The organism is Methanolobus psychrotolerans (assembly GCF_002243045.1).
GTDB classification, from domain to species: Archaea; Halobacteriota; Methanosarcinia; order Methanosarcinales; family Methanosarcinaceae; genus Methanolobus; species Methanolobus psychrotolerans.
On record NZ_MBKP01000003.1, the window covers coordinates 1 to 107,907 of the forward strand.

At 40.8% G+C, this 107,907-nt stretch carries 118 protein-coding genes, 2 tRNA genes and 2 pseudogenes; 49 read left to right on the plus strand and 73 right to left on the minus strand.

All coding sequences use genetic code 11. The features are described 5' to 3' along the window. Window positions 1-57 precede the first annotated feature (57 nt). The 5 genes from BB781_RS00420 (at window position 58) to BB781_RS00445 (ending at window position 3,790) form a co-directional block, all read left to right on the plus strand. Complete coding sequence (locus BB781_RS00420) at window positions 58-228, plus strand: hypothetical protein (RefSeq protein ID WP_207205222.1); 171 nt, start codon at window positions 58-60, stop codon at window positions 226-228. Then, window positions 225-503, plus strand: a complete 279-nt coding sequence (locus BB781_RS00425; protein WP_242492483.1) for a DUF2798 domain-containing protein — start codon at window positions 225-227, stop codon at window positions 501-503. Before BB781_RS00420 ends, BB781_RS00425 begins: the two co-directional genes overlap by 4 nt. 398 nt (window positions 504-901) lie before the next feature. Next, window positions 902-1,447, plus strand: coding sequence for a F(420)H(2) dehydrogenase subunit B (gene fpoB, locus BB781_RS00430; protein ID WP_094226530.1), 546 nt, complete (start codon window positions 902-904; stop codon window positions 1,445-1,447). A gap of 150 nt (window positions 1,448-1,597) precedes the next feature. Continuing rightward, window positions 1,598-2,101, plus strand: coding sequence for a MarR family winged helix-turn-helix transcriptional regulator (locus BB781_RS00435; RefSeq protein ID WP_094226531.1), 504 nt, complete (start codon window positions 1,598-1,600; stop codon window positions 2,099-2,101). A 384-nt stretch (window positions 2,102-2,485) separates the two neighbouring features. After that, the gene (locus BB781_RS00445; RefSeq protein ID WP_094226634.1) at window positions 2,486-3,790 is read left to right on the plus strand and encodes a M18 family aminopeptidase; all 1,305 of its coding nucleotides are present in this window, start codon (window positions 2,486-2,488) and stop codon (window positions 3,788-3,790) included. Between the two features lie 235 nt (window positions 3,791-4,025). Here the strand turns inward: BB781_RS00445 and BB781_RS00450 are convergent, their stop codons facing one another. The 3 genes and pseudogenes from BB781_RS00450 to BB781_RS00455 all read right to left on the minus strand — a co-directional run bounded on the left by BB781_RS00450 (window position 4,026) and on the right by BB781_RS00455 (window position 4,460). Then, window positions 4,026-4,253: a thioredoxin family protein gene (locus BB781_RS00450; RefSeq protein WP_394335320.1), complete on the minus strand. Its 228-nt coding sequence runs from the start codon at window positions 4,251-4,253 to the stop codon at window positions 4,026-4,028. After that, window positions 4,231-4,287, minus strand: a pseudogene (locus BB781_RS16425) (hypothetical protein); the annotation flags it as partial. The pseudogene BB781_RS16425 and the gene BB781_RS00450, both read right to left, overlap by 23 nt. Beyond that, on the minus strand, window positions 4,278-4,460 hold the full coding sequence (locus BB781_RS00455; protein WP_094226533.1) for a 4Fe-4S binding protein: 183 nt from the start codon (window positions 4,458-4,460) through the stop codon (window positions 4,278-4,280). The gene BB781_RS00455 and the pseudogene BB781_RS16425, both read right to left, overlap by 10 nt. Window positions 4,461-4,638: 178 nt before the next feature. Between BB781_RS00455 and BB781_RS00460 the strand changes: the two genes are divergently transcribed. The 4 genes from BB781_RS00460 (at window position 4,639) to BB781_RS00470 (ending at window position 8,011) form a co-directional block, all read left to right on the plus strand. Then, on the plus strand, window positions 4,639-5,502 hold the full coding sequence (locus BB781_RS00460; protein ID WP_094226534.1) for a class I SAM-dependent methyltransferase: 864 nt from the start codon (window positions 4,639-4,641) through the stop codon (window positions 5,500-5,502). Window positions 5,503-5,785: 283 nt separating this feature from the next. Further along, window positions 5,786-5,905: a symporter small accessory protein gene (locus tag BB781_RS16395; RefSeq protein WP_340637500.1), complete on the plus strand. Its 120-nt coding sequence runs from the start codon at window positions 5,786-5,788 to the stop codon at window positions 5,903-5,905. After that, the gene (locus BB781_RS00465; RefSeq protein WP_094226535.1) at window positions 5,905-7,494 is read left to right on the plus strand and encodes a sodium:solute symporter family protein; all 1,590 of its coding nucleotides are present in this window, start codon (window positions 5,905-5,907) and stop codon (window positions 7,492-7,494) included. Before BB781_RS16395 ends, BB781_RS00465 begins: the two co-directional genes overlap by 1 nt. A 322-nt stretch (window positions 7,495-7,816) precedes the next feature. After that, window positions 7,817-8,011 (plus strand): hypothetical protein, encoded by a 195-nt coding sequence (locus BB781_RS00470; RefSeq protein ID WP_129582590.1) that lies wholly within the window; start codon window positions 7,817-7,819, stop codon window positions 8,009-8,011. A gap of 79 nt (window positions 8,012-8,090) precedes the next feature. Here the strand turns inward: BB781_RS00470 and BB781_RS00475 are convergent, their stop codons facing one another. Continuing rightward, window positions 8,091-8,351 (minus strand): hypothetical protein, encoded by a 261-nt coding sequence (locus BB781_RS00475; RefSeq protein ID WP_094226537.1) that lies wholly within the window; start codon window positions 8,349-8,351, stop codon window positions 8,091-8,093. Between the two features lie 414 nt (window positions 8,352-8,765). Here BB781_RS00475 and BB781_RS16280 point away from each other — a divergent pair, with 414 nt between their 5' ends. After that, window positions 8,766-8,891: a symporter small accessory protein gene (locus BB781_RS16280; protein ID WP_277985470.1), complete on the plus strand. Its 126-nt coding sequence runs from the start codon at window positions 8,766-8,768 to the stop codon at window positions 8,889-8,891. Next, entirely contained in the window at window positions 8,891-10,477 is a 1,587-nt protein-coding gene (locus BB781_RS00480; protein ID WP_094226538.1) for a sodium:solute symporter family protein, read from the plus strand. The genes BB781_RS16280 and BB781_RS00480 overlap by 1 nt, the downstream gene beginning before the upstream one ends. Window positions 10,478-10,912: 435 nt before the next feature. Here the strand turns inward: BB781_RS00480 and BB781_RS00485 are convergent, their stop codons facing one another. After that, entirely contained in the window at window positions 10,913-11,608 is a 696-nt protein-coding gene (locus tag BB781_RS00485; RefSeq protein ID WP_094226539.1) for a metal-dependent hydrolase, read from the minus strand. 78 nt (window positions 11,609-11,686) lie between these two features. On the opposite strand from BB781_RS00485, the gene BB781_RS00490 reads away from it, so the two are divergent. Both BB781_RS00490 and BB781_RS00495 read left to right on the plus strand, forming a co-directional pair. Then, window positions 11,687-12,841 carry a DUF2117 family protein gene (locus BB781_RS00490; protein WP_094226540.1) on the plus strand — a complete coding sequence of 385 codons (1,155 nt, stop codon included), beginning with the start codon at window positions 11,687-11,689 and terminating at the stop codon, window positions 12,839-12,841. Between the two features lie 104 nt (window positions 12,842-12,945). After that, a complete protein-coding gene (locus tag BB781_RS00495; RefSeq protein WP_094226541.1) occupies window positions 12,946-13,326 on the plus strand; it encodes a transcriptional regulator protein in 381 nt (126 codons plus the stop codon). A gap of 26 nt (window positions 13,327-13,352) precedes the next feature. Here the strand turns inward: BB781_RS00495 and BB781_RS00500 are convergent, their stop codons facing one another. After that, window positions 13,353-13,565: a hypothetical protein gene (locus BB781_RS00500; protein ID WP_094226542.1), complete on the minus strand. Its 213-nt coding sequence runs from the start codon at window positions 13,563-13,565 to the stop codon at window positions 13,353-13,355. Then, a complete protein-coding gene (locus BB781_RS16285; RefSeq protein ID WP_277985471.1) occupies window positions 13,562-13,687 on the minus strand; it encodes a hypothetical protein in 126 nt (41 codons plus the stop codon). The genes BB781_RS00500 and BB781_RS16285 overlap by 4 nt, the downstream gene beginning before the upstream one ends. A 202-nt stretch (window positions 13,688-13,889) precedes the next feature. On the opposite strand from BB781_RS16285, the gene BB781_RS00505 reads away from it, so the two are divergent. Continuing rightward, window positions 13,890-14,567, plus strand: a complete 678-nt coding sequence (locus BB781_RS00505) for a hypothetical protein (protein WP_129582591.1) — start codon at window positions 13,890-13,892, stop codon at window positions 14,565-14,567. A gap of 15 nt (window positions 14,568-14,582) precedes the next feature. Here the strand turns inward: BB781_RS00505 and BB781_RS00510 are convergent, their stop codons facing one another. Together BB781_RS00510 and BB781_RS00515 are read right to left on the minus strand one after the other, a co-directional pair. After that, window positions 14,583-15,308, minus strand: coding sequence for a MinD/ParA family ATP-binding protein (locus BB781_RS00510; RefSeq protein WP_094226544.1), 726 nt, complete (start codon window positions 15,306-15,308; stop codon window positions 14,583-14,585). Between the two features lie 5 nt (window positions 15,309-15,313). Then, window positions 15,314-15,730 (minus strand): helix-turn-helix domain-containing protein, encoded by a 417-nt coding sequence (locus BB781_RS00515; RefSeq protein ID WP_164997735.1) that lies wholly within the window; start codon window positions 15,728-15,730, stop codon window positions 15,314-15,316. 161 nt (window positions 15,731-15,891) lie between these two features. Here BB781_RS00515 and BB781_RS00520 point away from each other — a divergent pair, with 161 nt between their 5' ends. Continuing rightward, on the plus strand, window positions 15,892-16,602 hold the full coding sequence (locus tag BB781_RS00520; protein ID WP_094226546.1) for an RAD55 family ATPase: 711 nt from the start codon (window positions 15,892-15,894) through the stop codon (window positions 16,600-16,602). A 10-nt stretch (window positions 16,603-16,612) separates the two neighbouring features. Here the strand turns inward: BB781_RS00520 and BB781_RS00525 are convergent, their stop codons facing one another. The 15 genes from BB781_RS00525 to BB781_RS00595 form a co-directional block, all read right to left on the minus strand. After that, the gene (locus BB781_RS00525; RefSeq protein ID WP_094226547.1) at window positions 16,613-17,194 is read right to left on the minus strand and encodes a hypothetical protein; all 582 of its coding nucleotides are present in this window, start codon (window positions 17,192-17,194) and stop codon (window positions 16,613-16,615) included. A gap of 28 nt (window positions 17,195-17,222) precedes the next feature. Next, window positions 17,223-17,984, minus strand: a complete 762-nt coding sequence (locus tag BB781_RS00530) for a GNAT family N-acetyltransferase (RefSeq protein ID WP_094226548.1) — start codon at window positions 17,982-17,984, stop codon at window positions 17,223-17,225. 18 nt (window positions 17,985-18,002) lie between these two features. Next, a complete protein-coding gene (locus BB781_RS00535; protein WP_094226549.1) occupies window positions 18,003-19,625 on the minus strand; it encodes a hypothetical protein in 1,623 nt (540 codons plus the stop codon). 14 nt (window positions 19,626-19,639) lie between these two features. Beyond that, a complete protein-coding gene (locus BB781_RS00540; protein ID WP_094226635.1) occupies window positions 19,640-20,410 on the minus strand; it encodes a hypothetical protein in 771 nt (256 codons plus the stop codon). A 19-nt stretch (window positions 20,411-20,429) separates the two neighbouring features. Next, window positions 20,430-21,500 carry an RAD55 family ATPase gene (locus tag BB781_RS00545; protein WP_094226550.1) on the minus strand — a complete coding sequence of 357 codons (1,071 nt, stop codon included), beginning with the start codon at window positions 21,498-21,500 and terminating at the stop codon, window positions 20,430-20,432. Then, window positions 21,497-21,844 (minus strand): hypothetical protein, encoded by a 348-nt coding sequence (locus BB781_RS00550; RefSeq protein WP_207205223.1) that lies wholly within the window; start codon window positions 21,842-21,844, stop codon window positions 21,497-21,499. Before BB781_RS00550 ends, BB781_RS00545 begins: the two co-directional genes overlap by 4 nt. 7 nt (window positions 21,845-21,851) lie before the next feature. Continuing rightward, window positions 21,852-22,766 carry a hypothetical protein gene (locus BB781_RS00555; RefSeq protein ID WP_094226551.1) on the minus strand — a complete coding sequence of 305 codons (915 nt, stop codon included), beginning with the start codon at window positions 22,764-22,766 and terminating at the stop codon, window positions 21,852-21,854. Between the two features lie 34 nt (window positions 22,767-22,800). After that, complete coding sequence (locus BB781_RS00560; RefSeq protein WP_094226552.1) at window positions 22,801-23,388, minus strand: hypothetical protein; 588 nt, start codon at window positions 23,386-23,388, stop codon at window positions 22,801-22,803. Window positions 23,389-23,617: 229 nt separating this feature from the next. Next, a complete protein-coding gene (locus BB781_RS00565; RefSeq protein WP_094226553.1) occupies window positions 23,618-24,496 on the minus strand; it encodes a hypothetical protein in 879 nt (292 codons plus the stop codon). A 15-nt stretch (window positions 24,497-24,511) separates the two neighbouring features. Continuing rightward, the gene (locus BB781_RS00570) at window positions 24,512-25,588 is read right to left on the minus strand and encodes a histone deacetylase family protein (protein ID WP_094226554.1); all 1,077 of its coding nucleotides are present in this window, start codon (window positions 25,586-25,588) and stop codon (window positions 24,512-24,514) included. Beyond that, window positions 25,588-27,543: a histone deacetylase family protein gene (locus tag BB781_RS00575; protein WP_094226555.1), complete on the minus strand. Its 1,956-nt coding sequence runs from the start codon at window positions 27,541-27,543 to the stop codon at window positions 25,588-25,590. Before BB781_RS00575 ends, BB781_RS00570 begins: the two co-directional genes overlap by 1 nt. Window positions 27,544-27,561: 18 nt before the next feature. Further along, a complete protein-coding gene (locus BB781_RS00580) occupies window positions 27,562-28,512 on the minus strand; it encodes a hypothetical protein (RefSeq protein ID WP_094226556.1) in 951 nt (316 codons plus the stop codon). Between the two features lie 38 nt (window positions 28,513-28,550). After that, a complete protein-coding gene (locus tag BB781_RS00585; protein WP_129582592.1) occupies window positions 28,551-29,291 on the minus strand; it encodes a hypothetical protein in 741 nt (246 codons plus the stop codon). A 33-nt stretch (window positions 29,292-29,324) separates the two neighbouring features. After that, window positions 29,325-30,113: an archaellin/type IV pilin N-terminal domain-containing protein gene (locus tag BB781_RS00590; protein ID WP_094226558.1), complete on the minus strand. Its 789-nt coding sequence runs from the start codon at window positions 30,111-30,113 to the stop codon at window positions 29,325-29,327. Window positions 30,114-30,171: 58 nt separating this feature from the next. Then, window positions 30,172-30,930, minus strand: a complete 759-nt coding sequence (locus tag BB781_RS00595) for an archaellin/type IV pilin N-terminal domain-containing protein (RefSeq protein WP_094226559.1) — start codon at window positions 30,928-30,930, stop codon at window positions 30,172-30,174. A 163-nt stretch (window positions 30,931-31,093) separates the two neighbouring features. Between BB781_RS00595 and BB781_RS00600 the strand changes: the two genes are divergently transcribed. Together BB781_RS00600 and BB781_RS00605 are read left to right on the plus strand one after the other, a co-directional pair. Further along, window positions 31,094-31,900 (plus strand): hypothetical protein, encoded by an 807-nt coding sequence (locus tag BB781_RS00600; protein ID WP_094226560.1) that lies wholly within the window; start codon window positions 31,094-31,096, stop codon window positions 31,898-31,900. Beyond that, window positions 31,893-32,255 carry a hypothetical protein gene (locus tag BB781_RS00605; RefSeq protein ID WP_094226561.1) on the plus strand — a complete coding sequence of 121 codons (363 nt, stop codon included), beginning with the start codon at window positions 31,893-31,895 and terminating at the stop codon, window positions 32,253-32,255. Before BB781_RS00600 ends, BB781_RS00605 begins: the two co-directional genes overlap by 8 nt. Window positions 32,256-32,707: 452 nt before the next feature. Here BB781_RS00605 and BB781_RS00610 read toward each other — a convergent pair whose 3' ends face one another. Together BB781_RS00610 and BB781_RS00615 are read right to left on the minus strand one after the other, a co-directional pair. Next, on the minus strand, window positions 32,708-33,490 hold the full coding sequence (locus BB781_RS00610) for an archaellin/type IV pilin N-terminal domain-containing protein (protein ID WP_094226562.1): 783 nt from the start codon (window positions 33,488-33,490) through the stop codon (window positions 32,708-32,710). Window positions 33,491-33,540: 50 nt separating this feature from the next. Beyond that, a complete protein-coding gene (locus tag BB781_RS00615) occupies window positions 33,541-34,311 on the minus strand; it encodes an archaellin/type IV pilin N-terminal domain-containing protein (protein ID WP_094226563.1) in 771 nt (256 codons plus the stop codon). A 162-nt stretch (window positions 34,312-34,473) separates the two neighbouring features. Between BB781_RS00615 and BB781_RS00620 the strand changes: the two genes are divergently transcribed. The 4 genes from BB781_RS00620 to trpA all read left to right on the plus strand — a co-directional run bounded on the left by BB781_RS00620 (window position 34,474) and on the right by trpA (window position 38,220). Beyond that, complete coding sequence (locus BB781_RS00620) at window positions 34,474-35,280, plus strand: hypothetical protein (protein WP_094226564.1); 807 nt, start codon at window positions 34,474-34,476, stop codon at window positions 35,278-35,280. A gap of 122 nt (window positions 35,281-35,402) precedes the next feature. Beyond that, window positions 35,403-36,203 (plus strand): indole-3-glycerol-phosphate synthase, encoded by an 801-nt coding sequence (locus tag BB781_RS00625; RefSeq protein WP_094226565.1) that lies wholly within the window; start codon window positions 35,403-35,405, stop codon window positions 36,201-36,203. A gap of 20 nt (window positions 36,204-36,223) precedes the next feature. Beyond that, complete coding sequence (trpB, locus tag BB781_RS00630) at window positions 36,224-37,447, plus strand: tryptophan synthase subunit beta (RefSeq protein ID WP_094226566.1); 1,224 nt, start codon at window positions 36,224-36,226, stop codon at window positions 37,445-37,447. Then, window positions 37,444-38,220, plus strand: coding sequence for a tryptophan synthase subunit alpha (gene trpA, locus BB781_RS00635; RefSeq protein WP_094226567.1), 777 nt, complete (start codon window positions 37,444-37,446; stop codon window positions 38,218-38,220). The genes trpB and trpA overlap by 4 nt, the downstream gene beginning before the upstream one ends. Before the next feature lie 42 nt (window positions 38,221-38,262). On the opposite strand, the gene ftsY is transcribed toward trpA, so the two are convergent. The 15 genes from ftsY to BB781_RS00710 form a co-directional block, all read right to left on the minus strand. After that, entirely contained in the window at window positions 38,263-39,375 is a 1,113-nt protein-coding gene (ftsY, locus tag BB781_RS00640; RefSeq protein WP_094226568.1) for a signal recognition particle-docking protein FtsY, read from the minus strand. 40 nt (window positions 39,376-39,415) lie between these two features. Next, the gene (gene pfdA / locus BB781_RS00645) at window positions 39,416-39,853 is read right to left on the minus strand and encodes a prefoldin subunit alpha (protein ID WP_094226569.1); all 438 of its coding nucleotides are present in this window, start codon (window positions 39,851-39,853) and stop codon (window positions 39,416-39,418) included. A gap of 3 nt (window positions 39,854-39,856) precedes the next feature. Then, window positions 39,857-40,033, minus strand: coding sequence for a 50S ribosomal protein L18Ae (gene rpl18a, locus BB781_RS00650; RefSeq protein WP_094226570.1), 177 nt, complete (start codon window positions 40,031-40,033; stop codon window positions 39,857-39,859). Between the two features lie 18 nt (window positions 40,034-40,051). After that, window positions 40,052-40,705, minus strand: a complete 654-nt coding sequence (locus BB781_RS00655; RefSeq protein WP_094226571.1) for a translation initiation factor IF-6 — start codon at window positions 40,703-40,705, stop codon at window positions 40,052-40,054. 39 nt (window positions 40,706-40,744) lie between these two features. Further along, window positions 40,745-41,011 (minus strand): 50S ribosomal protein L31e, encoded by a 267-nt coding sequence (locus tag BB781_RS00660; protein WP_094226572.1) that lies wholly within the window; start codon window positions 41,009-41,011, stop codon window positions 40,745-40,747. 13 nt (window positions 41,012-41,024) lie between these two features. Next, window positions 41,025-41,180: a 50S ribosomal protein L39e gene (locus BB781_RS00665; protein WP_094226573.1), complete on the minus strand. Its 156-nt coding sequence runs from the start codon at window positions 41,178-41,180 to the stop codon at window positions 41,025-41,027. Window positions 41,181-41,266: 86 nt separating this feature from the next. Continuing rightward, window positions 41,267-41,884 (minus strand): DUF7411 family protein, encoded by a 618-nt coding sequence (locus BB781_RS00670; protein ID WP_094226574.1) that lies wholly within the window; start codon window positions 41,882-41,884, stop codon window positions 41,267-41,269. A gap of 9 nt (window positions 41,885-41,893) precedes the next feature. After that, complete coding sequence (locus BB781_RS00675; protein ID WP_094226575.1) at window positions 41,894-42,250, minus strand: DNA-binding protein; 357 nt, start codon at window positions 42,248-42,250, stop codon at window positions 41,894-41,896. A gap of 71 nt (window positions 42,251-42,321) precedes the next feature. After that, entirely contained in the window at window positions 42,322-42,771 is a 450-nt protein-coding gene (locus tag BB781_RS00680; protein WP_094226576.1) for a 30S ribosomal protein S19e, read from the minus strand. A 143-nt stretch (window positions 42,772-42,914) separates the two neighbouring features. After that, the gene (locus BB781_RS00685; protein WP_094226577.1) at window positions 42,915-44,186 is read right to left on the minus strand and encodes an adenylosuccinate synthase; all 1,272 of its coding nucleotides are present in this window, start codon (window positions 44,184-44,186) and stop codon (window positions 42,915-42,917) included. A gap of 45 nt (window positions 44,187-44,231) precedes the next feature. Next, window positions 44,232-44,591 carry a hypothetical protein gene (locus BB781_RS00690; protein ID WP_094226578.1) on the minus strand — a complete coding sequence of 120 codons (360 nt, stop codon included), beginning with the start codon at window positions 44,589-44,591 and terminating at the stop codon, window positions 44,232-44,234. A gap of 112 nt (window positions 44,592-44,703) precedes the next feature. Then, complete coding sequence (locus BB781_RS16400) at window positions 44,704-44,982, minus strand: hypothetical protein (protein WP_164997737.1); 279 nt, start codon at window positions 44,980-44,982, stop codon at window positions 44,704-44,706. 164 nt (window positions 44,983-45,146) lie between these two features. Next, window positions 45,147-46,094 carry a hypothetical protein gene (locus BB781_RS00700; protein WP_129582593.1) on the minus strand — a complete coding sequence of 316 codons (948 nt, stop codon included), beginning with the start codon at window positions 46,092-46,094 and terminating at the stop codon, window positions 45,147-45,149. Between the two features lie 165 nt (window positions 46,095-46,259). Next, window positions 46,260-47,081, minus strand: coding sequence for a CPBP family intramembrane glutamic endopeptidase (locus BB781_RS00705; protein ID WP_094226581.1), 822 nt, complete (start codon window positions 47,079-47,081; stop codon window positions 46,260-46,262). A gap of 2 nt (window positions 47,082-47,083) precedes the next feature. After that, the gene (locus BB781_RS00710; RefSeq protein ID WP_094226582.1) at window positions 47,084-47,965 is read right to left on the minus strand and encodes a DUF1616 domain-containing protein; all 882 of its coding nucleotides are present in this window, start codon (window positions 47,963-47,965) and stop codon (window positions 47,084-47,086) included. Window positions 47,966-48,163: 198 nt separating this feature from the next. On the opposite strand from BB781_RS00710, the gene BB781_RS00715 reads away from it, so the two are divergent. Beyond that, complete coding sequence (locus tag BB781_RS00715; RefSeq protein WP_094226583.1) at window positions 48,164-48,340, plus strand: ATP-binding protein; 177 nt, start codon at window positions 48,164-48,166, stop codon at window positions 48,338-48,340. 291 nt (window positions 48,341-48,631) lie between these two features. On the opposite strand, the gene BB781_RS00720 is transcribed toward BB781_RS00715, so the two are convergent. Both BB781_RS00720 and BB781_RS00725 read right to left on the minus strand, forming a co-directional pair. After that, window positions 48,632-49,717 carry a YkgJ family cysteine cluster protein gene (locus BB781_RS00720; RefSeq protein WP_094226584.1) on the minus strand — a complete coding sequence of 362 codons (1,086 nt, stop codon included), beginning with the start codon at window positions 49,715-49,717 and terminating at the stop codon, window positions 48,632-48,634. A 301-nt stretch (window positions 49,718-50,018) separates the two neighbouring features. Continuing rightward, window positions 50,019-52,298 (minus strand): hypothetical protein, encoded by a 2,280-nt coding sequence (locus BB781_RS00725; RefSeq protein ID WP_094226585.1) that lies wholly within the window; start codon window positions 52,296-52,298, stop codon window positions 50,019-50,021. Window positions 52,299-52,631: 333 nt separating this feature from the next. On the opposite strand from BB781_RS00725, the gene BB781_RS00730 reads away from it, so the two are divergent. The 8 genes and pseudogenes from BB781_RS00730 (at window position 52,632) to BB781_RS00760 (ending at window position 59,736) form a co-directional block, all read left to right on the plus strand. Further along, complete coding sequence (locus tag BB781_RS00730) at window positions 52,632-53,216, plus strand: diacylglycerol/polyprenol kinase family protein (RefSeq protein ID WP_242492484.1); 585 nt, start codon at window positions 52,632-52,634, stop codon at window positions 53,214-53,216. A 139-nt stretch (window positions 53,217-53,355) separates the two neighbouring features. Beyond that, complete coding sequence (locus tag BB781_RS00735; protein ID WP_094226587.1) at window positions 53,356-53,622, plus strand: hypothetical protein; 267 nt, start codon at window positions 53,356-53,358, stop codon at window positions 53,620-53,622. A 245-nt stretch (window positions 53,623-53,867) separates the two neighbouring features. After that, window positions 53,868-54,047 carry a hypothetical protein gene (locus BB781_RS00740; RefSeq protein ID WP_094226588.1) on the plus strand — a complete coding sequence of 60 codons (180 nt, stop codon included), beginning with the start codon at window positions 53,868-53,870 and terminating at the stop codon, window positions 54,045-54,047. Window positions 54,048-54,261: 214 nt separating this feature from the next. Next, window positions 54,262-54,380 (plus strand): annotated as a pseudogene (locus BB781_RS15235) (IS1/IS1595 family N-terminal zinc-binding domain-containing protein); the annotation flags it as partial. Window positions 54,381-54,545: 165 nt separating this feature from the next. After that, on the plus strand, window positions 54,546-54,968 hold the full coding sequence (locus BB781_RS00745; protein WP_094226589.1) for a hypothetical protein: 423 nt from the start codon (window positions 54,546-54,548) through the stop codon (window positions 54,966-54,968). Between the two features lie 67 nt (window positions 54,969-55,035). Beyond that, window positions 55,036-55,353 (plus strand): cobalamin B12-binding domain-containing protein, encoded by a 318-nt coding sequence (locus BB781_RS00750; RefSeq protein WP_094226590.1) that lies wholly within the window; start codon window positions 55,036-55,038, stop codon window positions 55,351-55,353. A 337-nt stretch (window positions 55,354-55,690) separates the two neighbouring features. Next, window positions 55,691-58,471 (plus strand): aconitate hydratase AcnA, encoded by a 2,781-nt coding sequence (gene acnA, locus BB781_RS00755; protein ID WP_094226591.1) that lies wholly within the window; start codon window positions 55,691-55,693, stop codon window positions 58,469-58,471. Between the two features lie 167 nt (window positions 58,472-58,638). After that, on the plus strand, window positions 58,639-59,736 hold the full coding sequence (locus tag BB781_RS00760; protein ID WP_094226592.1) for a citrate/2-methylcitrate synthase: 1,098 nt from the start codon (window positions 58,639-58,641) through the stop codon (window positions 59,734-59,736). Here BB781_RS00760 and BB781_RS00765 read toward each other — a convergent pair. Beyond that, window positions 59,711-60,181 carry an SRPBCC domain-containing protein gene (locus tag BB781_RS00765; RefSeq protein ID WP_094226593.1) on the minus strand — a complete coding sequence of 157 codons (471 nt, stop codon included), beginning with the start codon at window positions 60,179-60,181 and terminating at the stop codon, window positions 59,711-59,713. The genes BB781_RS00760 and BB781_RS00765 overlap by 26 nt on opposite strands. A gap of 364 nt (window positions 60,182-60,545) precedes the next feature. Between BB781_RS00765 and BB781_RS00770 the strand changes: the two genes are divergently transcribed. Further along, complete coding sequence (locus BB781_RS00770) at window positions 60,546-60,752, plus strand: hypothetical protein (RefSeq protein ID WP_094226594.1); 207 nt, start codon at window positions 60,546-60,548, stop codon at window positions 60,750-60,752. A 154-nt stretch (window positions 60,753-60,906) separates the two neighbouring features. Here the strand turns inward: BB781_RS00770 and BB781_RS00775 are convergent, their stop codons facing one another. Further along, the gene (locus tag BB781_RS00775) at window positions 60,907-65,808 is read right to left on the minus strand and encodes a PAS domain S-box protein (RefSeq protein ID WP_164997738.1); all 4,902 of its coding nucleotides are present in this window, start codon (window positions 65,806-65,808) and stop codon (window positions 60,907-60,909) included. Between the two features lie 338 nt (window positions 65,809-66,146). Between BB781_RS00775 and BB781_RS00780 the strand changes: the two genes are divergently transcribed. Continuing rightward, window positions 66,147-66,731, plus strand: coding sequence for a metal-dependent hydrolase (locus BB781_RS00780; protein WP_094226596.1), 585 nt, complete (start codon window positions 66,147-66,149; stop codon window positions 66,729-66,731). Window positions 66,732-66,835: 104 nt separating this feature from the next. On the opposite strand, the gene BB781_RS16430 is transcribed toward BB781_RS00780, so the two are convergent. Further along, on the minus strand, window positions 66,836-67,078 hold the full coding sequence (locus BB781_RS16430; protein WP_164997739.1) for an ArsR/SmtB family transcription factor: 243 nt from the start codon (window positions 67,076-67,078) through the stop codon (window positions 66,836-66,838). Between the two features lie 140 nt (window positions 67,079-67,218). Beyond that, the gene (locus BB781_RS00790) at window positions 67,219-67,533 is read right to left on the minus strand and encodes a DUF6951 family protein (RefSeq protein ID WP_094226598.1); all 315 of its coding nucleotides are present in this window, start codon (window positions 67,531-67,533) and stop codon (window positions 67,219-67,221) included. Window positions 67,534-67,658: 125 nt separating this feature from the next. Between BB781_RS00790 and BB781_RS00795 the strand changes: the two genes are divergently transcribed. Genes BB781_RS00795 through BB781_RS00815 form a run of 5 tightly spaced genes read left to right on the plus strand, consistent with a single transcriptional unit; the run spans window position 67,659 to window position 70,342 of the window. Beyond that, window positions 67,659-68,699, plus strand: a complete 1,041-nt coding sequence (locus tag BB781_RS00795) for a permease (protein WP_094226599.1) — start codon at window positions 67,659-67,661, stop codon at window positions 68,697-68,699. Between the two features lie 19 nt (window positions 68,700-68,718). After that, window positions 68,719-69,408, plus strand: coding sequence for a metallophosphoesterase family protein (locus tag BB781_RS00800; RefSeq protein ID WP_094226600.1), 690 nt, complete (start codon window positions 68,719-68,721; stop codon window positions 69,406-69,408). A gap of 50 nt (window positions 69,409-69,458) precedes the next feature. Further along, entirely contained in the window at window positions 69,459-69,689 is a 231-nt protein-coding gene (locus BB781_RS00805; RefSeq protein WP_094226601.1) for a thioredoxin family protein, read from the plus strand. 23 nt (window positions 69,690-69,712) lie between these two features. Next, complete coding sequence (locus BB781_RS00810) at window positions 69,713-70,111, plus strand: putative zinc-binding protein (RefSeq protein ID WP_242492485.1); 399 nt, start codon at window positions 69,713-69,715, stop codon at window positions 70,109-70,111. Window positions 70,112-70,153: 42 nt separating this feature from the next. Beyond that, window positions 70,154-70,342 carry a hypothetical protein gene (locus BB781_RS00815; protein WP_094226602.1) on the plus strand — a complete coding sequence of 63 codons (189 nt, stop codon included), beginning with the start codon at window positions 70,154-70,156 and terminating at the stop codon, window positions 70,340-70,342. 154 nt (window positions 70,343-70,496) lie between these two features. Here the strand turns inward: BB781_RS00815 and BB781_RS00820 are convergent, their stop codons facing one another. Beyond that, entirely contained in the window at window positions 70,497-70,829 is a 333-nt protein-coding gene (locus BB781_RS00820) for an ArsR/SmtB family transcription factor (protein WP_094226603.1), read from the minus strand. 147 nt (window positions 70,830-70,976) lie between these two features. On the opposite strand from BB781_RS00820, the gene BB781_RS00825 reads away from it, so the two are divergent. Continuing rightward, the gene (locus BB781_RS00825) at window positions 70,977-71,831 is read left to right on the plus strand and encodes a universal stress protein (RefSeq protein WP_094226604.1); all 855 of its coding nucleotides are present in this window, start codon (window positions 70,977-70,979) and stop codon (window positions 71,829-71,831) included. A 19-nt stretch (window positions 71,832-71,850) separates the two neighbouring features. Then, window positions 71,851-72,927 (plus strand): ACR3 family arsenite efflux transporter, encoded by a 1,077-nt coding sequence (arsB, locus tag BB781_RS00830; RefSeq protein WP_094226605.1) that lies wholly within the window; start codon window positions 71,851-71,853, stop codon window positions 72,925-72,927. A 206-nt stretch (window positions 72,928-73,133) separates the two neighbouring features. Here the strand turns inward: arsB and BB781_RS00835 are convergent. The 11 genes from BB781_RS00835 to dph5 all read right to left on the minus strand — a co-directional run bounded on the left by BB781_RS00835 (window position 73,134) and on the right by dph5 (window position 83,606). After that, window positions 73,134-73,208, minus strand: a tRNA-Ile gene (locus tag BB781_RS00835). Window positions 73,209-73,228: 20 nt separating this feature from the next. Continuing rightward, a tRNA-Asn gene (locus tag BB781_RS00840) sits at window positions 73,229-73,301 on the minus strand. A 268-nt stretch (window positions 73,302-73,569) separates the two neighbouring features. Then, window positions 73,570-74,583, minus strand: a complete 1,014-nt coding sequence (amrS, locus tag BB781_RS00845) for an AmmeMemoRadiSam system radical SAM enzyme (RefSeq protein WP_094226606.1) — start codon at window positions 74,581-74,583, stop codon at window positions 73,570-73,572. Window positions 74,584-74,672: 89 nt separating this feature from the next. After that, a complete protein-coding gene (locus BB781_RS00850; protein WP_094226607.1) occupies window positions 74,673-75,590 on the minus strand; it encodes a DUF7289 family protein in 918 nt (305 codons plus the stop codon). A 7-nt stretch (window positions 75,591-75,597) separates the two neighbouring features. Then, on the minus strand, window positions 75,598-77,547 hold the full coding sequence (locus BB781_RS00855) for a type II secretion system F family protein (RefSeq protein WP_094226608.1): 1,950 nt from the start codon (window positions 77,545-77,547) through the stop codon (window positions 75,598-75,600). Between the two features lie 9 nt (window positions 77,548-77,556). Further along, on the minus strand, window positions 77,557-79,248 hold the full coding sequence (locus BB781_RS00860) for a type II/IV secretion system ATPase subunit (RefSeq protein ID WP_094226609.1): 1,692 nt from the start codon (window positions 79,246-79,248) through the stop codon (window positions 77,557-77,559). Window positions 79,249-79,365: 117 nt separating this feature from the next. Next, a complete protein-coding gene (locus BB781_RS00865; RefSeq protein WP_094226610.1) occupies window positions 79,366-80,265 on the minus strand; it encodes a carbohydrate kinase family protein in 900 nt (299 codons plus the stop codon). Between the two features lie 14 nt (window positions 80,266-80,279). Continuing rightward, window positions 80,280-80,621, minus strand: coding sequence for a DUF555 domain-containing protein (locus BB781_RS00870; protein WP_094226611.1), 342 nt, complete (start codon window positions 80,619-80,621; stop codon window positions 80,280-80,282). Window positions 80,622-80,676: 55 nt separating this feature from the next. Next, on the minus strand, window positions 80,677-80,958 hold the full coding sequence (locus BB781_RS00875; protein WP_094226637.1) for a DUF357 domain-containing protein: 282 nt from the start codon (window positions 80,956-80,958) through the stop codon (window positions 80,677-80,679). A 27-nt stretch (window positions 80,959-80,985) separates the two neighbouring features. After that, a complete protein-coding gene (locus BB781_RS00880) occupies window positions 80,986-82,740 on the minus strand; it encodes an ATP-binding protein (protein ID WP_094226612.1) in 1,755 nt (584 codons plus the stop codon). 62 nt (window positions 82,741-82,802) lie between these two features. Continuing rightward, window positions 82,803-83,606, minus strand: coding sequence for a diphthine synthase (gene dph5, locus BB781_RS00885; RefSeq protein ID WP_094226613.1), 804 nt, complete (start codon window positions 83,604-83,606; stop codon window positions 82,803-82,805). A gap of 171 nt (window positions 83,607-83,777) precedes the next feature. Here dph5 and thsA point away from each other — a divergent pair, with 171 nt between their 5' ends. Further along, window positions 83,778-85,397: a thermosome subunit alpha gene (gene thsA / locus BB781_RS00890; RefSeq protein WP_094226614.1), complete on the plus strand. Its 1,620-nt coding sequence runs from the start codon at window positions 83,778-83,780 to the stop codon at window positions 85,395-85,397. Between the two features lie 443 nt (window positions 85,398-85,840). Here thsA and BB781_RS00895 read toward each other — a convergent pair whose 3' ends face one another. Together BB781_RS00895 and BB781_RS00900 are read right to left on the minus strand one after the other, a co-directional pair. Further along, a complete protein-coding gene (locus BB781_RS00895) occupies window positions 85,841-86,446 on the minus strand; it encodes a DUF2119 domain-containing protein (RefSeq protein ID WP_094226638.1) in 606 nt (201 codons plus the stop codon). A gap of 17 nt (window positions 86,447-86,463) precedes the next feature. After that, on the minus strand, window positions 86,464-87,147 hold the full coding sequence (locus BB781_RS00900) for an SAM-dependent methyltransferase (protein ID WP_094226615.1): 684 nt from the start codon (window positions 87,145-87,147) through the stop codon (window positions 86,464-86,466). Between the two features lie 118 nt (window positions 87,148-87,265). Between BB781_RS00900 and BB781_RS00905 the strand changes: the two genes are divergently transcribed. Further along, on the plus strand, window positions 87,266-88,165 hold the full coding sequence (locus BB781_RS00905; RefSeq protein ID WP_094226616.1) for a bile acid:sodium symporter family protein: 900 nt from the start codon (window positions 87,266-87,268) through the stop codon (window positions 88,163-88,165). A gap of 50 nt (window positions 88,166-88,215) precedes the next feature. Here BB781_RS00905 and BB781_RS00910 read toward each other — a convergent pair whose 3' ends face one another. Further along, window positions 88,216-92,106: an S-layer protein domain-containing protein gene (locus tag BB781_RS00910; protein WP_164997740.1), complete on the minus strand. Its 3,891-nt coding sequence runs from the start codon at window positions 92,104-92,106 to the stop codon at window positions 88,216-88,218. A gap of 193 nt (window positions 92,107-92,299) precedes the next feature. On the opposite strand from BB781_RS00910, the gene BB781_RS00915 reads away from it, so the two are divergent. Beyond that, entirely contained in the window at window positions 92,300-92,971 is a 672-nt protein-coding gene (locus tag BB781_RS00915; protein WP_094226618.1) for an HAD family hydrolase, read from the plus strand. On the opposite strand, the gene BB781_RS00920 is transcribed toward BB781_RS00915, so the two are convergent. Next, on the minus strand, window positions 92,944-94,044 hold the full coding sequence (locus BB781_RS00920; protein ID WP_094226619.1) for an NADH:flavin oxidoreductase: 1,101 nt from the start codon (window positions 94,042-94,044) through the stop codon (window positions 92,944-92,946). The genes BB781_RS00915 and BB781_RS00920 overlap by 28 nt on opposite strands. Before the next feature lie 164 nt (window positions 94,045-94,208). Between BB781_RS00920 and BB781_RS00925 the strand changes: the two genes are divergently transcribed. Further along, on the plus strand, window positions 94,209-94,613 hold the full coding sequence (locus BB781_RS00925) for a hypothetical protein (protein WP_094226620.1): 405 nt from the start codon (window positions 94,209-94,211) through the stop codon (window positions 94,611-94,613). Between the two features lie 395 nt (window positions 94,614-95,008). Here the strand turns inward: BB781_RS00925 and BB781_RS00930 are convergent, their stop codons facing one another. Both BB781_RS00930 and BB781_RS00935 read right to left on the minus strand, forming a co-directional pair. Then, complete coding sequence (locus BB781_RS00930; RefSeq protein WP_094226621.1) at window positions 95,009-95,719, minus strand: cytochrome c biogenesis protein; 711 nt, start codon at window positions 95,717-95,719, stop codon at window positions 95,009-95,011. Window positions 95,720-95,896: 177 nt separating this feature from the next. After that, window positions 95,897-96,085, minus strand: coding sequence for a hypothetical protein (locus tag BB781_RS00935; protein WP_094226622.1), 189 nt, complete (start codon window positions 96,083-96,085; stop codon window positions 95,897-95,899). A 330-nt stretch (window positions 96,086-96,415) separates the two neighbouring features. Here BB781_RS00935 and BB781_RS00940 point away from each other — a divergent pair, with 330 nt between their 5' ends. The 5 genes from BB781_RS00940 to BB781_RS00960 all read left to right on the plus strand — a co-directional run bounded on the left by BB781_RS00940 (window position 96,416) and on the right by BB781_RS00960 (window position 101,632). Continuing rightward, a complete protein-coding gene (locus tag BB781_RS00940) occupies window positions 96,416-98,035 on the plus strand; it encodes an ABC transporter substrate-binding protein (RefSeq protein ID WP_094226623.1) in 1,620 nt (539 codons plus the stop codon). A gap of 123 nt (window positions 98,036-98,158) precedes the next feature. Continuing rightward, complete coding sequence (locus tag BB781_RS00945) at window positions 98,159-99,148, plus strand: ABC transporter permease (protein WP_242492486.1); 990 nt, start codon at window positions 98,159-98,161, stop codon at window positions 99,146-99,148. Beyond that, the gene (locus BB781_RS00950; RefSeq protein ID WP_094226624.1) at window positions 99,145-100,002 is read left to right on the plus strand and encodes an ABC transporter permease; all 858 of its coding nucleotides are present in this window, start codon (window positions 99,145-99,147) and stop codon (window positions 100,000-100,002) included. The genes BB781_RS00945 and BB781_RS00950 overlap by 4 nt, the downstream gene beginning before the upstream one ends. A 51-nt stretch (window positions 100,003-100,053) precedes the next feature. Beyond that, window positions 100,054-101,031, plus strand: coding sequence for an oligopeptide/dipeptide ABC transporter ATP-binding protein (locus BB781_RS00955; RefSeq protein WP_094226625.1), 978 nt, complete (start codon window positions 100,054-100,056; stop codon window positions 101,029-101,031). Beyond that, entirely contained in the window at window positions 101,021-101,632 is a 612-nt protein-coding gene (locus BB781_RS00960) for an ABC transporter ATP-binding protein (protein ID WP_094226626.1), read from the plus strand. The genes BB781_RS00955 and BB781_RS00960 overlap by 11 nt, the downstream gene beginning before the upstream one ends. Window positions 101,633-101,977: 345 nt before the next feature. Here BB781_RS00960 and BB781_RS00965 read toward each other — a convergent pair whose 3' ends face one another. From BB781_RS00965 to BB781_RS00995, 7 genes are all read right to left on the minus strand, one after another. Next, complete coding sequence (locus BB781_RS00965; RefSeq protein ID WP_094226627.1) at window positions 101,978-102,652, minus strand: heme exporter protein CcmB; 675 nt, start codon at window positions 102,650-102,652, stop codon at window positions 101,978-101,980. Window positions 102,653-102,667: 15 nt separating this feature from the next. Then, the gene (locus BB781_RS00970; RefSeq protein ID WP_094226628.1) at window positions 102,668-103,414 is read right to left on the minus strand and encodes an ABC transporter ATP-binding protein; all 747 of its coding nucleotides are present in this window, start codon (window positions 103,412-103,414) and stop codon (window positions 102,668-102,670) included. 88 nt (window positions 103,415-103,502) lie between these two features. Beyond that, window positions 103,503-104,186 carry a molybdopterin-dependent oxidoreductase gene (locus BB781_RS00975; protein ID WP_094226629.1) on the minus strand — a complete coding sequence of 228 codons (684 nt, stop codon included), beginning with the start codon at window positions 104,184-104,186 and terminating at the stop codon, window positions 103,503-103,505. Between the two features lie 17 nt (window positions 104,187-104,203). Further along, window positions 104,204-104,500, minus strand: coding sequence for a hypothetical protein (locus tag BB781_RS00980; protein ID WP_094226630.1), 297 nt, complete (start codon window positions 104,498-104,500; stop codon window positions 104,204-104,206). A gap of 267 nt (window positions 104,501-104,767) precedes the next feature. Next, window positions 104,768-105,106 carry a hypothetical protein gene (locus BB781_RS00985; RefSeq protein WP_094226631.1) on the minus strand — a complete coding sequence of 113 codons (339 nt, stop codon included), beginning with the start codon at window positions 105,104-105,106 and terminating at the stop codon, window positions 104,768-104,770. A gap of 136 nt (window positions 105,107-105,242) precedes the next feature. After that, entirely contained in the window at window positions 105,243-106,289 is a 1,047-nt protein-coding gene (locus tag BB781_RS00990) for a metal-dependent hydrolase (RefSeq protein ID WP_094226632.1), read from the minus strand. A 101-nt stretch (window positions 106,290-106,390) separates the two neighbouring features. After that, the gene (locus tag BB781_RS00995; protein WP_094226633.1) at window positions 106,391-106,819 is read right to left on the minus strand and encodes a hypothetical protein; all 429 of its coding nucleotides are present in this window, start codon (window positions 106,817-106,819) and stop codon (window positions 106,391-106,393) included. Between the two features lie 420 nt (window positions 106,820-107,239). On the opposite strand from BB781_RS00995, the gene BB781_RS01000 reads away from it, so the two are divergent. Then, the gene (locus BB781_RS01000; protein WP_277985472.1) at window positions 107,240-107,620 is read left to right on the plus strand and encodes a class I SAM-dependent methyltransferase; all 381 of its coding nucleotides are present in this window, start codon (window positions 107,240-107,242) and stop codon (window positions 107,618-107,620) included. A gap of 38 nt (window positions 107,621-107,658) precedes the next feature. Here BB781_RS01000 and BB781_RS01005 read toward each other — a convergent pair. Then, on the minus strand, window positions 107,659-107,907 hold a 249-nt coding region (locus BB781_RS01005; RefSeq protein WP_129582594.1), incomplete at its 5' end, for a zinc ribbon domain-containing protein.

Below are 107,907 nucleotides of genomic sequence, written 5' to 3' on the forward strand. Positions count from 1 at the left end.
TAAATTTGTCAAGCACAGGTTGTAGCATTGATATACCGGTCCTATATCAAAAAACAGATGCAAATGAAAGGTCTTCTCAAGGATTACACGTTGCCGGGTCTATTGGATAAACTGGATGTCATTGAATGTTTTGAACAGCCAGGCAAATCGCTTCGGGTAGGGGAGATGCTGGAGAAACAAAAAGAGCTGTATTATGACATGGGAGTGAACCCGCCAGGCTCGTTATGAATGAGCGGGAATATAGGAAACACCATCATACCTCTTTTCAGAAAAGAGCTATAACTGCATTAGTTTTCGTTGGTGGAATGGCAACTTTAATGTCATTGTTTTTTTCGATTTTAACAGTTGGTTTTTCAAAAGATCTACTTTTAACTTGGGTTTATAATCTTGTTATCAGTGCTATATTTGCATATCCTTTAGTAGTGTTTGTTGCGGGCCCACTTGTTGGTTTTGTATTTAGGATAATATTCCCAGAAGGTTCTATTGTTGATATGGCGAAATGATTTTCGTAATTAAAACCCCTCTTTTTTGTTTTTCCCACGTTCTTAAGTGTTCCCTTGCGTAGACATTAAGCGTAAAGAACTTATCTGCCTTTGCATTTTTTCATAGAACGAAATGTACCTTTAAAGTATCCTACCTTTTTTCATCTACAATACAAGATAGTTTAGTATTTTGCGTTATATCGTCAAAATCCTGCCTTGCAATCCTATGAGCATGCTTGCAAAAATTAAGAGTCTTCTTTGATTTGAAAATATTTCAAGATTCAAGATTCCTTGTTCTAAATTTAAGCAATATCCTTAAATATTAGATTACATGAAAATACTTGTCGTAACAACTATTGTCATGACAACTGTTGTCATAACAAGCATATAGCATCTTAATCAAAAAAGGAGATTCTTAAATGGACGATTTAGAGCAAAATAATATGGAGCTGGTGACATATAATGACGTTCCTGGTATAGCACTCACTGAATCAAACAGTATCGCTAATTTTATAAAAAAGACAAAGGTTCAGGGCGTTATCAACTGGGGACGTAAAAATTCATTGTGGTTTGCAGTAAATGCAATGGGTTGTTGTGGCGTTGAGTTGATTGCTGTAGGTATGGCTCACTTCGACACGGATCGTTTTGGTATTCTTCCACGTAATTCCCCAAGACACGCAGATGTACTTCTCATCAGTGGGTATGTGACAAAGAAGTATCTTCCTGCTTTGAGAAGGATATGGGACCAGATGCCTGCACCAAAATGGGTGATAGCTATTGGAGACTGTGCTATAAGTGGTGGCCCTTTTTATGAATCCTACAGTACTCATCAGAATATGGATGAAATATTTCCAGTTGATGTTTATGTTCCTGGATGTCCGCCAAGACCTGAAGCCATTATCCAGGGTTTTGTTGAACTACAGAAAAAGATAGAATCAAAGAAGGATAAAGCTATTGATTATTGATGAATCAACAGAAGTTAATTATAGAAAAGTGTAAACGATCTATGAGATTGCAAGCAAAGTAAACATGCGAGTATGTAAACGGGAAACATGAACAATATCATTAAATAGTCACTTCAATATTATTATTGTTACAACAGCAAGGAGTAATAAATGGATACTGTACCCGTCGGAGCCTTCATTACAATAGCCTATCGTAGTAGTTTTGTGAGATTGAACCATAAAATGAAAGAACTTGGTCTTTCTGCAGGCCAATTCTTCGTACTCCTGATGCTTTCTCATGAGCAGGGACTAACACATGACACACTTGCCAGACATCTTGTTATAGACCAGGCAAGTATTACCCGGGCAGTCAATATCCTTGAAAATAAAGACTTTGTCAAACGTGTCACTGATGAAAATGATCGGCGAGCTGTGCGCATTTATTTCACGGAAAAGGGTGAGGAACTCATTCCAAAAATATCCATAATTGATAGTGAGCTGGAAGAAGCTTCAATGACAGGATTCACAGAGGAAGAGAAAAAACAAGCAAGAGATCTACTCAGGAGGATATCACAAAATATCTACGAAGTTGCATACGAAAAAGATGACAAGAAGCGGAAGGCTTTCCCCCTGAAGGATCATTGGCAGATTCAAGACAAAAGTATGAAACCTTAAATATATTACAGTATTTCTAACCAAATTCAAAATCAATATCCATTGCACATCTCCAACCTTTCTCTTACATGAGCATTAAGAATAAATGGTCTATTAGCTTCGCCATTCTTCTTCATATAATGCAAAGTACCCTCAGAGAATCCCATTTTATTCCATTCAGAATAAGGTATGCATGTCGATGGAGCCTAGTTCCATCTTTTTCTTGTCAGCATAAGTTACAGTATTAAGTATCCTGAGAAGCTATTATACTATGGTGCTAAAACAAAATAAAAAAGATTTTGTCATTATGTGATCCCTCACACAGTGAGACGCTATGGAAAGAAACTAATTCAAAGCCCATTACAAAGCTGAATGCATATGAGCAACATGAAAAAGGTGGAAAATATGGATCGTATCAGGAATTATACCAGGGATTTTTTTGGATTTACGAAAAAAGCGACAACATCCGTTCAGACAGTGGATGCCATAAGAGAACGTCTGGACGCTGAAGGTTTTAGGGAATTGGAAATAAATGAGATATGGACATTGAATGCATCGGGAAAATACTATCTTACCCCTTATCCTTCCATGTTGGTGGGCTTTACTATCGGAAGCGGTCAATTTCCGTCAAAATGGGTGAAGATGATCGCTGCACATACGGATAATCCCGGGTTTCGGATAAAACCCAATCCGGAGGTGAACAGTGAAGGAATGTTGACACTAAATGTGGAACGTTACGGCGGACCTATTCTTAATACATGGTTCGATCGTCCTTTATCCATTGCCGGAAGAATAGCGGTGAAGTCCGATGAGGTTCTGAAGCCAAAAGTGATCCATCTGGATTTTCAAAGACCTATACTTATCATCCCGAATCTGGCCATCCATATGAACCGCGAGGTCAATAAAGGTGTGGAGATCAAGGTTCAAAAAGAAATGCAACCTCTCTTGACCCAGTTGATCGAAGATGAGATCAAGGATAATTATCTGCTGGATCTGGTTGCAGAGGAAGCAGGAGTTAATCCTGAAGATATTCTGGACATGGACTTGAACGTCTATTGTAGTGAAGAAGGTATGTTGGTGGGCTCAAAAGAGGAATTCATCTCCTGTCCGAGAATCGACGATCTGTCCATGATATATGCTGCTATGGAAGCTCTTGTAGAATCAAATCATCAGAACGGGATCAACATGGTGGCATTTATGGACAATGAAGAGATCGGTTCTGCGACCCGGCAAGGTGCTGACTCCGTGATGCTGAGCAATATACTGGCAAGGATCCGTATGGGAACAACGGGAACGGAACAACAATCCATCCATCAGGAGATGAACTTGTTTGTGATCTCGGCAGACGGTGCTCATGGCTTTCATCCCAATTACAGTGAAAAGAGCGATATCACCAACAAGCCTGTGATGAACAAAGGAATTGCTATTAAGATCAGTTGTAATCGTTCCTATGCATCGGAAGTGGAGACTATTGCAGCTTTTCAGCAGCTGTGTGACAAAGCCCATGTGAAATACCAAAAATTCGTGAACCATTCAGACCAACCCGGAGGAACGACCCTGGGCCCTTTACTTAGCAAATATGTGCCTGTTCATGTGGTGGATGCAGGAGTGCCGATGCTGGCAATGCATTCAGCCAGGGAACTGATGGGTAAACAGGACTTCCTGGATTCCATCAAGATATTCAGTACATTTTTTCAATTGGAGGAGTGATATATATATTTAATAACTTATAAATTCAATGGCTCTGTAATTTTATCTTTTTTTGTTCTTGTCACCATCACTCTACCTCAAACCTCAAGACCCTGGACACCTTTATTGACCGTTCTTTGAAACTAAAACAAAAAGTAAATTTCGTTCAGGTTTTCATTATAACCGGGATCTTCTCAAAGCTTAGGTTGTATTTTTTATACAGATCCCATAATGTATCTTTGGAACTCCTAATGATTTATCTTGTGATCCATTCTATTACTTCATCGACCTTTGGAACCCTGCCAACTATCTTCACTTCTCCATCGACAACAACAGCGGGAGTTATCAGCACCCCATATGCGAGTATGCCATTCATGTCCTCGACCTTCACAATCTCAGCGTCGACACCTGCCTGAGCAACTGCCTCTTCTACGAACTTCTTTGTTTTGTTGCATTTGGGACAACCGGTACCTAATATCTCTATTTTCATATTGTTCATCTCTTTGGTTTAAACAAATACTTTTATGGCATCATACTCACAGGATGCAACGCAATCCATACAGTACTTGCATGAACTCATTCCTGCAGGGAAACATAACCCATCCTTGAGTTCAAGTATATCATTCTGACAAGCATCTACACATGAACCGCAGCCTGTACATTTATTATCATAAACTGCAACTAGGACCATTTTTGTAAACACTTCCTTTTTGATAGGAGAATGTCAGTACCTTCTATTTAATATAACTGTCAGTTCAACGGAACCTAAGATTTTTTTCTCAAATTTGCTTGTTTAAAGCTGTTGTAAATATAAAATAGAATCTTCAGCAAACCATCAAGAGTATATCTGAAAAATACAATTGGAACATATGCCATTCAAACCCATAGGAAAAGTGTCAAATTTCGCAGATGAAGAAACAATGCAGCTCCTTGCTCTCTGGAAGGAAAGCGTAAGTATAATTGAACTGGAAGAAAAAGATCCAAACGGACTTCTCTTTGAAGACTATTCACATTACATTGTAATCCATGATCCTCTGAAAATGGAGTTCCCTGAAAAAAGAAAAGAGTGGAACAGGAGATTCTGCAGGAACGCAGGAGTTTCAGTTGTTGAGCTTATAAAAAAGGATGGAAATAAGATATACTTCAAAGGTCTTTTTGCAGCAAACATGTCTTCTGTTTATGGTATCGTTCCTTACACTGCCTTTGATAATCAGGAAGCAGACTTCCCTGCGGCAGAGATGGAAATACTCAAAAGACAGACAATGGAGGCAGCACTCCCGGAGGCAAACAGCAAGGCAATACTTGATGTGGGATGTGGAGTCGGAAGTATAACTCTGAAAATGGCAAGGATGAATCCCGGATCAAAAATAACTGGGATCGACCTTCTGGAAGATACCATGAAACAGTGTCGTTTGAATGCTGTTGCCTATGATATTAAAAATGTGTCTTTTACAGCGGCCAGTGTTTATGAACTTCCTTTTGATGACGGGAAATTTGAAACTATAACATGCTTCTTCATGCTCCATCATCTTGATGACATACCGAAGGCTCTTTCAGAAATAAGAAGAGTCCTTAACAAAGGAGGAAAAATACTAGCTGTAGAGCCTCTTGACCATCATCATGGAACAGAAAGAGGTATACAGGACTGGGTAAACCATTTTGAAAATGCCGGTTTTTCCGCAGAGACAGAACAGATTAGCAGGGCCGTTTTCGTGCGTGCAAAGTTGAAGTAAAGCAAAACGTAGGAGGAGCGGGTGTATCGCACCCGCGGTAAAAACAGATGTGCAATATCCGAACCCTTCGGGAGGTAAACCACCTGGAAACATTTTTACTTGATTGCACATAAGTGTTACAAACTATTTTATTTTTAACACTAAATCCACTATGAATTGTTAATATTTATAACTTATGCCCGCTGGAAAAGGCATCTAATTCCTGCATAATATCGAAAAGTTAAAGTACGTATCATGTTAACAGATAGCATTATTAATAATGTTATTTGTTGGTGATGCAAAAATGCTAGGAATAAACGATCCGCAAATCTGGATAGCATATTTATTATGTTTTATCAGTGCCATAGGATGCATAATTTATGGACTGATACATTGGAATGATAATGAAGAGGATGATAACTGATGGCTGTCAGTTCACCCATTCTTGGAATAGCAGTTGCTGCCTACATGATAGTGGTTTTCTATCTTGGCTGGCTTGGTTACAAACAGACAAAAAATACTGATGATTATATGCTGGCTGGAAGAAAGGTCAATCCTTTCGTACTTGCATTCTCCTATGGAGCCGCATTTATCAGCACATCCGCGATCATTGGATTCGGAGGATATGCCGGTGCATTTGGTATGGGCATCCTGTGGCTGGTCGTCATGAACATTTTTGTTGGCATCTTTATCGCCTTTGTTGTATTCGGCTCCAGAACCAGGCGTATTGGTGTCAATCTGAAAGCTGTTACATTCCCTGAACTAATTGGAAGAAGGTTCCAGTCCAGATTCATTCAGGGATTCTCAGGTGCACTAATCACCATTTTTATGCCGCTTTATGCAGGCAGTGTCCTGATAGGAGGAGCACGTTTTATGGAAACTGCCCTTGATATTAACTATAACGTTGCTGTTCTTATACTTGCCATAATCGTTGCAGCCTATGTCATAACAGGCGGACTTATTGCTGTTATGTATACTGATGCCTTGCAGGGAGTATTGATGTTCATTGGAATGGGCATCCTGCTTGTATTAACATATTCAAAGCTTGGCGGTGTTATTGAAGCACATCAGGCACTCACGAACATGGCATACCTGGTTCCCGATAATTTGGCCGCCGTCGGACATAACGGATGGACATCAATGCCAGCTTTAGGCTCACCCACATGGTGGACACTTGTATCTACCATAATACTTGGAGTAGGCATCGGAGTGCTTGCGCAGCCACAGCTGGCTGTACGTTTTATGACAGTGAAGAACACCCGTTCACTGAAAAGAGCGGTCCTTTCAGGTGGGCCTTTTATCTTTATGATGGCAGGTGTTGCCTACATTGTCGGTGCACTATCAAATGTATATTTCTTTGACACAAAAGGAATGCTGTCAATTGATGTTGCAGGAGGGAACATCGACAAAATAATGCCTGAATACATCAACAGTGCAATGCCTGATTATTTCGTTGTGTTCTTCCTGCTTACCCTGCTTGCAGCAGCCATGTCAACGCTAAGTTCCCAGTTCCATGCTATGGGTACAGCATTTGGACATGACTTTTACCGTGAGTTTGTGATGAAGGGGAAGATCGGAAAGACTATCACCCTCACAAGAGTTGGTATTGCAACGACAATCATGGCCAGTGTAGTACTCGCATACATTCTCCCGCCAGGAATTATAGCAAGGGCAACAGCGATCTTCTTTGGACTCTGTGCAGCAGCTTTCCTTCCAATGTACTCAGGAGCCATCTTCTGGAAACGCATGACAAAAGAAGGAGCAATTGCAAGTCTTCTTGTCGGAACGTTCAGTAGCCTTTTCTGGCTCACATTCGTTCACGTAAAAGAAGCAAGCGCACTGGGTATTAGCCAGGCACTGTTTGGTAAAGTTACATTGCTTACAGGTACATGGACCGTTATAGACCCGATACTTGTGGCCACACCACTATCTATCATAGTTGCCATAGTAGTGAGCCTTATGACAAAACCTGCATCAAAAGAGCATATTGACCTGTGCTTTAAGAGAGAATAATACTTTCCTTTTTTTTGAGAAGCAGTCAATAAAATGGATTTTGTTTTATTGACACGCTTTTCTTATTTTTGCATTGGAAAATTGGATGCTGGCATTTTGAGGTAGTACAAAAGTTTCCGATTATGCAAACTAATTGGAGAATTTCTTCCTTCGGCTTTGTAGTAAAACCGAGATTGTATGTAAATCAAAATGTGCTTTTTTGGATGCTGTTGGAAAACTTTCCTTTACTTAGCAATTTAGATTACAGTCCGATGATACTATGACATCACCATAACCCCTAATTTGATGCGAAGATTTTTTTATAGGGCAAGAACAAGGGGGAATGAGCAACATGAAAAAAAAGTCATACTCAATTGTAGCTGTTTTATGGTATGTGGGAGCAATATGCTTTTTTATCGCTGCAGGAATCGGCAAAAACAGCGCATATATGGCATTAGGGGCACTTTATCTATGTATTGGTTCATTCTATTTGGCATTGTATAAGAAACATAAAAATAATGATGAAAAAAGAGAATAGTCATTTTTTGCACTTTCCTTTATTATGGAAAAATGGATACGTTTTTTGAATATCTGCTAGCCTTATAACCTCATTTTGATTATTTTGAACCTGACGATTTTAGGGTAACCCGGAAATCCCAATTCAATTTATTTTTATTTACAGGTACGAACTCACACCTGACCATCGCTTCTTTAAACTGCTTATTTGTTATAAAGAAACCATCTGGCGATTGTTCAAACAGAAGTTTAAGCGCATAACTAGGGTGAGTTTTACTTGGTGTTTTTTGTGGGAGTATATTTTGCATTATCCAATTATCCAGGGCTTTTTTTTGACTGTCGGGTAATTCATATTCACTCATTTTCCACACTCCAATATTTCATCATTTATCAATAAAGTATCAAGCGTCTCGTTTACACAAGGCTTGTAAATGTATATCCTAAAAACATGCCTTGGACTATAAGATGAAATACCATACATTTATTTCTATCCTCCACTGAAAACTATCCAGAATAATGTATTCAAATTACTTGTATGTTACAAGGTAATAAGGTAATCTGGTTATCTTTTTAATTTGGATTAAAATTAGATGACATTAGCACAACTTTCCTTTATTACGTGAATTGGGAACATAAAGAAATCTCTTTTATTCTGTCATTTAATCAGCCGCAGGCATGCAATATCTTTTCCTAAACTTTAAATAGAGTGTCATGCTAACATATGACATATTAGCAACTGTCATGATCGACTATAAGAAATATAAGAAGGATTAAAAATGCTTGGAATAGATGACCCACAAATATGGCTTGCATATATACTTTGTTTTGTAAGCGCTATAGGCTGCATAATCTATGGAGCCCTCAAATGGAACGATGATTCAGATGATGGAGAGGTGGCATAGTGGCATTGAGCACACCTGTACTTGGAATTATCATACTGATTTATCTGATGGTGATCTTTTACCTCGGATGGCTTGGATACAAGAAAACAAAAGAAACCGAAGATTACATGGTGGCAGGAAGGAAGATACATCCATATATACTTGCACTGTCCTATGGTGCCACCTTTATCAGCACATCCGCAATTGTAGGGTTTGGAGGAGCTGCCGGTGCCCTTGGTATGGGACTTCTCTGGCTTGCCTTCATGAATATTTTTGTAGGAATATTCATAGCATTTGTTATATTCGGTTCAAAAACACGTCGTATGGGCCTGAATCTTAAAGCTGTTACATTCCCGGAACTCCTTGGAAGACGTTTTCAGTCCAGATTCATCCAGGGATTTTCAGGAGCACTTATAGGCATATTCATGCCACTGTACGCAGGTATTGTACTTATCGGAGGAGCAAGGTTCCTTGAAACCACCCTCAGCATAAACTATGATGTTGCTGTGCTTATTCTCACGGTCATCGTTGCTGCATATGTAATCACAGGAGGACTTATTGCTGTTATGTATACTGATGCCCTGCAGGGTACCCTCATGTTCATTGGAATGGTATTCCTGCTGGCTTTTACTTACATCAAACTTGGAGGAATTACTGCCGCCCATTCTGCACTTACAGCTATGAATAACCTTGTGCCTGAAAGCCTTGCTGCAGGGGGACACTTGGGATGGACCTCAATGCCGGCTTTCGGGTCACCCATCTGGTGGTCGCTTGTGTCAACACTTGTACTTGGTGTGGGAATAGGAGTAATTGCACAACCACAACTTGCAGTCCGGTTCATGACTGTAAAGGATGACAAAGCACTCAACCGGGCTGTACTTGTTGGCGGACCATTCATTCTCATGATGACAGGAGTTGCCTTTACAGTTGGTGCATTATCAAATGTATATTTCTTCAACACAAAGGGAATGATATCTCTTGCCGTTGCCGGAGGAAACACTGATCTTATAATACCAGAATTTATCAACAGTGCCATGCCTTCGACTTTTGTTGTTCTTTTCATGCTGACCCTTCTTGCAGCGGCCATGTCTACCCTGAGTTCCCAGTTCCATACAATGGGAACGTCCATTGGTCATGATTTTTACCGTGAGTACCTCAAAAAGGGAGAACTTGGTCATACAATTAACATTACTAAAGCATCAATTGCATTTACAATCCTTGCAAGTGTTGTTCTGGCCTACATACTTCCAATAAGTATCATTGCAAAGGCAACGGCAATTTTCTTCGGACTTTGTGCAGCAGCGTTCCTGCCAATGTACGCTGGTGCCCTTTTCTGGAAACGCATGACAAAAGAAGGAGCCATAGCAAGTTTGCTGGTAGGAACATTTTCAAGCCTTTTCTGGCTTGCATTTGTGCATAAATCAGAAGCTGTACCACTTGGGATCAGCAAGGCCATCTTTGGTGTTGACACTATCCTGACAGGCACATGGACAATTGTAGATCCCATACTTGTAGCTACACCACTTGCCATTATTGCTGCAATTGTTGTAAGCCTTGTAACAAAACCAACCCCACAGAAACATCTTGAAGCATGCTTTAAAAAATAGGAACTTCTTATCCGGGCATTAAATGCCCGACCTTCTTTTTTAGATCAATCATCGTTTTTTAATGGTAACTATTCAGCCTACTACAATCTGCTTATTGATACTGATTTCATCGAAACGGAGATGTTTGCTCACTAACAACCTAATAATCAAAAAAGCAATCAATAGCAACAATCAAAATAAATGATTCTAATGAAATTTAGGTCTCAACTTTTTGTCAAGATTGCTATTGATAGTGTTATTATCAGGCTGAATAGTTACCAATAATTATTACAAAGAAGATGAACTGGCAGGCAAAAGCCGTATGACGAGAACCAGAGGGGATATGTATTTTATAATAAATATAACTCGACTTTTGCCTAATCTAAGTTCGACATAATCAAATATAAACCTATCCGTAGCATATAAAAATCAAGTGCATCATTTATAAGCGTTTCATTATAAAATTATGGAGCTGCCAATTTCCATAATTACAACTTCTGTTCCAGATACTGTTTTTACATGCTCACAAAAAACATTTGGATCCTGAGAAATAACGTCGAATGTATTATAATGCATCGGAATTGCAATTCCAGGACGCAACATCCCAACTGCAAGTGCGGCATCTCGGGCATCCATAGTATACCTTCCCCCTATTGGAAGAATGGCAACATCAGGATGGTAAAGTCTTGATATCAGCTCCATGTCCCCGAAAATACCTGTATCCCCTGCATGGTAGATTGAGACAATCCCTGCCCTGATAACAAAACCTGCTGCCCGCCCACCATCAAAGCTCCAGCTGGATTCATCAATAGATGAAGAATGCCTTGCATCCGTCATTGTGAAAAGAATACCGTCTAGCTCAATAGTTCCCCCAATATTCATTCCTGCTGTCTTAATTCCTTTTGATCCCAGATACCGGGACATCTCATGGATACACACAACCGTGCAACCGGTTCTCTTTGCTATACTGACAGTATCACCAAGATGATCATCATGACCGTGTGTGACTGCAATGATATCAGGATTTAGTTCTTCAGCCCTAACAATGGCTTTTGGATTATCCGTTATGAACGGATCAATGAGTACAGTAATCCCTGCAGCATCTATCTGAAAGCAAGAATGACCAAGCCATGTCAATCGAATGTTGTTCATACAGTGCAAAATGAGCTTATCAAAATAATAGTTTGTCGGCAGAAAGTATAATTGTAAAAGATCACTAAAAAAGGTTGTATGGAAATAGGCGTAATTATCCACGGACCTGATGTTGTCGATTCCGGCATGGCAAAGGCAGTTCTCGATAAACTTAAGGAATATGGAAATACTTCTGCCATAATGGCAGGAACTATTGGTAAAACAGCAGTTCTCGATGCTCATCTTGAAGAGATCATTGACATCACAGAAAACCTAAAACCAAGCCGTTGCATAGAAGAATGCTTCACTACAAAAGACGTTGTTTTTCTGCTGAATCATGGAAAAACAACACAAAATGGCATTCTATTTGCAAATATAGTGATTTCAAGGCTTAAAGATCGCAATATAAAACCTCTTATTCACATTGAAAGACCAGGAATGCCTGATGGAAAGATAGTACCATGGAATGCGGATTCCCTTGAATTTGCAATAAAAATGGCAAAGGTTCTTGGTCTGGAAATATCAGATGTTCCTGAGCAGATTATCCCTATAAGTGTGGAAGATCACGGACGTCGCATCATAAGAAATGTTTACGGTGTACTCCCCGGAGAAAAAATAATGATCAACGGAATAATCGTGGGATTTGCACAATCAGAAAACATACAGATAATAAGCGAAGATGGCTTCATTAAAGAGATCAGTGGGGCAAGGATCAAAGAACACGGACTTGAAAAAATCCATGGATATAATAAGAGAATACCTATTGACCTTAAAAGCTCCTGGGTAAAAAGCGGACCGCTTAGAAGTAATAACTTTTCTGTCCGTAAAAAAGGAAAAATGTTCAAATTTGCATCAGAAAATGAAGCAGATTCCACTGATCGGGGAGAAAAAATAAAAGCAGTCATCATTGACCATGAAGCTGAGAGAACGTTTGAGCTGATAGGAGATGCTAATGTTGCAGTAACAATAGGTGACGATACAACAGATATTGCCGCAGACATACTTTTCAGGTTGAGAATACCCATAATAGGAATAACAGATGGAGATATTGATGGATTCTCACACATGAAACACATATACCCAGGTTCAACTGTGCTTAGATTACAGCCAGGCAGTGATGATATTATTGGAAAAGAAATACGAAAGCAAATATTTAATGGAAGAAATTCCTGTATTTTTGATTCGCTTAACTCGCTCAGGAATAATATATTCTCATTATCGAAAAAGTATTTCATTTTTAGCACAGATTATTAATTATTAAGTGTTTTAATTTTGCGCATATATAACTTTAAATATAATAATGACATACTATGGAATAGAGCTCATTAGAGCACAACTTAAATAAGGGGTTATTATTTATGAAAGACTTTGAAGTAAAGATACTGGATGACACAGACTATAAGTTCATAGAAGCACTGAAAAGCCTGGGAATGTCAAGGAACGTTGCAACCACTCTCACATACCTTTCAAATGTGCAGGAAGCATCATCTCAGGAAATAGAAATGAGCACTGGCCTTAGACAGCCAGAAGTAAGCGTTGCCATGAGGCATATGCGCGAAAGAAGCTGGATCGATATCCACAACAAGAAAGCAATTGGGAAAGGCAGACCTACAAAGATCTACAAACTCTCTGCACCTGTTGAAGATATCATCAAACACTATGAACAGAAGATAATCGAAGACACAAAAACAACGATGGATGCCATCACTAAACTTAAAGACATTACAAAGAGAATGTGAATTTATTGATAGTGTCCGGTCAATATTTATCCCTGTGATGCAATACACATAATGGTCAAATTGCCGGACACCGCTATTCCATCAACGGGGACAACCTGTTTTTCTTTTAAAATAAGGACAGTTTCCTGGTTTATACCAAGAATGTCCAGTACGTTTTCATAAGTAGTTCCATTCGGAACAATCAATTGTTTACTTGAAAGGTCCGAATTGATCAATTCAATATTGATACTTAAGGTCAATCTGCGATCTCACCATCCGGGGACTTTAGGTCATTGAGGTTTTCCTGTAATAGTTTTGCATCCAGTTCTTCGTTTTTCTTATCACCTTTACGTTCATAGTCTCTTTTATGGAACTTTGACATACGAAACACCTCGAATTAAATCTGCTGCAATAGGTATTAACCTTTTCGGGAAACAAAAACCATATCATATAATCCAAACGATAATATAGCAAGAATAAATAAAATGTTTAAAGTATAGCAGATTATTTAGAAAATTATAAATCCTACCCTTTACAGTAATATTATACATTGAAACCAATAAAATGGTAGTGACAAAAATAGAATGAGCATTAGTAAACAAAACCAAACACTGATGGTACTCCTTGAAGTACTTAAAGAGAAAAGCTCAGTTTTTTGCTATAACAAAGATTCCGGATCTGCAGAAATTATAAGATTACTCACATGCGAGATGGAAAAACAGGAATTTCTGCCAGTGATCTGGATATACTGGAACGAAAACGGACAAATGTGCAGTTTGGATGTAGAAAGAGTAACTTCATTCCATGTGTTCAGGAATTTTACCAGCACATTAATCAAAATCGATAAAATGCTTTCCAAAAGCAAACATCTCATACTACTTGCAGACCTGACTACCTTCAAACCGGAACAAAACAGCCAGCCATATATTCATTTTATTTCAGTCCTGCTTCGCAAGAATGAAGAGTATAACAGTACACTTGTAACAATGGTCAATGAAGAAGAAATGAACCCCCTTATCAGAACCGAGCTTATTCCATATTTCAAAAATGAATTTGTACTAAAAAACAAAAGAATGAAAAAAACAAATGATGAACTTATAGATATCAAATATGATACAAGCAGAAACATTTTACATCTTGAGCCTTACCTGCAAAATGATTTAAATAAAATTAGAGAAATCTTCAGCCTGACCCCGGAAGAGAAAAAAGAACTTGACAGGATAGTAGGTCAGAGCATTGAAGAATACAGGACATCAATGTAACTATCACAGAATATCCTATTTCATCAACTTTTCTGCTATTGTTTTTAACTGAGCACAATAATTGCAGTCAGGATCGTCCTTCATAGGGATTTTCCTGGACCATGCCTTTGCTACTGACTCGTCGTAAGATATAAGTCCAAGTAGCTCTGTTCCAAGCCTGTTACTGAAATCAGAAACTATCTCACTTATCTCATCTTTCTTTTCCAGAGGTATTCTGTTAAAGAGCAGAGTTGCCCGGGTTCCCAGCTTACCGGACATACTTGATAACAGATAGGTACCCCTTATATCCTGAAGGTCAATAGTTGACACAATTGTTGCCTTGTCCACTACATTCATGGTCAGAAGACTTGATTTATTTATTCCCGGACTGCAGTCGAACAGGAAATGATCAATACCATACTTATCCCTTATTTTCCTTACAAGTTCCAGCAGTTTCTCCCTTGCCTCACCCGGAGTATTGAACATGGCAGAGATATCTTCCTCACAGGCTTTAGAAGGAACAATGAAAACATTTGTATCTTCATACCTGTAAACGACCTCATCAGCACGGCAAACACCTTGAAGGAAATCTATCAGCGTCATTTCATACCTGATGTCAAACAACGAATGTATACCAGGACCGTTCACATCCGTATCTATTAGACACACTTTTTTACCCTGCTGCGCAAGCATGACCCCGAGATTTCCTACAAATGTAGTCTTTCCAGTGCCGCCCTTATAAGAATGAAAACTTAACAGCATCAACCTCACCCAAGTAACTTACTAAGTTTGTTTTCAACTTCTTCCACCGCAGACCAGTAATCATTATTCTTACTGTCTATTTTCTTGCTTAAAGAATAATATATCTTTTTACCTTTCCTGTCCCTTTCAATCCATCCAGCCCTATAAAGCTCGTTAAGGTATTTGTTTTCAATAGAGCGATGCCTTCCTGTAATCTCACTTACCTCATCTGCGGTACAGGAGTTCAGTTTAGAAACCGCAAACAAAGATTTGCGGATAGAATCAGGAACTGTGAGAAAAACAGCCATTTTATCATTGACGTGAGGAGAATTACGGGATTCAAGATCAGCCAGACGTAACTCCAGTGATGTCAAACGCTCGTTTATATCACTCAGATATGTTAAAATTCTATTGTTATTATGCAGGTCAGACATGATTATCAACGTCGAGAAAAGTGATTTGGATGTTATATCCAATTTAATAGGTCTGATAATATATAAAGTTGCTCAAATACGTTTGAAAAGATATTAATAATGATTTTTGATCTGTTTAGATTTACGACAAACTTATAAAATATCCCAACATATGAGAAGTAGTGGACCGCATGAGAAAACCATTCTATGTCACAAAAATGGATATTCTTCTCCATGGGGGACTTATAAAACCATCATCTGTTCTTATCGCAGGCTCATGTGGAACAGGTAAGACGACCCTATGCTTGCAGTCATTGTTCAATGCCGCAAAACTTGGAGAAAAATGCGTATATGTTTCAATGCTTTCCGAATCAAGGGACAAGATAATCCGGGATTTGTCTTCCTTCTCATTCTATAATGAAAAACTGATAGACGAAAAAATAAAGATAGTTTCCATCAATTCAGACGTCGTGGCAAAAGGAGATTTTGCCATATTCGAATATATGAATGAGAATGTACTTAAAGACAAACCATCCCGGGTTGTTATTGATACCATTAATATCTTTGAGGACATTGAAAGTACATTTGATGAAAGACCATTCCATAAGTTCGAATTAAGATATTTTATCCAGAATCTGTTCCAGGAATTTGATGAGAATGACATACTACTCATGGCAACCGGAGAAATACCTGCTTCAAATATACAATCCAGTATATGGTCATATATCTTCGATACAGTAATTGTACTTGGCACCGATATTGAAGAACAAATACCCCATAGGTATCTTGAGATAATCAAAGAACGAGGGAGTGATTTTACAATGGGGAAACACAAATTCACTATCACAGATGATGGATTCGTTTTTTTAAACTGCCAGAGGAACCCGGTACCTCCAGGATAACGTATTCAGATCAAAGATGAAGATCCAGAGCTTTGAGTTCACGCTGGCTGTGATTTTTAATTATATTATTAAGTCTCATACGCACATTCTTTATTCCATCTTCACTCGTAAAATGAGAAAGGACATCAGTGAGCTGGTCTATCATGAACTGATAATCACGCTCTGTCCCCGAATCCCTCAGTTTTTGCATTGCACCTTCAGCTATTTGTGAAGTCCACTCGTCATTTTTATAGTAGATCTTATCATCAACTTCAAGCTTCTTTCTTGCAACATCGTTATTGACCCTGGTAAAAATAAGTTCCACAGTATGCGGATCGCCCACGAATTCATTCATGAATTGCATAATATCCATTACAACTTCAAAATAAGGAATTTCAGGGTTCTCACAATCCTTGAACATCTGCATTAATTCAAGTCGTATATTCCTTTCTGCAGGCTTGAGGAGATAACTTGTAATATCATCTATTACAGCAGCACAACTCTCAACACCCATATTAGCCGACAGTTCATAAGTATTGCCTGACAATGCATTGTATCTACCATAATATTTCAATAAATTCTTACGCAATCGCTGCATATCTAAATTTGCCAAGACATCACCTGAATCTTTTTATCATTTATTAAATTTCAAATCCCTTAAGAAATGAATCCATTTCGTCCATGAGTTTATTATCCAGAAGCTCCCTTGAATTTTCAAAAAGCTGCTGGAAATCTCTGAGCTCTTCCTTTGATATGGACTTACCCATATTGTATTTAAACTTCAGTGCCTCATATCTTCCTATAAGCTCAGGCATGACCATTCGCGGATAACTGCCAGCCATGACTTTTAATGTATCCTTAGCCCGAGGATATGGAAGTATCAGGTAATCCTTGTATCTGGGAGAAAGGCCATTGTTATTTGGATTTAACCGTTTGAATTTCAGCTTATCTTTAAAGAACCTGGCTGCTCCCGGGTTGTCAGGCAACGTAATAACATTAGTTTCTAAATTTTTGACAGCAATCGCAAATAACAAACGTCCAATGCCTACATGACGGTGTGCCGGATGGATCTCTATGCTCCTGAGAAGATGAACAGAATAGTTCACAATATTCGTTTTGCCCCTGTAGGTCTTCTCTGTTTCATCGGATATTTTTTCAAATCGTGCAAAACCCAAAAGGTGCTCAGAACCCTGGATAGCAACAAAAAGTGAATGTCCCGAGCTTATTGAACTTTTCAGCAGGAAGTCATATGGCATACCAAACTTATTATGGAAATAATTGAAACCCACGTTATTGGCGTGTCCAATATCTATATTGAGCTGATCCACCGATGAGCCTGTTTCCAATAAACCATAGCTGACATGTCCAGCCATATGTAATATGCTCAAACCTTCAATCGACATTCTAGATCATCTAATATTTCAAACATTAACTGGATCTGCAACAGAGTAGAAAGTATATCTTCCTTTTTTAGTTGAACTAACGAGTTGTTCCTGTTCCAGATATGACATTACAAGGGAAAGTTTTTCAAAATCAATTGAAACTCCATTTTCATTGATCTGTTTCTCAAGCTGTTTAAGGGTCGCAGAACCAAGAATCAAGAGCTGCCCGGTAATGACATCTTCTATCGGGATATCTGAAAATCGCCTGGGTTTTTGCTCTTCTGTAACATTTAGATGATATGGTTCTTCCTGCACTACTGAAAGATCATAACCCGTTTCCATTATATCCCGAGAGTTGAACACATTCTCCTGAAGCTGCTGCTGTTGAGAGGTGAGTATATTTTCCTGAACTTGTTGCTGTATGGAAGCAAGCATATTTTCCACACTGGCTTTGAAAGATTCCATCTCACCGGATATAGCTATTATATCCTCTCTGCTGGCTTTTGAACCAACCATTTCTTCGATCCTTGACAGATCAGGAGCCTCAGTAAACTCAGATACATGATTTTCTGCAAGGGTAGAATTCCGGAATTCGACCAGATTTTTGTTCAGCTTATTAATCGCTCTTGTATGCAGATTAACAGCTTTTGCTATACTTTTCATCTGTTCCCTTATATCAATGAGTTCCTGTGATTTTGAAGTGGCATCCTCAAGCTGGTTGTTTTGCAGTTCAGCTATAAAACTGACATTTTCTGTAATATTGGACAATTCATTCTGGAATACACTAATATCAGCAACTATCTTATCAATGGAATGCTCATGTAACACCACTTTTTTAATAGTGTATTCCCGGCTTCCTGTTTCAACAAATGAGCGGAAATCCTGTGAATTATAATTTGGAACATGCTGGAAAAGTATTTTGAACAATTCTATATAGGTCCCATGTATCTGCTTTACAGAAACTATTTTGGAAGATATGGCATCAGAGAGACCTCTTATTATGAAAGAATCGTTCTCAAATCTGAAAAAATCGACTCCTGCACTGAACTGGCGTACACTCTCCCTGGCCTCTTCCACCATTTCAGCAGAATCTCTGTCGCCATACACACCAAGCATGGCGTTATAAATATCATTCAAAGTCTTTGCATAAGTGATCTCAAGGACATCCGGCGGAACCTTTGTAGCATCCAGAGATTCGGCATTTATTGAATCTTCTGCCTGGACAACACGTTTCAGTCTCTTGGAAAATTGAGCAAAATCCTTTTTGAGCTGTTTTAACTCGGCCTCATCCGCCCTTGTGTGAAGATTATTTTCTATAGAAGATAATAAACTTCCGTTTGAATCCAGAACTTCATTCATCTTTGTCTGAAGCTCCGTGAACCTTTCCTCAAATGCAAATAACCGGGACTGAAGTTCATCATTGAGTGCTTCAGCTTCTTTTAACCTGGACAACACATCTTCATCTGTTTCCTGGAAAACAGATTCATGGGAAATATCAGAGGAAACTCCAAAGTCATTAGTATCAACCAGTCCATCCACATCTGTGTTTAGAACGACATCATTAGGCATAATTGCATGATCGTCTGTTTTCATTGCTTCTTTGCCTCCATAGACATGGTCTCCTTGATCAGAGGGATTTAAGACACATATTTCATCATTCATAACAGATCACCACATCATACGAAAGACTCAAGTTTGTGTTTTATATCCGGTATCCATTCAGCCTCACAGATATCTGCCACATAATCACCATGCAGAGGACGTATCTGATCCCTTATGATCATTTCAACAAGCAAAGGCCACAGGTCTTCGGTCATCCATTTTGGAGATGAGGCAATCTCATTGAAAGCCATTGCAAGCACCTGTTCAACCTCTCCCCTGCCCATGACACCGGTGATCTTCTCTTTTATATCAGCAAGAAGTTCCATGTTCTTTTTGTACTCCGAAGACTGGGTGTACATTTCATTGAAAACTATTTTAGACAATATACGCAACTCATCAGCTACTTCCGGAGGATAGCTTGCTAACTGCTCTGCAGACATGGGACGCTGTTCAAAGATATGTTGTATCACATGTCTTGCAATGGTTATCTTATCCATGTTTGCTGACAGATCGACCTTTCCCGTGAAAAGGGAGATTAAAAGCGCTCCACGACCAACCGAAGAGAAAATGACAGTACCGAAGTCATATTCGATGACAGATTCTTTAAGTCCCATTGCAAGCTGCTGGCTCACATGAAGCAGGTTATGGCTGATAAGGTTTGTAAGCTCAAATATTTTAGGGCCGATACTATCCGGTATGTAGGATGCATATATCCTTCCATCTGCACCTGCAAACAAAAGCACATCCACATCACTGGATTGGTGTGTCCTTTTCAGCTGTGCGACCAGAGCAAACTTCAGAAGAGAAACATCCTCAAGGTCATCTTTTGTTTTTTTAATTGACACGTCAACCCACCTCATGCAGTCACTGGACAAATTCTTCCAGTTCACTTAAATTGTCGATCTCTATAAGGCCTTCATCATCTGAAGATGAAACATCATCCAGCTCAATATTGTCAACATTCATGGTTACACCGGAGATATCACTGACATCCAATGGAACTTCCGAAGAGAGAGTAGCTTCTTTTCGTCTTACAAGATCCTCTTTTGTCAATGCATCATTAAGACCCTGGGATTCGAAGAATATCTGGAGTGTTTCCTTCGGAGAGAATGGATATGACCAGTTCTCCTTAACGTAAACAAGGCGATCAAGCATCTTTTCGTTGGCTCCAAGATCTGCGGCCGTTCTTATAGCTTTGTCAAAGATATCATCATATTTGCGTACATCTTCAGCAGAGACCAACGGAGTGGTCCTTACAACAACGCCGACACCACGCACAAATATGTACGGATATACCTCTTCACCATGCCTTGTGGCACGCATCTTTATGATTTCAAGAGCCCTGTTAAAAGCACCTCCAATTGGCCTGTAAGTAAGGTGGACAGCACCATCTGACATGTAAATTGGAATCAGCACATCCTCACCAACAGTCTCCCCGGGTGTAGAATGTTCTTCAGTTGTAATAAGGACAGGACCAAGCTGTTTTAAAGTATAGAACAGCTTTGTGATAATCTCACGCTGTTCCTGCTTGTCCTGTACAGCCCATATAAGGGGAGTTAAAGGATCAATTATAACGCGGGTCTTTACTGCATAGTTTTTATTAGCTTCCACAAGCGCTGGGAGTTGCTCATCTACAAGCTTTACAAAATCCCTACCTTTTGAATGGAAAAAGAACAGCTCCTTGCCATAGTACTCATCAAGATTAAAACCAAGCATCTTTGCTTCACGCATGATCTGTTCCGGAGGCTCTTCCATACTTATGTAGAGTCCATTTTCACCATGCTCAAGACCATAATTCAGGTATTGCATTGCAAAAGTAGATTTTCCGGTACCACTTGAACCAACAACCAGAAGAGTCGTATTATCACGTACTCCGCCTTCAATGACCCTGTCAAGACCTGCGATCCCGGTTGGTATTCTCCTCTCACTACTCATCTCAGCACCTCCAGAAATCCGAGGTCCTTTATTTTATGATCTGAATCTGGAAGCAGGGAGCCATCCTCGATCTTAAGTATAAGAGATTCATTACTGTCAAATGGAAAACTCTTTTCTATATATACCGACTCAATAGCATGCCCTATTATCAACATACTATCGCTAACATCAACCCATCCGGTATCATTCTTTTTAACAACATTTTTCAAAAGGACATTGTTGCTCTTTTGGTCTATCCTTACACACTCGCCCCTGTAGTGTGAGTTATCCGTGATCACCCTGACAAATTCACCTATGAACTCTCCCAGGTGATTATTTAATGAAACTGATCTGTAACCTGACATCATATCCCTACTGATTTTTTTTCATTTTTGCAAGAAGTTCGGCAAAACTATCGGTCTTTTTGGCTTCTTCCTGCAGTTTTTTAGTCTCCTCGGAGACAACAGGTGCAGGAGGTACAACTCCTACGTTTTGCTCTGACTGTACTGTTTTGGCCATTGCGCCAAAAGCACCGCCAAAAGTATTGTGCGTGGCAGCAATTGAAGAAAGTTCTTCTTTAAGTTTCCACGGAGGATCGAATTTCTTTTCATCGACTTTTATTGTACTTGCAAATTGCATGTAAGCAGTGCCTATTTCTGATAAACGGCCGTTTTCCAGTAATTTGTATACGGTCAATGCCCGTACCCTGTCCTTTAATTCATTATCATCGACCGGTGGCCTGACACCTGAGAGTATCATCTTATCATACTCATCCAGCATCACCTGGTATGCGGATATAGGCTGGAGGTCCACTTTGAATTTGCACGCAGAATTGCCATTTTTGATACATTCGATCTCTTCAACTGAACACTCAAGTTCAAGATCCTCTCTAAAGAACCTGTGAAGGGCATCTGTTGTAGCTACACACACTTTCTGGTTGTTGAGTGCCGGATAGAAATTACACACAGGGTTGTTGGGAACTGCAAAAATGTAATGCATTGGAGCATATGAGATCAATTGCATGTTACCGAGACCGATTTCCCGGAACATTTCCATATGGAAACGATAAAGTGAAGTGGCTCTTATCGCCTCAATTGTACTTGCCTTGAGGAATTCCCTGGTCCCACTCCATGGAACTTTTACTTTAGGGAACCTTTCGCTGATGTTCTGCTGTAATTTGAGCAGTGCACCAAAAGCGCCCATAGACTGTGCAAAACTACCATCTGATATCGAAGGAGGACCTCCGGCAGAGGCTGTCATGAAAGGAGGAAGGCCAGGATCTGCCATTTACAATGCCTCCTTTTTGGTGATCGGATTCATCTCACATCATCTCCCTTATTTGCTTTTGACCCTGTTCTGTAAGTGTTCCTGAAGTGTCACACAAATTCTGCTCCCTCAGACTCTTAAAACTGTTAGTCAGTGTGTCGTTATCAACACCTATGAAGAAAACCAGCTTCTGTAAATCATTTACACCTGTGTAAAGCATGTAAAGAAGCTTTTTATCAACATCAGTAAGCGATTGTTTTTTCGGAGGTGTGCCACACATTGGCTGAAGATAGGTCTTTAACGTATTGATAACGGCTTCATTGCCTGCCAATAATGCAGTGGCTGAAGCTGTTGCTCCTTCTACGACAGATGATGGCTGAAGATAATCTATCATGAGTACATGTGAAGTACCGATAGTCCTCTGTGCTTTCATCCGGATAGGATCAGTGACCTCTCTGCCTACCATTGTAATGCTTTTTAGAGGTATTGTTATCCATCCTCCTCCTTCGGAGAACCACAGGTTCAAGTTGGTAAGATATAGAACACCCTTTTCCCAATTATCGGAATACAGGGAATTACCCATCATCACTGCTTTATAAATATAAGTTAAATCTACTTTTGCGATACCCTGCTCTTGAGCCATTTGGAAAGACCCCATACTAATAAATTATATATCTAGTATTATAATTATAGTTAATATTGTATTGACTATATTAATACTCTTCTGTTGAACAATAAAAATAACATAATTTTGTTTTTTAAAAATATATAAATATGGCTTTCAAATAAAAACAGTTTCTAGATCAAACTTAGAAAGTACGTATTGAAAACAATTAATTGGAATGAAGAATAAAGAAATATCCTCTGATTTCTTATGTGAATGGCTTTTTAAGGGGAAGGAAATACCGTTCAATATGGCAGTTTGCACAAATAAAAGCAGTACCTTTCTTTTTACCTATGACTTGATATTTATATACTATAGAATGTCCGCATTTGCAGGGAGACATCATTTTTTGCTCCCCGACAAACTTACCATCAAATACCACAGGACCCTTTGGGTCAGCAGCCTCTTTATTCTGAGATAGAACCGGAAAATCATTTTTATCTTCGGCAGCAACAGTAGTATCAATAACAACAGATTCAGTTAATGTTGGTGTCCTAGTACACTTATTCATAGCCTCAATACCTGATTCCTTCGGGAATATCTTCATCCTGCATGATCTGATGTTTTCTTCAAGTAAAGAAATGCCTTCAAAAGATAGCAATTCCTTCTTATTATCTTCCAATATGAGATAACCGGGATAATTACTGAGATTAACCGGAGAATTTACAGGCGGTTCTACAAAATTGAGAGATTCAAAAAACATCTTTGCAGTCTTGTTCACAGGCTTTGTTATTATGTGACCAAGAAGTATGCGGGATATAAGGAAAAACATATTTTTTCCCATACCCCTCCTTGCAAGCTGCGGAGATACCTCAATACCACGCAGCACATACACAGGTTTTCCATCAACTGAAGAACAACTCCATTTTTCATTCATGGACCATCCGACAACAGTATTACCTGATATTGCCAGCACTAATTCCACCGTAGGTCTTTTAAGCCAGCTGTTAAAATTTGAAAAATAATCTGCCATACCAAGATATTTTCTGAAATAGCTGAACTCACCTATCTTCAACTTGTCCAGCTCAAAAGCATGCTCAAGTTTACAAAAAGATATACCATCTTCAGTTCTTGCAAGTTCAAACATTTGATCAACTACCTGTTAAGTTCGGGTCCACAAGCCCCAGTATGGTTCCAGCCTCATTTTCAGAAGGGACAAACTATTGTTGAAGTCTTTTCTGGTTTTGGCATGCCTTGAAGCAAGCAGGTCTATCTGGTCTACTTCATCCTTAATGTTGCTTTCGCCTGTCAATGCACGCAGTACAACGGACGTAAGCAGACCAAGATCTTCGTGATAACCACCTTCCAGCAAAGTTACAATGTTCCATTTACTTGCAAGTTTAAATATAATTCGATAGTAACCATCGATTGTTAGGTTCAGTTTGGTCAGAGACTCCTTATAGTAAGCATCAAAACCACATTCAAGGATAACTATCTGGGGATCGAACTTTGTAAGTACTTTTTCTACCACTTCATCATAGAATATACCATATTCAGGATTACCGGATTCCGGAGGCATTTCCATATTTATACAATAGCCAAGTGCAGGCCTTGCACCAATATCCCGGATAAAACCCTTGTACGGATAAAGAGTGGACTGGTCCTGGTGGACAGATATGCAAAGGACGCTTGGATCAGTCTCAAATACAGCATATGTCCCATCAGAAGCATGAGCATCGATATTTAAGATCGCAATTCGCTCAAAGCCGTGTACTTCCTGGAGATACCTGGCAAGTATGCCAGAGTTATTGAAAAGACAAAATCCACTGGAAGCATCGGGTCCTGCATGATGCCCAGGAGGACGTATCAGGGCAAAAGAATGTTTGCACTTACCCGTGGCAACAAGAATTCCTGCGTTCAGTACACACCCCACCGCCTGCAAGAGGACTTCATAAGAAGAAGGACATACATATACATCCTTACCAGGACTTGATCGGGGGTCTTTTACACAGGACTTTATAAATTTAATATACTTAACCGTGTGAACACGCAGTATATCCCTTACAGAAGCTGGCTCTGATGCATAAATATGATAATGAATGCCAGTTACAAGATCACTGTTCGCAAGGTATTCAAGTATATTCCTTATACGGGATGGGTTTTCAGGACTTGGAAAACCATTAAGAAAAGAGTCATGCAAGTAATGATTCTCATTAAAGGTTATTCCAACAGGGATCATCAGGACACCTGCAAGGAAAGTATAGGACTATTCTTTTTGGACTCAGCTATCTTTTTCTGAGTATCAGCAAATATCTGCTTTTGCAGATTCATTTTATAACTGGAAATTCCCTGGCGGTCACTGACCGGATTGGGCTTCCCGTGAAGAGAGCTAAGCACACTATGGCATAGCTGACCATTGAAATCATGATAACCACCTTCCATCAGAAAAACCATTGGCCCATGGAATACAGAACGTATCTTTGAAGTCATCTGGTGATAACCTTCTGAATCCAGGGTCAGCCCGATATTCTTTTCCTGGTAATATGCATCAAAACCGCAGCTGAATATTATGAATTCCGGAGCAAAATGACCAACCAGTGGAACAACTACCTCGTCAAACGCCAGCATGTATTCATCATTACCTGCACCCTCTGGCATCTCAACATTCATAGTATACCCTTTGCCTGCGTTTTCCCCTATCTGTGTACTAAAGCCTTTACGGGGATAGAAACCATGCGGGTCCCTGTGGAGGGATATGAACATGACAGTCGGATCTTCATAAAATATCTCCATTGTACCATCACCAGCATGAGCATCCCAGTCAATTATCAGTACCCTTCCTACATTCCTGCGACGCTGCAGATGTCTTGCAAGAACTGCTGCATTGTTGAACAGACAAAAGCCTCCGTACTTCTGGGAACTGGCATGATGACCCGGAGGACGTGCAAGCACAAAAGCATGAGAGAATTTCTGTTCAATCAGCAGATCACCTGCTTTTATCGCAGCACCTGCAGCCATCTTTGCAATGTCATAGGAACTTGGCGTCATATAGGTACTGTCGCCTAAAAACCCTCCTCCGGCATATGCATAGGAGCGGACAAAAGAAATATATGATCCATCATGGACCCTTAAAAGATCAGCTTCATCCGCCATTCCGAAGTCATCTATCAATGTACATGTACCGTCATTGAAAACCTTACTCTTTTCCAGATACCACATAGCTTTAATAAGACGTTCCGGTTTTTCATGTGTATTAATGGACAGTGATGCAGCATCATGCTTTATATGATCCTTGCTATAAAGGAAGGCAATATTTACAGGTGAACTGGGAATGTTTTCTTTTATAAACGTTGAAACTTTCTGTTTCCCCATATCCGAAATGGCAGAAGATGATGAACTGGAGAGAGTACTCCGGACTTGCAGAGGTTTATCAATTTTTTCAGGTATTGTTTCTTTAGTAGCTCCTTTGTGAGATGACACCAGAGAGGAATGGGCTGTTTTGAATTTATCAATCCCACTAAATTGCTTCTTTGGTTCTGATTTTACTGGTTCCTGTGTTTTCATTACAGCAGTACTTGGATCAACCACAACATCATTAGATGATGTTCCTTTCAACTCCGGAAGAGTTCCCTGTTCATTTAAGATTATTTTATCCTTTGCCGGCAAAGGAAACTCATGTACATTACTATTACTTGGATCTACAGAAAAGAAATCTGAGTTTTTAGGAATCTTTTTGAGAATCGCAGATACGGCTTCTGAATAACGCATATCTGCTTTGATTTCAGCAGGGTCCCCCATATCCTCTATCTCAATTTCAACTGATTGATATGCAACATCATCAAAAACTCCGGAAAGGACATCCGGAACTATAGTAGTAACATTATTACCGCTGGGTTCATCGACATCTTCAGGACCGTCTTGTTTTTTATCTGTATGGTCAATGAAATCTTTTTTGGAAATATCGGCGATTTCCACTTCTTGATTAGTTTTTGTTTCCTGAACTTGCATACTCTGTTTTTCAATGATACCTGACTGTACCAACTCAATGAGGGAATCCTTTTCTGATAGATCATCAGTAGTGCCGGTAGATTGCTTTCCATCAAGATAAGATGAAAATGCTTCATTCAGTTTTTTCATAATATCCGGAGATATCTGCTTTGAAGTATCTCCTGCTCTGTTATTATCTGATGACATCAATACCACCCGCAAATATCATTGAACCTGCAGCCACACAGGATCAAGTACGCCTATGTATTTTGAAACACCATATTCAAATATCACAGTTGGCTCCTCTATAGACGCCCAGCCTGTCAATTTAGGTGTCAGCACCCAGGTTCTTTTTACAGTTTCACCTGGAGCAATGTTGTCAAAGAAGAGATTTATATTCTCAACTTCTAAGGAATTTGCAAATTTGGCCTTGACTGCAAAATTATTATACGGTTGCTGTGTGAAATTTTTTACCCATACATCCACACCTGTGACCTTACCGGCAGTTATCTGTTGGGCCGGGACGAACCTTATGTATTGCGCTATGGCTTCTTTTTGCAAAGGAACTGCACCTGAAACATCTATTGTCCGATTATTATTTTTTTTCTTAGCTTTGTCTTTCTTATCCAGATAAAAACCTGTACCAAGCATCACAAAAGCAAACACAGATATAATCGGTGCATTATCAACAATTACATCAATTGAAGTGCTTTCCACTTCAATGTTGACCAACTCAGCATTTTCAAATGACAACTCTGAATTGAATGAGACCCTTGTTATGATCCAGCCTAGCTCACTGTCCTGCAACCTGAAATAAATAGGTACAACAGTTGTAGCTTTTACATTTCCGGAAAGGTCAAGTGTTGCTATGGGACATTCAACATTTACTATAGCAAGATTATCGACTATCTCATGGGAAACAATATTAACTTCGGTGATACTTCCCGGCCCTATGCCTTTATTCTTAAATATCATTGTGATGCTTGCAGGCGCAAGGAAGTCCTTACCTGTATACAGAGAAAAAGCCAAACCAGGATCGTCTTCGTTGACAGCAGTCAAAAAATCCATAACCGTTGATTGGACTGATTCTTCTGGGGATTTGGCAATACAACCACTATGAAAGATAGCTGCCGCAAGGACAAGGAAACAAATGATGTAGGATGACCTGTGTTTCATATGAGCACCGTAAATCGATAAGTGATTAGAGAATATTTTTATTGAGATTTATTTATTTTATTCGTTCTAATTATATATAATGCTATTGACGCAAGTATGACCTCAATTGTAACCAGAAGGGGCAGGAAGAAGCTGCTTTTATAAATGGGCTTTTTCTGCATTGTGACATATGCGGCGTATTCAAATGCAGGCCTGTCCTCCATCATAAAGGAACGTATGCCACTTACACCCGTGATCACTACACGCCCATCCTGTACAGACTGTGAGACATCATCAAGTCCATCATATGAGACTAATTCCATGCCCGAGGGAAGAATGAACCTCATGTTGTCGATGAGCGGATGACCGAGTACCCATACATTATGCGCTCCATTGGAAATTGTTGAACTCATATCATATAGTACTATTATTGTCACATTCAACTGAGAAGTATCCACCAGACCTTCTGCACCTTCAAACTGAAGCTCAATAGAATCGATTTCCAACGGTAGTGAGTTATTATCTATTATAATATATTCTAATAACTGTGCCTTTCGGTTTAATAGATAGCTTTCCCTGAATACTTCGACCTCTGAAGTATTGACATCTCCACTATCGTCTGTATCCAGATCCCCTCTGAAATCCAGCGCATCTTCAAGGGTATATGTTTCATGTATCGTGAATGTTATAGATCTCTCATGCATTTCGATGTCATTAGTAAATGAAACATCTGCTGAAGCCTTTGCAGCAAAACAGCAGAATAATAAAATAAAAAGTATAAGAATAGTTCTTTTGCTCATATCATCCCTCATAAAATATAAAAACAGTCCCCCTCATGGATAGAGCTGGACTGCTTCTCTTGTACCATACGACGACGGAGTCAAAAATGTTGCCATTGTCATTGCACCTGATTCTGGTGTAAGTACTATTGTTACACTTGTACGTGGCCCGATGTTAAGACTAGAATCCTGCTGACCACCTGCGGTGTTTGTTTCGCCTATAGTAGCAAATGAAAGATCACTGCCCGAGACAGTGGACACATAGACGATCGCAAGGTCCCCTGTGTTCATAATAGGATTGCCCTGGGTGAATGACATGTCCTCGTCCCTGATCTTCTGTACTGTGAAGAAATACTTTGCATTGTGACCGGGTGTTGTCTGTGTGCCTTTAAGCAAAGCCTCCAGATTAGCACTTGCGGCAGTGGCATCTGAAGAGAAATTGGTCATCTTGTAATCATGGGTCCGGTCGTTGTTCGCGTAAAGCAGGTCGTTGGTGTTAGAGCCATCTGAGACGGTAACTATCAATTGGTTAAGGTCTACAGGAGAACTCCCGACATTCAAACCAACCCGTATCTTCATCAGAGAGATATTGCCTGCCATATCAGTAACATTGTTCTTTGCCCGGATACCCTCTATATTCTTGACGACCAGGTTAGATGAAACTTCCTGGGTTGCCTGTTTACCGGTTGACTGGGCTTGTTGCTGGAGAATGCCGGATGTCTGTATAAGCACAGAAGCGGCTACCGCAGCAATTAGCACCATGGCGATGAATATAATAAGAGTACCTATACCCACCTGAGCCCCAGTATCAGTGAACATTCTGATTTTTGTGTTTGTCTCCATTGAAACCATCTCCGTGTAAATAAAATGATGTGCAGTAATCTACACATCATGAATTACATCACGGATACAGCTGTACATTTTCCTTGACGCCATATGATGAGGGAGTTACAAACTCAGCAACAGTGGCTGCACCAGATTCAGGTGTCAGCACAATGTTCACCAGAGTCCTTGGAACAAGTGACAGGTTTGAGGTTTGGAGATCTCCTGATGTTGACCCAATCTCGGTGAGGGCAGCGCCTGTGGAAGATGTTGTTGAGATGTATACCACAATAAGATCACCTGTGTTCATCACGGGGTTACCCTGCGAAAAAGAAGAATCTTCATCACGGATTCTATCGACGGTATAGAATTTAGTAGGGTTGGTACTTTGAGTTAACAATGCTTCCAAATTATCTGCAGATTCATTACTACCTGAAAAACCAGTCATCGCCCCATATGATTTAGTGTTGCCTCCATAGACAAGATTATGTGCAATACTACCATCTGTTATTGATATAACTACCTGGTTCACGTCAACAGGAGAACTTCCTACGTTGAGAGCTACCTGCAGCTTGAGCAGGTCAATAGTAGATGACAGACTTGCGCCGGTTTTTGCACGTACGCCTTCTATATTCTTGATCATCAGGTTGGATGATACTTCCTGAGTTGACTGCTTACCGGTTGACTGGGCTTTCTGTTGCAGTATGCCGGATGTCTGAATGAGTACTGCTGCAGCAACTGCAGCAACGAGCACCATGGCGATGAATATGATAAGAGTACCTATACCCACCTGGGCCCTGGTATTTTTCTTTAAATTAAACGCTTTGTTTGCTTTCATGTACAATCCTCCTATTATCCAGATATTTTTGGATATGTAAATTATATATAATATAGATATATATAATATTTGGTTGGAAATGTCAAACAACAAACATTATCTTTTTGTACTATTAGATTATTAATATATAATAATAAATAAAAATACTGTATGAGGTTAAGAAATGAGCGCAGGGTTACTGTTAAATGCAACTATCTGTTTTGCAATAACCATATCTTCATTTGCTTTTGCATGGGTACTTGCCCAAAGCGATTCGCAACACAACAACAAAAGTAGACCTGCGCTCTGGTCCCTTATAGCTTTATGGTCGCTTGTTGGCCTGACATATTTGCCTACAACAGTACGGATGATTGCAGCGTACATGGACAACCAGCAACTGGACCTGATCATGTATTATATAGCTTCAGTGCCTTTCTCTTTCGTTGCCGTGCCATTGGTCTTTTTTATCCTGTATGTAATTATAGGAGACCAGAAGATCAGCAGTTATATCTCGTTACTTTTTGTCCTGTTTGGTGCGGCCTACCTGGCATTATTCTATTCCAGCGGAGTCATTGGCCCCACTATCACACCCCTTACTTCCCTTTTCACTATCAACAGCGATATCGCAATTAACATCTATCTGATAGGACTTTTTGTAATACCTACTGCAATGATAATAGGACTGCTTTTCCTTATCTTCCTCCAGCGTATGCCAAAGAGGCTGCGCTACAGGACCGCATTGCCCCTGGTAGCAATCTCATTTGTCTTTGATTTCATGCTTACAGACATGATCACACTTGATGATACTATGCAGCTTGCAGCCAGGATATTTGTTCTCATTGGCACAGTACAGGCTTTCCTTGCATACTTCCCCCCAATGACCCTGCAGGAAAAACTCGGGATTAAAAAATATGAGTACATCCTCTGCGAAAAAGAGGAAGAAGAAGACTATGACGAGGACGGTGTAGAGGGGAGTGATATCAATGTCTGAAGATATCGATGTCAAACTGGAGCAGGAAGTTGCTGAATTCTACCAATCACTTGGCATACATCAGGGACCTGGAGATATACAATACAGGCTGATACTCAAAGTCCTTGGTAAGAACGAAGGCAGGATCACAGAGTTCTCAGAGATACGTGAATATACAGATATGTTCGCAGACAAGGGGAGCATCGGAAGCAAGATGAAAACTATCTTCCAGCTTGAAGGCCTGGCCGAGAAGGTAAAAAGAGGCGGCTATATTATTACTGACAAAGGTATGACAGCATCTAATTTCCTCAAGGACACGACAACATTCTATAAGAAGAACAAGAGGATGGGCGAGATAATAGAAAGAATGCCCTAAAAATCCATCCGGAACAGCCCAATACTTTTCATTTGCATCTCTTTTGTATAACTCTATTACATTCGTTTTAGGAACTTTGAAGATCCGCATTCAAAGGAGAATTTACGGACTATTAACCCCTTATGGAAATCTGTGAAAGGACCTTAATTCATTTATCCGGCAAAAGCATTTAGTGGATGTGCTTACAGAAGATGACCATATCTTCAAATTGGATCGATATTGCATTAAGATAATAGTAGAACCCATGTTCAAAGAACACTGATATGAGGGGAAAATTATCTGACCTTCACACCAGAATAAGAATCCAAATCGTTCTAAGTTATTTTTATCTGCTTTGAAGAAGACCGTATCGGACTTTGAAACGCTAACCTACAAGAGATATAATAGTAAAATACGTTATACAGAATATCCTGTGAACTTTGCAAAAAAGAAAGAAAAAGGTGAAAATCACCTTATGGATAAAGTTGTACGTTCTCTTTGATCCCGTATGAAGATGGGGTTACGAAATCCGCGATTGTTGCAGCACCTGCTTCAGGAGTTAATACAAGGCTCACTGTAGATCTGGGTCCGACAACAAGACCACTGTCCTTTAATCCAGTAGTGGTTAGGGAACCTACATTTGCAAAGCCTGTGTCACCAGAGGCAACGGTGGATATGTAGAGCGTCACCAGGTCACCCGTATTCAGAATTGGCTTTTCCTGTGTGAAAGAACTATCTTCATCGCGTATCTTTTCCGCAGTGAAGAAGTACTTCGCATTAGCACCAGGAGTACTCTGATTAGACGTCAGCAGCTTTTCCAGATTTGTAGATGCAGTAGCTGATGTCGAGAAATCTGCCATCGCATTGGTATGAGTTTTGGCATTATTCGCGTATATCAGATTATTGGTCGTGGTACCATCGGTTATGGAAATAACAACCTGGTTCACATCGACAGGCGAACTTCCAACATTCAGGCCCACGTTGAGTTTCAGCAGAGATATATTGCCTGCTATGTCACTAGCACTGTTCTTTGCACGGACACCCTCAATGTTCTTGATCATCAGGTTGGACGATACTTCCTGAGTTGACTGCTTACCAGTAGCCTGTGCTTTCTGTTGCAGGATACCGGATGTCTGTATAAGTACAGCCGCTGCGACAGCAGCAACCAGGACCATGGCAATGAAGATGATAAGAGTACCAATACCCACCTGGGCGCGCGTATTCTTCCTGAGATACATTTTGTTGTTTGCTTTCATAATACCTTCCCCTTAAAAACATGTACAGACAGATCGTACATGCCTCAATTTTATGGATACAGTTGTACGGTCTCCTTGACACCGTATGAGGAAGGTGTTACGAATTCAGCAATGGTGGCTGCACCTGATTCAGGAGTCATTACGATGTTCACCATAGTCCTTGGAACAAGGTTCAGTTGTGAAGATACCAAGGTTGCATTTGCATCAAGGGAACCCATATAATCATAAGCAGCACTATTTGCAGCGGCGGATGTTGTTGCAAGGTACACAATAATAAGGTCACCAGTGTTCATCACAGGATTTGCCTGGGAGAATGACTGATCTTCATCACGTATCCTATCTACAGAATAATATTTTGTTGGAGCTGCAGAAGTAGTCAGTAATGCCTTCAAATTGACAGTAGCATCTGCATCATCAAAACCAGTCATCTGGCCATATGTCTTGGAGTTACCTGCATATACAAGATTATGTGCAATAGTACCATCTGTGATGGAGATAACTACCTGATTGACGTCAACAGGTGAACTTCCGACGTTAAGGCCTACCGAGAGCTTGAGCATGTCGATGGTAGCAGATGTATTAGAAGCACCGTCCGTTGAACGTACTCCTTCTATGTTCTTGATCATCAGGTTGGATGATACTTCCTGGGTTGACTGCTTACCGGTTGACTGCGCTTTTTGTTGCAGTATACCAGATGTCTGAATAAGTACTGCAGCAGCAACTGCTGCAACAAGCACCATGGCAATGAATATGATAAGAGTACCAATACCCACCTGAGCCCTGGTATTTTTCTTTAAATTAAATGATCTATTTGCTTTCATGTACGATCCTCCTCTTATATCCGTATATTTTTGGATATATTACTATTATAGTAATAAATAATATAAATACCATTTGGTTGGAAATATCAAACGGCAAACTAGTAACACTTGCACAATGAAAATATATAAATAAAATAAATCTAATACATCCCTGAGGCAGAGATGAATCCGGGACTCCTGTTAAATGGTACTATATGTTTTGCAATCACATTATCATCCCTTGCATTTGCCTGGGTGCTTTCCCGGCACAAGGAGAGATATAAAGAAAATAGCAAACCTGCACTTTTTTCACTTATAATTTTCTGGACCATTGTAGGATTGACATATCTGCCAACAGCGTTGAGGATGTTTGCTGCCTATGTAGGTAATCAGGAGATCGATGCTGTCCTTTATTTTATAACAGCAATCCCGTTTGCCTTTGTATCAGTCCCTCTGGTTTTTTTCATTATATATGTGATAACAGGCAGTATCAGGATAGGAGAGTATATAGCACTGGTATTCACCCTAATAGGAGCGGCTTATCTTGCTTTTCTGTATAATAGTGGAATAGTAGGACCAGTCGTGACAGAATGGGGCTCAATATTCATGATCAACAGTGATGCAGCCATAAACTTGTACCTTATGGGCCTTTTTGTGATACCTACCTCAATGATATTGGGGTTATTGCTACTCATACTGTTGCAGAGGATGCCAAAAAGGATACGTTACAGAACAGCGCTTCCATTAGTTGCCATATCATTTGTTTTTGATTTCATGCTCACAGACATGATAGCAATAATAGATGTTATGCAGATGTTTGCAAGGATATTTGTATTTATAGGTACAGTGCTTGCATACCTTGCGTATTTCCCACCAATTACAGTCCAGGAAAAATTAGGTATTCAGAAACAAACGAACAGCATCCAGTATAAGGATTATGCAGATCCTGACATAGAGTTCTTTTTGAAAGATAAAAGTGGAAACCCTTAATAGAACTCTGCCCATAGAAATTCCATACGGTAGTACCCAAAATAATAGCACATACCGATATTTTTAAATAGAATATTGTTCATGTACATTTTTGTACATTAAAGAACAAAAGTGGTTATTAGATGCACTCAGTCATATACAATATATTAACTTCTACTGAAAAAAGAATTCAAGAAATAGGACATAATTGCGAGCTCAAAAATAAAATAAAAAAAATAGCTGAGAAAAGAGATATTATCACCGCCATAAACGAAAAAAAATCTCAGAACAAAGTAGCTGTCATAGCAGAAATCAAACCTTCTTCACCCGGAAAGAAATTAAAAGACATACAGCCCAATGATGCTGCAATGATAGCACATGAGATGGAAAGGGCGGGTGCTGTTGCAATATCCGTACTTACCGAACCCGAGTTTTTCCACGGTTCACTCAGTAATCTGGAAGCTGTAAGAAAAACAGTTTCCCTGCCTGTATTACGCAAGGACTTTATAATTGACAAAGCCCAGTTCAATGAGATAGAAAGTGACCTTATGTTACTGATAGCAGGTATACTCGAAGATAATCTTAATGAAATGGTTGATATGGCTATATCGAACGGATTTGAACCGCTTGTTGAGATCCATAATGAGGAAGAACTTAAAGAAGCCCTCAACACAAAAGCAAGGCTTATTGGCATCAATAACCGTGACCTTATTACTCTGGATATCGACCTGAACACCACCCTCAATCTCGCCCCCGTTATAAAGGAATTTGATAAAGATAACAACTCACACCACACCATAATCAGCGAAAGTGGGATGCATAGCACAGAAGATATCAGAAAAGTGATAAAAGCAGGAGCAGACGCAGTGCTTGTAGGCACTTCTATTATCAAAAGCAGCGATGTCTACGCGAAAACAAAGGAACTTATTGATGCACTTGATTAATTAAAGAGACGGAGAAGATTATGAAAAGATCAATGTATGGCAAATATGGAGGACAGTTCGTTCCCGAGGTATTGATGCCGGCACTTGCAGAACTTGAAGAAGCTTATGAACGTTATAAGAATGATCCGGAATTCCTTGCAGAACTTGATTACTATATGAAGGAATTTGCAGGCAGGGAAACACCACTGTATTTTGCAAAGAATTTGAGTAAAAAATATGGTATAAAGATATACCTTAAGAGAGAGGATCTTGTGCATGGTGGTGCCCATAAATTGAATAATACCCTTGGACAAGCACTTCTGGCAAAGTACATGGGAAAAGAGCGCATCATTGCAGAGACAGGTGCCGGACAACATGGTACTGCAACTGCTATGGCATCTGCCAATATGGGGTTTAGGTCAGAGGTGTACATGGGTGCAAAAGATGTCATCCGCCAGCACATGAATGTCTACAGGATGGAACTTATGGGCTGTAAGGTCCATGCCGTGAAATCTGGTTCAATGACCCTTAAGGATGCAATCAATGAGGCACTAAGGGACTGGGTCACTAATGTGGAGAACACACACTACCTCATCGGTTCTGTTGTTGGTCCACATCCCTATCCTATGATCGTACGTGATTTCCAAAGTGTTATCGGAAAAGAGGTCAAAGAACAGATCATGGAGAAAGAAGGACGTTATCCTGATTCCATTGTTGCCTGCGCAGGCGGAGGGAGCAATGCAATGGGCATATTCTATCCTTTTATTGAAGATAAAGAAGTCAGACTATTCCCTGTAGAAGCAGGTGGTAAGGGACTAAAAACAACAGAGAAAGAGGCATTGCATTCTGCTTCACTCTGTGTTGGCGAGGACGGAATACTTCAGGGAGCACATACACGTATACTTCAGGACAAGTATGGACAGATCCTTGAATCAAGCTCAGTCTCTGCTGGTCTTGATTATTCCGGCGTTGGACCTGAACTTGCCCACTTTGCAGATATTGGCAGGGTAAAACCGTGCAATGTGAGCGACGATGAAGCACTTGAGGCGTTCTATGAGCTTAGCCTGCTTGAAGGTATCATCCCTGCACTGGAATCATCCCATGCAATAGCCTATGTGATGAAGATGGCAAAAACTGGGGAACTTGGAGACCTTGTGGTCATCAATCTTTCAGGAAGGGGAGACAAAGATCTTGAGGCTGTGTTCAGATTGAAGGAAGAAGGAGAAAAAAAAGAGGCAACAGAAGGAAAGGAGGCTTGCCTGTGAGAATAGCAGATAAATTCGCTGAGCTGGAGAACAAGAGGGAGAAAGCCCTTATTGCTTATGTGTGTGCAGGTGACCCTTCAATAGAAGCTACAAAAGAGATAGTTCATGCACTGGTTAAAGGTGGCGCGGATATAATCGAGCTGGGACTCCCATTTTCCGATCCTGTTGCCGATGGCCCGACAATACAGGCTGCATCCACCAGAGCACTGGCAGCGGGTATGAACCCGGACCTATATTTTGAGATGGCTGCTTCTATTAAAGAAAACGTGCCCCTTGTCTGTATGACATATTACAACCTGATATATAAGAGGGGAATCGAAAAGTATGCTAAGGATTGTGCAGAGTCGGGAATCACCGGGATTATTGTACCTGACCTTCCGGCAGAGGAATCCGATGAGCTGCATGCTGCCTGTAGGAAAAATGGTGTTGACCTTATATTCCTCATTACTCCTGTAACTACAGAATCGAGGATAAAAAATACAATTGGCAGGACATCCGGTTTTGTCTACATTGTTTCAAGACTTGGAGTCACTGGAGAAAGAGTTGATGTAGCAGATTCCACAAAGAACATACTTGAGCGTATTCACACGGACGTTCCAAAGGCAGTTGGTTTTGGGATATCAAATAAACAGCAGGCTGCTGAAGTAATTAAAGCAGGGGCTGACGCAGTCATTGTTGGCTCTGCGTTTGTGAATATCATCGCTTCTGGGAGCGATGTTAACGAGAGGATAGAAAAACTTGCATCAAAGCTCAAGGAGAGTTGCAGGGAATAGACCATACTATAAAAGAAAATGAAAAAGAAAGGAATGGGAAGATCATTCTGCAAATATCTGATCTACAAACCATTTTGGATCGAATTTGCGCAGGTCATCATACCCCTGCCCCATTCCAAGGAATAATATCGGCTTACCTGTGATGTATGCAATTGAGATGGCTGCACCACCTTTTGCATCAGCATCTGTTTTTGTGAGAATGGAACCATGTATTGGGACAGCACCATTGAACTGGGCTGCCCGTTCCACTGCATCATTGCCTGCAACTGCCTCATCAACAAAGATAAGAAGATCAGGAGGACTTACACGACATACTTTTTTCAACTGCTCCATAAGGTTAATATTCGTATGCATCCTGCCTGCAGTATCTGATAGTACCACATCGACCCTGTTAGCCTTTGCATGCTGTATTGCGTCATAGATGACGGCAGCCGGATCGCCTTGCTCCTGGTGTTTGATGATCTTTACGCCAATCTTACCGGCATGTATGGCCAACTGATCTATAGCCCCTGCCCTGAACGTATCGCCTGCTGCAACTACCACAGACAAGCCCTGATCCTTGAAACGTTTTGCCAGCTTAGCAATAGACGTTGTTTTTCCTGTACCGTTTATACCGACAAAAACAATGTGTACTGGTTTTTTGGCATTTTTAACATATTCATCAAAATCAAAGACATTGGCACTCATCACATCATAAATAGCTTTTTTGAGTGCATCTTCAACGATATTACCAGTATTACTGCCAATGCGGCGTCTTGTGCCAACAAGCTGTTTCCTGACCGAGTCAACGATAGCTTCGGATACAGTAAGAGCTATATCGCTTTCAAGAAGAGCCATTTCAAGTTCCCATAAAGGTTCTTCAAGATCATCATCATCAAGAATGAATTCCCTTTCGAAAACAAGAGCCTTTGCTTTCTGGGCAAAACCAATCTTCTTGTTATTTTGGGTTTCATTGCTGACGGGTGTCTTTTCATGGACAGACTTTTCACTTTCAACGGTTGTCTGCACAGGAGAAACTGAAACAGACGGAGTTTGTAAAAAATCCGCAACTTCAACTGGCTCTTCAACTGGCTCTATAGCAACTGCTTTCTCATCGATCCGGGTTCCGATCTTTTCCTTGAAGCCACTAAGTTTTGCCTTAAGCTTATTGAACACTTGATCCAACTCGTAATTTTTTAAAAATAGAATAAAAGGTTCACTGGGAACCTACTTTCCCCTGAGCCTGCTGCTGCCTGGAGAGGAAAGATTCAATGGTCTGCATCTGCTGACCTAATTGAAGCAGGGTATTGTTCATATTCTCAAGAGCTGCTGCAAGCCTTCCCTTACGACGCTGCAAAATATCTTTTGCATCCGCAATGGGCGTTTCAACACTTACCCCTGCCCCGATATCAACAACTACCTTATCAGTGTGACTGATATTGGCATATACAAATGAACCGGAACCAATAGGGAACATCATTTCAGAACCCATTGAAACATTGTTGAGTTCTTCAATGATATTCAGGGCTCTGCTGCAATCCTCCACTGAGAGCTGGACCATGCCCATTTGCTGTTGCATCATTTCAGCACGTCTTTGGAATTCACGGTGCTGATTTAAAAGCACTCTTGGATCCTGTCCATTCATATCGGCCATGGATTATGCCTCGTTAATACTTTCAATCTTGACAAAGTTCCTTTTTAGACCATGCTTGCTGCCAAAGAGGGAGTACACTTTATCAAGTGCATTCTTCTCATTCTGACTCTCAAGGACCTTTGTAAACCTTTCCCATGCTACTCCGGCCTTAAATGTGCCTTTGACTTGAAATGTCTTCATTTAAATCACCTGCTATTATTACAAAAAACCCAGGGCATCTTCAATTCTTCCCAGTTCATGACCTGTTGTCTGCGAACCTGCAACGTAACCTCTGGAATTAGCGATCAGCCCGGAGCCAACCATTTGCGTACCATAATTTGTAGTACCCATAGCTACCGGAAGTCCAAAGAGCTCTTCAATAAACTCCAGTTCTGAACTTGTTGCACGTGGATTTACAAGCAGCCCTTTATTGGTTGCTACCCCGGCCATTCCCACAGTTTTGATACCACCGATCGTACCGCGCCTGACATCAACCTTCAGGGCTTTTTCTATTGTTTCGATGGATCTGTCACTAAGTTCCGGATGCACCAGCGCAGCTGAGTCATTGGCCAATACAACATTTCCCAATGCATTTAGTCTGCCCGGTAATTCAAAGATAGGAGTATCAATTTGCTCCTGTCCTCTTATGTGGGCATCCCTTGGAACAAGTATTGCATTGGAATTTCCACGACAAAGTGAACCCACTATGGTGCCTCCATTTACAAGGATTTCTACTACATCTACCTGTAGCAATTGACCTAGAGTATCCCGGGTCTTTTCCAGTGTGCCTAGCGGTACCAAAGCTATGTTTTCCGTACACGTTGCAAAAGCCCCTATTACGGGGCTTTCCTGAATAGTTATAGTTCTTATCATTATATACGATCTATGAACTGAAATGATGCCCGGGGACCGTTATGCGAGTTCTGCCTGAACTTCGCCATCCTCGAACTTTGCAGCCCTTACACGAATGGACAAAGGTGGCTTCTCTGAACCACGTTCCCATACTTTCTCATTTATGGTCTTGTCTATCTTGACCATATCAGGTTCAACCTTCATGTGTTTTGTAAGGTATTCCCGGATAACGCTTAAAGCCTTCTTGGATCTCTTCCAGCGAGGAGCTTCCTTCACTTCACGAAGAGGAATTGTGTATATCTGTTCTTTTACTATGCCTTCTGCCATTATCATCACCTACTTATTTCACATCGAGATTGCTTCTTCTCCAGTGCCTTCTCTTTGGATGGCTTACAACCTTGCGGCCGGTCTTTATGATAACCCAGGTAGGAACTCTCTGGTTCTGCCTGTGTGCTTTTGCCAACCGGGTCTTCTGTCCTTTAGTATTGTGACTCACTTGTCTCACCTATGCTATGATTGATATGTATTAAGGTATTGATTGAATTTTGAACTTATAACATAGATTATCGTATAAATCTTTAATCATGTTATCTTGTTCTGTCCTGCTTTCCTGCGTTCGATAACGTGCGATTGCACATGAAGGGGGAATATCTCTTTTATCTTCCCCGGACCATGACGCTGTCTTATCAGTTCCCGAAGTTCCGTCTCGTAATCCGCTTTAAGGATTTCCTCGCTCATGCCTTCCTCAATGAACAGGTGTTCCTTCACAAGTTCATTAACCGCAGCACGCCCGAACCCTTTAAGGGGACAAATATAATGAACTCCGAACCGATCTTCAATGCTCCTGATATCAGGTTGCCCCAGCACAGGAACACGATCATCACGGCGAATACCATCTGCAATGACTTTTACATTATTATCAGCCGCAAGATACTCAATTACACTCTTATGAATGAAATTGATGGCATTCTTTGGAAAACCATCCTGCAGGATCATGTCATACGCCTTTTCAAGGATCGATGTGTCGGGTTTGATAATCCGATGTGGAAAACCAAGCTTTTTTGCAGTTTCGGCAGCCACTTCCCCTATGGGAAGTAACGAGAAACCACACGTCACAAGTTCAACCTCAAAGAAAGGCTCCAGCAGTATTGCGGAAAGTGAACTGTCCTTTCCACCACTGAATAAGACAGATATCTGCATGGAGGGCACTCACATACGCTTTATGGTCGTTTCCCTCTTCTTAGGTTGCATCTGAACCAGAAGCTGTTTGAGTTTTTCATCGTCTATAATTGTTTGAAGCCTGCCACTTTGTGCAAGCATGATCAACTGAGACTCAAGCTGCTCCACCAGTTCCTTGCGGGACATTCGCAGAGTTGTCAGCCTTTCACGTGCTTCCGGAGTCAGGATCTGACGCATCAGAGCCTGCTTCTTTGCATCCATTTCGGCCTGTGCCTGCTCCTGCTGCATAGCTGCCTGCATGTCGCCGGCACCCATTTGCTGCTGAGCTGCCTGCTGTTGCATTTGAGCAAGCCTTCTTCGTCTTATTTCATCAAGGTCATCCGTCATTAAAGTCACCTATGCTTTACAGAAATGTAAGCAATGATTCCTTATAGGGTTACCGAATAGGAAATATGCAATCAGTACTTAGCAAGACCAGGAATACTTTCCACCAAGTCCTGTTTTACCTGATATGCAACATTGTCGAGCATGGACTGTCCCTGTGGAGATACCACACGACCGCTCTTGAGGGTACGTACAAAACCTGCCTCTTCAAGCTGCTGCAAAGCTGTTCTTGCAATTGAACCGCTACCCTTTGCCTTTACGCTGGGAGCGACTCCTCTGTTCTTCTTTCCACCATATACAGATCTCAGCCTCTCAACGCCAATGGGGCCCTGAGTATATACTGTCCTGAGTACTGCGGCACATCTTGTATACCACCATTCACTGTCGGTTGGTGGAAGCTCTTTGTGCACACCGGTCTTTACGTATGCTGCCCACTCAGGGGGAGTAACCTTTTCATTTTCTTTCAACTTTTCTGCTACCTTTGTGATAAACTGGGCTGCAGGAACGTCATATACAGTTGTCATAATATTCTCCTGAATTATAATATCTGTTAAGATACTCACCATCTGCCGGACTCAATGGCATCTGGTAATTAGTTCAGCTGGATTTGTGATGTTTAAACTATTGAGTAGTATATACGCTTTTCGGCCGTTCTTGTGTTTCTGCCTTATTTTTTAAACGTTTGCTCTCGTGCAGGCCCAACTGAGATATACTCTATAGGCACTCCCATCTTATTTTCAAGGTAAAGAACATAGTCCTTTGCTGCCTGTGGAAGATCATTGAATTCCTTTACACCTGTAAGGTCACTCTGCCACCCTGCAAGGTCTTCATATACAGGTTTACACCCCGCAAGTTCTGACGTATCCTCCGGAGGATATGCAACTGTCCTGCCACCCAGTTCATATGAAACACATACACGGATAGGATCAATATCGGACAAAACATCAAGTTTAGTAAGGGCAATGGATGTGTAACCATTTAGATAAATAGCTTTTTTAAGCAATGGAAGATCGAACCAGCCGCAACGTCTTGACCTGCCGGTAGTAGTACCAAATTCCCTTCCAACCTGCTGTATCTGCTGGCCAACCTCATCAATAAGCTCAGTTGGTAGCGGCCCTTCACCCACACGAGTAATGTAAGCCTTCACTATACCCAGTACACTATCAACTCTTGTCGGACCTACACCAATATTAGCACATGCAGAACCTGCAACAGTACTGGAAGATGTCACAAATTTCTGAGTTCCGTGTATTACGTCCAGATGCGTGCCCTGTGCCCCTTCTGCAAGGACGTTCTTGCCTTCATCAAGTGCCTTATTAACTTCATATGATACATCGGTTATGTAAGGTGCAAACCGTTCACCAAGTTTTAGATACTTATCAATGAGGTTTTTATCCATTACCATAGAAGGATCGCCACCAAGTTCCTTGATCGCTACTTCCTTTTGGGGCGCAAGTTCTGCAAGCCTCTGTAGGAATTTATCCCTATCTACAATATCAGACATGCGGACCTCATCTCTGGCAACCTTATCAATATAAGCAAAACCGATGCCACGCTTTGTGGTACCGATCTTTTCGGTCCTGAGGGATTCCCGCAAGCCATCAAGCTCGATATGATATGGCATTATAATACTTGTCTTGGCATCAACACCAAGTTTTCCCGGACCAAGTTCTATGCCACCCTCTGCAAGCATATCCATTTCCCTTGCCAGCACCTCAGGATTCATAACAGTACCAGGACCAATTAACACCCTTGAATCAAGAAGAAAACCCGAGGGAATGAGGTGGAGCTTGTATACATCCTCACCCACCTTGACCGTATGCCCTGCATTGTCCCCTCCCTGAAAACGGACAACAACATCATATTCCCCGGACATTAGGTCAACTATTTTCCCTTTGCCTTCATCGCCAAACTGCGCACCTGTGATGATCGTAAACATGGGTTCAGGATTATCCTATTCGCTTAATAAAGTTTTGATTGCACTTCAAATGTCTTCTTCAAACACCAGCATACGAGCACCTTCATCAAAAAAACCAGATGGCATTTCCATACGACATCTCAAAGCCTTAGTAACTCCCATATCAACCAGGGTATCTATAAGTTTATCAGCAATAGTGATATTTACATTGAATTCCGACTGAAGCATATAGATGGCATCCGGCCTTTTTATCGAATAGAAACAGGCACGTGACCTCTTATCAGAAGTACATGTAGTATAACTATCACATTTCAATACCCGGGAACTGTTCTTGAAATGAATGGCAAGGCCTTGCCAGGAATGTACATTATGCATGCCCTTAATACCATAAATATTGGATTTTGTTTTCTCATTAGACCCATTCATATTATGAAGTAAGTAGTAGTAATATAATTATTTTACCTATAATAGTGATGAGTTAACATTTGAAAACAAATTTAATTATATAACAACATTATTTAAAAAGGTTTTAATAACATTAAGTCTCTCTTACTATAGAGTGGAGATCAATGCTGACAAGCACAATAATAACCACAACAACCAGTACGATATCTTCAACTGCGGCAGGCATAGTGTCAATGACAACACAACCAGGACTGCCGGAATATGGTGTGCTGGCAGTCGTTGCACTGATCTTGTTGCTTTCGGCAAAAGAGATTCTTTCTGCTTCCGAGAAGTGGAATAAATCCCTGGATTGTTCGTTAAATATGACAATCTTGCCACTGTTGGTGTCGTTTGTAGCGATAGTGATCTTCAAGATATCAGAGATACTCTGATATCTTTTTCTTTTTTAGTATTACGTATAGACTCTGGTTAACGCAGTTGTTGCAACAAAAGCCAACATAAGAAAATTAAAGAAGATTCTTTGAAGACAAGAGTAAATCTAAACAAAAGCACCAGCACCCTTATCTTCAATTAATGTTACTTATACTGGTTTTTCCTGAATCCAATAAATATAGCACCCAGGCAGAAAACCCCAAGAACCGCACCCATTACACCAAGGTCAGGTAATTTGCTCTTAATTCCGGAAGTCTGGTTTTCCAATACATACCCTGATATATCGTTTGATTCTGCAGTGCTTCCAAGACTTTCAGAAGCACCATCTATCGTTGAAGCTTCAGCATCTTCCCCGACACCATCAGACTCCTCGTCACCAAGTGTATCTGCAGGGACGATATTCAATTCAGTTCCTGTATGACTGCTACTACTTTTACCCGAGGGAGAGGAGGAAGAGCTATCATCATTATCATCCATTGTCCCAAGAGATAACTGCCGGCTTTGTCCACCTATTTTTACGGAGAAATCACCTTCAGGCATGTTTTCTGTTGTGTAACTGTATGCAAAATTCCCGTCTGCATCAGCAGTAATGGTAGCTTTAGCATTAAAGGAGAGAGTTACTTCATCACCGGGAGCAATACCACTTAATTTGAGATCATAGGTACCACTCTTTATTTTGCTTGTGCCAAATGTAGCAATATTATTACTGACACTCGCAGGAACAGTTATTGGTACACCAAGGATATACACAGTAACATCAAGATTATTCACACCTACTGCCTTTAAACCGAAAGAGTCCGAACCTTCGGGAATCGTGACTTTTCCTATGTGGTACTCATAAACACCATCTGAAACAGCTTGTATTTTTGCAAACGAAACCGAAGCAGATATCTCTTCATTAGGTGATGCTTTTCCAGTAATGGTTACAGTGTCACCAGGAGACGGGTTTTCTGGTGAGATGGTCATTTCCGTCACCTCTGCAAGAGCAGCAGAGGTCATTGTCAGAATAACTATAATTGTCGCACAGAGTAATATCAGGCACGTTTTTATCTGGCCTGCGCAATGATTTGACAGACCATTTTTATGAATCATATAGAATGCATCTCCGTAATTGATCATATGAAAAGGACTTTTACCCCATTATAACCCCGGATAACATAGGACCATACATTTATTTAACGGTTCCTGTAAATTTTTTTATTACTATATTTATCCAGAAATCCCCGAAAATTCAGAGCAATTATAGATCCCCACATATCACGACAGAAGAGGAATTATACCGAAAAGGAAGACATTGACAAAACCATGAGTAAGAGTGACCAATGGAAGACTGTTTGTTCTCTGGAACATATAACCAATTACAAGACCCGCAAAAGAAGTAAAAAATATCTCATAGATAGTCCCATATCCAGAGTGCATTACACCAAAGAGGAGGCTTGCAAGTAATAACCCCTTAACATGACCAAATGAATCCGAAAGCCGCGTCTGGAGCAGAGATCTGAAAATCAGCTCCTCCAGAAAACCGACGAAGAATATCATAACTATTGATAGTTTCAGAATACTTACAAAAGACAGATCTGGTACCAGATTGCCGGCATTAATTGTGAGATACTCACCCTGTGCAATAATAAATCCAACTGCCACAGATAATGGAAGATATTTTTGCATATCACGGAAATGAATACCAAGTGTTCTTTTGGTTATATGCTGATGACGTATAATAAAATAGATAGGCACCAGTAGCGGAGTGTACACATATATATACAAATAAAGAGTCATATCAGAGAATACCGGCATTGACACGTTTAAAAGCCGCAGTATGGGGAGAAGGGAAAGTACCTGAAGTGACCTTGAAACATGTGACCCATCTATCCATATAGCAGAAACTGATAATGTAAGAAGCGTAATAACATGCATGACAATGCCAGCTCTGATGTTACCGGCATACATCAAGAGTTCTGCAAGAACTACCATAAGCATTGCAATTGCGATGATATAATTATCTGTAAGTCCAGGGACAACAGATGAACTGGTTGCCTTTACAGAGGACTGAGTGTCAATTAACCTTTCATGCTTCATCATTAAGCCTCTGTTACATTGATCCACAAGTGCAGATCCCGATAAGATCCGGCCATATTGCCATCCCTGTAGAGCAGGTATTGTAATTTCATGTCAGTACCTGTAACTGCGGGCACGAAAGAGATTGGTTTTTCCCAGGTAACGTTATGAGCTATGGCTATTTCTTGCAAACTCTGCGGAGTCTCCATGGTCTCATTATCCATCTTGATAACGATTGAATAGTTTACAACAGAATATTCGTGGTTCACTATGCCTACTATGACATCAACACTCTCACCTACAGCCAGTTGTGTCCTGTAGTTGTCTGCCATTCTTTCGGGACCCAGTATGTAGAACTCAGTGAATTTCTCCCCCTCTTTGGGAGTGACTACCACATACCCCAATGTCATCACAGAAGCCAGTATAGATAATACCAGGATTACCGTAAGTATTCGGTCAAGCCTTGATTCGGGTTTTGTGACTATTTCAGCCTTAGCAGACTCGTATATTTCTCTGAAAGGAACAGAAAATGCAGCCTCACCAAGTGCCTCCCTCCGATAGATAGCCACGACAGCCATTATTATAGTGAAATTCGTAAGGAATACGAGGATAGGTACAAGCCTGATGCCCCACGGCGTATAATTAAGTCCAAGCCCGATTAGCGGAACAACAGCTATGCTAAGCCCAAAACTCAAGGCAATACGTTCTATACCATCAAGATCATCCTTCCCGGGAAAAAGAGCTGCTATCAGAGCATAACCCGGCAGGAATAAAACCATTGGCAATCCAAGAACAGTGCGTATTGGGCTATCACTCAGAAAAGGAACCAGCACAAAAAAGTCTGTGAGCAGCACAAGGGCGATCAACAGTTTGATATCCACAGGGATTTGTTTTTTTTCTGGCATAGTTTTCCGTTCCAATTACAGTTTATATATTATTAAAACATTTCCGAAATGTTTCCGCGGAAATTGAAGTAGACAAAGATAATACATTCACCATTCCCTTGAAAAACGATACATTACAGAAAGGAGATAGTTATTTATTCTATTATTCCAGAACTTTATTGTAGGTATTTTAAAGAGATAAGATAGGAGTGAAATAAAATGCCAGCTATTGTTGATAAAAATGCGTGTACAGGATGTGAACAATGCGTCAATTCCTGCCCTGTTGAAGCAATATCGATGACTGATGAAGATGTTGCGGTTGTTGATCCGGACGCATGCGTGGACTGTGGTGATTGTGTAGATGTTTGCCCCGTTGAAGCAATTACACTGGAATAAGCTTTACAAGACTACTCAAGCTGCTGCACCAACAGCCTTTGAGAGTATCAGCTACAGGATACCAACCTTCAAGTAACCAGATCCACTCGCAGACTTTGGAGCATTCACGAAACACTGCGTCCTTTACTTCATGAGCTTTGTTTTTATAGGTGAGAACAGAGATTGACTCAACTCATAAGACACCTCAAAGACAAACGCACTTCAAACTTTGATACAAATTAAATGTTTTCATCAGTCTGAAGACAGGAGTATAAAATACCAATGAAAACCCTTTGCGAATAAAGAAACAGCTCAAAGTATCATTCCAAAAGCCGGCACTGTTGCAAGATATCCGTCATAAAGGATTATAGTATCCTCTACTGTTTTCTCAGTTACATGCTCCCGCTTTTCAAATTCTGCAAGAAGACTTGCTTTCAGAAAGAAGAGCTCTTTCACTTTATCAAGTTCAGACGTTGCTATGTCAGGTAATTGATTTCCATCTGCTTTTTGTTCGATGGCTTTACGATATACAACACCAATAAAATGGTCAGTTGATGCAATCAAACGAAGATATCGGGAAATAGCTTCAACTGCTTCAGATGAAAATGGTTTAACCGACAAATTGGAATAAACAATACTATCAATGTTCTCCGTTTCACCTGTTCTGTTTAGTAATATTCTCCTTACAAAGTCACCCTCCAGTTTAAAGACCTGCCAATCAAGGCCTTCCGTAAGATATGTGGGTAGGTCTATGAAATTCTCAGAAGATAATTCTGCCTCAAACTCAGCTCTGCTCACATCACTGATATCCCAGGGCTCAAACGTCATCTTGTCGACATACTCAAGCAACTTATTTTGCAGGATTTCAGGAGGAATATAATTAGCGATCCTTTCTGGCAGAGACGCATACATTTCCTTTGATTCACCAAGCATCTTGTTGATCTGGTCTGCAGGTATTTCTGCCATAGCTTCCTTCCCAAGGAGTATCATATCCGAACTTTCATCATCAGAGAATCCCCTGCAGGACATGCTAGGGTATAATTGCAACCTCCATCCAAAGAAGAACTTCACCGGAAATGTCCTGCACAGGAGTGCACGGATATCGTAAATACCGCACCTTTTGTTCTCTTTGAGGAAAATGCAGGCTCCCCTGTCATTATGTTGTTTGAATGTGTAAATGCCATCAAGACACGGATGTCCATCATCCCATTTCCTGAATGCTCCAGCGTCCTTTTCCAGTATCAATTGAAAGTTTTTCTCCCATTGCCTCACCTCCGCCGGGAATGAACAGCAAAATCCACATCCTTCAAGACAATTGAATTTAAGTCCCTTTAATGGTGTAAAATCTATATCGGTCATTGTTCCCATAGCTCCCTGAGTATCAATATCAAATATCAAATTCAGTTCTTTAGTTCCTGAAAATATCTCAAAATATCTGAATATCTGATGATCACGTCACCTTTAATTTTAGAACAGTCTGTGTATATTCACTGAAAGAAGGTTGTTTAAGTATTAAAAGCCTCTCAGCAGCCCATATCCATATTAAGGCAAATTTATAAAGACTATACCTGATTAAACCCACATATGGCCTTTGAAGCAATGATCTAAGGAACGAACACATGAATAATTGTCATTTCTTTGAACAACAAATATAAAAATGTCCCTTTTTGGGGACATGAATTAAAACTGAACAGAATACTTACTTGTCAAGTATCACAACATGTAACGAGTTTCCCCTCCAGATGCTGAGGGTATCGAATTCCCAGTTACTGGCAAGTCCGCCGGTTGCATTGAATGCCCTGCTACGCCCTTCAAGATAGAACCTGTAACCTCCCTCATCCACAGATGACGGCACAGTCACAGTCCAGTCAAGTACCTTATTGTTGTCTCCCACGGTGTGATGCCAGTAGCTGTCACTTCCCACAGAACCCGAACATCCGGTGAAACTGATATATATATCCCTCAAATGAGTTGCTGCTACATTATAGTTGACCCGTAGCTCAATATCTGTTCCTGCAGTCCGCTTAATGATAGGACAATGAAGTGGAGCTTCACTCCAGGCCCCTCCGGCCTCCCTGTACTCAAGCTTTAGGAAATCAACTGGAGCTGGCTGACTGTTGTCTATAACCACTTTCACGAGATCAAGGGCTGCAGCAATTGGATTGTGTGCCGCATCGTACAGTTCCAGACGAAGTTCATACTTCCCGTCAGAATAATTGTGGGTGCGCCAGTTTATCAGGGTGTGATAGGGGAAATAGTCATTTGCAGGTGTCAGCACCTCATAGAACCCATTCTCATCAGGTTTTACATAATGAGATGTGCCTGCGCTGATATTGTACACATGCCATCGTTCATTAAAGTGGGTTTCAGATCCACCCTGGTATTTATAAAAAACCTTGTAGTAAGAGGCATTTCCATAGTCAGGACAACCTACGACACGGATTGTTTTGCACAAGGGTGCCTCAGCATCGGGCCTTACCATGTGAGGCAGCGGGAATGCGACAAATTGCTTCGGCCTGTTAACTCCTTTAACATAACCTTGTGCATCAAAGTATATCGGGTCAACTGCCATGTCATTTAAGCCTACGATCCCGGTCTTGGTACATGGCTTATAAGCCGGTCCGCATGGCACACATATAGCATTGGACCATGCCTCTATCTGCACATCTGTTGTGGACTCGCCAAGGTTCCAGTTCACATCGAAATAGCCCTCTTCATAAATAGTTTCAAGCACCCCGTCACCATCGATATCCTGTTCTACCTTGAAAACAATGTCAGGCACATCAAGGAAAAGGTTCCATTCAGGCACGATCTCAGGCCAGCAACGCAGCAATCTTACAAGAGGACTTGAACTGCGTATCTGCGCGATGGTAGAAGCTATATTCTTTTTCTGTTTACCGAGCATCTCCAGCAGTAGATCATCATCTGGCAGTGATGGAGGAGCTATTGAACGCGGAAATGCGGACTGGTCCAGTATAGAGGAGCTATCCTTGCTCACAGGCTCAAACAGAGCATCCTTCCTGAAAAGGGTCTTACGGACAGCTTCAAATCTTGACTTTGTAAACAGGTCGCTTGTAGTATCAACATCTGTACGCAAAGCCTTCATGAACCCCGCTGAGACTGTTTCAACGTTATCAGTACTCACAGATTTAAGATTCCTGTATTCCATCTCCTTGATGACAGGCTCCGACTGCGGCCAGGACTGGGGCCTTGGTTTGACCTTCATTTCAGGCAAAGCTTTTAGTTCCGGATAGTAGCGTATGTCCGGCTTAACTCCCATATCTATAGCCTCAAGTACTGTTGGCCGTCTGAGTATATCCCAGAGACAGCGATAACGCAATCTCCACCTGAGAACAGCATCAATATCGAAATACGGGATATTGACACAGAAATAACCACATTCATCTGTCTTTACAGTTGCAATCTCCTCTTTACGATGCGGGAAGAACGGGAAGATCCAGCCCCATGGCAATCCAGGATTCGGATACCACCAGAAGAAGTTAACGTCAACATCATACACATGAACTGTAGCTCCGGGAACCGGACATTTTTCACCTGTAACGGGGTCTGTCTTAAAGACACGGCCGCAAACCTTGTGTTTCAGCTGCCATAATCCAAGCACACTGTCAACCGGCTTAATTGAGATGTCTTCTTCCTTTAGTACTCCTTTCCTTGAAAGGATGGTATCCTTTGTAATGCTTGCAACAGATGCGTTTGCAGATTCTGACAGCCTGCGTATCTGGGTTTTCGGTTTCAGCTCATCCGGAACAATAGATATTTTCAAATTATCCGGCATCTTTGCAGCTTCCACATCAAGAACTATATCAAGGTTGTCGGTTGTCAGCTTTTTCTCTGCCAGTATTTTCACTTCATTCAAATCTTCTGAAAAAACAACAGCTTTTAATGGGACTGACGAATTCTTAACTCCTTCCACTTTTGCTGATATTTTAACACCATTTGTTATTCTGGTTCTTGCCACGAATTCCACTCCAAATTCTTATTAGAAAACAGAAGTTACACACCCAGGATACAAAAAAGATATCAAGTGAACTAAATGGATAATCAACATTTCCTTGGAACTCCAGTTCCACGACAATAGTTCCCTCGACCTCATTATTTGCACTCTCTGACTTTCAAAGGTGTAGAGGATACCCCTATTTCCCATAAACTGGTAATTTTACCGAAGTTAATGTCAGTTTAATTCATATTTAAAATAGTAGGATGAAAATAAAATAAACAGTTCAATTATTACATCGACTCTATTTTTACCACGAGAGACTATTTTATATAGCAATATATCAAATAAATGGCAATGGCTTCTATTTCTTTTACAAATGAACTGATGCGCAAGGGCATTCATCTAACTTCAATATTCATAGTGCTTGTCTATGCTTTCTTTGGAAAACAGGCAAGTCAGACCCTGCTGATAGTTTATCTTGTATTAATTTTATGTATCGAACATCTTAGACTTGACAGGGGCATCAGACTCCCGGCCCTGGATATTCTTTTGCGCCAGAAAGAGAGATCAGGACTTGGATCACATGTATATTTCACCATTGGTGCACTGATTGCAGTTTCTGTTTTCAGCAGGAATATTGCTTTGGCAGCTATTCTCATGACCACTTTTGGAGATATGAGCGCTGCACTTATCGGTCAAAAATATGGAAAAAGAAGGATATTTACTAATGGAAAAAGCCTTGAAGGCTGTATTGCAGAGTTTGTCGTAAACCTGGTCATAGCTGTTCTCTTGCTTGAAAACCCGGCGGTTTCAATAATAATGGCATTTGTTGCAACCTTTGTAGAAGCAACATTCGTAAAAATAGATGATAATCTGTCAATACCGGTCTTTTCCGGTGTTTTTGCAGAAGTAGCGTTCCTGTTGCTCTCTTATTTATGATCCGCTGTAGCGATAATTGCAGGACCTTTCGTAGCATGATGTGGCACTTATGGATCAAATACTTATAGAGTCTTTTCCCAAACCAGGGATCTTCACTTGTCAGAATCCTTTAATAATCATGAAATCAATCTACTAATATATGACTGACAACAAAGCAGATGAGCAGATCTTAGCAGAAAGAAAAAACCGGAGAGACTCCGACAGTCCTCTTCTTCAGCCCACGTTTGGTAGCTCTGTAAGGGGTGAAGATATTGCAACCCCGGGTTTTGAGATAGAATATGCCCCTCACAAATCGCAGGGTCTGCAAAGTGCATCTGATATGTGGATAGACAAGAGCAGGCTTTTTGATGGTCTTTCAAAAGAAAAAAGGGATTTGAAAAATATCAACGGATTATCACGCCAGTAAACTTTTCTTTTAACTTTTTTCAATATCAATTATTGGTCATTAACAGCAGGCAATCATCTTGCTGCTTTTTACTAAAACAGGGAACTTATGCGGATGACATTACTGTCACAAATAAGTCCAGTTAATTTGTTTTAAACACAACTTTGTTTTTTGACAAGTTATTTATATAACGCGATTATACGATATTATATACTCAAACTAAATCTCAGCGATTAGAGTAAACATCAGTGATCAGAGGTTAGAATATGGCACCATGGGAATATGATATCAGGGCTGTTCGCTACGGAGAATTGGACAGCACGAAAGAAGATCTGAACAAGCTCGGAGTCGATGGCTGGGAACTCATACGTTTCTCAGATGATATTGATGAAAACGGAATGGTAAAGGCATTCTTCAAGAGACCGCTTGACTGTCTTGAGATATGAGTGATCTTCGCCTCCTTTCATTTTCTTTCATAAATTTTACTTGTTTTACATCTCATCGGTTCTGAATTATTTAAAACAGATACAATTCCCTGCGTATTATAACGCATGTGATACAAAATTCACATATTTAACTTAACTTAATCCCATTTTTTAATTAAATACTTGGCTTTGGTAAGAACATATAGTTACATCTTAGGGGAAACTATATTTCGGCATGAACTGCCCGAAATGTAAGAGTTCAAACCACAAAAAAAAAACGGTCAGGTAGGTGGACACCAACGATACAAGTGCCATACTTGCGGATATAACTATTCAGTAGAGATAAAATCGACTGTATTGTGTAATGTGCCCTCATGTTCAGTTTCTGTTTTTGTTCTTCCGGATATTGAACAATAACTTTAAATAATATAAAGAAGGTAAACAGATTCTGTTTGCTGATAAGGTATAAAACAATATTATCTGCAAACAAAATAGAAAAAATACAGGTAGAAAGATATAATGACACAAAATGTCGCAAACTTAAGCAATATACAGATCCCGAAGGGTTACAGCCTGAAGAGAATACAGTTATACTTCTGGTTAGGACTAATATCGGCAACCTTCCTGAGATTGATAATCATTGCTGATTATTATAGCGGAACATTATCTAAAGTTCTATTCTACCTGGGTGTCGTTGGATACCTTGTCTTCTTCGCACACAGATATCATATTGCAACACGCAGGATAGATGTCCTGAAGAACCTGGAGTTGCTGAAAAAGATAGAGGGCAGGATTCCTTTAAGCGAAAATGACTACTGTGGATTACAATATATCATGTGGAGTCTGTCCGTGTCAAAGGAACGCATGAATTACCTGGTCATCTTTACTTTCTCGATAATCGCCATTATAGTATCGCTGGCACTTGACCTTGGAATTGTTTGATCATAAGAAGAACGAAATGTAAAATACTAAACCAATAGAATAGCACCAGACACAAAGGTGATTAAATATGAACCCAACAAAGGAAGAGATCATTGACATGGCAAAGCATGCAGTGATAGATCTCGATGAGAACGCAGTCGAAAGAATAGCCCATGAAGCTCTGGACGCAGGAATTAGTCCTGTTGACCTTATTGAACAGGGATTTGTCGAAGGTATGAAAGTTATGGGTGATCTTTTTGAAGAAGGCAAGTCCCAGCTTGCCCAGATATTTGAAGCATCACACATTGTTGAATCAGGCATCAATGTGCTCAGACCTGCAATTATGAGTTCAATGGGTTCCAAAAATGATGTATGCTGGTTTGGTAACCTCGTTGTAGGAGTATGAGCAGGCCTGCTGAATAATTTACTTCGGTCTTTAAAAACCTCCTTCTTTTCTCCTCCACTTTTATTTTAAAGATGACTCATTACATTTAACAAAAAGTTCATGAGCCACATTTGCGGAAGGCAAAGTTATTTATTTCAATGCTGGTTTTTATTCCCTTGTCTGAGAAACCTGCAGACTGGTTACTATTATAGTTAATATAAACAGTTAGCACAAGCAGCAAATATGTGTGAATGGACAGGTGTGCCATTAGGCACAGGTACTAAAAATCCGGCAGAAGAGCTGGTTTTTACCTTATATGAATATGACAATCAAAGATTACATTTGAATAGGTGACATTATGACATGTGATGATTTCAAAGATCCTTTCGGGTCCAGACAGACCATCAATATTGCTGATAAAGAGGTAACTATCTATCGTTTGAAGAAACTGGAAGAGCTTGGAATAGCAAAGATCTCCAGATTACCTTACTCTATCAGGGTCTTGCTTGAAGCAATATTAAGGAATGTTGATGGAAAGGTTATTACCGAAGATGATGTGAAAAATCTTGCGGGTTGGAATCCTGAAGGAGTTCTTGCACTCGATATACCATTCGTTCCATCAAGAGTTATAATGCAGGACTTCACAGGCGTTCCTGCAGTAGTGGACATTGCAGCCATAAGGTCAGCCATGCAAAGACTTGGAGGGGACCCCTTGGCGATCAATCCTGTGATCCCTGCAGACCTTGTAATTGACCACTCGATCCAGGTGGATTACTATGGTACATCCTATGCCCGCAGCTGTAATGAGAAATATGAGTTCCACCGTAATAAAGAAAGATACGAACTATTGCACTGGGCCCAGAATGCTTTTGACAATATGAGGGTGGTCCCTCCTTCAAGTGGTATCATTCATCAGGTCAATCTTGAGAACCTGGCATCTGTTGTCCATCTAAAAGAGAAGAATGGTGAGTTTGTTGCTTATCCTGATACCCTTGTAGGCACCGATTCCCACACTACAATGATAAACGGACTTGGCGTTCTGGGTTGGGGTGTAGGCGGTATTGAAGCTGAAGCGGTTATGCTCGGCCAGCCTTACTATATGCCCATTCCTGAAGTAGTAGGCTTTAAACTCACAGGCGAACTCAGAGAAGGTATCACATCCACAGACCTTGTACTTACAGTCGTAGCTATGCTCAGGAAACATGGTGTTGTAAGCAAATTTGTGGAGTTCTATGGACCAGGCTATAAGACACTCGAACTGACTGACAGGGCAGTGCTTGCTAACATGGCTCCTGAATACGGTGCTACGATGGGATTCTGTCCGGTGGATGAAATCACTCTGGACTACATGCTCATGACAGGCAGGAGCGAGGAGCATATTGATCTGGTCAGGAAATACTGCAAGGAGCAGAGCCTCTTCCTGGAAGATGGCATTGAGGATCCTGAATTCACATCAACACTGGAGCTTGATATCAGCACAGTAGAACCAAGCCTTGCAGGACCCAAAAGACCGCAGGACCGAATACCTGTGCAGGATATGTCAAAGGTCTTCCATCAGACCATGAAAGAAGTGTTTGCTGCAAAGAGCGGAAAGGCTGTCAATGGATCAGATCCTGATTACAGCCGCTGGCTTGGTGAAGGCGGATACAGTGTTGTAAAGGTTACACACCCCCACCACACAGGTATTACAAAGATAAAATGTGCAGATGATGCCGTTTCAGTGACACATGGCTCTGTAGTTATTGCATCCATTACATCATGTACCAACACATCCAGTCCATCCCTTATGATAGGTGCGGGCCTGCTCGCAAAGAAAGCCGTTGAAAGAGGACTTAAGGTAAAACCATTTGTCAAGACAAGTCTTGCACCTGGTTCCCGTGTCGTTACCGATTATCTTGAGGAAGCAGGCCTTATGCCATACCTCGAGGCACTCGGTTTCCATCTTGTAGGCTATGGATGCCTTACATGCATAGGTAACAGTGGACCTCTGAGAGAAGCGGTTTCAAATGAAATAGAGAACAAGGACCTTACAGTTGCTGCAGTTCTCAGTGGGAACCGGAACTTCGAAGGCAGGATCAACTCCCAGGTTAAAGCCAATTACCTGGCTTCACCATTGCTTGTGGTAGCTTATGCACTTGCTGGCACTGTTGATATTGACCTCATGAAAGAGCCGATAGCCTGTGACCCTAATGGGCAGCCAGTTTACCTGAAGGACATCTGGCCAGGCAGAGAAGAGCTTAATGAGTGCATACACAGATCAGTCACCCCTGAGATGTTCAAAGAACAGTATTCCAACATCTACAAAGGAACAGAACTTTGGAGAAGTCTTGATGCACCTGCGGGCCTGCTTTACGAATGGGACACTCATTCCACATATATTCAGGAACCACCATTCTTCAAGAATTTCCCACTTGATGTTACCAGGCTGACAGACATCAAAGGAGCAAGGGCTCTTGCTATGGTAGGAGACAGTATAACCACAGATCATATCTCACCGGCAGGCTCCATCCCATCAAGTTATCCTGCGGGCCAGTATCTGCAATCAAAGGGTGTTGATGAGAAGGACTTCAACTCATATGGTTCCAGGCGAGGTAATCATGAGGTAATGATGAGAGGTACTTTTGGGAACGTCCGTCTTAAGAACAAACTTGTTGCAGGAAAGGAAGGATCATGGACCATTCACCAGCCAGATGATCAGGAAATGCCCATCTATGATGCTGCAATGAAATATGTTGAAGAAGGAACTCCACTTATAGTTATTGCAGGAAAGGAGTATGGCACTGGAAGCTCACGTGACTGGGCTGCGAAGGGTACCCAGCTGCTTGGTATAAAGGCAGTTATTGCAGAATCATTTGAGAGGATACACCGCAGCAACCTTGTCGGCATGGGAGTCCTGCCACTGCAATTCCAGGAAGGAGAATCTGCGACAAGCCTTGGACTTAGCGGAAAGGAAATATTCGATCTAAAAGGAATAGACACACTCAGACCATTCGGTGAGCTTACCGTTGTTGCAAGATCAGCCAATGGCGATGAAAAGACCTTTAATGTCCTTGTCCGCCTTAACTCTGAAATAGAAGTGGAGTATTACATCAATGGTGGCATACTTCACAAATTCCTCCGGGACAGGATAAAGGGATAATTATCCCTTTAATTTATTTTTTCTGTTAAAATAACCATATGTTTGCATTTGCCGGGATTTATATATAAATAGTGTCAAATTCCAGCAAGATTTATATATGGATAATCAAAAGTAAATATTGAGCACATTTTATCAAAACGTTAACTTAATCCATTTGGGGATTTTACATGGAAGAGATGAAAAAAGGCCTTGAAGGCGTAGTAGCTCTGGATACCAAAATATCCTTTATTGACGGTATTCAGGGAATCCTGAAATATAGGGGGATCAACATAGAGGATCTTGCAGATCTCTCTTATGATGCGGTTTCCTATCTCCTTATCAACGGAAAGATCCCTGATGAAACTGAGCTGTCCGAGTATTCGCAGGAGCTTAAAAAAAACCGTCGCATCAATGGTAAGCAGATAGAGGTTCTCAAAGAATTTGATTTTGGAATAGAAGCTCTTGATGGATTGAGAACGGCTATTTCCTGTACAGCCCACTTTGACAATGAGAACAACCATCACACACCCGATGCCAATAAAAACAAATCCATCAGACTTGTTGCAAAATTCCCTACCATCGTTGCAGCTTTGCATCGAAGCGGTCATGGTGAGCCGATCATTGAGCCGGATAGCGAGTTGTCCCATGCTGCTAACTTCCTTTTTATGCTTAAAGGGAAAATTCCCACCAAGCTTGAAACCGAAGCAATGGAAAAAGACCTCATCCTGAGTGCCGAGCATGAATTGAACCCTTCAACATTTTCATTAAGGATTGCAGCATCAACCCTTTCAGACATGTACTCTGCCATCATATGTGGTCTTTGTACCCTTAAGGGACCTTTGCATGGCGGTGCCAGAAAGGGCGTAATGGACATGCTGGACGAGGTTGGCAGTCAGGAGAACGCCCGGGATTATATTGTTCAAAAACTTGAGAGGAAAGAGAAGATAATGGGATTCGGTCATCGTGTTTATAAGACCTATGATCCAAGGGCAATGATATACAAAGATGTTGCCAGGAGACTGGCCATAGAGAAAGCAGACTGCAGCTGGTTTGATATGGCTGAGGAAATTGAACATATCCTTTACCACGAATTCATAGAACTGAGAGGAAAACCGATCTATCCTAATGTTGATTTCTACTCTGCTGTTGTATACAAGTATCTGGAGATCCCAGCCGAGCTTGCAACTTCCATATTCGCAATGGGAAGGGTCTCTGGGTGGATAGCACACTGCATGGAACAATATTCAGACAACAGAGTTATCAGGCCAAGGGCACATTCTGTGTAAACACTTGCCCATTTATTTTTTCACATTCTTTTTTCAGGCTTGCATTCATATTTTCAAAACCTTCTCTGGTCTTCTCGCCAATGAAGTATAGTATCAGCGGTGCAAGAATACCTCTGAACCTTTCACACTGTATGAGCCTTGTCCTGTTGTTTTCCAGCTCCTCGAGCCTGAAAACGTGTTCCCCGTCAAAGATCCCTTTGAACCATAAATGACCTGTCCACCTGTATTCATTTACAGGCTCAACTTTTGTGATAACAGGATTTAAGTTCGTGCCTTTCATTCCGGTGGGCTGCATGTGAACATCAAGCTTTGAACCGGGTTCAAGTTTTCCTTTTATGCTTGTAATAAAAGGATTCCATATTTCAAATCTGTCAAAATCTGTCAGGAGGTCCCAGACCTCGTTGATCGGAGCTTCAATTATGATATCAGTACAAATCTTATGCATTGTGAGGTAAACCTCCGGTAAAAAAGAAGTTGTAAGAAAAAAATGGTCTATTGTTCACACTAATTCCCTGCTTTTATGTCAACCATATTGGCACTAATAAGATATATATTTACAGATTGTATATAAATAAGATACATCGAAAACAAGATCAACTGCAAATCGAAAAAACAAATAGAATCTTTACTTATAAGCATATATACCGTCGCTATACCTGCTTAATGTATGCATGGATTAAAAGTTTTACTATTTAATTCAGCATCTGTAAGAATATTTATGCCGGCAGAAATAAAGTATACATGGAAGCACTATTATACAACTGGAATCATTTATTCTACAATTATCAATTTCAACAAAGGTAATAAGCATGAGTAACAATAGAACATATGGAATTCCGGCACTGCTTTCTTTTTTCATACCAGGACTTGGACAGGTAATAAAAGGCGATATATTCAAGGCAATAGGTATATGGACTGTCCTGGTCATTTGTTGGTTTTTGCAGTTCATTCTAATAGGGTACTTATTGGGATTTATTGTATGGATATGGCAGATATATGATGCTTACAATAATTAATGGATTGAAGAACAGTCCTCTATTAATTCATGTCTGATCTTTTGGATTGTTCCAGCAACGTATCAAGAAAAGCATGATGCTATCCCACTCAGCCTAAATACACCTTTCATTTTTAAAGATAAGTATAAGTGGTTTGCACACTTGTTCCATCCGTTTATTTGAAATTACTTTCCAAAATAGCCAGCTCAGCTTTCATCTTTTCCAGCAGCTCCGGAATTTTTTCATTTTCTAGTTCTACAGCTTTTTCCAGCTCGCCTGTCAGATCTGCCATGATGGAAAAACCAATATTAAGAGAAGTACCTTTGATGCAGTGTGCACTGCTTCTTACCTTTTCCATATCATTTTGGGAAAATGAATCTGTAATATCTTCAAAATTACGGGCAAGGGATGATATTGCCATAAAGATAAGATTATCATACAGTTCTTTATTGCCATTCACACTTCCCATTAATGAATCCCCATCAAAATGAACAGGAGGTCCGTTTTCATGACTCCGTTTCACTGGCTCCGGATTTTCCTGTTCAAGCAACCATTTATTTAAAATATGATTAATTGTATCTGATACTATTGGTTTTGTAACATAATCATCCATTCCTGCCTCAATGCATCGTTCTTTTTCTCCTTTGAAAATACCGGCTGTCAGAGCAATTATGGGTGTACGTTTATCGTTTCCACTCCCGGTGCTTCTTATCAAAGCAGTTGCATCATACCCGCTAAATTCAGGCATCTGTATGTCCATGAATATTATGTCAGGTTTATTCTCCCTGTACATCCGGACAGCTTCTTTTCCGTCTTTTGCCTGCAGTATCTTTGCCCCGGGTAACAGGCTGGAAATAATTATCGATGCGAGGATCATGTTTGTTTCATTGTCTTCAGCAATGAGGATACTATAATTACGGTTGTTGCTCCCCAGATGTGGAATAGGTAAAATCACTTTTTCATTTAGTTCATTATTCATGTCCATTTTTCTGGAAGAATTGGATTGACATATTGCATCAAAGAGTTCTGCCTTCCTGACAGGTTTGATAATGCTGGCACAGATACCCAGTTCACTGTTTTCATCATGCTTTGAGGAGATATCGGTTGAATCGCGCATCAGGATAGCAGGAACTCCCGTAGGCAGTTTGCTTTCCCTGCGCATGTTACGGACCAGTTCATATCCTCCCATTACAGGCATATAAATATCAGCAATGATAAGGTCGTATTCGGTGTCATTGTTCAGCATATCCAGTGCTTTTGTACCACTTGATGCAATATCAGCTTTAATATCAAATCTTTGCAGCATGTTTTGCAAGATGGAGAGATTGTTGCTGTTATCATCTACAATAAGGACTTTACGAATGGTTTGCAGATCATTGATACAACAACTGTCTATCTGTTCACTTTGCTCTGTGGAAAAGGGTACTGTAAAATAGAATCTGCTTCCCTTTCCCTCTTCACTTTCAAGCTCGAGTTTTGATCCCATTTTCTCCAGCAATTTATTGGAGATGCTCAGACCAAGTCCGGTCCCACCGTATTTACGGGTTATAGTACCGTCTGCCTGTGAGAATGAATCAAATATCCGGGATATATTCTCCCCTGCGATTCCTATTCCCGTATCCCTTACTGAAAATGTGAATTCCATTTCCTGTAACTTTCCGGCAGTTGAGGAAGCTTCGACTTTAAGCTCGATCTCTCCGGCTGAGGTGAACTTTATTGCATTACCCAACAGATTTACCAGTACCTGTCTCAATCTTAACCTGTCAGCGACAATATAACGTGGCAAGTCAGGGGACATGTTCATCAACAGTTCAAGGCCTTTCTCATGAACTCTGTATTTCAACATATCCGTAATTTGTTCGCACAATTCTACCAGATCAATTCTTTCAGTATCAAGTTCCAGTTTGCCAGCCTCTATTTTTGATATGTCAAGTACATCATTGATAAGATCAAGTAATAAACTGGCAGACGTCGATACTGTTTTCATGTAACGAAACTGCTGATCGCTTAGCTCTGATTTCAAAAGCAGATCAGAAAAACCAATAATTCCATTCAGAGGAGTGCGCATTTCGTGGCTCATATTTGCAAGGAATTCCGATTTGGCCTTGTTGGCAGCGTTTGCTTTTTCTTCGGCTTCTTTGTTCTCATTGATGCTGATATGTGTTCCGTACATGTGCAAAGGCTTTCCTGTAGGATCATACATGGCTATTCTTCCATGAGCACGAACCCACATCCACCGCTTTTCTTTGTGCCACATCCTGTATTCTGCCATAAAAAGCTGGTTTTTCCCTTCGATCGTGTCCTGCAATTTCCGGGTGACCAGCCCTGCATCATCAGGATGTATCATTTTGGCCCACACATCAAGGTTATAATGAGTAAAGTCGCTTGTAGTGTATCCGGTGATCTTTTCCCAGCTATCAAGTCCCTGCAAAGTAATATCGCCAGTTATCAGGTCAAGGTCCCATATTCCGGCACATGTTGCTTTTAGTGCCATATCAAGTAGTTCTGTCCTGTTCTGTAACTGTTCCTGGACTATCTTGCGTTCATTGATATCACGGACTACTGCAAGCACCCGCTCCTCACCGGATATCTCTGTTTTCTTCTGTGAGACCTCTACCCAGAAAGACTCACCGTTCTCTTTTTTTGCCAGCCATTCAAACACATGAGGTCCTTGCTCAATGGTCCTTTTTGTGTGTTCTATGGCCTCTTTTTCAGTGTAGGGAAAAACATTAGTACACATATCACAGATGCTACCCGACAACACCCTTTCCTTTGTAGTATAGCCATACATCCTGAGCATGGCATCATTGACATCAAGTATCTTCCTAGTAGTAATATCATGAATGAAAATGGCTTCGTTGGTCGAATTGAATATTTCCCTATAGTTCTTCTCACTTTTACGCAGGGCTTTCTGGTCACGTACACGCTCAGAAACATCCCGGCATGCACAGAAGACCAATCTCTGGCCGCCACGTATCACCTCATTGGAGCTGATCTCCACGTCTATGAATGTACCATCCTTACGAATATGGCGTGTTAAGAAATACTCCTCAGTAGTATGGACATTATGCAGCATGTGTAAGAGTTCACTACGTGTCCATTGCTTGTCCCACTCCCATATATGCAGCTTCATTATTTCTTCGGGAGAGTAACCCAACATTTTTGCAAATTTCTCGTTTGCTTCGTAGACCTTGCCATTTAGATCAAGAATCACGCCCCCATCCCTGGATTGCTCAATAAGCAGCCGTCTCCATACAGCCTCTTCAGCGAGTTTTTCTTCAGCCTTTTTGCGCTCAGTCATATCCTGCCCTATCCCAAACAACCTCATACCTTCTTTTGTTTCGATAGGAACTACATTCAGCAGCAATACTTTTTCTTTGCCATTTACATCATAGAATGTTTCAAGCATCCGTGACTGAAGGAAAGGAATATGTTCTTTCATCTGGCTTCCATTGAATCTTGGCGGGTCATAATCACCTGCCTTTTTTCCCCTCAGGGATATTATATCGGTTTCCAAAAAATCAAGAGCTGCATTGTTAGCGTCTACATAATTGCCATGACCATCCACAATAAGTATAGGGCTAAGTGTCGCTTCATAAAGAGTACGATACTTTCTCTCGCTTTCCAGCAAGGCTTCCTGTGCAAACTTTTGATCTGTGATGTCATGTATCGTACCAACGACCGTGTTCCTCTGTGCATTGTATTCTGCAACAGAATGGATGTCCCGGATCTCGCCATCAATAGCCCTCAATATTTTGAATTGGACATCATATGGCATTTTTCCTGTTACAAGGCATTTAAGTGCATTGGCAAGCATGCTCCGGTATTGTGGCAGTGGACATTTCTGTATTTCTGCAATGCTGTTATATGTGTCTGCGACTCCGTATATTTTAAGAGCTTCTTCTGAGGCATGTACAGTACCTTTATTGAGGTCAAATTCCCAGCTGCCCATGTGACCTATTTTTTGTGCGTTGCTTAACTGGATCTCTCTTTTACGCCGTTTTTCATCCTCATGCTCCCTTTCAAAAGCATCGGTAATTATTCCAGCTGCCACTTTTAAGAGTGATATCTGTTCTTCAGTCCATACGTTTTTTTTCTCAAGTGTGTCAAATCCCATTAAGCCGATGAATTTCCCGTCCTTTGTCATTGCTATGCTCAAAAGTGACTTTACAGACTGCAACCCCAGTTCTTTTCTTTCAGCATCGGCATCCTGTGGAAGCTTTTCTGCATCTGGTACATGTATGTGACCGGTTCTTTTGATACATTTTTCAAACCAGGGAAATTTACTTCGGCTAAAATCATAATTCCTGTTTTTGAGGGGTTCTATTCCCTTAGCACACCACTCATTGGTAATGCCCATTTTCCCCTCATTTTCTGAAAAAAGGAATATGTAAGCCCTGTCTACACCAAACAATTCGCCGCATGTTTTCAGTGCCTCGTCTACAACTGGTTCAAGTTCCTTGTTGACCAGATTTACAAAGCCAGCTGATATCCCAGACACCATCTTCTGGAACCGGAACTGGAATTGCAGCTCTTCTTCTGCTTTTTTGCGTTCCAGCAAAAGACCTACCTGCCGGGTGTAGATCTCTATTAGCTCTTCGTCTGCAAGATATTCTCCAAAAGGCATAATCAGTACAAAGTAACCCAGATTAACATTGCCCCTGAATATATTGGCAATAATTGTTTCTCCTGCATTGAATGTTCTCTCAAGAAGAATTATAGACTTTTCCGGGAATACACCCCTGATCAGATCATGTATAGAAGGGAAACGGGTAATATTGTTGCTGATTCTTTTTATAAGGATCGGGTTTGATTCCCATTCTTTGCCAGTAAGTTCAAATCCAAGTATTGCACTGGCTTTCTTTAAGTGGTTATTAGCTCCTGCAATTGCCATTGTAAAAAAAGAGTTTGTTTTTTCTTCAAACCGGATGAAAGCTGCATATTTTGCTTCTGATATATCCAGGATCCCATCTGTAATTCTTTGATAACTTATTTCATGGAATGAATTTTGAAAGAGTTCTTCTGAAGATATTACAAGCTTTTTAAGTTTGATGTTCTCTTCGATTTTCCTTTTCATATTCCCTGCCATCAAGTAGATAATTTATAGTTCTGTAAGGGATGCCGTTACACAGTTAATTGTGTGTCTGTCCCTATAGATTAGTGTACACTGATTAATGTATCTTCAATGAACTGTATATTATATGTATATTTGTATAACTTCTGTGATATTGTTCAGGAAATCATATTGTTCATAATAGAAATAGTTTGACCTGCATTCCAATAGATATGTTCGTTTGGGCCTATTGCAATAATGCCAGCATTTCTAAGAGGAAAACATAACTTGATCTATTAATTTTTCTTGTAGTTGACCAAAGGAACACCATATTTATATAATTTTGATTAGTATATTAGTGCATGCCTTACCCCGCGTTCCATCTTGCCTTCTTTATGTTCTGCATATCCCTTGTTGGAATCTTTGCCATTGCAGGAAGTGGTTTTCGCAGGGAAATACGGTTCAAGGATGTAAAACACCTGAGCCTTTTGTTTGTTGTCGGCAGTGTGGGTTCGGTATTTCCAGACGTGCCGGCAGTATGGAACTATATACTTTACGGTAACCTGCATCACACAATGATAGGCACAGTTCCCACACATTCCTTATTTTTTGGCCTGGTGGCATTCATACTGACCTTAGCACTTGGCTATCTAATATACAGGAATATCTCAAAAGCATCTTCCCTGGGAATCTTCGCAGAAGCGGCCTTCTTGTCACATCTGCTTCTGGATGACATAGCTGATGGAGGTCTTACTTACCTGTACCCGGTGTACAACGAACCGTTAAGCATATTTGTCTTCATGAATGTCAAGCTCTCCGGCGTGAACTTCTTCTATTACAACTTCGCATGTTTTGTGTCGGTGTTCTTCATCTTCTGTGTGATGTTCATGGCATTGCTTGCATTGAAGGACCTTGGATTTGGTTTCAAGTATGAACCGCTTGATTAAAGTTTTTTATACAGATTACGACTTTATAGAAACCCTACCATTAACGAACTTTGGGACATGTGAAAAGAATAAGTTCAGTATACTGTCCTTATGCATCATCATTATTAGTGGAGTACATACTCCTTCCCCAGTTCCGTAAGACTGTATGTTATCCATGAAGCTTCCCTGCTCCCTTTGATCAGATTGTTATCAGCCAGTACTGAAAGGTGATAAGAAAGCTTTGAGGGAGAAGTTTTAGTTATTTTCTGTATGACACATGCACAAAGAGGTTGTATGGATAGGATATTCAATATCTTTAATCTGAGTGGAGATGAGAGTGCATCATATATCCTGCTTTGCCTGACCACCTTATTTTCATCCGGCAGTCTTTAAATGATTATATCTATCCCGCCGATTATCTCTATTTCCTTTGATATCTGTTCCGGGATTTTCATATTTCTCCTTAGATCAAACCTCGTTTTGTCTTTACTGCGCCAAAAACATTAAGCTATTTAAAATCTATACTAATGTTCCCATATTTCTTCGCCAGGGACTCTGATAACATACCTATTTCCATCCTGCATACGTGTAAGACCCCACATGGCACAAGACAATTGGATGAACATTTCATTTCCTGTGCTTTAGATATGACATAATTGTCCTTGATGTCAAGCGTCTGATCCATGGGTATTTCCATATGAGACATCTTTTTTATCTTCTCACAATCAGTTTCAATATCAATAATGATATTTTTCCCATCTCGTTTACCATGTACATGATGTACAAAGCCGCATATATTCGAATTTATAGTTACATCTGTCATACTGATTCTCAATTTTTTGATTTTGAGGGTTACATAAATTCAATGTCAGTTCCTATATATAAGCATTTCAATTATTTTTGAAATACAAAGTCTTAAATAGAATGCTTCAAATATATTTGAAACACATGACTCAAGATTATCTGTTCCATCTAATAAATGTCGGATTGCAATCTGTCCAGGAATATCTGGCGTTGCATGTATTGCTATGCCTGGTTCCGGCCTTTTTCCTGGCTGGTGCTATCGCATCACTCTTCTCAAAGGAATCCGTACTCAAATACTTCGGTGCTGATGCACCAAAGTACATTTCTTACTCCGTAGCAGCGGTTTCTGGTTGCCTGCTTGCGGTATGCAGTTGCACAGTGCTTCCATTGTTCGCAGGAATCTACAAAAGGGGGGCTGGAATAGGACCAGCCACCACATTCCTGTTCTCTGCACCAGCCATCAATATCCTGGCTATTGTCTATACAGCAAAGATCCTGGGATATGATATTGGGGTCGCCAGGGCAATAGCAGCGATTGTGCTATCGATAGTTATCGGACTGATAATGGCAGTGCTATATGAAAGAAGGACAGGTGAGCATAAAGGGATCAAGACGTTCAACGGCGAGGAGCACTCCCATACGGCCCATATTTTCCTGCTGCTACTGGCAATACTTGTCATCCCTGAGATCATACAATCATGGACCTATCTGGCTCTAGTGGAGATCCCTCTCATAGCTGCTACTGTATACCTGTCCTTTAAGTGGTACACCAAAGAAGAAAGGGCAAGCTGGATGCAGGAAACATGGTTCCTTGTTAAAATGATAGCTCCTCTGTTGCTCATAGGCGTTTTCTTCGCAGGTATCATTGTAGAGCTGCTTCCTTCCGAGATCGTGGTAAAATACGTTGGTGGTGGCAATTTCATGTCGTACTTTATTGCTTCTATAGCTGCTGCACTAATGTATTTCTCCACGCTCACAGAAGTCCCTATAATCAGTGCTCTTACTATCCTTGGAATGGCTAAAGGCCCCGCTCTCTCTATGCTACTCGCCGGCCCAGCATTGAGTCTTCCCAGCATGATAGTGATCAGCAGGGTTATGGGCATTCAAAAAGGACTTTCGTATATTGTGCTGGTAGTCATAATGGCAATGATCTCTGGATTCACATTCGACTACTATATACTGTAAGCTAAAAAAGGTGTAATACATGAAGTTATTGATAATTTCAGATATACACGGAAACAAGGAGGCACTCGACGCTGTTATGACTGTACCCCATGATGATGTCATCTGCCTCGGAGATCTTGTGGACTATGGGCCGTCACCCGGCGAATGTATCGATCTGCTCAGGGAGCAGGACATACCAACCCTTAGGGGAAATCATGATAATGCAGTAGCTTTTGGAATGGAATGTGGTTGTGGTTATGAGTACAAACATCTCTCTCTGGCAACCCGGGATTACACTGTGAACATCTTAAATGATATACAGATAGACTTCCTTCGAAAACTTCCCATGAATATTGAAAGGACAGAGAACGGGAAGAAACTCTACTTCACACATGGCAGTCCCCTGTCCTTCTATGATTACATCAAACCGGATACACCGGAAGAAACAATAATGGAGTACATAAAAGGTGTTGATGCTGAGTTCATATTCATAGGTCATTCCCATCTTCCCTTTGTTCACAAAGTGGAAGGAGTAACTCTTGTGAATCCGGGTTCTGTGGGTCAGCCCAGAGATGGTGACGTCCATGCAAGCTGTGCTGTTTTTGATACGGCAACATTACAGATTGAGCTAATCAGGGTTGAGTATGATATGGAGATGGTCTTTGAAAAGATAAGAAAGAACATGCCTAATTCGAACGAACTGATCTCTATACTGAAAAGAGGAAAATGACATTAACTACTTAGCATTCATAAAATGCGTTTTGAAATAAAGGTGATAAAATGAAAATTGAAATTCTTGGAACAGGTTGTGCAAAGTGCAAGAAGACAAAAGAAATAGTTGAGCAGGCAGTTGCTGAACTTGGTATCGATGCAGAAGTGGTAAAAGTCGAGGATATAAATGCTGCATTGGATTATGGAGTAATGATCACACCAGCAGTTGTTATCGATGGTGATGTAAAGATCGCAGGGAAGATCCCAACGATCGAGAAAGTAAAGGAATGGTTATCATAAGTCTCAAAATTAGGGGGATATACATGGCAGAAGAACTGAAAATGGCAGAAGAAGTAAAATGTGCATGTGAAGCAGCAATCATTGGATTATATGCATGTGCCGGTGGCTCCAATGTGGGACAGATGGCAAACAAGGTGGCAGTTGAGCTTACTAAACAGGGAAAAGGAAAGATCATGTGTACCGTCGGGATCGGAGGCGCTGTCTCTGGTATCCTTAAGAGCACTGAGGGAACCGATGAGATTGTTGCTATCGATGGTTGTCCCCTGATCTGTGCGAAGAAATCACTGGAACGCGCAGGTTTCACCGTAGATAAGAGCATAGTCATAACCGAGCTTGGTATGAAAAAGGGTGGAAGCCTGGACCTGGAAGAGAGTGAGGTAAATGAGATGATGAACAAAGTGGAGAGTACTTTAGATAATTGAAACCGAAATGAATGAAAACCAATCTAATATGGGTGTATGTGCATGACCGCAACAGACTCGGTAAATAGCTCCATCGATACTAACAACTGGCCAGTAACTAATGGTGATTATATTATAGGGGATCCTGATTCACCGGTTGCGGTCGCGACACTTGCTTCTGAATATGAAAAACTGGGCTTGCAGAACGATGCTATCTGTGGCAAATGTTTCACAGAGAATTTTGGGATATAGAAAATAATTGTCAACGTACTTTCAAATCCGCGAATAAGCTGCCAGTACTTGGTATCATAGCCCATACACTGTTGTGGGTCAGAAAAGAATGGGTATGCGAAGATGAGGTCTGTTGATATTATGACCAGAACTGAGAGTGGAGAAAAGACAGAGACTATATCTTCCTGATAAGAATGTGAAAAATCTCAGTGTTCAGCCGGTAATACGTATATCTTGAACTTTTAAAAGACTCTACCACGCCATTTTTCTTCATGACAGAGAGATGATGGGATACGAGGTTCTGTTTTTCCTTTAACGCGTGGACCAGTGCCTCCACACAATAATCCTGTTTCAAAAGGTGGTACGCTATCCTTAACCTGATGGGATTGCCCAGTACCTTGAAAACATTGCACATATGGTCAATTTCATCTTCATCCAGAGCGAACTCATGTTCAAGATCCTGCTCCCATTCCTCTTTCAGCTCCTTATCAGCCGGACAGCATTTCATGGATTTAAAAAAGAAAATCAAACCATATATAAGTATTCATATCAACAAGTTTTGATATGGAGCATTTGACCTTATATTCAAAGAAGGCTGAATAAAACATATTGATAGATGTTTGTGTCCTGTTTGAACAACATAGTAGAGGGAAACATGATAAAGACCATACTTGTACCTACAGATTTCACTATTGAAAGCGAGGAACTTCTTTCCTGTGTCAGTGAGCTTAAAAGTGTCGGCCTGGAAAAAGTGATCCTGTTACACGTTGTAGACATCTTTCAGGCCCAGGGACTCGCACCGATGTTTGAAGAAAATGCAAAGAAAAGGATCGAGGACTACAGGCAACTGATGGACGAAATGGGAGTTGATGCCAGCACGCTTGTTGTGGAAGGGGATGTTAAAAAGACCATTTCCAGAATTGCGGATGAGGAAAATGTCGACTGCATTGTCATGGGAGCAACTACTTCGGGACTTATCAAAAGCCGCCGCACAGGAAGGACAACTGAATACATATCCCGCAGATCAGGAAAGATCATTCTCATTGAAAAGTACAACATCATCACTGAAAATGAGGAAAAGATAAGCAGGAAAGCATGTTCGGCCAGATTTTCAAAGGTAATGCTCCCTGTTGACTTCTCTGAGAACTCTAAAATAATACTGGATGAGATCCAAGATTTTAAGGACATCATTGGAGAGATCGTATTTGTACATGTGATTGAGGGCGCAAAGAACGAAAAAGAACTCGAAAATAAGGAAAATGAAAGTATGAGGCTCCTCTCTGAGATGGGAAAAGAACTGGAGGACCAGATCAAGATCAACTATGTGGTAAGCGAAGGGGAAGCTTCAGAATCGATAGACAGGCTTGCAGAAGAGATGGATATCACCCTCATAGTGATAACAACGCATGGGATGGGATCTTTTAAGGATATATTGCTTGGGAGTACTGCGGATAACCTGCTTAGAAGAACAAAGAAACCATTGCTTCTGATCCCTGTTAAAGACAGATGAAACGTGAAAGGTGACAAAAATGGAAGAAGAAAGAGAATTGGATTTTTTCAGTAAGTATCTGTCCATATGGGTTGCCATATGTATTGTACTGGGTACTGCAATAGGGTACCTTTCCCCCTCATTTGCACAATATCTTGGTGGCATAGAGGTTGCAAATGTTTCCATCCCTATAGCAGTGGTCCTGCTTATAATGATGTACCCTATAATGCTCAAGATCAACTTTGAAGAGGTCCTGAATGTCAAGAAAAACTCAAAACCTCTTACACTTACTGTTATTGTTAACTGGGGTATCAAGCCTTTTACAATGACATTTATTGCATGGCTATTCATGAGAATCATTTTTGCCGATTTCATACCACCAGTCTTGCAGGAAGAATACATTGCAGGCATGATATTACTTGGGCTTGCCCCATGTACAGCAATGGTTCTTGTATGGACCTACCTGGCAAGAAGTAATATCAATTACGCACTGGTACAGGTCTCTGTAAATGACCTTATAATACTCGTACTGTTCGCACCGCTTGGAGCACTTCTTGTAGGAGTGACAACAAGTTTCCCGGTGCCTATAATGACCATATTCTTCTCGGTATTGTTCTATGTAGCAATCCCCCTTTCACTTGCGGCCATCACAAGACACACTGTAATAAAAAGAAAAGGCGTTTCCTGGCTGGAGAACAACCTTATCCGGAAAATAGAATGGGTTACTCCGGCTGGCCTTCTTATCACCCTGGTCCTTATATTCATATTCCAGGGAGATAAAATAGTCAACTATCCGCTGCACATAGTTTTGATAGCTATACCGTTGATAATTCAGACATACCTGATATTCTATATCGCCTATTTCGGAGCACGAAAACTGAAGATACCATATCAGGAAGCTGCACCTTCTACGTTCATCGGTGCCAGCAACTTCTTCGAGCTGGCAGTGGCCGTAGCCCTGATCTTGTTCGGAGCAGGATCAGGTGCCACGCTGGCAACTGTGGTAGGAGTACTTGTAGAAGTGCCTGTGATGTTGCATCTTGTGAGCATAATGAAAAAGAACAAAGCAAAATTTGAGTTTGAATCCTTGCCTGAAAGGGTAAAAAGACCCGTGTAGCTGAAGGCCACCTGTTAAAAGAGCGGTTTTCTGCTTCAGTATGGCAGATTCCTTCCCCTTATAGGGAATCTATTCTTTTGAAATTTTTATTATAGAGTATAGTTGTATGATAGAGCTGCAAATACTTACGTATATTAGTAATGTAGGTAGGATGAAAGTAAAGCTTAGAAATCGAGTTTAGAAGAAAATTGTATAAAGTTTTTAAATGGGCCTAACCGGATTCGAACCGGTGATCGCTCGGTTATGAGCCGAGCGCTCTAACCTGGCTAAGCTACAGGCCCAACACGAGAAAGGATTGAAGCGCCGCAAACAGGGCTCGAACCTGTGACATTCTGGTTAACAGCCAGACACTCTACCAACTGAGTTATTGCGGCTCTCAGCATGGCGCTCACGCGCGAATCCCTCTAATGCACTTATTGCTTTTAAACCTTTTGATTGCACGTACTGTTTAGCCCTCGTTATCGCCAAAAATATGCCCCTACATCATAATGATAATAATTACATATTGTTGGACATATACGTTCCAGTAGAAACAAGGGGGTTGTGAAGTTTATAACATTCATATAGAGTAACCTTAATTCGTTACACACCCAATATTTTATACAAAATAGTACATATTGCCTCCACTTGAATCCATTCTTACTAATCGGACAAAACACTAATACTCCTGCCACAGTGCGGGCACGTTCGCCCATCAGTGAGCCGGTTCAGCTCTATGCTGAACATTCCCCTCTGTATAAGCAACTCCCCACATTTAGGGCAGAACGTATTTTCATATTCAGTTCCGGGGACATTTCCCAGATATACATAACTCAGACCTTCCTCTTTTGCAATTTCATAAGCCCTTTCCAGACTCTTCAGAGAAGTAGAGGGGATATCCTGCAGTTTATAATACGGGTGGAAACGAGTAAAATGAACAGGAGTATCAGCACCTAGATTGTCATGTATCCATTTTGACATTTCCCGAATCTCATCAGGCGCATCGTTAAGTGTTGGTATAACAAGGTTCACGACCTCCACATGCATTCCCAGCTCCCTTGCAAGTTTTGCAGACTCAAGAACAGGAGCAAGTTTTGCACTTGCAATTTTCCGGTAGAAATCCTCTGTAAAAGCCTTGATATCAACCCTGAAAGCATCCAGGTACGGAGCTATCATCTCCAATCCTTCCCGGGTAATGTAGCCGTTGGTCACATACACAGTCACCAATCCGGCTTCCTTTGCCAGCCTGGCACAATCATAGGTGTACTCAAACCAGATGGTTGGCTCATTGTATGTCCATGCGATAGCCCGGGCCCCTGAAGCCACAGCCTTTTTAACAGCCGTTTCAGCGCTTATCTCAATAGCATTTGCCTGGTCTATACCTATTTGTGATATCGTCCAGTTCTGGCAATGCTTACACCTGAAATTACAACCTATGGTTCCCAGAGAGTAGACAAGGGAACCAGGATAGAAATGAAACAGCGGTTTTTTTTCTATGGGGTCCAGTGCCTCACTTGAAACAACGTTATAATTTAACGTATAAAGAGTTCCTTCCCTGTTCTCCCGCACATCACAGAACCCTCTTTTACCAGGCGATATCTTGCATCTGTGACTGCAAAGATTGCATTGTACCTTTCCATCTTCAAGTTTCTCATAAAGCATTGCTTCTTTGATCATCAAAAATCCCCTGTTAAAAATGTAACTTCATCATTGATGAACTTAAGCTTTAAAGGGTTCTACAAAAGATATAACGCCTGAACTGATGTTCAGGCCAGAATATTCAGCCTTACATCGAAAAGAGTCTTTGTTACATTGAGCTTAATATCTTCCCCGGTATTCCCTTCCAGGAAAAATACAACTGCTTTCCCGTCCGGACTTATATTAATCTCATATTCCACAGGATCGATACCGGCATCATATGCCATCCATTCAAAAAAAGACCTCCATGCAAAAGGATATGAGGTTTCCACCGTGATAGTCACATCGGTAAAAAGTATACCCTCCCAATACAAGGAATCAGAACCATTGGTCCTAAGATTCAGCTCTTCCACGGAATTGCTACTAATACTTTTTTTGGGACCATTGATATCTATGACATTGATAGTCATAGTAATATTGGTACTGTTGTCAGTCCTTTTCATATCCATCTGGGGTGCAAGACGCATCAGTGAATAATTATTTTGAGAAAGGATCAATGCTCCATTCTCATATCCGTATTTCTGGTTAACAAAAAAATTATTATCCGACATATAATTGACAGTCCCCATATCCAAGAGTACAGAAGAACTATTATAGTCAGGGCCTGGAATTGTTGCCAGAATATGCATATTAAAAGTATCTTCATTTATTGCCAATCTTCCACCCGACTTCCCTGAACTGAATACAGGCAGACTTCCACCACCCATTTTTATGGGTATACCTATTGAGAGACCTGTGGAATGCTCTGCTCTTGCATAGGCTGAAAGTATATCAACTTCATTTTTCATCTCTGCCATATCATAGAAAATATCATCCATATGGGATTGTTCAGCAGCAGTTTTCCACTCCGGAATATACTGCACATTTACAACAGTGATGACAGATACAAGTATACCAAGGACAAGCACAGCTGAAACCACACTTGAGATGGCACTGTCAGATGACACCAGTCTTTTAGTTTTCATTTTCATTGTTGTCCTTTCCATGTTTGCCTCATATGAAAAATGCGAATAACAGGTAAGCTATAGACATCATCATTATAGAATGCTTGAGCCCTGACTTGATGGTTCCGCTTCCCATTTTCCCTGCAACAAGTCCTGAACAGAACCCCTGGATCATAGCTGCATGGAAAAACAGCAATGTGTACTTTTCAAGATCAAAATCAACTATCAAAGACACACCTGAAAGTCCACCTTCGGTGGATGCAGGTATAGCCGGCAGGAAATAAGCCCCAAGGATGTAAACTATGAACAGAAATACCATGAATGATATGTAGATTATAAACACATAAACGAACATCTCCGCATTACGCTCTTTCTTAAGCTGCCTCTGCATATCAGCATCATGTGCGGCTATTGTCAGGACACTTTTAATATCACTGGTTGCTTCATTAGCCTTGATTATAAGGGTAATTATACGCCTTGTCATCTCAGTACGAATCCTGATTTCGAATTTCTTCAATGCCTCATCCAGCTTTGTTCCCCAGGAAATATCGTCCACAAGACGCTTTACCTCCGAATGCAGGGCCCCGATCTTTAACTGCATGCTCATAATAATGGCATCTACAAGAAGAATACCAGCCTCATTAATACTTGCAAGGTTGTTCAGGAAATCAGGTATGTTTGATTCGATCTGTTTTACACGATAACTGCGCAGTTCCTCAAATATAATATAAGGGATCAACAATATAAGCACGCTAATAAAGAGATAATCATCTATAATGCTTAGCGTGAGGACATTATAATTCCTGAAGTAGATGATATTTGAAATATTTATGTAGTTACGGACCGTGAGGAATAAATAAGCAATTGACAGTGGAAAAGTGATAATGAACACGTACGATGGATTACTTCTAAAAAGAAGGAATGGATGCATTACTCTATCCATTATCTTAATGAACTTGGTGTGGTATTTGATCTTCCTCCTCTTTTCTTCCTCACCTGAATCTCCTTCTTTTATGAGTACATGTGAAAATGAATCCAGTTTTTTTTCTACCATATTGTAGTATTCGGGTACTTTTGGATTATCATTGGTCAGGGAATTAAGAAGGAAAAGGAAAACCACTGTTCCAATCGGGATCACGAGATATACTATAAAATCGAGTATGCTGGCCGAGCTAGGGTTCACAAGCCCTAAAACCACAAGTATCGTAATAAGAAAAAGGGGACCTGCAACAAATGCAGAGATATATACTTCTGCAAGTACTCCCAAAGTCTCAAAGAATATTTTCTGTTCTTTGGTAGCTGTCAGTCGATATTGATCATTTTTTGCTTTAAGATAAGCACTGATGTCCCCTCCACTTGTGACAATTGAGGTAAGTCCGTCCAGAAAATCCTTGAATTTTTTAGAAGGGGTTCGCTGCCCTGCGTTGTCAATAGCTTTTAAAAGGTCAGTACCATAGTATTCCATGTCTTTTACGAGAAGTCCTATTTCTTCTGCGGATGCACCATATATATGGTAGTTCTCAGACAGTGACTTCATGATGTCAAGGAGGTTCATTCCACCCCCACGGCTCATTGCATAAAGATATGCAGTGGTGTGTGGAAGTGACTGGTTTATGAGTGTGCTTCTTACATTAGCCTGCACTTCAGGTATTGACATAAATATATAGTATGTAAGATAAGCTGCTGTTACAGAAAACATAACACCCAGACCCATACTTGCCAACAAATGAAAATTAGATTCCATCCATGTGTGTCCGTATTCAATGCCCAGCATAAAGGGCCTTAAACCATCCAGAAAATAATATCCTGCCAGCGCCCCGACAAAACCAGCTAAAATACCCATCAGAAGAGAAAAGAAGTATACCTGAGCAATGTATTGCTCGATCAGGACCCCCATGCCTGCTTTGCGTATCATGGACCTCTGACCTTCATACCTGGAAATATGCTTCCTTACATACCGTCCAAAAATCAGGTGTGCAGCAGAATCTAGAATATCCATTTAATGCACCTATATACTCTGTTCGATTAATGCTTCCAGAGTGCTATTTTCAATAGCATCAAGCACAACCTCGGGATTTGCATCATATGCCTGTACTACAAGGGATATGCGCACATAATCTCTTATGTTATTATCGCAGAGATATTTGAGGATGTTTTCTCTTCTGTCAAGCTCTTCTGAAAGTTTATTCCTGTTCCATCCTTTTGAGATCATGACCTTGTTAAGAGTATACGAATCACCAGTACGAATGAAAGTATCTGTTAAAGGATCCCACCTGTAGAGCTCATTTATGCGGATGTACCCTGTTTTTGTATCTATACCTGTGAATTCCACAAGACTCTGAGTTCTGCGCACCCTCTGGTTATTCACAAATGTCTGTATCTGTATGCTAAGTATATCCAGGGATTGAAGCATGACATGAGGTACATTGAGAGGAGGACTGTCAAGCCTGTTGACAACAGTCTGTACATCACCTGCATGCATGGTGGAGTAGGTTGCGTGACCGGTGGATATTGCCTGGAAAAGTGTCAGTGCCTCTTCACCCCGGATCTCTCCTACAAGTATGTACTCAGGCCTTTGTCTTAAGGCAGAACGCAGCAGGTCGTACATAGAAACTTCACCTGCATTACTAATATTCAGTGATTTGCGAGTGACACCTGCTATCCAGTTCTCGTGATGTAGCGTCAATTCCCTTGTATCTTCAATGGATACGACCTTTGAAAGCGGAGGAATAAAGAGAGATACGGCATTGAGTAGCGATGTTTTACCAGAAGCAGTACCTCCTGCAAATATGGCACAGTCACCATTTTCGATGGCAAGCCAGAAATAAGCCATCATTTCGATGTTGCAGGTTTTGAAATTAATAAGATCTATCGGAGTAATAGGGTCACCCCGGAACTTTCTGATCGTAAATGAGCTCCCTCTGGTAGTAACCTCTTTACCAAGAGTTGCCTGTAAACGAGAACCGTCTGGCAGGGTTGCATCTACCATAGGTTCACTGATGGAAATATGTTTTCCACTTTTCTGACAGAGTTTTATTACAAGAGAATTAAGCTCAGCTTCACCTAAAGAAACATTTGTTTTTATGTTACGATACTTGTTATGGTACATGAAAACAGGTACGTCTATACCATCACATGAAATATCTTCTATATTTGGATCAAGCAGGAGTGAATTTATGCGGTCATGCCCCAGGAAATTGCGCTTCAGGTAGTAGAGGATACGATAGACAGATGGTACATTCAGACTTGCATGATACCTATTGAAAAGTAGTAATGCTTGTTCCATTAGTACTATTTCTTTGTCTTTTCTGGAATTTACCTCTCCAATACTAAGGATGTCCTGCAGATCATCATATACCCTCTCAAGAATATCCTTTTCATATAGAGTCAGCATCGGTTCAGCAACGTAATAATGATACACGTTTCCTTTCTCGAGAATCGAAATGAAAGAGTAAGGCTCGTTGACCCAATATCGCTCAACTTCGCGGAAGCCTTCCGGAATTTCAAACTCTACAAGCGGTTCGTGTAGCTTAGGATCATACTCAGGAAGTTTCGTGCGAGGATGCCTTAAGTAATGGATCACTGATCTGATATTATCAAAAAATACAGTTAGTTTAGCAGGATCTTTACTGTTTGTCCCTGAATTATTATCCGGGTGAATCAAATCTGCATCTTTTCTTTCAGTTTCCGGATCTATCATTGAATATTATATAATCATATCAATATAAAAACCTTTGTTATTATAGTTTTACAATAGCAACAGAAGTAGTTAGCTCAAAAATACATAAAAAGAAAATGAGAATGGAAAATCCAAACATCAGTTCATTTCAGGAAAGTTCCCGAAGTTCTCTTCATATCGTGCCTTCATGACTTCCCATGTAGGAAGATCAGTCTGGCAACCAATGTTCTGGACAGCGAACGAAGCAACGACAGATCCTATTTTGCCGCATACTTCCAGCGGGAAGTTGCGCGTGTGTGCAAGCAGGAATCCTGCCCTGTAAGCATCCCCCGCACCTGTAGGGTCAAGAGCTTTTACAGGAACTACAGGTATTGTAATCTCAATTCCATTGTTATAGATCTTGCTGCCACTGGCATCATAGGTTACAACAACGGTTTCTATCATATTAAGAATATCACCAAGTGATTTTCCCGTCATATCACATACACGCTGTATCTCATGTCTGTTTGTGAAAAGAATATCAGTATTTTCAAGGATACACTCAAGGTTTTCCTTTGAATATGTTACAAGGTCCTGCCCCGGATCAAATGAAACAAAACCGGCCTTTTTGGCGATCTTAGCATTATATGTTGAATCCGAGGTTGCAAGATGTACAAAATCAACTTCATCGGGTTCCAGTTCCTTGAGCTTCACAGATGCACCCCAGTGGAAATAGGTACTCTGACGGTGCTCCCTGTCGGTGAATACAAAAGCTCTGGTGCTCTTCTCTTCATGGAATCTGTACAGGAGGGAAAGGTCAACGCTGTATTTTTCAAGTTCTGCTTCATAGCCAGATGATGCAAAATCCCCACCAACTGCAGATATAAGCTGTGCCTTGCCGCCAAGAATAGCAATGGCAATGGCAATATTGGCAGCTCCACCTCCATAATACTGGTCATAGTTGATTATGGGGTGCGATTCATTGTGAACCGCAATATTCTCAACATCGAAAAGCAGGTCTATGGCAGCATGTCCTACAACAGTGATCGTCCTGTCCATATCCGATACGCCCTTTACTCGAATTCCTCAACGTCCACAACATCAAGAGGAACATCCCTCAGTGCCTTTCCAATTACGGATTTTGCAATCCTGGCTGCATGTTCCTGGCTCTCTGCGTCAAAGACCTTCATCTCAAGGACAAGTCCGACGATTGCAGTATTTGCAGCAAGGAAAACGCTGCTGAAAGGTTCTTCGCATGCGGGGCAGAATGTCGTCCCCACATCTACCTCAACATAATCAAGTTTCGGATTGAGGCGTTTTCCTGCTTCTGAAATTGCAACACCTATTGCGTCATCTGCTGATTTTACATCCCTTACCAACCAGGCGGCTTCAATTGTAACATGATAATTTGGCATTCGATCTCTCCGGTTTGTACTTCATTTCTTCTTCAATCTTCAAATAAATCGATCTTCATATCGTAAATAACACATCGTCATCAACATCGAACAGGCCAAGCCTTGCCCCTGCATCAAGCCACGCGTGCCCGTAACTGAAACAGACAAGTGCATTGATAAGATCATCACTCTTTACAAAGTGAAGACCGTCATTATAATACGAACTTGCCATATTATGATAATCACTGGCAACTGCATACATATGCGATTGAGGTATAGGGCCAAATTTTGCCTTTTCGAGCGCTTCCCTTAATAGTCTCTCATATCTTTTAACTTTTTCATTCAGGTCAGCAGCCATACTTGCCTCAAGTGCACTCATAGTTAATTATCTGTTCGCCCCGAATAACTTCTTGAATAATTTGCCACCACCGTCATTTTCAGCTTCGGTCTTAGATGACCTTGTAGGCTGTCTCTTTGGAGGAGGGGCAAGATTACCGGATCCTGGTATATCCACAACTGGCATATTTGCGATCATATCGGACTCAGAGGCTCTTGTTGATGAGTGAACTGGCGGTATTGGCCTTCGAACGGGTATCGGCGCCGAAGCCTCATGCTTCTCAACCAGCATTTCAGGAGGGGACTGGACTGTCATTGTCCTTGCTGCCTTGAGCACATTTACAGACTCACCGCCGTGTTTTGATTTCCTGATCCTGATATCTACAAGGACAGGACGTTCTATCTCATTGCTCACCAGCATGGCAACACCCGGTGGCAGGCGCATTAGCTCTTCTTCCACATAGGAAGTCACTCCTTCCAGACCCTTGCTTATAGCCTTCAGATCATTAGGGTTTGTGACTTTCATGATGACCTGGGTACCGCACTGTGACAGTACGTTCTTGTCTATCCTTGCAGGTCTCTGGGAAATAACCATCATACCAAGACCAAATTTTCGACCCTCTGATGCTATGGTCCTGAGAATATCAGTACTTGTGGTTTTACTGAACCCTTTTTCAGGTGCATAGTTGTGGGCTTCTTCAACAACCAGCATCCCCGGAGGGATACGATTCAGCTTGCGCGCCTCAAAAAGGCTGGTACACAAACTTGCTACTATCATGCTCTGCAGGTCAGGCGCCACTCCTTTAAAATCAATAACAGATGCTTTACCCTTCTGGAAAAGTTCTTCTATTGATGTGGGATTTGGTGAGAGTATACCAGTGTCCCTTATCTGTTCAAGGACATTTATTACATTCCACTTGGCTTTGCTTTTATCGTTACCAACTTCAAATATTATGTCCTCAATGGTGTATGTTTCCATTTCAGCACGAACTTTCTGTATAGCCTCGTACAATATTCCTGTGTGCGTGCTTGAGAAATTATCAGGAAAAATGGATGTCAGGTCCTTGACTGTCAGATTCATGCCGTTTAACCTGAAAAGTTCATCTGCATCCGGATTTATTGATTTGTTTGCAGGTGTGTACACTTTGATGCCGGAACCATATCCTTTAGGAGTCACACCAAAGCGTGAAAAGTCCTCTGAATCCCCTTCGCCGGGTACTTTCAAAGAGGAGTATTCACTATGCGGGTCAATAATAAGAAGCGGAATATTCTGGTCAAGCAATTCTTCAAGCAACACCGAAGCAGTATAGGATTTTCCGCTGCCCGTCTTTGCCAGTATGCTGCAGTGCTTCTGCACAAGACTGTTGACACTTAGCTGAACCTTTATATTTGTCCCCTCAAGCATACCGATATTCATTTCATTACCTGTAAGCCCCAGTACCGTCCTTATCAGCCCCTCATCAGCTGCAAATATAGGGCTGCCCGGACTGAATGGTATTACTGGTGCCCTGAGCATACCGGCATCATCCCTTGAACCGATTATCATGACCTCAGCAACGATCTTGTCATCACTTTTATCTACACGCTGCCCTTTCATTGCCTCTTCAATGGAAAATGAGTCACTTGATCTCTTGATAGCCATTACCTGGCCAAGCACCCATGTGTGGTCTTTCTCATCTGATGAAGCATCGTGCCATACTTTGATATAAGCTCCTCTATACACTTTCGAACTGTCAAGAACCATTACTTTAAACTCGAAGGTTCCGGTTTCTCCAAAAATTACGCCTACTGAACCTCTTACCATTTTTCATCCCTCAAATACATGGTCTTTGCTTTTATGTTTATTATGTGTTATTATATCTTCCCTCATTCATCAAGTCCGTCCAGTATTTGCTGTGGTGCACCCGCAAGTTTGACAAGAGCCTCAGCTTCTATGAAATGCAATGATGCAGGAACTACCAGTATATGCAACGGTTCACCGAAATCCTCTTCCTGCAAAATATGAACATATCCTGCTTTTACAACCGGCTCATATGAACCTGCCCTTGCAACCCCAACAACTATGGCATTTTCCATAATACCCTCCCCCCGCCTTTTCTCAACTTCAAGGAGCAAACGGAGTGCCTGATTTACGGTCATGTAACCTTTTTCCTTGTCTATATCCAGGAAGACAAGAGTGTGCATGTTGTGTTCCCTGTTGAGTTTAATAGTATTATATGGAGTTTCAGATATGATGGTGTTACCGCGGCTACTAGTGTATGGATGGGGTATTGTGGATGCTTTTCCGAAACGGTAATTCTGCAGTCCGGAAAGTCCGCAGATAGCGGAAGAAATTGATGCCCCATGTATGAGCTTCGTTTGGATCCCCATATCTTTTGCGCGAAGTCGCAGGTCCACATGAGTTGTGGAAACCATTGTATCTCCGCCTGTGAGGAAGACAACATTCTTGTCCTTTGCCTCGGCAAGCCAGTCAGGAGATACTTCCACATCTTCCCGGGAAAGTACACGAACTACCTTATTGTAAAGTTTTTCAAGTTTTTCTATAGTGCTACCCATCAAACGGGATGTATAGAATTCTGCAAATACCATATCAGCATTTTTTATAGCTTCAAGTCCTTTCAGGGAGATATCGTTCTCATCAAAAAGGCCAAGTCCTATGAAAGTGAGCATAGTCCACAAATATGTCTTTATGGGTTAAATGCTTTAAGAATGCCTGCAAATATGAAGAAGACCTTGTGGAGAGCCATGTGAGACTCGCAATGTTTTTATAGAACTACATACAGTTAGTTTCATTCATATTACTGATAAATTACACATATATAGTATTGGAGGTCCTAAGTCATGGCAGGATATGGAAATCAGCCTATAATCATTGTTGATCCGAGTAAACAACGTACTACAGGAAAAGATGCATTGTCGATGAATATCGCTTCTGCAAAAGCAGTTGCAAGTATCGTGAGAACCACTCTTGGCCCAAAAGGAATGGACAAGATGCTTGTTAACATCATGGGTGACATAACCCTTACAAATGATGGTGCAACGATCCTTGAAGAAATGGAGATCGAACATCCCACTGCAAGGATGATCGTAGAAGTTGCCAAAACGCAGGAAAAAATAGCAGGCGATGGAACAACCAGTGCTGTTGTCATGGCAGGTGCACTGCTTGAAAGGGCACAAAAGCTCATTGAAGCAGGTGTCCACCCAACTGTTCTTGTAAGAGGTTACACACTGGCAACCGAGAAAGCCCTGAAGGTACTCAATGATTATGCTATCACTGTAGACAAGAACGATCGGGAAATGCTTGAGAAGATCGCAAACACCTCCATTACGGGAAAAGCATCGGAAATGGCAGGAGATCTCCTTGCAAAGATCTGTGTGGATGCACTCTATGCTATTGAACACAATGGTATTGTCAACGTTGATGAAGACATTGTCCTGACAAAAGAAATAGGTGGCACTGTTCACGATACTGAGCTTATAAACGGCATAGCCATCAGGAAGGAAGCACTGCACAATGAAATGCCACGCCGCATCGAAAATGCAAAAATAGCCCTTATTGACACTGATCTCACTTTTTCCAAGACCAGTACAAAATCCAAGCTCCATGTTGACCGTGCAGAACAGTTAGCCGATTTCAAGGAGCAGGAAAAGGCAAACTTCAGGGCAATGATCCAGAAGATCATTGACACCGGTGCTAATGTAGTATTCTGTTCCAAAATGATGGAAGATTATTCACTTCACTTCTTCAAGGAAGCAAATATCTTTGCTACAAGACGTGTCAAGGAGGAAGACATGAATGTCCTTTCACGCTCAACCGGTGCAACTCTTGTGAGGAATGTAAACGAGATAACAGCCGATGATCTTGGGTATGCCGAACTTGTAGAGCAGGAAGATGAGCATGAAGAGAAGACCTACATAAAAGGATTCAAAGATGCAAGGACCATGACAATTGTCATTAAAGGCGGTTCTGAACATGTTACCGACAACGTTGAGCGTGTCTTTGATGATGCACTCCATGTGGTCAAATCCGTCTATGAGGATGGAAAGATCGTACCTGGAGGCGGTGCATCTGAGATAGAGGTTGCACAGGCACTGAGAAGCTATGCAGCATCTGTTGAAGGCCGCGAACAGCTCGCAATACTAGCATTTGCAGACGCTGTTGAAGATATTCCAAGAGCTATTGCAGAGAACTGTGGTTTTGATTCTATTGACACACTCATTGATCTGCGTGCAAAACACGGAACTGTGAAGAATGCTGGCCTGGATATTGAAACCGGCGATGTTGTAGATATGCTTGAGAGGGGTATCATAGACCCACTCAGAGTCAAGACACAGGCAATCAAATCAGCATCTGAAGCTGCAACCATGGTATTACGTGTTGATGACATGCTTCGTTCCAGGAAGCAGGCAATGATGGATGTAGATCCTGAACACGACATCCACAACTACGATATGGAATAAATGTAAAGAGGCTAAAACCTCTTTGCATAATATTTATATAATTAGTGTTTATTTGATTATTCTGAGTTCTATGAAAATGGATTTTCCTTTTCTGTTTCTGAAACATAACACATGGAACTCTGGCCTGTTTTAAGTATCGATTAAAGTAGATTGCCATAAAAATGCAAATAATGAATGATTAATCATTATAATTAGTCGTAACCTTTATATACGTTAAAACGTTAGTATATCATGATAAATCATGACAGAAAACTATTACAACAACAATATTGACATGACTAAGTTCGCTGCTATGCTGACCGCCCTTACAATTTCAATACTTGCATATTACTCCATTTTCAGTCCTATGGCATGATCAGAGTTCCTGTCACCGGAACTTGAACCGAACCTGAAGCTTCTAATATCTTATCCTCCAATCCTTCTTTTATTTTTTTACTAACTATTCATAAGATTGGAGTGTCATTATCCGATAAACCATAGAAATTTTTGTAATCTTCAATAGCCTTTCTCGCCTGTTTCGGGTATCTTTTGAGCATGCACATCAGGAACTCATCCCTTGATGTGAACTCCTTCATCCGGTTTATGATCCTTGTTGCATATTGCTTTGAAAGGGCATTACCTTTCTGGATCTCAAAGGTCAGACAGAGTGCATCCTGTGGAAAATACTTCCTCCTTATGTATGGTGCAACCGAGCCCAGAAGCACATCATGGTCAAGCCTGCTGAATGCCGGCACACCTACAAGATCCAGTCTGTCAGGTTCTGTGAGCTTTGTAAGGTTTTCCACAGAATAAGAGTGGATCTCTATATAGATATCAGGCCTGAGTTCCTCCACTGCTTTGATAATGGAGATTCCTATCCCTGTAAAATAACTACCATCAAGTGTAGAAACATAGTTACCTTTATCGACAAGCGGAATAACTGCAAGGCTACCTTTCTGCGGAGCTTCGATGTTCTCCAGAATATCAGAAGTATCTTTCCATTCCTCACCATGCAGACCTGCTACAAAAAGCCTGACAGGTTTTCCTTCTCCAAGTATCCTGTATGACATGTTAATCTCTGTTTTAGTCATTTGTTCCTGTTTTTGTCATCATCTGCCACCTTCTGTGCGATGATGTAGATCTCCTGCTTTTCAGATTCCAGAACCTCAAGAATTGTGAGCCCCATCGATCCTACCTTCGCAATTATTGGCTTACGGTCCTCCTGCTTTTCTATCTTGATGACCTGGAGAAGTTTGCCATTATCCTTTAGCAGTGGCAGTACTCTTTCAAGCGCCTCCAGGGAATCCTCTGGCTCAAGTGTCATATCACTGAGTATAACATCAACCTGCCCCGGAGACATCTCTTTCAGGGGAATCTGGAAAACATCACCAAACATGACAGAAACATTCTCTTTCTCATGTACCACCTTTCCAAGTTCCGTCCTGAAATCCCGGCTGTATTCCACACCCGTTACAGAAGCTGCAATTTCAGATGCCATCAGCAGGAAACCACCTGCACTGGAACCAAGGTCAAGGATAGTATCACCCGCAGATATTATGCCTGTTGCATCCTGTATATTCTTAAGCTTGAAGTAACCGCGGGGCATATCAAGCCCTTCCCCCACCTCCACCTCAGCATCTCCGCTGATGTCTTTTGAAGGCTTTTTTACGATGGTTCCGCTTACTTTGACATTACCGTCAAGTATAGCAGTCTTTGCCCTGCCCCTTGACTTGAAGTAGCCCATTTCCACAAGGTATGCGTCCAGTCTCATGGTTCAATTAATAAGGAAACGTACTATTTATATTATCAGTAATATTATCAGTTTTAGAATATATTGAAAAGTTTTACCCAGAGATGCAGTTCTCTGATAAATTCTCAGGAGTACTACGATGATAAGGAAATTCACCTCCCTCTTCCCGCTATGGGCCATACTGCTTTCATTTGTGGCTTTTGTCTATCCTTCCATTTTCTCACCATACAAAAGTGCCATTACCCCGCTTCTGGGAGTTGTGATGTTCGGCATGGGTGTCACCCTTTCCGCAAATGATTTCCTGCTGGTGCTCAAAAGGCCAAAGGTCATAGTTATCGGAACCGCATTGCAATATATTCTGATGCCGCTTATCGCATTCATCCTTTCATACGCCCTGGATCTCCCTCTTGAAATTATGGCAGGAATGGTACTGCTGGGAGCTTGTCCCGGAGGAACTGCATCAAATGTTATTTGCTATCTTGCAAAAGGAGATGTGGCACTGTCAATTACACTCACATCGGTTTCCACACTGCTTGCATTCATCCTGACGCCTGCCCTCACCTGGCTTTACATAGGACAGGCCGTACCGGTAGAAGTCGGGAGTATGATGCTGAGTATTGTGAAAATAGTACTTGTGCCAGTAGCACTCGGAATTATCATTAACACATTTTTTGATAAACACATCGAAAGATTCAGGGATGCTTTCCCTGCATTATCAGTAGCCACAATAGTCTTCATCATTGCGATTATAATCGCCCTGAACAAGGAAAGCATTCTTGTTGCCGGAAAACTGGTGATCGTTGCAGTCATCCTTCACAACGGATTTGGATTTGCCAGCGGCTACCTGTTCTCAAAGACACTGGGACTTGATGAAAAGGAGGCAAGAACAATAGCCATAGAAGTCGGAATGCAGAATTCCGGGCTAAGTGTCGCACTGGCGGTGAAGTATTTCTCTCCACTGGCGGCTCTTCCGGGCGCTTTATTCAGTATATGGCATAATATTATGGGGTCGTTTTTGGCGTATAGGTTTAGTAAGTGAATTTAATTTTTGAATAATAGAGATTTGATTAAGGACAGAGAAACGAATAATTAAACTCGTTTCCTGTAAATTGAATATCCTACAATTCCACCTATCAGCAAAAAGGACAATAATCCAATTGACATCCAGTTTTTGGATGTACTAATCTGTTCCGTTGATACTTCTTTTTCATCAGAAGTATCTTCTACTGTAGATTTTGTAGCTTTTAGTTCTACTTCTTCAACTGCAACTTTCTCTATAGAATTACCTACAATTGCAAATGGTGAAAATCCAGGAGTACTTGCCTCAAAGTGAACATAATTATCATCTTCACCTATTTTTTGAGTGTTGAGATAACTCCATTTCTCATCAGAATATCTACACAACCTGATAGAAAACTCATCAATCTCATTCTCTTCAATCCACTCTTTCTCAACTTTGAATCCAACAACAGGATTATCAATATTCTCTGAACTTGAGAAACCTGATTTTCCAACCCACAGATTGACATTACAGTATACTACATCAGGTGCATCCTCATTCACAAGTGCAGACCTTCCATGTAGCATCTCAATTGTAGATGATATCTTTCCCCAGTTCCTGAAAGCCTCAAAATTGATGTATTCGATGGCATTTCGCCCATCATCAAATTCATACGATGTTACACTACCTTTAGATACAAATTCAGAGAGGACATCTTTGTAAGCAATGTTCTCGTACTCTTCACCTGTGGTGCCACCTCCACTGCCGCCACCACCGTTTCCACCTGAGGAGGTACTAGTCATTGCAGATAATTCAGTATCAGATTCGTCATCATCTTCCTGAGTGATTATTTCATTATCTATAGACGAAGTTCCCCCCATAACAAATGGATAATATCTGAGGTCACTACTATCAGCTACTCTAAACTTTATATTGTCAGTTATGTTAATTACAGCACCCTTTGACAGTAAAATTGAATCTTCATTTTTGAAAACAATAGAATCGTCATCGTAACTAGTGATTTCCATATTTCCGAAACTGTCACCATCTGTAAATGTTACGAATTGATCTGATATTTGGAACAAACCTTCAATGAAGACACCTTTCTTTTCCCCGGCAATAATGATGTCTTTAAAATGAACTGCTATGAGTGGCACATTTATATTATTGCCAATATCATGCGAGTATACATAATCACTTGAACAGGAAACTATGCTATTATCAATTTCCTCTCCATTCTTTGTAAGAGTTAAAAGTATTTCATTGGCACTCGTATTAATTTCGGTTATATCAAGCACATAATCTTCTTCAAAAATTAAGGATGAATCTGAATAAATCATAAAACTATCATCATCATTTATGAGTAGCTTCGAAAGATGACCTGTTAACAACAAATTTACTTCATCAAGACCATCAATATACGTGTCATCTGTATAACCTGCAAAATACTTCTCTGCCATAAAGCTCATTATCTGGAAATATCCCCATTCAGAATGCTCGAACTCAACAGATGCAGGAGTAGTTGTATAAATGAGGTCACCATCATCGATGGTTCTGTTGGATATAGATTTTAGTTCAAGGGTTTCTGTTTTTATGCCTTCGTCAAAATCATAATAAAAACCTTCAAAGTTTAGAGGTGTCCATGCAAGAAGCTCAGAACCTTCTGCAATTGTACCACGAAGTTCGTAGGTCTCATTTTCAGCTACACTTACAAATGGAGCAAACCTAAGGTCATTGTTGTCAGCAACTAGGATATTTATATTCTCCATCATGTTTACTGTACTTCCTTTACTTAACAGAATTTCACAATCATTTTCCATTTCAATCAAGTCAGAACTTATAGTAGTTAGCTCCATGTTTCCATATACATCCCCGGTATCAATATCCACGTATACATCTTCTATTTGGAAGACACCTTCGATAATCACACCTTTTGATTCATTATCAATAAATGCTTCATTGAAATGAACAGCAACTAGTACAACATCTCTAAAATTACATTTATATACATAATCATCTCCGTTGGAGACGATGGCACTGCCAAGGTTAATATCATCTTTTGAAAGAGTGACATATACACTTCCACCATTTGTATCAACCTCGACAATATTAAGTGAGTAACCGTCTTCAAGTTCAAGGGAAGAAGACACATTAACATATTTCGTTTCATCATCATCGATTAGAATCTTTGATAATTGACCTGATACTAGCATACTCACTTCATCAACACCATCGATCTCAGTTTCATCAGTGTATCCAGCAAAGTACTTCTCTGTCATGAAAGGAAGCAGTTGGTATGATCCCCAATCATCATACTCAAAATCAGTTTCAATTGGTCCTGTCTGGTAAACAATATCTCCATCATCCAGAGAACGGTTTATATTGTAAATAGTCATGCTTTCTGAGCTGAGTCCAGAGTCAAGATCATAGAAAAATCCTGAAAATGATTTTGCATTCCAGATGTAATAATCATCACATTGATCAGCGTTCTCATCCCATACTCTGTTACCTGTGTAATATGTCTGTGGGTAAACTGTGATTGCTGTGGTTACTGTATCAGAACCATCGTCATTAACAGCTGTCAAAGTAACGTTGTAAAAGCCTGCAGAACCATATGTGTATACCGGATTTTGTTCAGTTGAAGTGTATCCATCGCCTAAATCCCATGACCAGGAAGTTGTATTCGTTGAGGTATCAATGAATTGAACCGTTAGAGGAACAGTGCCTTCACTAATGTCCGTAGTGAATGAAGCAACAGGATAAATCACATCTCCAGTACTCCATGATGCAAGAGGAAGACAATCTTTGTTGTCACTACCCAGAGTATAGCTTAGATCATAAATAGCATTACAGATTCCATCCCCATCAATATCTTCATATCTCTGGCTGAATCCCCAACCATCCGGCCTTGCCCAGTAGTTTCCTCCAAGGTAAGGACCACCTACGATATTGGTACCTGCGGTTTTATTGATGTTCCAGATGTTGCTGGTGGGATATAAGACTTCATTAAACCTACGGTTTACGGTGTTGTTGAAAAAGTTGTTGTAGATCAGGTTGTCAAGGCAGGAATACAGATAGATGCCGCACTCATTGTTGTTTGATACTGAGTTACCCACCACCTTATTGTAAAAGGAACAATACATCCATATTCCACTGTTTGCATTGTTTGAAGCGATATTTCCTTTCAGCATGTTGTTATTGCTGGTATAGAACAGGTATATACCATCCTCGGAATTGTCTACTGCTATGTTGTTCACAAGTATATTGTCGCTGGAAGAACTCAGATATATACCATAATCGTTGTTTGATGCTGTGTTGTTTACTAGCGTGTTGTCGCTTGAGTCAACAAGAATTATACCACGATGGCTGTTGTTTGTTGCAGTGTTGTCTGTTAGTGTGTTGTTAGTAGAATAATAGAGACGTATGCCGAACTGGTTGTTTGCTGCTATGTTGTTTGTAAGCGTGATGTTGCTGGAATAGTACGGAATTATACCGTCGTAACTATTGTTTGCTACATTGTTATTTGTCAGTGTGCTGTTTCTGCAAGAATCCAGGTAAATGCCCCAAGTATTGTTTACTGCATTAATATTTGTCAGCGTGATGTTGGAGGAATCCAAATAGATTCCTGCTTTGGAATATTCTGTAAACCCACTTACATTAAAACCATCTATCGTCACTCCATCGGCAGTCACATTAAAAACATGATTATCTGCATACTCAGCAATAACATGCGTAACCTTGGCTCCGTCTGTTGACATGATGTTCAGTTGCTTTCCCACATCCACGTTCTCATGATACGTACCAGGATAAACGAGGATTGTATCCCCGGTATTTGCATTATTAACTGCACCCTGTATTGAAGAATAATTTGCACCTTCTGGACTTACAGTTAGAACTGCCGCATTAACTGGATTTTGTATAAGAATGAAGAGAGAAAACATTAGAGTTACCATAATTGATACGTTTTTTAAAAATCTCATAAACTGTAACACCATTATGAAATAGTTTTGCAAGATATAAAAGCACATCGAAATAGATATTGGGTTGTTTAAAAATCATCTACCAAGACCCACAAATAAACTCACAAAATTGATGGAGGGAAAGTGACAATAAATCGACGACAAAACAAGTTTATAGAATGCAAACCGATGCTTCCTCCACAATGGTGATGATTTGTTAAAGGCTGTAATATTCGATATGGATGGCGTGCTGGTTGATTCGATGTCAGATCATGCGGAAGCTGTCCAGCATATTTTTGACGAAATTGGCGTTGAGATGGATAAGCAGGACATCTTCGAGAGGGAAGGTGAAAGGACTGTTGACATCGTGAGATTTCTGCTTGAAAAGGGAGGTGGAGATTCATCCAGATTTGACATATCGGATATCGTTGAGAGATATATTGCAGAATTTAACAGGATAGCGGAATTCAAGGTTTTTGAAGGGATGCAGGAGTGTCTCAGCGGCCTTAAAGGCAGATTCGACCTTGCAGTAGTCTCAGGTTCTGACAGGCCGATAGTCCATGATATTATTGATTCGCTGTATCCGGGAACATTTAGCGTCATAGTTACAGCAGATGATGTTCATCGTGGAAAACCGGATCCAGACCCATATCTCAAAGCCATTGAAATGCTTGGAATTTCAAGCCATGAAGCAATAGTGATAGAGAATGCACCCATGGGAGTTGAATCTGCAAAGGGTGCAGGGATATGCTGTCTGGCAATACCCACATATCTTGATGCTGAAAAATTCCATCAGGCAGACATGATTATTGAGAACCACACCCGCCTTGTAGAGTTCCTGAATGAACTGGAACCATCTTATGAGTGTGCCCGGTCAAAATTATAGTTGCACTTTATCCCGCTCTCATCGGAACACAGGTTGCATGATACACATTTTGCGACCTCTGTCTCGCCACTTCTGATCTTTGCCACAAGGTCAGGTTCACAAATGAGAGGTCTGCAAAGCGACACCATATCGGCATATCCTTCATCAAGCAACTGTTCCATGACAGCCCTAGAGCGTATGCCGCCTACAACTATTACAGGCACATCCAATGCTTCCTTTATCATTTTAGAATAGTCTTTGTAATATGCCTCTGCATCAGCAGTCTTAATTTTGCTCCTGAACATCTCCTGCCCAGCTTCAACTATGCCACCACTTACCTCGATAGCACAGACACCATTTGCAGCAAGGAGCTTTGCTATCTCAACGCATTCCGGTGCATCAAGGACATTCTTGGTGCCTTTTGGGAATCCATCGGTTGCATTGAGCTTGACAAGTATCGGGAATTCATCGCCGATTATCTCATGTATCCTGTCGATTATGTCAAAGATGATCTGTGTCCTTTTCTCAGTTGAACCACCCCATCTGTCCTTTCGCCTGTTCGTGTAAGGTGAGATAAAGTTACTGAGCAGGAAACCATGCGCCACATGTAACTGGACTCCGTCAAAACCTGCTTCTTTTGCCCTTCTGGCAGCGTTGGCAAAGTCCTCGATCGTCTGAAGCACTTCCTCTTCTGTCATTTCCTCAGGGGTCATGCCGTTCCTTTTATTAGTCACAGCAGAAGGTGCAAGCATAATAGGATTTTCGGCAGTTATCATTGTCTGCCTGCCACCGTGTACTATCTGAATAACTATCTTGCTTCCGTGTTCATGTACCCTTGAGACTATCTTCCTGTAAGGTTCGATGAATTTATCATCGTATATTCCCTGCTGCAGACGGTCACTTTTCCCGTTCGGATTGACGTATGCATATCCGGTGATTATAAGCCCGACTTCACCACGTGCAAGCTCTTCATACATGTCACCAATCCTGTCGGTTGGCGTGCCATCAGGCTCTGCCATCCACTCATGGGTGGCGGAACGTACAAAACGATTGGATACTTCCATATTCCCCAGCATAATAGGTTCGAACAACATGCAGGAGTATTGATAGCAGGAACTTATATGCTTTTCTTAGATTATGTAATGTTACAGGAACATAGTAAAGCTCAATAATAAATTACACAAAAAGAAAAACTTTATAAAGAAAGCATCCATTTCAAAATATAAGGGAATATTGGAGATGAAAGAAGGGATTCTAAATGGATATTCCAAAAATAATTGAACAATATATGGATTTGTCAATTTCAATGGAAGATCTATCTAATTTTATTGATGTACATACTCTTGCTCCACCTGATTATTACCATACAGTAATTATCTGTAAAGAACATGCAATAAGTGTTTTAGAGAAATACAAGAGAAATGAAGTTTCAGAATTAGACGTAGCAAGATGGGCTAAATTCGTCATGTGCTCTGAATGGTGCGATTACTGTGAAGAAAACTATGAATCAATTGCAAGTATTGTGGCAGAACTAGAAGCTCCTTTGCTATGGGGTGACTATGTTGATGGCGATTACGGAGAACTTGCAGAATTCATGGGAAAATTGTCTCCTGAGAAAGCAGATAGCTTCATAAAAGCACTGCATCAAAATTTAGAAATTTAATTCCCTGAAAATTAAGATGAGTGTATAATGTATCAAATTTAAAGAATATTGAACTCTCCTAAGTTCCTCATATGAATGTAGAAGTAAAGTTAATGCAACATAATATCTGATTCATTTTTTCGGATCGTGCCGGCTTCGCCGGGACCCTCCGGGATGGTTTTAGTATTCATAATCATCGATCAGTCAAACTTATTGTTCCCTACACCATGTGTTTATGATAGCTCTGCAAAAGATCAGTTGTAAACAAAGAACAACACGACCATCCGCCGCAGGCGGCACGTTCCTTCACTACCAGTCTAAAAACTACTGAAACAATGCAATTATTGATAATTGCTTAATTCAAAATTGCAATTAACAGGATTTTTACAGACCCTAAAAAAACAAATTGATGCGTTTTAAGAATGACTGTATTTTGCTTCTTCAAGCTCTTCCTTCAATGCTTCGTTATTAATCCTATAGATAAGCATTGAAACAAAAAGCAATGCAAAAGCCAGCATATTTACAGCAAGTGTCAACTGAAGTGAACTACCTTCAAGCCCTCCTCCGCTGCTTCCGTATGAAGAACTTCCGAACATCAGCGGATGGGCCGAGCGCCACAGCCTGATAGACAGGAAACTGAGTGGGACCGACATAAAACCCACGCTTCCAAAGACAGCCGCAAGACGTGCTCTCTTTTCAGGTTCTTCCAGTGCCTGACGAAGCATCAGGTAGGCAAGATAAACGAGGAAAAGTGCAAGCGAGGTTGTAAGCCTCGGCTCCCATACCCAGTACCATCCCCATGTTGCCTTTGCCCATATGGAACCTGTGACAAGTACGAGGAATGCAAAGACCACACCTACCTCGGCGGCAGAATGAGCAACGATGTCCCATTTACTGCTGTTTCCTTTAAGGTGCATAATACTGGCAATGAAAACAACGGTGAATGCAAGATAAGATACCATGGCTATTGGCAGGTGGAAATAGAATATCTTGAAGCTGCTGTCAAGTATCTCACCGGCATTGCCTTTCATCTGGGGCACATAGAAAAATATCATCCAAATGGCAATTAGCATAACAGGAGCCGTGATGATTGTAAGTATTCTTTCTTTTTTCCTGTCAATGAGCATGCTTGTTCCTCTGCCTTATTAAAACTCCTTGTTTAAATGCTTTTCATACATCAGACTCCAGTACCGTCAATTCTCCGGTATAAGATTTGAATTTAAGAGGCAGATGCTACATGAAGGGTTGAATGAAACTAAACCAACGTCAATTGGAGCGATTGATTAGGTCAAATGTAACTCTAATTATTGGTACTTGTTAAAATTGTATTTAGTGGCAACATTTGATTTTTCTTCTGGTGAAAGTGAAGTAAAATACTTTTTCCAGCCGGGACAAAAGTTAATGTGCCAGCGCCAGAGTCGTCCCAGAAATGACTTCGGCTTTTCATCATATTTTTGCCTTAATTTGCAGTTTGCACAATTATTTTCAGCCATAACCATACTCCTCCCTGAATTTTACCCTATTACTAAGGATATTGTATCCCATATTTATATTCATAGCGTTAGAACCTGCCAGACAGGCAACTGGAACGTTCAGAATGGACTTCAAAAATACCAAAATTAAATTCAACAGATTGTAGTGTTACTAACTAAAACAAAAGTATTAAATATAAAGATAATTTATCACAAAACGTTTACTAGATAGTAATAATAACTACACTTATAATACTTTAGTTCCCTGGCTTTTGATTTTAAGTCTAAAAATAAGCAGGGGTATGTGAATAATCAAGTTGAAGCTGGAAAATCTATGCAGGAGCATTTGTAATGAAAAGATCATTAAGCATTTTACTGGCAGGAATGCTATTAGTACTGGTAGTTGCAATTTCCGGATGCACAGACACTAATATGGAAATAGCAGGTACTGAAGAAACAAGAACAGATGAATTAATTGCAGCAATAGGAACACATGGCGGAGAACCTGAATCAGGATTTAATCCTATTACAGGATGGGGTTACAACCATGAACCGTTAATTCAGAGCACCCTTTTTAAGAAAGATAGTAATGGAGCCCTAATCAACGATCTTGCTACAGGTTACTCAGTTAGTGAAGATGGATTTACATGGACTGTCACAATAAGGAACGATGTAAAATTCCATGACGGGGAACCACTGAAAACGGAGGATGTAGCATTCACATTCAACACTGCAGCAGATGCCAGCGGAAGTGTGGACCTTTCCATGCTGGAAAAAGCTACAGCTACAGATGAATATACTGTTGAATTCAAACTGAAAGACAATCAGGCTACATTTATCAACAAACTTGCAGTGATAGGAATTGTCCCTGAGCATGCATACGATGAGAACTATGGTCAGAACCCGATCGGTTCCGGTCCTTATGAATTCGTACAATGGGATAAAGGACAGCAGGTAATTCTGGAAGCAAATCCGGATTACTATGGAGATGAACCTTACTTCAAAAAACTTACCATTGTATTCATGCAAGCAGATACTGCTTTTGCAGCTGCTAAATCCGGTCAGATAGACTTAGCTGAAATTCCAGCTTCCTATGCAAATCAGGAAGTTGACGGAATGAAGATAGTAGCTCTTGAGTCCATTGACGCCCGTGGAATCAGTTTCCCGATGCAACCAGACACAGGTGAAATATCTGGGGATGGATACACAATTGGAAATGATGTAACCTCAGACATTGCAATCAGAAAAGCACTGAACATAGGAATTGACAGGCAGGCCCTTGTCGATGGTGCACTGAACGGACAGGGTGAAGAAGAGTTCACCGGTGTTGACAAATTACCATATGGAAACAAGGAAGCTATTCTTGAAGATGGTAACATTGAAGAAGCTAAGAAGATCTTAAGCGATGCCGGCTGGGAAGACACCGATGGTGATGGTATTGTAGAAAAGGACGGAGTCAAGGCAGAATTTACCCTTTTATACGCTGCCAGCGCACAGGAAAGACAGGCTCTTGCTGTTGCTGTTTCAGAGGAAGCAAAAGAACTGGGAATTAATATAATACCAGAGGGTGCAAGCTGGGACAAGATTGATACACTTGCTCTTTCAACTCCGGTTGTTTTCGGTTATGGTTCACTTGACCCGACTGACCTGTACTTAAAATATTACAGTGAAAGCTACGACCTATCAAGCTACAACAACATAATAATGTACAACAATCCGGTCGTAGACTCTTACTTAAGAGCTGCAATAACCAGTTCAGACCAGGACGTTGCAAATGAAAACTGGCAAATGGCAGCATGGGACGGCGAAACCGGCTTCTCTCCAAAAGGAGATGCTACCTGGATGTGGATGGCAACAATAGATTACCTGTACATCATGGACGAGGACCTTGACATAGGAACTCCTAAAATACAGCCACATGGTGCTGATATTTTCGGAAATATCCTGGAATGGAAACGTACGGAAAACTAAATTTGAGGTTTCATGAAACTGAGGGTAAATTATCCTCAGTTCAACCTTTTTTTATAATTTTACAGGTTTTTCAAAAATCAGAAACCACAAATTTGTCTTAACGGAGATTGGAGGTTAAAGAAAGTGAATTACAGGAAATTAGGTATTTTTATGGGGAAAAAAACCATCAAACTGGTTTTCCTTTTAATTGTTGTTTGTATTGCCAGCTTCTGGATCGTAGAGCAGTCTCCCATAGATCCTGTCAGGGCTTATATCGGGGAAATGAGTATACAGCCAGAACAAAAAGCAAAGCTTGAAGAATACTGGGGAGTTAATACTCCTGCACATGAAAAATTCCTGAATTGGGCGGAAAACATACTTAAAGGAGATCTTGGCACTTCACTGATATACAGGATGCCTGTGACAGATGTTGTTAAAGAACGATTCGCAGCATCTCTGCTGCTCATGGCTTCTTCATGGCTGCTATCAGGAGTATTGGGGTTCATTTTAGGAATTGTAGCCGGAATGACGAACGGAACCTTGATCGATAAAGCAATAAAAGTTTACTGTTATATTCTGCTCGCTGCTCCTACATTCTGGCTGGCGTTGATCTTCTTATTGATATTTGCAGTGAATTTGGGATGGTTCCCTGTGGGACTTAGTGTGCCTATAGGTGTTGCAAGTGAAGATGTGACTTTTTTTGATCGTATCCATCATTTGATCCTCCCGACTATAACCCTGAGTTTGCTTGGAGTCGCTTCGATTGCGATGTTCACCCGTGAAAAATTAATTGAGGTCATGTCAAGCGATTATGTGCTATTTGCAAAAGCAAGAGGAGAAAAAGGATTTGACCTGGTAAAAAGGCATGGAATCAGGAATGTTGCACTTCCGGCCATCACATTGCAGTTCTTAGGATTCAGTGAATTGTTTGGTGGCGCTGTTCTGGTTGAGCAGGTATTCTCATATCCGGGTATAGGTCAGGCTGCAGTGGCAGCAGGTTTAAGATCTGATGTTCCTCTGCTTTTAGCGATCGTTATAGTCAGCGCCGTGTTTGTCTATTCAGGAAACCTGATAGCTGATATTATCTACGAATTCGTTGACCCCAGAATAAAACAGCAGGAGATGAAAACATGAGTACTACTGTTGTGACTGTTAACAGAGGACTGTTCAACGGGTTCAACCTGAGGCAAAAAACCATTTTGCTAATAAGCTGTTTGTCAATGTTGTTAATTTCAATAGTGGTTTCCAGCACGTTCATAGACGATAGTGCATTGTCCACTGATTTTGGATCAAAGAACCTTGCTCCTTCCCTGGAACATCCGTTTGGAACAGACTGGATGGGGAGAGACATGTTTATACGAACTCTTGGGGGACTGGGATTGAGTATAGTTATCGGAGCACTTGCTTCCTCTATCAGTACTGTGCTGAGTGTGATCTTAGGTTTGCTTTCAAGCATAGGTAAAATTGAAGATTCAATTGTATCCTGGCTTGTGGACCTGTTCCTTTCAATACCACATCTCCTGTTAATAATTCTGATATCCATCGGACTTGGCGGAGGAGCAACAGGAGTTATCATAGCTGTTGCATTAACACACTGGACAAGTCTAACACGTGTTGTAAGGGCAGAGATCAAGCAGATAAAAACCCAGGAATATATCCATATATCAAGGAATTTTGGCAGATCCAGGTGGTGGATAGCTAAAAACCATATTCTCCCTCATCTGGTTCCTCAGTTTGTACTGGGTACCATTGTAATGTTCCCGCATGCAATCCTGCATGAAGCATCAGTAACGTTCCTGGGTTTCGGGCTTTCACCACATCAGCCGGCAATTGGCATTATTCTGTCAGAATCAATGAAATATCTCTCTGCAGGATACTGGTGGCTTGCATTCTTCCCCGGATTATCACTTCTGATCGTTATCCTTGCATTTGACCTGATCGGAGAGAATATCGGAAAGATACTGGACCCGAAAAGAGCACATGAATAAGTGAAAACAAATCTCAATAAAAATCAATCAAATTATTAAAAGAGGTGAAGTATGACAAATACATCTCAAATAAACGTTGAAAAAAGGGGGAAAACAGAGGCTCTGCTAAAGGTTAAGGATATTTCCCTTTCTTTCACTCAATATGCCTCAGGACTCAGGCAAACCGACCTCAAAGTGATATCCAATCTGAGCATGGAAGCTTACAGTGGTGAGATATTAGCAGTCGTAGGCTCCAGCGGTTCCGGAAAAAGCCTGCTGGCACATGCGATCTTAGGAATTCTTCCATCGAATGCAAAGCTTAGTGGCGCTATGGAATATGACGGTCATGACCTGACACAGAAGAAAAAAGAGGAACTTAGAGGCAAAGACATAGTCCTTATTCCCCAGTCAACTACATATCTTGATCCTTTGATGAGGATTTCCAGTCAGATCATAGGAAGTGTTGATGCAAAAAACGCAGATTCCAGAATGAAGCTTCAGAGAGAGATATTCCGAAAGTATGACCTGAAACCTGAAGTTGAAAGGATGTTCCCTCACGAACTTTCGGGAGGAATGCTCAGAAGAGTCCTTGTTTCTACTGCTGTGATGCGTTCTTCAAAGATTGTGATCGCAGATGAACCAACACCGGGGCTTGACGAAAATAATTTGAATGAAACTTTGAGCTATTTCAAAGATATGGCAAACAGAGGATATGCAGTTATTCTCATCACTCACGATATAGAAGCTGCATTAAAGATCTCTGACAAGATAGCTATCTTTTACGCTGGCACCATCTTAGAGATTGCAAATACAGATGATTTTACAGGTGAAGGAGAGAAATTAAGGCATCCATATACAAGGGCATTATGGAATGCTTTGCCACAAAACAAGTTCCGGGCCATAAAAGGTCATCAACCAATGCAGGATGAAGTACTTGAAGGATGCTTCTTTTATGAAAGATGCTCCACAAGGAACGAAGTCTGCTCCAAATGCGTTCCCGATTTAAAAATATGTAATGGCGGAATGGTGAGGTGCAACAATGTATCTTAAAGGTGAAACTATCAGTTTCGGCTACAAAGAGAGTGATTTAATCTTACAGAATGTGGATATTTCCCTTGGTAGCGGAGAAATATTGGGCCTGGTAGGGGATAGCGGATGTGGTAAATCAACCCTATGTAAAATACTTGCTGGATATGAACAGAATTACAGAGGGAACGTATCCATAGATGGAAGTAGAATTCCATCAAATGGATATAATCCGGTGCAACTGATCTTTCAGCACCCTGAGAAAGCTGTTAATCCAAAATGGAAAATGAAAGATATCCTGAAAGAAGGACATGATGTTTCACAGGATATTCTGGAAGCTTTTGGAATTAAAGAGAACTGGCTTAACAGGTGGCCTAATGAGCTTTCAGGAGGAGAACTTCAAAGGTTTGCTCTTGCAAGAGCTCTGGGATCAAAAACTAAATTCCTGATAGCAGATGAAATAACCACCATGGTGGATGCCATTACACAGGCTCAGATATGGGAGAGCATTTTAGGTATCGTTGAAGAACTGGATATCGGAGTTCTTGTTGTAAGTCATGATAAAAGTCTGATCAATAGATTATGTCATGATGTTCTGTACATGTCTGATCTGAATGGGTGTTGAGTAATAGTTTTTAAAGTATCGGCATGCAGAAAAAGAGTTGAGGAATATAAATTTTTTATTTATCTTTTCGGATCGTGCCGGCTTTGCCGGGACCCTCCGGGATGATTTAAGTATTCATGACCATCAATCAGTCAAACTTATTGTCCCCTGCCCTCTGTTTCAGATAGCTCTACAAAAAATCATTGACAAACAAAGAACAACATGACCATCCGCCGCAGGCGGCACTTTCCTCCACTACCATTCTAAAGGCCATCGAAATAATACAGTTATTGAAAATTGCTGAGTTCTAAGTTGCAATTAACAGGTTTTCTACAAAGTCGGATTTATTCCGATTTATCAGAAATCCTAATCCATCACAGTATATTCGAACACAAGCTGCCCCACGACAAAGAATATCAAATCATACACAATCAACAACCGAAGTTCTGAAGCAATATCACCAATGCCGCCATCAGTGAGTATCGTTCCTGTTGCCATAACAGCCGGAATTATAACAGGAATTATCAGCGGAAGCAGAAGCACTGGAAGCATGATCTCCCTTGCTCTTGTGCTTGCTGAAAGTGCCGACAGCAGGGTTCCCACGCTCATGAAACCCACAGTCCCAAGAAAAATAACAATTGCAAGTCCGATTATGCCGGTTATATTGTAGTTGAAAAGCACAATGAAAATGGGGATCGTAAGGAGTTCAACTGTAAACATCAGGAATGCACCTGATATTGTCTTTCCGGTGTAGATAGAACTCCGGTCAATTGGAGAGAGTTTTAAGCCTTCAAGACAACCGTTCTCCATCTCACCAGCAAAGGAACGTGAGAGTCCCAGTGTACCTGCAAAGGTGAAAGCTATCCAGAGCACACCCGGAGCAAGTTTTGCAACCATATCCGGCTGGCTGAGCAGATCACCAAATGAGATGCTAAAGATAACAATAACTACTAGCGAAAATATAAGCATGGAATTGAGCATCTGTTTTGTGCGAAACTCTGATTTCAGGTCCTTTGCTGCAATATAGAGGCTTTTCATCATTGGTATCACACTGCCCTATAAATTACCTGTACCCTCTGCGTCAGTATCCTTTTGCACGATTGAAAGGTACTTTTCCCTGAATTGCTCAACACTGCCAATATCCTTTTTAGGTTTATCGAGCCGTATCTCCCCCCGGTCCAGTATCAGCATGCGATCGCATAGTCCAAAAGCCCGTTCAATGTTATGTGTGATCATTATCCGGGTTACCTCTGAACTTCCTGTATTCATGAGGACATGTTCAAAATTCTCAGCCGCATGCTGGTCAAGTCCGGTATAGGGTTCATCCATCAGCAGTATTGCAGGACGGTGTAACATGGCTCTTGCGATGGAAAGCCTCTGTTTCATCCCCCTTGAAAAAGATCCTGCCCTGTCATCAGCACGCTGAAGAAGGCTAACGCTTTTCAGGAGAACTTCAACCCTCTCATCAATTTTGTTTTTTTCTATGCCGTACATGCGTGAGAAAAAAACCAGGTTCTCCCTTGCCGTAAGCTCATCGTAGAGGTATGTCTCGTGGGAGATAGCGCCGATCATCCCCCTTATTCCTGAAGGGTCTTTCTTGCTTTCAATTCCATTGACAAGCACAGTTCCCCTGGTAGGCTCTATGATTGTGGACATTATCTTAAGAAGAGTGGTCTTACCGGCTCCGTTTGGACCAAAGACCGCAACAAATTCACCTTTTTTTATTTCAAGGTTGATATTGTTCAGCGCCTTGCGGTGACCAAAACTCTTTGAAAGACCGGTTATTGAGATGATACTATCCATTGGAACTATATTTACGGCTTATACAGATTAACGTTTTGTGCTGTAAGCTGTTGGTTCCATATCAAGTCTGAAATAAAGATGATACATGTCATCTCTCAAAAGCAGGTCCTCCAACATCTGCATTGTTGCTGTATCCTACACCCTCCCAATAACCTTTGTAAGGTTCATCGGTGACCTCTATGGAAGTTATCCACTTGGCCCACTTGTATCCATACTTGTCCTCAGCCACGAGTTGCAGAGGAAATCCCCTGTCAGCAGGGAGGGTTATGTCATTAATCTTGTAAGCAAGCATGATATCATTTTCTACAAGGTAATCCAGTTCAAGAGATGTGGAATAGCCGTCTGAAGAATAGAATATAACAGTCGTTGCACTACTGTTAACACCGGTATCATTGAACAGTGTATTTATGGCCACACCAGTCCATTTAGCATCAAATCCCCAGCCTTCCACACAATCCAGACGTATGAACCTTGTTATTGAAGGATAAGCAAGCAACTGTTCATAACTCAGGTTCAGGGATTGTTCAACCATTCCGTAGATCCTGAGTTCGTATGTATCCTTATCAATGTACTGGGTACCTTCAATAGCATTGTTACGTTGTTTTGAGATGGGCGTGAGTTCTTTTCCTTCAAAAGTTGTTGCTTCACCGGAAGTATTGGTTTCTTCCTGCAAGTCTTCCACACAGCCGGATGTAAACACTGACACGAAGAAAATAAAAATGACCGCAATGAATGCAATAAATGCATTCCTGACCTGCCTTTTACCAACCATACAGAACCACTCATTCGTTAAATATTGGCCAGAAGCTCGAGCCCTTTGTCGCTTAAGAAGTACTTATCTTCCATGATATTCAGGAACTCACCGTTGATCAGGAATTCAGTATGATATTTGAAAACTTTGCCATCAAGTTCAGTCCTTTCAAGAAGCTCAGCTTTTGTGGCTCCAAAAGCACCTATTTCCCTGATCAATTGCCTCCTTACAGGATGAGAAGCTGTTTTATGTATAAGCTCATGCTCAGTTTTTACACGCTCTCTTTCAGAAGGTTTTGCAGTTAATAAGTCATCCAGTTCATCATCATTCAGCATTGCCCAACTCCTCCTTGAATTGTGTATGAAAGTATAATGTTAAATGTATTTTGCCATATGAAACGGAATACAAAAACCCATTACAAAAAAAGGAGGTCAAAGTAAAATTAAAACATGAAAATCAAATAATAAGCATGCTTTCTTTTAAGAAAATATAAATGCTGGCGTTTTGAAAGCAAACATGTTTTGAAAGCAAACAAGTTATTAATGCAAGAGGATGCATTCTATCTGAGGGGATCGTTGGTGCCAGCATTCATATTAATGTGATTAAGCCACTGCTTTACCTGCATAAGGAACATGTGCCATCTCCGTGCCATGTACCTTCTGTGACTCTTTTGCTACTAACCCCGGATCTGCAGGCAGGAATATAATTCTGCCTTCCTGGTATCTCATAGGAGAACCTATCGCCTTGTAATATTCATTTTTCAGGCTTTGTATTGCAGCTATCACGGTTTCATAATCATATTTAGAGTTACCAAGGTTTGCAAACGCCACTCCTAGCAACACATTGTTTGCGTGCAGGGCAAGGTGCAGATGCCATGTATCCTTGTCAACGAATTCATGAACTTTAATATCCATAACCATATTGCTTTCAGTTTCCCTCAAAATTCCAATCTCCTTGCAATTGATTGCAATCAGTACTAATTATGAACCCATATATAAGGAGTTTGTAGGTATTTTTAGAAAGATGTACAGGAATAAAATTAGCGTGTACTTAATACGGAACTCTATGTTCACAGAATTACTCAAAATGGTTCATAGATACTGGTTTATTATATGGGACATTCCTTTGTATGTACACATTGTACGTTCCAGTTTCATTATCAAAAACAAATATATATTCGGTTTTAAAGTAAGCCCAGTATTGTGCATAAAGGTTCCGTGCATCACTGAGAGTTACTGTTACATTCGTTTCGGAAGCTGAAACATTGTATACAGGATAATCTATCTCCCCGGGAAGACTTGCATCATACAATGTTTTCGCTTTTGTTGAATATTCCATGAATTGATCTTCATTGCCCTGGTATTTGTGGATAAATGTCCCTTTTTCGATTCCTGACCAGTAGCTTGATGTGAATATCCTGTAATGAGTGTCATTGTAAGAATATGCAGACAGAAACCTACCCGGAGATATGGGGTAAGAACTCTGGTAATCTATGCTGTGTCCTTCAATTTCCTCAACATGACCTATAAGCAATACTTTTGTGAGAGGGTTAAGCATGCACCAGATTGTGAATAGTATGAGAAGGTTCCTGTAAAATGTTTCATACTTGCCTGTTGCAAACGCAAGGAACCATTTATTGCCTTTTTTCAATCTTCCATTCTTTTTTGCATGCTCTGCTAGCAAGTATACTATAGGTATGAATGAGATCACTGTAACAACAGGGTCAAAGAAATCAATGGCCCCTATTGTCGAGGAATCCATCACCAACGGAAAGAACGGCCTCATTTTCCAGCTTGTGACATAGTCTAAATATATATGACTGAATATCGCTGCAGCCGAGGCCATTGTTAATGGTATGTCCCTTTCTTTGAACCAGATATATAACGTTATAAGAGACGCAAAAATGATCGAATGCATGAACTCGCGGTGACCCATCAGGTAATACAGGGTGTTGTAGGTATGGTGACTGAGACTTTGATCAATTAATATCAATATTGCATTCAGTATAAAATCAAGATCAGGCAATATTGCCATGAAAGCAACTATCTTGATCTGCCTGCTGTTCAGCCCTGCAACTGATGCTATCAAAAGTCCGATACCCAGATGTGAAAGGGTATTTACCATCTTACCATCTTTTCATCATTAAAGAAGATGTTATCATTCATATTATATGTGCAGGATGCAATCAGGTCACGTAAGTAAGTATGCAAGTAAGTAAGGCACTGTCAGTATTTTCCAAGAGCCTTTGCAACGAACCTGTGAAAGCCGTGCATACTTGCACCACTGCCCAGATACATCATAGGACATCTTCCTGTAATTATATTCAGGCCCGGTTCATACTCAAGATGTTTGACGTCACATGTATCGGTCTTCCAGTGCACCCAGAAATCAATGATTCCTTTTTCAGCCAGTTTCTCAATAACCCTGGCAGGCTCTTTTTTTGTAATGCCGATGACGACATTCTTTACACCATCCGGAACTGATGAAATATCCAGAATCGAACCTTCCACAGGTTTATCAGAGTAGTCAAGAACATTAACTACTTTTCCTCTTTTTTTGAGTTCATCAACCGTCCACTTTATGGCAGGTTTTGTACCATCGGTTACAACCAGAAAATTATCCCTTTCCCAGAATTCTTCCTGTTTCAAGACCATGCTGATATCCTTCCTAATACTTCCTTCTGAAAAGTAATATCTCATTGTATAAGAGAGCTTTTAAAAAAGCGATGATGCCATGATGAGAACCATGATAGGAGAATAGAGGTATGAATGTATGCCAAATTGAGTAAATATACCAAATCGCACTCATCAAGCATTATCATAGATTGTTTAAGCAAATAATATCAAACAAAAATGTATGCCTATCATTTCTAAATACAACCGCATCTCCTATGTGTATGACATTATGGAAATTCCAATGGAACTTATGTGGTTCAGTAAATGGAGAAAATAGCTTTTTTCCGGACTCTCAGGCAGGGTGCTGGATGTGGGAATAGGAACTGGAAAAAATATGCCTTACTATCAGGCTGGTTGTGAGGTTGTCGGGGTAGATATAAACGGCAAAAAAGCGACAAAATGCTCTCAAATGTGAAAAAGGAACTGAATAATAGGAATAACGTATCCCTGTTCCTGATGGATGCCGAGAAACTTGGATTTAAGGACGGGAATTTTGATTATGTCATGACGACTTTTGTGTTGTGCTCCATCCCTGATCCGGTTATCTCGCTAAGAGAAATGAAGCGAGTCTGTAAGCCAGATGGCATAGGTATCAACCTTGAACACATGAGAAGTGAAAACAGATTCATTGCTTTTATCGAAGACCTGGTTAATCCGATAACTAAATCAATAACCGGCGTTAATATTAATCGTAAAACTGTTGAAAATATCAAAAAGGCAGATCTTGATGTTATTGATGTAAAGAATATGGCATTGTCAGATGTTTTCAGGCTTATCTGATCCAAACCGTAAAGGAATTAATTAGAGTGCAGAGTGAACTACCATCCTATGAATAGGGTGGCTTCTTGCTTCATCATCAAATCTATTGATTTAATTCCACAAGCTTGAACTGTAGTTCCTACAGCACGATTTAGAATATTAATAGCAGCATTATGGTCACGGTCAATAACTAATCCGCAGTGAGGGCAATTATGTATTCTCACCGCTAATGATTTTTCGACTTTTTGACCACATTTGCTACAAAGTTGTGATGTATTACATGGATTGACTAATTCTACAAACTTACC

Excerpts from the sequence above, each read along its gene's own strand:
- thsA (WP_094226614.1), top strand. The coding sequence starts at position 83,778 with ATGGCAGGATATGGAAATCAGCCTATAATCATTGTTGATCCGAGTAAA.
- BB781_RS00710 (WP_094226582.1), bottom strand. The coding sequence starts at position 47,965 with ATGCCAGAAAAAAAACAAATCCCTGTGGATATCAAACTGTTGATCGCC.
- BB781_RS00570 (WP_094226554.1), bottom strand. The coding sequence starts at position 25,588 with ATGATCCCTGTTGGAATAACCTTTAATGAGAATCATTACTTGCATGAC.
- BB781_RS00495 (WP_094226541.1), top strand. The coding sequence starts at position 12,946 with ATGAAAGACTTTGAAGTAAAGATACTGGATGACACAGACTATAAGTTC.
- BB781_RS00850 (WP_094226607.1), bottom strand. The coding sequence starts at position 75,590 with ATGGAAAGGACAACAATGAAAATGAAAACTAAAAGACTGGTGTCATCT.
- BB781_RS01000 (WP_277985472.1), top strand. The coding sequence starts at position 107,240 with ATGCTCTCAAATGTGAAAAAGGAACTGAATAATAGGAATAACGTATCC.
- BB781_RS00930 (WP_094226621.1), bottom strand. The coding sequence starts at position 95,719 with ATGCTCATTGACAGGAAAAAAGAAAGAATACTTACAATCATCACGGCT.
- BB781_RS00715 (WP_094226583.1), top strand. The coding sequence starts at position 48,164 with ATGCCAGCTATTGTTGATAAAAATGCGTGTACAGGATGTGAACAATGC.
- BB781_RS00780 (WP_094226596.1), top strand. The coding sequence starts at position 66,147 with ATGCCTTACCCCGCGTTCCATCTTGCCTTCTTTATGTTCTGCATATCC.
- BB781_RS00805 (WP_094226601.1), top strand. The coding sequence starts at position 69,459 with ATGAAAATTGAAATTCTTGGAACAGGTTGTGCAAAGTGCAAGAAGACA.
- BB781_RS00505 (WP_129582591.1), top strand. The coding sequence starts at position 13,890 with ATGAGCATTAGTAAACAAAACCAAACACTGATGGTACTCCTTGAAGTA.
- BB781_RS00895 (WP_094226638.1), bottom strand. The coding sequence starts at position 86,446 with ATGTCATACAGGATACTTGGAGAAGGAAAACCTGTCAGGCTTTTTGTA.
- BB781_RS00790 (WP_094226598.1), bottom strand. The coding sequence starts at position 67,533 with ATGACAGATGTAACTATAAATTCGAATATATGCGGCTTTGTACATCAT.
- BB781_RS00950 (WP_094226624.1), top strand. The coding sequence starts at position 99,145 with ATGAGTACTACTGTTGTGACTGTTAACAGAGGACTGTTCAACGGGTTC.
- BB781_RS00555 (WP_094226551.1), bottom strand. The coding sequence starts at position 22,766 with ATGGCAGATCCTGGCCTTCCTCCTTTCATGACAGCCTCTGCCGGAGGT.
- BB781_RS00690 (WP_094226578.1), bottom strand. The coding sequence starts at position 44,591 with ATGAATGGGTCTAATGAGAAAACAAAATCCAATATTTATGGTATTAAG.
- BB781_RS00595 (WP_094226559.1), bottom strand. The coding sequence starts at position 30,930 with ATGAAAGCAAACAAAGCGTTTAATTTAAAGAAAAATACCAGGGCCCAG.
- BB781_RS00530 (WP_094226548.1), bottom strand. The coding sequence starts at position 17,984 with ATGTCGATTGAAGGTTTGAGCATATTACATATGGCTGGACATGTCAGC.
- fpoB (WP_094226530.1), top strand. The coding sequence starts at position 902 with ATGGACGATTTAGAGCAAAATAATATGGAGCTGGTGACATATAATGAC.
- BB781_RS00875 (WP_094226637.1), bottom strand. The coding sequence starts at position 80,958 with ATGGCTGCTGACCTGAATGAAAAAGTTAAAAGATATGAGAGACTATTA.
- BB781_RS00800 (WP_094226600.1), top strand. The coding sequence starts at position 68,719 with ATGAAGTTATTGATAATTTCAGATATACACGGAAACAAGGAGGCACTC.
- BB781_RS00600 (WP_094226560.1), top strand. The coding sequence starts at position 31,094 with ATGAGCGCAGGGTTACTGTTAAATGCAACTATCTGTTTTGCAATAACC.
- BB781_RS00750 (WP_094226590.1), top strand. The coding sequence starts at position 55,036 with ATGAACCCAACAAAGGAAGAGATCATTGACATGGCAAAGCATGCAGTG.
- BB781_RS00735 (WP_094226587.1), top strand. The coding sequence starts at position 53,356 with ATGACTGACAACAAAGCAGATGAGCAGATCTTAGCAGAAAGAAAAAAC.
- BB781_RS00465 (WP_094226535.1), top strand. The coding sequence starts at position 5,905 with ATGGCTGTCAGTTCACCCATTCTTGGAATAGCAGTTGCTGCCTACATG.
- BB781_RS00905 (WP_094226616.1), top strand. The coding sequence starts at position 87,266 with ATGATAAGGAAATTCACCTCCCTCTTCCCGCTATGGGCCATACTGCTT.
- BB781_RS00995 (WP_094226633.1), bottom strand. The coding sequence starts at position 106,819 with ATGGTCTTGAAACAGGAAGAATTCTGGGAAAGGGATAATTTTCTGGTT.
- BB781_RS00935 (WP_094226622.1), bottom strand. The coding sequence starts at position 96,085 with ATGGCTGAAAATAATTGTGCAAACTGCAAATTAAGGCAAAAATATGAT.
- BB781_RS16395 (WP_340637500.1), top strand. The coding sequence starts at position 5,786 with ATGCTAGGAATAAACGATCCGCAAATCTGGATAGCATATTTATTATGT.
- dph5 (WP_094226613.1), bottom strand. The coding sequence starts at position 83,606 with ATGCTCACTTTCATAGGACTTGGCCTTTTTGATGAGAACGATATCTCC.
- BB781_RS00745 (WP_094226589.1), top strand. The coding sequence starts at position 54,546 with ATGACACAAAATGTCGCAAACTTAAGCAATATACAGATCCCGAAGGGT.
- BB781_RS00775 (WP_164997738.1), bottom strand. The coding sequence starts at position 65,808 with ATGAAAAGGAAAATCGAAGAGAACATCAAACTTAAAAAGCTTGTAATA.
- BB781_RS00580 (WP_094226556.1), bottom strand. The coding sequence starts at position 28,512 with ATGAAACACAGGTCATCCTACATCATTTGTTTCCTTGTCCTTGCGGCA.
- BB781_RS00660 (WP_094226572.1), bottom strand. The coding sequence starts at position 41,011 with ATGGCAGAAGGCATAGTAAAAGAACAGATATACACAATTCCTCTTCGT.
- BB781_RS00680 (WP_094226576.1), bottom strand. The coding sequence starts at position 42,771 with ATGACAACTGTATATGACGTTCCTGCAGCCCAGTTTATCACAAAGGTA.
- BB781_RS00870 (WP_094226611.1), bottom strand. The coding sequence starts at position 80,621 with ATGCCAAATTATCATGTTACAATTGAAGCCGCCTGGTTGGTAAGGGAT.
- BB781_RS00550 (WP_207205223.1), bottom strand. The coding sequence starts at position 21,844 with ATGTCAGGTTACAGATCAGTTTCATTAAATAATCACCTGGGAGAGTTC.
- BB781_RS00425 (WP_242492483.1), top strand. The coding sequence starts at position 225 with ATGAATGAGCGGGAATATAGGAAACACCATCATACCTCTTTTCAGAAA.
- BB781_RS00625 (WP_094226565.1), top strand. The coding sequence starts at position 35,403 with ATGCACTCAGTCATATACAATATATTAACTTCTACTGAAAAAAGAATT.
- arsB (WP_094226605.1), top strand. The coding sequence starts at position 71,851 with ATGGAAGAAGAAAGAGAATTGGATTTTTTCAGTAAGTATCTGTCCATA.
- BB781_RS00560 (WP_094226552.1), bottom strand. The coding sequence starts at position 23,388 with ATGGCTCAAGAGCAGGGTATCGCAAAAGTAGATTTAACTTATATTTAT.
- BB781_RS00470 (WP_129582590.1), top strand. The coding sequence starts at position 7,817 with ATGAGCAACATGAAAAAAAAGTCATACTCAATTGTAGCTGTTTTATGG.
- trpB (WP_094226566.1), top strand. The coding sequence starts at position 36,224 with ATGAAAAGATCAATGTATGGCAAATATGGAGGACAGTTCGTTCCCGAG.
- BB781_RS00910 (WP_164997740.1), bottom strand. The coding sequence starts at position 92,106 with ATGAGATTTTTAAAAAACGTATCAATTATGGTAACTCTAATGTTTTCT.
- BB781_RS00620 (WP_094226564.1), top strand. The coding sequence starts at position 34,474 with ATGAATCCGGGACTCCTGTTAAATGGTACTATATGTTTTGCAATCACA.
- BB781_RS00795 (WP_094226599.1), top strand. The coding sequence starts at position 67,659 with ATGACTCAAGATTATCTGTTCCATCTAATAAATGTCGGATTGCAATCT.
- BB781_RS16280 (WP_277985470.1), top strand. The coding sequence starts at position 8,766 with ATGCTTGGAATAGATGACCCACAAATATGGCTTGCATATATACTTTGT.
- BB781_RS00855 (WP_094226608.1), bottom strand. The coding sequence starts at position 77,547 with ATGGATATTCTAGATTCTGCTGCACACCTGATTTTTGGACGGTATGTA.
- BB781_RS00455 (WP_094226533.1), bottom strand. The coding sequence starts at position 4,460 with ATGGTCCTAGTTGCAGTTTATGATAATAAATGTACAGGCTGCGGTTCA.
- BB781_RS00920 (WP_094226619.1), bottom strand. The coding sequence starts at position 94,044 with ATGTTGTTCGAACCTATTATGCTGGGGAATATGGAAGTATCCAATCGT.
- BB781_RS00705 (WP_094226581.1), bottom strand. The coding sequence starts at position 47,081 with ATGAAGCATGAAAGGTTAATTGACACTCAGTCCTCTGTAAAGGCAACC.
- BB781_RS00730 (WP_242492484.1), top strand. The coding sequence starts at position 52,632 with ATGGCTTCTATTTCTTTTACAAATGAACTGATGCGCAAGGGCATTCAT.
- BB781_RS00670 (WP_094226574.1), bottom strand. The coding sequence starts at position 41,884 with ATGCAGATATCTGTCTTATTCAGTGGTGGAAAGGACAGTTCACTTTCC.
- BB781_RS00880 (WP_094226612.1), bottom strand. The coding sequence starts at position 82,740 with ATGGTAAGAGGTTCAGTAGGCGTAATTTTTGGAGAAACCGGAACCTTC.
- BB781_RS00490 (WP_094226540.1), top strand. The coding sequence starts at position 11,687 with ATGGAAATAGGCGTAATTATCCACGGACCTGATGTTGTCGATTCCGGC.
- BB781_RS00820 (WP_094226603.1), bottom strand. The coding sequence starts at position 70,829 with ATGAAATGCTGTCCGGCTGATAAGGAGCTGAAAGAGGAATGGGAGCAG.
- BB781_RS00510 (WP_094226544.1), bottom strand. The coding sequence starts at position 15,308 with ATGCTGTTAAGTTTTCATTCTTATAAGGGCGGCACTGGAAAGACTACA.
- BB781_RS00970 (WP_094226628.1), bottom strand. The coding sequence starts at position 103,414 with ATGGATAGTATCATCTCAATAACCGGTCTTTCAAAGAGTTTTGGTCAC.
- BB781_RS00685 (WP_094226577.1), bottom strand. The coding sequence starts at position 44,186 with ATGTTTACGATCATCACAGGTGCGCAGTTTGGCGATGAAGGCAAAGGG.
- BB781_RS00860 (WP_094226609.1), bottom strand. The coding sequence starts at position 79,248 with ATGATAGATCCGGAAACTGAAAGAAAAGATGCAGATTTGATTCACCCG.
- BB781_RS00965 (WP_094226627.1), bottom strand. The coding sequence starts at position 102,652 with ATGATGAAAAGCCTCTATATTGCAGCAAAGGACCTGAAATCAGAGTTT.
- BB781_RS00740 (WP_094226588.1), top strand. The coding sequence starts at position 53,868 with ATGGCACCATGGGAATATGATATCAGGGCTGTTCGCTACGGAGAATTG.
- BB781_RS00435 (WP_094226531.1), top strand. The coding sequence starts at position 1,598 with ATGGATACTGTACCCGTCGGAGCCTTCATTACAATAGCCTATCGTAGT.
- BB781_RS00765 (WP_094226593.1), bottom strand. The coding sequence starts at position 60,181 with ATGCATAAGATTTGTACTGATATCATAATTGAAGCTCCGATCAACGAG.
- amrS (WP_094226606.1), bottom strand. The coding sequence starts at position 74,583 with ATGATCAAAGAAGCAATGCTTTATGAGAAACTTGAAGATGGAAAGGTA.
- pfdA (WP_094226569.1), bottom strand. The coding sequence starts at position 39,853 with ATGGCCGATATGAATGGACAGGATCCAAGAGTGCTTTTAAATCAGCAC.
- BB781_RS00925 (WP_094226620.1), top strand. The coding sequence starts at position 94,209 with ATGGATATTCCAAAAATAATTGAACAATATATGGATTTGTCAATTTCA.
- BB781_RS00770 (WP_094226594.1), top strand. The coding sequence starts at position 60,546 with ATGAGTAACAATAGAACATATGGAATTCCGGCACTGCTTTCTTTTTTC.
- BB781_RS00520 (WP_094226546.1), top strand. The coding sequence starts at position 15,892 with ATGAGAAAACCATTCTATGTCACAAAAATGGATATTCTTCTCCATGGG.
- BB781_RS00990 (WP_094226632.1), bottom strand. The coding sequence starts at position 106,289 with ATGGTAAATACCCTTTCACATCTGGGTATCGGACTTTTGATAGCATCA.
- BB781_RS00760 (WP_094226592.1), top strand. The coding sequence starts at position 58,639 with ATGGAAGAGATGAAAAAAGGCCTTGAAGGCGTAGTAGCTCTGGATACC.
- BB781_RS00900 (WP_094226615.1), bottom strand. The coding sequence starts at position 87,147 with ATGAGACTGGACGCATACCTTGTGGAAATGGGCTACTTCAAGTCAAGG.
- BB781_RS00565 (WP_094226553.1), bottom strand. The coding sequence starts at position 24,496 with ATGTTTGAACTTGCAAGAACTGAAGATGGTATATCTTTTTGTAAACTT.
- BB781_RS00980 (WP_094226630.1), bottom strand. The coding sequence starts at position 104,500 with ATGCTGAATGATGATGAACTGGATGACTTATTAACTGCAAAACCTTCT.
- BB781_RS00865 (WP_094226610.1), bottom strand. The coding sequence starts at position 80,265 with ATGGACAGGACGATCACTGTTGTAGGACATGCTGCCATAGACCTGCTT.
- BB781_RS00535 (WP_094226549.1), bottom strand. The coding sequence starts at position 19,625 with ATGAATGATGAAATATGTGTCTTAAATCCCTCTGATCAAGGAGACCAT.
- BB781_RS00575 (WP_094226555.1), bottom strand. The coding sequence starts at position 27,543 with ATGTCATCAGATAATAACAGAGCAGGAGATACTTCAAAGCAGATATCT.
- BB781_RS00655 (WP_094226571.1), bottom strand. The coding sequence starts at position 40,705 with ATGATAAGAACTATAACTATTCAGGAAAGCCCCGTAATAGGGGCTTTT.
- BB781_RS00590 (WP_094226558.1), bottom strand. The coding sequence starts at position 30,113 with ATGGAGACAAACACAAAAATCAGAATGTTCACTGATACTGGGGCTCAG.
- BB781_RS00960 (WP_094226626.1), top strand. The coding sequence starts at position 101,021 with ATGTATCTTAAAGGTGAAACTATCAGTTTCGGCTACAAAGAGAGTGAT.
- BB781_RS00460 (WP_094226534.1), top strand. The coding sequence starts at position 4,639 with ATGCCATTCAAACCCATAGGAAAAGTGTCAAATTTCGCAGATGAAGAA.
- BB781_RS00825 (WP_094226604.1), top strand. The coding sequence starts at position 70,977 with ATGATAAAGACCATACTTGTACCTACAGATTTCACTATTGAAAGCGAG.
- BB781_RS00955 (WP_094226625.1), top strand. The coding sequence starts at position 100,054 with ATGACAAATACATCTCAAATAAACGTTGAAAAAAGGGGGAAAACAGAG.
- BB781_RS00475 (WP_094226537.1), bottom strand. The coding sequence starts at position 8,351 with ATGAGTGAATATGAATTACCCGACAGTCAAAAAAAAGCCCTGGATAAT.
- BB781_RS00615 (WP_094226563.1), bottom strand. The coding sequence starts at position 34,311 with ATGAAAGCAAATAGATCATTTAATTTAAAGAAAAATACCAGGGCTCAG.
- rpl18a (WP_094226570.1), bottom strand. The coding sequence starts at position 40,033 with ATGAAGACATTTCAAGTCAAAGGCACATTTAAGGCCGGAGTAGCATGG.
- BB781_RS00445 (WP_094226634.1), top strand. The coding sequence starts at position 2,486 with ATGGATCGTATCAGGAATTATACCAGGGATTTTTTTGGATTTACGAAA.
- BB781_RS00585 (WP_129582592.1), bottom strand. The coding sequence starts at position 29,291 with ATGAGCAAAAGAACTATTCTTATACTTTTTATTTTATTATTCTGCTGT.
- BB781_RS00975 (WP_094226629.1), bottom strand. The coding sequence starts at position 104,186 with ATGGTTGGTAAAAGGCAGGTCAGGAATGCATTTATTGCATTCATTGCG.
- BB781_RS00700 (WP_129582593.1), bottom strand. The coding sequence starts at position 46,094 with ATGATTCATAAAAATGGTCTGTCAAATCATTGCGCAGGCCAGATAAAA.
- BB781_RS00420 (WP_207205222.1), top strand. The coding sequence starts at position 58 with ATGCAAATGAAAGGTCTTCTCAAGGATTACACGTTGCCGGGTCTATTG.
- BB781_RS00810 (WP_242492485.1), top strand. The coding sequence starts at position 69,713 with ATGGCAGAAGAACTGAAAATGGCAGAAGAAGTAAAATGTGCATGTGAA.
- BB781_RS00485 (WP_094226539.1), bottom strand. The coding sequence starts at position 11,608 with ATGAACAACATTCGATTGACATGGCTTGGTCATTCTTGCTTTCAGATA.
- BB781_RS00610 (WP_094226562.1), bottom strand. The coding sequence starts at position 33,490 with ATGAAAGCAAACAACAAAATGTATCTCAGGAAGAATACGCGCGCCCAG.
- BB781_RS00605 (WP_094226561.1), top strand. The coding sequence starts at position 31,893 with ATGTCTGAAGATATCGATGTCAAACTGGAGCAGGAAGTTGCTGAATTC.
- BB781_RS16285 (WP_277985471.1), bottom strand. The coding sequence starts at position 13,687 with ATGTCAAAGTTCCATAAAAGAGACTATGAACGTAAAGGTGATAAGAAA.
- BB781_RS00675 (WP_094226575.1), bottom strand. The coding sequence starts at position 42,250 with ATGACGGATGACCTTGATGAAATAAGACGAAGAAGGCTTGCTCAAATG.
- BB781_RS00815 (WP_094226602.1), top strand. The coding sequence starts at position 70,154 with ATGACCGCAACAGACTCGGTAAATAGCTCCATCGATACTAACAACTGG.
- BB781_RS00545 (WP_094226550.1), bottom strand. The coding sequence starts at position 21,500 with ATGAGTAGTGAGAGGAGAATACCAACCGGGATCGCAGGTCTTGACAGG.
- BB781_RS00940 (WP_094226623.1), top strand. The coding sequence starts at position 96,416 with ATGAAAAGATCATTAAGCATTTTACTGGCAGGAATGCTATTAGTACTG.
- acnA (WP_094226591.1), top strand. The coding sequence starts at position 55,691 with ATGACATGTGATGATTTCAAAGATCCTTTCGGGTCCAGACAGACCATC.